The sequence below is a fragment of the Streptomyces sp. NPDC043861 genome, assembly GCF_056435905.1.
This window is the reverse complement of record NZ_JBWKDP010000010.1, coordinates 228,780-312,449: the sequence shown is the minus strand read 5'-3', so window position 1 is coordinate 312,449 and position 83,670 is coordinate 228,780. Positions and strand designations below refer to the sequence as shown.

Sequence of the window (83,670 nt, the reverse complement as noted above, 5' to 3'; positions counted from 1 at the left end):
AGAACATTCTCTGCGGCTTTCCTCCGGGCGCTTCCCTTCGTTGTTTCCAGCTTAGCAGATCCGTTTTCCGTTTCTGCCACCCGCTGGAGCGGGTTAGCCAGGCAGTTCCTCCGCTTTCGCGAATTCCCTTTCCGGCGGGTTCAAACCGTATCAGCCTTTTCCCGCCCCGCTGACCACTGCCTCGGCGACGCACGCCAAGGTCCACGTGAAAACACGCAGAGGTGTAGACCAGTGGTGTAGACCAGTTTAGGATGTAGCTCGATAGGTGCTGCCGACCTGCGGCTCATAGTCGTGCCGTGGCCAGGCAGATCTACGACAGTACATGTCACCGATAGGCGAGGCAAATCGCTTCCGGTGCACCCCAGGTCCGCCAACTGACAGTTCTCATGCGGAATCTGGACTTCCTATGACATACGCTTCAGAGCAGTACGCCGCCCAGGACAGGTCGTGGCGGCGGCGGCTCCAGAAGCTCCACCCCCTGGGAGGCTCCCATGACCACTGTGACGTCGCCGCTCGCCGGCCGCGCCATCGGGCTCGCCGCTGTGCCGGACCCGGTGTTCTCCGGGGCGATGGTCGGTCCTGGCACCGCCATCGACCCCGTGCGAGAGCCGTCCGAGGCCGTCGCACCCGTGGATGGCATCGTTGTCTCCCTGCACCCGCACGCGTTCGTCGTCGTCGACGCCGAAGGTCGCGGTGTACTGACCCATCTCGGCATCGACACGGTGCAGCTCAACGGTGAGGGCTTCGAGCTCCTCATCCACAAGGGAGACACCGTGACCCGCGGCCAGGCGATCGTGCGCTGGAACCCCGTCGCCGTCGAGGCAGCAGGCAAGTCCGCGATCTGCCCTGTCGTGGCTCTGGAGGCATCGGCCGACTCACTCGGGGGCGTCCGCGAGGACGGCGATGTGAAGGCGGGCGACGAACTGTTCAGCTGGCAGTGATGTCGGCATCGCGATGACAGGTCGCGATGACAGCCAGTCGTACATCCACCGCGGTGGCCGGAACCGCCGCACACAATCGGAGACGGGTGAAATGGAGACAACGCTGCGAGGCGTCGGCGTCAGCCACGGGGTCGCGATCGGCGAGGTCCGGCACATGGGAACGGCGGTACTCGAACCTCCCGCCAAGCAGATTCCGGCCGAGGAGGCGGAGCGCGAACAGGGGCGCGCACGCCAGGCCGTCGGGGCCGTGGCTGCCGACCTGAATGCGCGGGGCAACCTGGCGGGGGGCGAAGCACAGCACGTGCTCGAGGCCCAGGCCATGATGGCGCAGGACCCGGAGCTGATGGCCGACGTCGACCGTCGGATCGCCGTCGGCAGCACGGCCGAGCGGGCCGTGTACGACGCCTTCGCTGCATATCGGGCCCTGCTCGCCGGCGCCGGGGAGTACCTGGCCGGGCGGGTGGCGGACCTCGATGATGTGCGGAACCGGATCGTGGCGCGGCTGCTGGGTGTGCCGATGCCGGGTGTACCGGACAGCGACGAGCCCTATGTGCTGATCGCGCGGGATCTCGCCCCCGCGGACACTGCACTGCTCGACCCGACGCTGGTGCTCGGTTTCGTGACCGAGGAAGGCGGACCGACCAGCCACAGCGCGATTCTTGCGCGTGCACTCGGCGTGCCGGCGGTGGTGGCGCTGCCCGGTGCGTGCGAGCTCGCCGAGGGCACGGTCATCGGGGTCGACGGCAGCACCGGGGAGATCTTCGTCGAGCCGGATGCCGCCAGGCGTGCGGAGATGGCGCGGGCCGCCGAGGAGCGCAGGGCCGCACTGAAGGCGGCGTCGGGGCCCGGTGCGACGTCGGACGGCCACAAGGTGCCGCTGCTCGCGAACATCGGCGGCCCTGCCGATGTACCGGCGGCGGTCGAGGCCGGTGCGGAGGGCGTCGGTCTCTTCCGTACGGAGTTCCTCTTCCTGGACGACAGCACGCGGGCGCCGTCGGAGGCCGCTCAGTTCGAGGCGTACCGCAAGGTTCTCGAGGCGTTCCCCGAGGGCCGGGTGGTCGTGCGGGTGCTGGATGCGGGTGCGGACAAGCCGCTGGACTTCCTGACGCCGGCCGACGAGCCGAACCCGGCGCTGGGCGTGCGCGGTCTGCGGTCCCTCCTCGATCACCCGGAGGTGCTGCGGACGCAGCTGACGGCTCTGTCGAAGGCGGCCGAGGGTCTGCCCGTGTACCTCGAGGTCATGGCACCGATGGTGGCGGACCGCACGGACGCGAGGGCGTTCGCGGACGCGTGCCGCGAGGCCGGCCTGAAGGCGAAGTTCGGCGCGATGGTCGAGATTCCGTCGGCTGCTCTGCGGGCGCGCTCAGTGCTGCAGGAGGTGGAGTTCCTGTCGCTGGGTACGAACGACCTCGCGCAGTACACCTTTGCGGCCGACCGGCAGGTGGGTGCGGTGTCCCGGCTCCAGGACCCCTGGCAGCCCGCGCTGCTCGACCTGGTCGCGGTGTCGGCGGAGGCGGCCAAGGCCGAGGGCAAGAGCTGCGGTGTGTGCGGCGAGGCCGCGTCGGATCCGCTGCTCGCCTGTGTGCTGACGGGGCTCGGTGTCACCTCCCTCTCGATGGGTGCGGCATCCATTCCCTATGTACGTGCCACTCTGGCGAAGTACACGCTGGCGCAGTGCGAGCGTGCCGCTGCCGCTGCACGTGCCGCCGACAGTGCCGAAGAGGCACGCGGCGCCGCGCAGGCGGTGCTGTCCGGGGAGTGAGTGGGCCGGCAGTCCGGTGAGTGTGTCGGGGGCTTTCCGTCGCAGGCGGGAAGCCCCCTTGCGCGCTGCTTCGCCGGGATTCAGTGATGGGGGCTTCCGCCGGGCTGGTCGCCGAGGTCGAAACCCGCTCGGTACTCGACGCCCGGCTCAGGGGAGAGGGGCTCCCCGGTGTCCGCGTCCGTGCAGTACGCGCTGAACACCTCGGCCTCGGTCAGTGGCTCCAGGCGCCCGTGGTGGAGCCGCCAGCCGCGGAGCTGGTCGGGGGCGCCGTCGGCCGTGGTGCGCAACATCACTCCCCCGGGGCCTTCCATGGCGACGCCGACCGCCAAGACCGTCGCGAATTCGGCGCCTTCGGAGGCGTCGAGCACGGCAGGGGCTCCGCGGGCGGTCACGGCATGCATCACCGCCAGGAGCTGCTCACCCGAGGCGGGCACGCTGCAGACGAGGTGGTGTGTCCCCGGTCCTGCGGTTTCGAGGAGGCGGACCAGGAGCTGCGATGCCCGGTCCGAGGCCGCGTGTCCGATGTCATCGCCGCACTCCGCGCAAGTTCCGAGATCGCTGAGCAGCGAGGTCCCGAACTCCCAGGTGGCCTGGCGGACCGATCTGTTGATGAGCAGGGGCACGAGGTGATCCATGGTCTGGCCCGTGTACGCCACGGTGGGGCCGGCGGCGGCGACTTCCGCCGTGTAGCGGCTGCGGCTGGTGGAGTCGTCCGGGTCGAGTCCCCGCTCGGCGCAGTAGTGGGCGAAGTCCTCGGGATCGAAGAGCGCGACGGTCGTGTGGCCGCCCTGCCTGGAGAGGGCTCTGAGCAGTCCTTCGACATGGTGCAGGTAGTCGGGGTGGTCGGTGAACGTGAACGTGCGGTACCGGCGCATGGCGGTGAAGTCCTGCTCGTCGACGAGCAGGCCGACGGTGGCCGGGACGTCGCGGCGCAACGCGCGCCGCATGGACTGCCGGTGGTGCGGCCGTCGGTGGTGGTTGGTGGGCGTCATCGCATCCCCCTGGTCCCCCGTGAGCGCTGTTATCAGTGCTCACTCACCGTAATCGTGAGCACTGACAACGCGGCCGGGGAGGGGTCAGGAGCGGTTGCGTGCCAGCTGCTCGTAGAAGCGCAGCAGATCGAGGTTGTCGACCGAGCCCGGGTTGACCGCCTTGGTCAGGGCCGTGCCCTGGAGCAGTCGCTTGACCGGGACTTCGATGCGCTTGCCGGTGAGGGTGTGGGGGACGCCCGGGACCTCGATGATGTCGTCGGGGACGTGGCGAGGTGAGAGCTGTTCGCGGATGGTGCGCTTGATGCGCTCGCGCAGGTCGTCGTCGAGCGAAGCACCGGGGGCCAGGTGGACGAAGAGTGGCATCCAGTAGCCGCCGTCGGGCTCTTCGAGGCCGATGACCAGGGATTCACGGATCTCCGGAAGCCGCTCGACCGCTTCGTAGATGTCGGCGGATCCCATGCGCACGCCCTGACGATTGAGCGTGGAGTCGGAGCGGCCGTGGATGACGACCGAGCCGTGGTCGGTGATGGTGATCCAGTCGCCGTGCCGCCAGACGCCCGGGAACATCTCGAAGTAGCTGTCGCGGTAGCGGCTGCCGTCCGGGTCGTTCCAGAAGCGGACCGGCATGGACGGCATGGGGTTGGTGACGACGAGCTCGCCGACCTCGCCGATGACCGGCTTGCCGTGCGGGTCCCATGCCTGGAGGTCGGTGCCGAGGCAGGCCGCCTGGAGTTCGCCGATGTGGACGGGAAGGGTGGGGACGGCGCCCGCGAAGCAGCTGCACACGTCGGTGCCACCGCTGACGGAGGCGATCCAGAGGTCCTCGCGGACCTCGTCGTGGAGCCATCGGAAGCCGTCGGGCGGAAGGGGGGAACCGGTGGTCGCGACGCACTGGACGCGTGACAGGTCATGGTCGCGGCCGGGGTGCACACCGGCCTTGCGGCAGGCCATCACATAGGCGGCGGAGGTGCCGAAGAGGGTGGCGCCGGTACGTTCGGCGATCGCCCACTGGGCTCCGGTCTCGGGGTAGCCGGGGCTGCCGTCGTAGAGGATGACCGTGGTGCCGGTGAGGAGGCCGGAGACGAGGAAGTTCCACATCATCCAGCCGGTGGAGGTGTACCAGAAGAAGCGGTCTCCGGTGCCGAGGTCGCAGTGCAGGCCGAGCTGCTTGAAGTGTTCGAGGAGGATGCCGCCCTGGGACTGGACGATGGCCTTGGGGAGTCCGGTGGTGCCGGAGGAGTAGAGGACCCAGAGCGGGTGGTCGAACGGGACCTGCTCGAAGACGGGCTCCGCGTCGCCCGCGGTGAGCTCCGACCAGGAGAGGGCGCCCTCCGGTGCCGGGGTGCCGAGGAGCGGGATGTGGACGACGGCGCGGAGCGTGGGCAGTTCGCTGCGGAGTTCCGCGACCGTGTCCCGGCGGTCGTGCTCCTTGCCGCCGTAGCGGTAGCCGTCGACGGTGAAGAGGACGACGGGCTCGACCTGCTGGAAGCGGTCCAGCACGCTGCGGGCGCCGAAGTCGGGGGCGCAGGAGGTCCAGACGGCTCCGACTGCGGCGGTGGCGAGGAGAGCGGTCACGGCCTGGGGGATGTTGGGCAGATAGCCGCTGACGCGGTCCCCGGGACGTACGCCGAGGGCCCGGAGCTCTGCGGCGAGCGACCCGACCTGGCGGCGGAGCTCGGTCCAGCTGAGGGGAGACAGGTCGTGGGTCTCGTCCACATGGATCAGCGCGGGTTCATGGGCGCGTGCCGGGTCCTCGGCGGTACGGAGGGCGTGCTCGGCGTAGTTGAGGGTCGCGCCGGTGAACCACTGGGCGCCGGGCATCGAGCGGTCGCCCAGGACACGTTCGTAGGGTGTGGAGAAGCGTACGTCGAACCACTCGGCGACCGCCCGCCAGAAGGTCTCCAGCTCATCGACGGACCAGCGGTGGAGTGCCGCGTAGCCGCCCTCGGCGGGGGCGCCGTGCCTTTCGGCCGCCCAGGACTGGAAGCGGGTGATCCGGGCGGCGGCGATCCGGGCGGCATCCGGCTGCCAGAGCGGGGCAGGGTTCGCGGCTGAGGTCATGGGGCGGCTCCCGGGCGGCTGTGGTGGCTCTACGCGTGGTGGGCGTCGGTACCGCGCACGGGCGTGGGTGTGCGCGTGGACGCGGCTGTCGCTGACAGGGACGATGCCATGTGATCGTCTTCCGCACCAGGGCTCCCCGCACATGGTCGGATCGTTTGTTGTGTGCTCGGACCATGGGTGAACGCGAGTTGAACGAACCCCGCCGAGCCCCTGGTGGATGGCAGGGTGAGCAGCATGGACGGTCGTGAGCTGGTGCGCGCGGTGAAGGTGTTCGGCACGGTGCAGGGGCTGCGTACGGTGCGCTCGGCGTGGCGCCGGAGGCGGACGGATGCGTGGGGTCTGCCGCCCCGGGGTGCGGAGCGGGCACGGGTGCCGGGTGCCGTCGTCGGTGCCGAGCTGCTGCCGGGCGGCGGCGTCGTACGGTTCGCCCGTTCGGAGCTGAGGGTGCGCGTCGCGGTGGGGGGCGGCGTCTTCTGGGGCTGGGACGGAGCGGAGCCCGAACCGTCGTATGCGCTGGCGGGTGTCCCGCCGGAGCCGGATCCGCGCGCCCAGCTGGAGCCGGACAAGGACGGCGGATGGCGGGTCGTGTCGGAACGGGTGACGGTGGCGGTGTCACGGCACGGCGCGGTCGAGGTGCGCACTCCCGGCGGGGTCGTCCTGCGGCGGGATCTGCCGCCTCGCTGGTGGGAGCCGGTGGGCGGCGGTCCCGGGCGCTGGCTGCAGCGCACGGAGGTGCCGGCGGACGCCCGGTTCTACGGGCTGGGCGGGCGGTCGTCGGGGCCGCGTCTGCGGGACGGTACGTACCGGCTGTGGAACACCGACCCACGAGGCAGCTTCGGCCCCGGTGACGATCCGCTGTACATCACGATGCCGGTGCAGCTGGTGGTCTCGGACGCCGGGTCGCATCTGGCGTTCCACGACAACTCCTGGGACGGCAGCGTCACCCTGTGCGAGGGCGAGGAGGGCGCGGGCTCCGGGCACGACAAACCGGGCACGATCGAGGTCCGGACGGCCGGGGGTCCGCTGCGCTGCTGGGTGGTCGTGGGCACGCCGGCGCGTGTTCTGCGGGGCTGGACGGCGCTCACGGGTGCGCCCGCGCTCCCCCCGTCGTGGGCCCTCGGTCCGCAGCACGCCCGCTGGGGCTTCGGCAGCGAACGGGAGGTGCGCCGAGTGGTGGCGGGCTACCGCGAGCGGGGGCTTCCGCTGTCGGCGCTGCATCTGGACATCGACCACTATGACGGGCACCGCGTCTTCACCGTGGACCGCGCGCGCTTCCCGGACCTGCCGGGGCTGGCGGAGGAGCTGCGCGCGGACGGAGTGCGGCTGGTGTCGATCGTCGATCCGGCGGTGAAGGCGGAGCCGGGGTACGCCGTGTACGACGGCGGGTCGACGGCCGGCGCCTTCGTACGGGACGGGCGGGGGCGGGACGTGCACGGTGAGGTGTGGCCGGGCGAGTGTGCGTATCCCGACTTCACCGATCCGCAGGTGCGTGAATGGTGGGGCGGGCTGTACGAGGAGCGTCTGGCGCAGGGCTTCTCGGGGGTGTGGCACGACATGAACGAGCCGGTGTCCTTCACCCCGTTCGGTGATATGACGCTGCCGCGATCCTCCCGGCATGCGCTGGAGGGCCGCGGGGGCGACCATCGCGAGGCCCACAACGTGTACGGGCTGCAGATGGCGCGGGCCGGGTACGAGGGGCTGCGAAGGCTGCGGCCCGAGGAGCGGCCGTTCCTGTTCTCGCGCTCCGGATGGGCGGGGATGCAGCGGTACGGCGGTACCTGGTCCGGCGATGTGTCCACGGGCTGGCCGGGGCTGCGGGCTTCGCTGTCCCTGGTGCTGGGCCTCGGTCTGTGCGGTGTGCCGTACTCGGGTCCGGATGTGGGCGGCTTCGACGGCAGCCCTTCGCCCGAGCTGTTTCTGCGCTGGTTCCAGCTCGGTGCGTATCTGCCGCTGTTCCGTACGCATGCGGCGATCGACGCGGGGCGCAGGGAGCCGTGGGAGTTCGGTCCGCGGGTCCTGGGTCATGCGAAGGCGGCGCTGCTCGAGCGGATGCGGCTCCTCCCGTACTTCGTCACCCTGGCCCAGCTGGCCCGGCTGACCGGCGCGCCCTATGTGCGGCCGCTGTGGTGGGGGGCTCCGCGCGACCGGGCGCTGCGGGACTGTGAGGACGCCTTCCTGCTGGGTGATGCGCTGTTGGTCGCTCCCGTGCTGGAGCGGGGCGTGGACCGGCGTGCGGTGCGGCTGCCGCGCGGCCTGTGGTACGACATTGTGACCGGCAACGCCCACGAGGGTCCGGGGCAGGTGCTGCTCGATGCTCCCCTGTCGCGGATCCCGGTGCTGGCACGGGCGGGCGCGGTCATTCCCGTGCGCGGCGAGGACGGCGTGACCGAGCTGGAGGTGTGGGCGCCCGCCCCGGGCCGTACGGGCGGCGGGCTGCTGGTCGAGGACTCCGGTGACGTGCGGGCCCGGCCCCCGGTCGAGCGGTACACCTCCCGGCTGGTCGGCGGCGGGGTGGTGGTGGAGCGGGTGACGGAGTCCGGTGCGGTCAGGGCGACGCGGCCGGTGCGGTTGCGAGGGCCGGCCACTCAGGCGTAGCCGCCGGCGAACCACCGTCGTACCGCCACCGTGTGCAGGGGGAACGCGAGTTCGGCAGGCGCATGGAGGACATGCCAGCCCTCGGTCTCGTCGGTCGGGGCGGGGTGCGGGAGTTCGGCGGCCGGGCGTTCCGGGAGGAGTCCGAACAGCAGCAGATGGCCGCCTTGTGAGCTGAGCGCGTCCACAAGCCGGACGTCCTGCGCGCAGGCCTCGATGCCGGTCTCCTCCTCGAGTTCGCGCACGACCGCGTGCTGCCATTCCTCGGAGTGGTCGATGAAACCACCGGGCAGCGCGATGCCGCCACGCTGTGGCTCGATGGTGCGGGTGATGACGACGAGTCCGGTTCCGTGCGCGGTGGTGACGGGAAGGAGTGCGACGGCCACGGGGGTGGGGTTGCGGTACGCCGTGTCGCCGCAGGCGGGGCAGCTGCGGGGCCAGCAGCCGGTGGTGCCGTCCGGGTAGCGGGCTCCGCAGCTGGAGCAGTGGGAGTCCTTGACGGGGGGCGTGGTGCGGGCGGTTGGCCCGGAAGGCTCGGTCACCTGGGGACTGTAACGCGGGCGGTGCAGTGCGGGCCCGGCCGGGAGGTCAGGGCTTCGTGAGCGATGTCCAGGCCACGGGGAAGTCGAAGTAGGTGCCGGGGAACGGCTCCGGCTTGTAGGTGAAGTGCCACCACTCCTCGGGCAGGTTGACGAACCCCGCGTCGGTGAGAGTCTCCTTGAGGAGGCGGCGGTTGGCGCGCTGCTCGCCCTGGATGCGGGGGTCGTCCGTGTGGGACAGGGTGTCGAAGCAGTCGAAGCCGGTACCCATGTCGAGGGAGTTGTCGGGGAACCGCTCGCCCTGCGGGGCGTGGCAGGGGATGAGTTTCTCGCCGGGGACGTAGGGTCGCGTCTTCCTCGCCGGAAGCCTGACGACGGTGAGGTCGACGGTGCTGCCGCGGCTGTGGCCGGACTGCTCGGCGATGTATCCGTCCTCGAACAGACGCGATTTGTCGACGTGCGGATAGAACTCCCGTTTCATCCGTTCGTCGTCGAGGTCCTTCGCCCAGCGCACGAAGTGGTCGACGGCGCGCTGGGGGCGGTAGCAGTCGTAGACCTTGAGCGAGTAGCCCCGCAGCAGCAGCCGGTGTTGCGCCTTCAGCAGAGCCCGGGCGGCCGGCCGGGTGAGGATGCACAGGGGCTGCCGGTAGCCGTCGATGGGTTCACCGATGAAGTTGTGCCCGGTGGTGTAGCGCATGTCCTGGATGATCGTCGGGTCGACGAGGCGCAGCGCGACGAACTCGTGGGGGGCTTCGGGCCCGGGTGTGCCGTTCCGTGGGGTCGCGGCCGGGGACGGGGACGCGGTGGTGAGGGCGAGCAGTGCGGCGGCGGTGAGGGTCAGTGCGCGGCGTGCTGAAGCGAGTCCTCTCATGCGCACCGTCTATCAGGATCGGGGGGCCGGGACCACCCCCGCGAGTTCCGGCCTGTCTCGCAGCCGTCGGACGCGGTTCGGCCCTGTCCGGTTCTCGGGCGTCCGGTCTGGTCGGCGGGGTTTCCCCGTGGCACACTTCTGACGTTCCGTCAGATCAGTGGGTACCTGATCGGCTTCGGGGAGGGTCTGGCCTTGGCGCGCACACGTACACCCGTGGTGGCCGGTTGGTTCACCGCCGGCGACGACGAACGGGGGTTCCGGCTGCTCGGCACCCGTTGTCCGTCCTGCTCCGCGGTGTACTTCCCGCGCGAGGACTCCTACTGCCGCAACCCCGGCTGCACGGGCGGCGAGCCGGTGGAGGTCGCGTTGTCGAAGCACGGGCGCGTCTGGTCCTACACGGACGGGCGGTACCGGCCGCCCGCACCGTATGTGTCGGACCCCGACGCGCCGTGGGTGCCGTACACGCTGGTCGCGGTCGAACTGGCGGAGGAGCGCATGGTGGTGCTCGGACAGGCCGCGCCGGGGGTGACGGTCGCGGATCTCGCGGTCGGGATGGAGGTCGAGGTGGTGCCGGGAATCCTGGACGAGGACACGGAGACCGTCCGGACGACCTGGCACTGGCGCCCGGTGGAGGTCTCCCGGTGAACGACGTCGCGGTGCTCGGGGCGGGGATGCACCCATGGGGCAAGTGGGGCCGGAGCTTCGTCGAGTACGGGAGGGTCGCGGCCCGCGCCGCGCTCACCGACGCCGGTGTCGGCTGGCAGGACGTGCAGTCGGTCGTCGGGGCGAACACCGTCCGCGGCGGCTACCCGGGCTATGTCGCAGGGGCGACTTTCGCCCGTGCGCTCGGCTGGCAGGGCGCCCGGGTGACCAGCGTGTACGCCGCATGTGCGTCCGGGGCGCAGGCCATCGGCACCGCACGGGCCCAGATCCTCGCCGGGCTGGCGGACGTGGTGCTGGTGGTGGGTGCCGACGCCGCCCCCAAGGGGTTCTTCGCGCCCGCCGGCGGCGACCGCCCCGATGATCCGGACTGGCTGCGCTTCCGGGTGCTGGGAGCCACGAATCCGGCGTACTTCGCGCTCTACGCCCGCCGTCGTATGGCTGTGCACGGCGATACGCCGGACGACTTCGCCCAGGTCAAGGTCAAGAACGCGATGGCCGGGGCCCTCAATCCGTACGCCCGCTACCGCAGGACGGTGACCGCAGAACAGGTCGCCGCATCCGCCGTCGTCGCAGATCCCCTGCGACTGCTGGACATCTGTGCCACGTCGGACGGGGCCGCGGCGCTCGTGCTGTCGAGCATGGCCTATGCCCGGCGGCGCGGCGTCGCCGATCCCGTGCGCATCCGCGCCGTCTCCACCGCCACCCCCACCTACCCCCGGACCGTCCTCGATCTCCCGGACATCGCCACGGACTCGGCGGCCGCGGTGGCCCCCTCCCCGCTCGGTTTCCGGGCGTCGATCGCGCTTTCCGCGTACGAGGAGGCCGGCCTCGGGCCCGAGGACCTGTCCCTCGCCGAGGTGTACGACCTCTCCACGGCACTGGAGTTGGAGTGGTACGAGGACATCGGCCTGTGCGCGGCCGGGGAGGGCGCAAAGCTGCTGCGGGAGGGAGCGACGGCGCTCGGCGGGCGCATCCCGGTCAATGCGAGCGGGGGGCTCGCGTCGTTCGGCGAGGCCGTGCCGGCTCAGGCGATCGCCCAGGTGTGCGAACTGACCTGGCAGTTGCGTGGCACGGCGGGCGGGCGCCAGGTGGCCGGGGCACGGACCGGGATCACAGCGAACCAGGGTCTGTTCGGTCATGGCTCGGCGGTCGTCGCGGTCCGCTGACCCCGCCGCCGGCCACTCGGCACTCTCCGTGGACCCGGCGAGCACATGCCGTGAACTGCGAGTGCTGCCCGCGACCTTGACGGTGCGGTAACCGAGGGGAAAACTGCCTCTTCGTCGGCGCGAAAGCCCGCTTCGCCGCAGTCCGACACGCACGCGCACGCTCACCACGCTCGTCACGGACCCGGACGGGGCGCGTACATCCTGCAGCGCACCGCGTACCCCGCTCCCGGCTCCGTAGCCATGGGAACCACACCCAGCCAGGAGCCGCCATGAGCAACGCAGACATCTACCTCGGTGAGGTCATCGGCACGGCGATACTGATCCTCTTCGGCGCGGGTGTGTGCGCCGCGGTCACGCTCCACCACTCCAAGGCGAAGGCCTCCGGCTGGATCGTGATCACCTTCGGCTGGGGCTTCGGTGTGCTGGCGGGCGCCTACACCGCGGCGCCGCTCTCCGGCGGTCATCTCAATCCGGCGGTGACCGTGGGCGTTGCCGTCGACACCGGCGAGTGGAGCAAGGTGCCGCTGTACGTACTGGGGCAGATGACCGGCGCCGTCCTCGGTGCCGTACTGGCCTGGCTGGCCTACTACGCGCAGTTCCGGGCGAACGCCGACACCGCGACCGCCCAGCCGACGCTCGGGATCTTCTCGACGTCTCCCGAGATCCGCAGTCCGGTCGCCAACCTCGTCACCGAGACCATCGCCACGGTCGGACTCGTCCTGCCGATCCTGGCCTTCGGGCGCAACACGGGTATCGGCATCGGCCCGGTTCCCGGCGAGGGCGCAGGGATCTACGGCTCGGGCATCTCGATCCTGCTCGTGTCGCTGCTGGTCGTCGGCATCGGTCTGTCGCTGGGCGGGCCGACCGGCTACGCCGTGAACCCCGCACGTGACCTCGGACCGCGCATCACACACGCCCTGTTGCCCATCCCCAACAAGGGCACCTCCGACTGGGGCTACGCATGGATCCCCGTGGCCGGCCCCCTCGCCGGCGGTGCGCTCGCAGGTCTCATCTTCAACACAGCCTTCTGACCCAGGCTCCCGGCCACAGCCCCGTCCGGGGCCCGACCACGGACTTTCCTACAAGAGGACGTCATGACGGACACCTCCCAGAAATACGTCGCCGCAATCGATCAGGGCACCACGTCGAGTCGCTGCATCATCTTCGACCACGACGGCGCGATCGTCGCCGCCGACCAGCGCGAGCATCGTCAGATCTTCCCCAAACCCGGCTGGGTGGAGCACGACGCCACGGAGATCTGGTCCAAGGTCCAGGCCGTCGTCGCGGGAGCACTCGCCAAGGCAGGTATCCGCGCCGGTCAGCTCGGCGCGCTCGGCATCACCAACCAGCGTGAGACGACGGTGATGTGGGACCGCCGCACGGGAAAGCCCGTGCACAACGCGATCGTCTGGCAGGACACCAGGACCGCGGCGCTGTGCACCGAGCTCGGCGGTACGGACGGGCAGGACCGGTTCCGCGATGCGACGGGACTGCCGCTCGCCAGCTACTTCTCCGGCCCCAAGGCGGCGTGGCTGCTGGACCACGTACCCGGCCTGCGCAGCCGGGCCCAGCGCGGTGAGATCGCATTCGGCACCATCGACTCGTGGCTGATCTGGAATCTGACCGGCGGCACGGACGGTGGGGTTCACGTCACCGATGTCACCAACGCCTCGCGCACGATGCTGATGAATCTGGAGACCCTCCAGTGGGACTCCTCGATCCTCGCCGCGATGGATGTGCCCTCGACGGTGCTGCCGGAGATCAGGTCGTCGGCCGAGGTGTACGGAACGGCCGTCGGCCAGCTCGAGGGAGTGCCGGTCGCCTCGGCGCTCGGTGACCAGCAGGCGGCTGTGTTCGGCCAGGCCTGCTACGACCCCGGCACGGCCAAGAACACATACGGGACGGGAAGCTTCCTCCTGCTCAACACAGGAGGACGGCCGGTGCAGTCCAAGAGCGGTCTGATCACCACCGTCGGCTACCGGATCGGCGACTCCGCCCCCGTCTACTGCCTGGAAGGGTCGATCGCGATCACCGGCGCCCTGGTGCAGTGGTTCCGGGACCAGTTGGGGATCATCCGCAACGCCGATGAGATCGAGACGCTGGCGGCGAGCGTGGACGACAACGGAGGGGCGTACATCGTGCCGGCGTTCTCCGGTCTGTACGCGCCCTACTGGCGTGCCGATGCGCGAGGTGTGGTCACCGGGCTCACCCGGTACGTCACCCGGGCCCATCTCGCACGGGCGGTGCTCGAGGCGACGAGCTGGCAGACGCGGGAGGTCGTCGACGCGATGTACCAGGACTCGGGCGTGCCGATCACCACCCTCAAGGTCGACGGCGGGATGACCGCCAACCATCTGCTGATGCAGCATCAGGCGGATGTGCTGGGGGTGCCGGTGATGAGGCCGAGAGTGTCCGAGACGACGTGTCTGGGAGCTGCGTACGCCGCCGGACTCGCCACCGGGGTGTGGGGCGGCCTCGACGAGCTCAAGGCTCACTGGCAGCGCGATGCGGAGTGGTCGCCGCGGATGCCCGCCGAGACCAGGGAGCGGGAGTACGCCAACTGGCGCAAGGCGGTGGAGCGCAGCTTCGGCTGGCACGAGGAGGACGGAGCGTAGGCGACCGTCGGCTGCGGGCGCGGCCCGGTCGCGTACCGCCCATGAGTCACGGCCCGTACCCCTGTCGGTGGGGGTACGGGCCGTGTTGTGCGCGACCGCCCGTGGTCAGGTTGCCGCGGGCTCCCGCTCGCGTGTGGAGCGGACCAGGGCGTGCTCGACCACGGCCACGAGCACCGCCTTCACCGACTCGCGTTCACGCGCGTCGCACATCATCAGCGGCACTTCCGGGTCGAGGTCGAGTGCGGCTCGCACGGACTCCGTGGGGTAGCGGTCGGCGCCCTCGAAGCAGTTGACGCCGACGGTGAAGGGAATGCCTCGCCGTTCGAAGTAGTCGATGGCCGCGAAGGAGTCCTCGAGGCGGCGGGTGTCGGCGAGGACGACCGCGCCGAGCGCTCCCTGGGCCAGTTCGTCCCAGAGGAACCAGAAGCGGTCCTGACCGGGCGTACCGAAGAGGTAGAGCACCAGGTCTTCGCGGAGAGTGATGCGGCCGAAGTCCATGGCGACCGTGGTCGTGCTCTTGGACTCGACGCCGTCGAGGTCGTCGACGGGCCGCCCCGCCTCGCTCAGGGTCTCCTCGGTGCGCAGTGGCTTGATCTCGCTGACCGCGCCGACGAGAGTCGTCTTGCCGACCCCGAAGCCGCCCGCCACCAGGATCTTCAGCGTCACCGGTTCGACCGGCCGCTCCGCGCGGCTAGAGCGCCCGAAGACCATTGATCACCTCGCGAAGAATGCTCACGTCCGGCAGCTCGGCCGGCGGTACGGGACGGGTTACATGGACCAGGTCGTCCTCGACGAGATCGCCGACGAGGACCCGGACGACTCCGACGGGGAGGTCGAGACCGGCCGCGAGCTCGGCGATCGACTGAGGAATGGTGCTGCAGAGCTCGACGATCTCGACGTGCTCCGGGGAGAGCGACTGGTCCCTTACCGGGTCGTCGGCGGCCGGTTCGGGAACGACGAGCGCGATCAGATCGAGCCGTTGCCGGGTCGCACTGCTCGTGCGTCCACGGGTCATCGCGTAGGGGCGGACCACCGGTCCTGCGTCGTCGTCGAACCAGTGGTGCGCCCGCTGGGCTTCCTGGGTCTGCTGAGCGTGCTGTCCAGCGTCATTCATTCCATTCCACTCACCCTCCGGAGGTCAGCCCGGTCCGTGGTGCCGTGGCGAGGTGGGCCCCCACTCGCTTGACCATCAGTGTCATCTCGTAGGCGACCTGACCGACGTCGGAGTCGGCGTCGGACAGCACCGCGAGACAGCTGCCGTCGCCCGCCGCGGTGACGAAGAGGAATGCCTCGTCGAGCTCGACGACGGTCTGCCGGACGCGTCCCACGTCGAAGTGGCGCCCCACGCCCTTGGCAAGACTGTGGAAACCGGAGGCGACGGCGGCGAGATGCTCGCCGTCCTCGCGAGTGAGGTCCTTGGACGTCCCGGTCGCGAGGCCGTCGCCGGAGAGCACGAGTGCCTTGCGGATCGAGCCGACCCGCTCGACCAGCTCGTCGAGAAGCCAGTTGAGCTCGCCGCTCGTCGTGGCGTTGTTTGCTGCGGCGTTCGGTGCGGTCATCGACCGTTCCCCTCCGAAGTGGTTCCCTGTGCTGATTCGCCGGGGCCGGTGCCGTCCTCGGCGTTCTGCCGACGTCCGCGCTGCCAGCCGCGTTGCAGCGAGGCCATGCGGTCGCGTACTTCTTCCGCGTCACGTTCGACGTCCGGCCCGTCGGCCGGTACCCCACCACCGGCGGTGGCGTCCCCGCGCAGCTGCGGGGCCAGACTGGCCTGGCGCACACGGCGCGGCAGGCCGCTCGGTGCGGGGCCGGCGGGGGTGTCGGTCGCCGGCGGCCGGTTCGGGTCCGGGGGCGATGCCTGTGCCGGGTCCCCGGCAGAGCGCGGCGTCATGTCCGTGACCGGCTTCTGCCGGGCGTCCATGGGCCGGGCGGAGGACGGGTGGGAGCGGCCTCGGTCGTCCACCCTGCGGCCGTGGTCACTGACCAGCGTCGGCGGCCTGCGGCGAGGGAGCGGAATGGGTCCCCCGGGGCGTCGGCCGTTTCCGCGCTGCCGCTCGGGCATCTGGTCCGATGCCTGCTGATGCTGCTCGTCGGCGGGAGTGCGCAGGAAGTCGCGGGCCCTGAAGAGCCCGCCGCGCTCGCTCTCGCTGTCCTCGATGTCGGAGAGGTCGGCGATCGTGTCGACGCTGCCGATGGCCGGGCGGTCCTCGAAGCCCAACGCGCCGACAGGGGGCTCCAGTTCGATCGGGCCGTCGAGCACTGAAGGGCCGGTCAGTCCCGTCGGCACCTGGGAGAGGGCGGCAAGCCGGCCGCCATCGGTGCGGCGGCGGCCGGTGGCACCCTCCTCCCGGTCCCTGTCCCGGCGATCGGTCTTGCGGTCGAGCCGGAAGCCCGTCCCCTCCGTCTCGGGGGCGTCGGTGAGCAGCGCGACCGGGATGAACACGACCGCAGTGGTCCCCCCGTAGGGTGAGGGCTGCAGCGAGACCCGGACGTTCTGGCGCTGGGCCAGCCTGCTGACGACGAAGAGACCGAGACGGTCGGTGTCGGAAAGCTCGAACTCGGGGGTCTCGGCCAGCCGCAGGTTTGCGTCGAGCAGTGCGTCGGGCGTCATACCGAGGCCGCGGTCGTGGATCTCCAGGGTGAACCCGTTGGCGACCCGCTCGCCGTGCACCTGGACACCGGTGTGCGGCGGCGAGAAGACCGTGGCGTTCTCCAGCAATTCCGCGATGAGGTGGGTGAGGTCGGCGACGGCCGGCCCGCCCACTCCTATGCGGGGCAGTCGGCGGACTTCGATGCGTTCGTAGTCCTCGACCTCGGCGACCGCAGCCCGCACGACGTCCATCAGCTGGACCGGCTTGCGCCACTGGCGGGACGGGGCTGCGCCGGAAAGGATCACCAGTCCCTCGGCATGCCGGCGCATGCGGGTCGTGAGGTGGTCGAGACGGAACAGGTCCGCGAGTTCCTCGGTGTCCTCCGTGCGACGCTCCATGGTGTCGAGGAGGGTGAGCTGACGGTGGAGCAGCACCTGGTTGCGGCGGGCGAGGTTGACGAAGACCTCGGAGACGCCCCGGCGCATGTCGGCCTGCTTGACGGCGGCCTCGACGGCCGCCCGCTGCAGGGTGTTGAGTGCCTGGCCGACCTGGCCGATCTCGTCCTTGTCGTACTCGAGGTGCGGCGCCTCGGTCTCGACGTCGACGCTCTCGCCGGCGGCGAGTCTGCGCATGACGCTGGGCAGGCGGACGCCGGAGACCTCGTGGGCCTCCTTGCGCAGCCGGGACAGCGAGCGGGCCAGATCGCGGCCGATCCGCACCGAGACGACGACGGAGACCAGCAGGGCGAGGAAGCCGAGGACACCGGCGATCCCGGCCTTCACCAAGACGTCGTACGCGGCGGGCTTGACGCGGTCCGCGTAGCGGTCTCCCGCCTCGGTGCTCTGCCGGGCCAGATCGTTCAGGACCGGAGTCGCCAGCTCCTCCCACCGCGAGGCGTCGACGGTACGCGGATTCTTGGTGGGGCCCGCGGTGATGAGCTCCTCCTCGACCTCGCGCAGCGGCTGTGTGTCCGGACTGCGCCAGTAGTGCTCGAGGCGCTCGCGCTCGGACGACGGGAGGACCTCGAGGCTGGTCTCGTAGAGGAGCCTGCGGTTGGCGGCGAGGTCGGAGACCGTACGGATCTCCGCGGCCGTGATCCTCCGGGTGATCAGCGCGGAGGTCACCAGCGCGTCCTCGCGGGAAAGCAGCTCACGGGCGCGTACGACACCGACGAGGGCTCGGCCCTGCTTCTCCAGCTCCACGTTCTCGAGTGCGTGGAGCGAGGTGAGGAAGCTGTAGCAGGGATCGACGAGCCGGTTGTAGAACTCGAGGGCCTGGGCACGGGTGATCGCGCTCTGCTCCACGTTCCGGCGCAGCGAGCCGAGTCCGTCGAGTGCGTCGAGCAGGGAGTCGAGCCGCTGGGACACGTCCGGGCGTACGGAATCCCTGACGCCCGACTCTTCGGCGCTCTTGCGGATCTCCGCCACGGCCGCGTCGGTCGCCGCGCGTTGACGGCGCAAGTTCGTGAGGGCCTCGGAGGCACGCGGATCCGCGAGGTAGACCAGGGTCTCGTGACGTTCCTTCTGGATGACACGGACGGTGTCCTCGAGGGGGTGCCCGACCTCGTTGATGATGTATCCGACGTCCAGGAGCTGCTTGGCCTCCTGGCCCGTGATCGCGGTGGAGAAGCCCCAGAGCGCGGTGAGCGACACGAGCGGCACAAGCAGCAACGCCACGATCTTCCTGCGGATGGACTTCCCGCGAAAGCGCATGGCCTCCCCCTGGTCGACGCCCTCGGTGGGCGGATGCTGATTCCGCTTGCGATGTTCATGTTGCTACTTGCGTCAACAAACGGCGCGAGCCTACTACTGACGCACTGACAACTCGAAGGGATGTCTGGTCGTTTTTCGGCCGCAACTTCATGCGTTGATCATGAGTTGTCCTGGTATCCGGGGAGTTGGACGTCCACGGTGTGGCCGAGGACACCCGGTCAGAACGACATATTCCGTTCCTTGCTGGATGGCTGGAATTTTCTTGTCCGCGGGAATCTTCGGAACGGGTCGTTCGTCTTTGTGTGCGAGGAGCGGGAGTTGGCAGGGGTTGCGGGGTTTGCCGGGGTTTCGGGGGCATGGAACACAGCCGCTCCGAGCGTGTCGGCGTAGTGGGACCGAATCCGGGCAGCCACCCTGTAGTCGGACAGCGTGGGGAGTGTGAACACAGACCATGGGTACGGCGGATGAGACGGATGTGCCGGGGAGTATCTGGGTGGAGGAACCCGCGGTGCGACGGCGGTTGCCCGATCCGGTGCGTACCGCGGCCGTGCGTGCGGTGATAGTCACGGCGGTGACGGTGACTCAGGCGATGATGGCGTTCTTCTTCAGCCTGACGGGCTCATGGCTGGCGTTCCCGATGGTTCTGACCAGCGTGGGCAGCACGGTCCTGGCGACATGGGCCGTGCTGGACGTCTGGGTCACCCGTCAGGTGTGGAACCAGCGTCATGGAGTGGTCTCGCTGCCCAGCAGCACGGCACGCCGACTGCGGCGTGAGCGCCGGCAGGCGCGGCGGGCGGCACGGACCGCGGCCCGGGCGGCCGCGCGGATACGGCGACGGGGTACGGGCGGCAGGCTGTCGGAGGCCTGACCGTTCAGCCCACGCAGTCGCGTGGGTCCGCGGCGGAGCCAGGGGGTCGGCGGCGCACGCCGGCGGCCCCCTACCGGGGCGCGGCCGTCGCGTCGGGGCCGCCGCTCGCCGGCTCGACCGCTTGCTCGGTGGCAGGCGGCTGACCGGCGGTCGCCGTCGGCTCCGTGCCGCGCCTGAACATGCGGGTCGCGGTGATCTCTCCGTGCACGGTCTCGCCCTCGCTGCGCTGCTGCGGGAGACCGGGCCGCAGATGCTCCTCGACACTGATGTACTTCAGACCGGCCCGCAGGTCGGCGTCGTTGCGAAGTCGGATGACCAGCGGGAACTCGGCGAGAGCGGTCGTGTCGAACAGGCCCGTGGTGTAGAGCAGCTGAACACCGAGAGCATCCGAGACAGCGCGCTGCAGCTCCAGCAGATACGTCGCATTGGCCCGGCCGATGGGGTTGTCGAGGAACAGTGTGCCTGCATGCCGGTGCTTGTCACGGCCCCTGTCGTTGCTGCGGAGAGCCGCCATGGTGCAGTAGAGCGCGATCGCCGCGGTGAGGAGCTGGCCGCCGGAGAAGACGTCACCCATCTGCCCGACCGGAACCCGTTCCGCGCGAAGCACGGCATCCGGCTTGAGGATCTCGACGGCGACACCCTTCGGCTGGAGGGCCGCCTGAACTCCGCGCAGCAGCAGGGACATACCGTCCCGGCGGAGATCGGAGTTCTTCTTCACGGCAGCGCGGGTGGCCTCGTCGATCACCTCACCGAGCCGTTCGGTCAGGGTCGACTGGTCCGGTTCCTCGAAGCGGATCCGCAGGAACTCCTGCCCCGACCATTCCCCGAGCCCTTCCGGCAGCCGCGAGAGCCGCTGCGCCAGACGGAGCGTGGTGAGTGCGGATTCCACCAGACCGCGGAGCCTGTCGACGATCGAGTCGCGGTTGCGCTCCAGCTGGGCCAGCTCGTCGGTGAGGACGCGCAGCCGCGGGGCGAACGCCTCGGCCCACTTCGCGGCGTGCTCGGGCAGGGCTGCCGCGGGGAGTTCACGGATCTGCTGGCGCGCGGGCGTGCGCACCGCTTCGTAGCGGGTGGAGTTGGCGTGGCGCACCAGTACGTCGCTCGCCTCGCGTACGGCTGCTTCGGCGGCGGACAGATCGGATGCGCAGCCGCGCAGCGAGCGGCGTGCCTCGGCCGCGGAGCGCCGGGCCTCCTCCAGGCCGCCCGGGTACGGCTCGGGCGTCCCCGGCTCCTCCTCCCCGTGTTCCCTGAGCAGGTCGCGCAGCAGAGCCGCGGTCTCGTCAAAGCCTCCCGCTGCGTCCTCCGCGGTGCGGTGGGCGCGCAGCAGCTCGGCGTGGGTGGCCCGGGCGGTGTCCAACGCCTCGGTGCGGGAGGCGAGTTCGGCCGTGGCCGTACGCAGAAGTGCCTGGGCCTGCTCTGCGTCGGACGGCACCAGCTCGTCGGGCAGCTCGGTGTGCGCCTCGCCGTCGGCCGGGGCGAGACGCTCGGCCTCACCACGGAGCCTGCCGAGCTTCTCGCTCGCCTCGGACGCGCGGGTCTCCAGCATCTGCACGAGAGACTCGGCGCGGGACGCGGCCGCCTGGCGTGACGGACCGTCGGCACCGTCGGTGCCTTCCAGGAGCTGCGCGGCGCGTGTGCGCACCTTGTTGGTGAGCCGGTCCAGCTCGCCGAGCGCCGCGCTCTCGTCACTCTCGGCGCGGGCCTGTTCGGCACGCAGGTCGGCGCCGACACCGACCTTCTCGTACAGCTGGGAGGCAGCGCGGTACGCCTCGCGCAGGGCGGGCAGCGCGGGGCGTGGGGCGTCCGGGTCGGCCTCCGGCAGCTGTTCCGGGGCACCGGCGATCTCGGCACGCTCGGCACGCAGTGCGCGGGCGGTACGGCGGGCGTCGTCCGCAGCGCGCTGGGCCGCGCGGCGGTCCTCGTCCGCGGCCTTCGCCCGCTCCAGGCATGTCGCGGCCCGCGCCTCGGACTCGGCCGCGTCGTCCGCGAGTTCGCGCAGCTTCGCCTGCCAGCCGGCCCGCTCCCGGAGCCGGAACGCCAGTCCCGCAAGCGCATCGGCGGCACGGCGGGCCCGCTGGGCCGTGTCCTGCCGCTCATCACGCACGCGTGCGGTGTCGGCAGCGGCCTCTTCGGCCTCGGACCGGACGGTACGGGCCTCCGCGAGCGTCGCCTCCGCCGCCTGTGCGGCCTCCTCGGCCGTGCTTGCGGCGTCGGCGAGTTCGGCGAGCATCCCGGCCGGGCAGCCGGCTCGCCAGGAGCCGATCCGCGAGGCGAGCGCCCGGTCCTCCGCGAGCCGGGCGGCCAGCACCCGGATCTCCTCGTCCCGGGCTGCCGCCCTGGACCGCAGCGCCTGCCGTTCCTCGTCCGCGGCCTGCTCGTCGTGCATGGCAGGGTTCGGCGGTACGAGAAAAACCTCGCCCTCGCTGCCCGTGTCCGGTCCCGGGACCGGCGCGAGCAGCGCGGCCGCAGTACCGACGGCCACTGCGGAACGCGGCAGCAGCGCGGCGCCGGCCAGCGCGTCGCGTGCGCGTGCGTAGGAGACGGGGTCGGTGATCACGACACCGTCCACCAGCTCCGGACGCGCGGCGAGCACGGCGGCATGATCGGCGGGGTCGACGGCCTGGGCCAGATAGCGCCACCCGGGCAGCGCGGGAATGCCGTGCTCGCCGAGGAATTCGACAGTGGCCAGCACATCGGGTCCCGGCGGCAGCAGCCCGCCGTCACCGAGGGCACCGAGAATGCGTGCGTCGTCCGCGGCTGCGGTCCTCAGGTCGAACAGGTGCCGTTCGGCCGCGGTGACTCCCTGCTCCAGCAGCTCGCGCAGCTCGTCGGCGTAGCGGTCCAGTTCCTCGGCGGTGAGGGGGCCGTCGGCGCTGCGTGCCGGACCGCGCCGCACGTCGGCGGAGGCCGTGTCCCCGGCGGGGCCGGTCCGGCCCACGCTCCCCGCGGGAGCGCCATGGGACGACCGGGACGCACCGCCCGGTGCGTGGTCGCCGTCCTCGGAGGCCTCGACGCCCGCCGCGCCGGTGCCATCGCCGGCCGTCGGCGAACCCGTCGCCGCGCCTTCCGGCCCGTCGGCGGTCCGGCTCGTTTCCCCCGTGGCAGACGTCGCACCGGCATCGGGCAGTGCGGCGTGCACGGCCGAACGGTGGGCGGATGCGGCATCCGTCCCTGTGCCGATGGCCGCGCCGGGAACCCGGTGACCGATTCCGGGCGCAGCATCCGTCGTGCCATCGGCACTCGCGCGCCCGGGAAGGGCGTCCGAGTCGCGCCCGTCGGCAGCTCCGGCCCCGGCCGTGCGGGACCCGTCACCGTCGGCGACTCCGGCCCCGGCGGTCCCGTACCGAGCCTCCGTACCGCGCTCGTCGCCGGCAGGTTCCGTACCGGCCGCCGCCGGGTCAGGACCTGCCGTTCCCGAACCGTCGTTCGCCGCCGACAGGGACGGTGCGCCACCGGCGTCCGCCGGGGCGTGGCCGTAGGCTCCGGGGCTCCCGGACCCCTCGGCCCTTGGCATCTGGCCGGGCACCGGAGCCGGCCCCGACGCCGCCGCTGACGGCTCGCGGCGCGGACCCGGTACGGCAGGCACGGCGGGGGCCGCGGGCAGGCTCAGCAGTTCCGCGAGGCGCTCCGCCCCCGCAATGGAGGTGGCGGCTCGGCGCTCCGCCTCGTATGCGCGTTCCGCAGCCTTTGCCGCGTCCGCGGCACGGGCTGCTGTCAGTTCGGCGCGGGTCTCGGCGGAGGCGGCCTCGCGGGCGCGGTCGGCGGCGGTGCGGGCGGTGTCGCGGGCCACGTCCCACGCCGCGACCGCGGTCTTCTCGGCGTCGCTCGCGGCGAGGGCGGCGCGGGCCGGGTCGGCATCGGGAGCCGTGTCGTCGAGCCAGCCCGCTCGGACGGCCTCCGCGGTCTCCTGCTCCACCTCGGCCAGGCGTTGTCGCAGATGTCCTGCCTCGCTGCGGGCCCGCTGGGCCTCCGTGGCGGCTGCCGTTGCATCCCGGTGGGCGGATTCGCCTGCCTCCTGGAGGGCTGCGGACCGTTCCTCCTCCTCATTGGCGACGCGCTCACCGCCCTCGGCGGCGGAGTGCAGGGCACGCACGAGGTCGGCCGCGGCCGTGGCCCTTGCCGCCAGCGCGGGTGCGGCATCCCGCTCCGCCTCCCGGATGGCGGCGGCGACCCGCGCCGAGCGGTCGGCTGCCGCGCGGTGCCGGAGCACGGCCTCCGCTGCCTGCCAGGCGGAGTGCAGTGTGCGGGCCTCGGTCAGCTCCCGGCGCTGCGCCGCGGCGCTCTTCTCGGCGACGGTGAGCGCCAGGGATGCGTGCCGGTAGGCCAGTTCGGCCGCGATGAGCGAACTGCGGCCGCGTGACTGCTCGGCCTCGGTCACGGTGTGGGCCGCGGCCGTGACCTGCAGGGCGAGCTCCGCGGCGCGGCCGCGCTCCTCGCCCGCGCGGGCGGACAGCCTGCGGGCGAGCGTGCGCGTTCGGCGTTCGGCGCCCGCGTGGATGTCCCGGGCCCGCGAGCGAGCACCGGCCGCTTCCACGATCCGTCCGAGCAGGTCGAAGGAACCCGCCGTGAAGTCGCGCTCCGCAGTGAGTTCTGCGCGACGGCCCAGTTTGTTGCCGAAACCGCCGACGAGGTCGGCCAGTCCGTCCGTGTCCCGGGGGTCGGTGACGGCCCGCAGCAGCAGATCGGTGAAATCGGAGTCCTTCTTGACGGCGAACAGGCCCGCGGCCTCGCCCTCGTCCGCGTTCATCTCCCGCTGGTAGCGGAAGAGTTCGGGGTCGAGACCGAGATCGCCCAGATGTTCGTTCCAGCGGTCGTGGATCTCTTCCCAGTACACGTCGAGATGCGGGTAGGCCTTGCCCGCCTCGGTGATCGAGTCCCGGAAGCCCTTCATCGTGCGCCGGCGGCCCTGCGCGCCCGAGGCGCCGTCGGCCGACGGGCGTACGGCCGTGGACTCGGCCACGGGCAGTGAGTCGAGGCTGAGCCCCGGACCGGGGCGGAAGGAGTACCAGGCCTCGGCGAACTTGCGCGGGTCGTTGGAGACCTGCCGTCCGCGCCACTCGCTGACCTTGCCCACGACGACGAGCTCGCCGGTGAGCGTGTGCTGCCACTCCAGGGCGACGTGGCCGCAGTCGTCGGCGAGCAGGAATTTCCGCAGTACGCCGGAGCTGGCCCCGCCCAGCGTGTTGCGATGGCCGGGCAGCATCACCGAGAAGATCAGCTTGAGCAGAACGGACTTCCCCCCGCCGTTCTCCAGGAACAGCACGCCCGCCGGAGCAGGGCGGCGCGGCGGGCCGACCGGCTCCTCCTCGAAGAACTCGGCCTGCATGGGGGCCGGGTTGGGCACAGGTGCACCGACGCCGCGCAGGTCCAGCACGGTGTCGGCGTAGCGCGCACCGGCAGGCCCGATGGAGTAGAGGCGGACGCGGGACAGCTCGTACATGGCGGGGGCTCTCGTCGGTGGCAGGTGCGTGATCAGGCGTGGAAGGGCAGGCCGGCGTCGGCAGCCAGGTCCAGGTCGTCGGCGTCGGGTGGCGGCACGAGTGTGGCCGTGCCGTCGGTGACGGGGACCACGCCGAGTTCCAGCAGCTCGGCCATGGCGGCGCTGCCCGCCATGTCACGGACCTGCAGCTGGTAGCGGGCCGTGGTGCGGTACGCCCCACCGGCGTCGTCGCCGGTGCGCTGCAGGAACCCGGAGTCGGTGAGGAAGGCGACAGCCTTGCCGACGATGCCGGTGGTGGATCCCGCGAGGCGGCGGGCGTCCTTCGTCGCGCCTGTTGCGCTGCGCCGGGCATAGATCCGCCAGGCGGCTTCCAGTCCAGGGGCGTCGGAGGCCGGGTCGGTGTTCTCTCCCTGCTCCTCTGCGCGCTCCTCGAGCCGACGGCACGCCTGCCGTACGAACGCGTCGATCCCATTGACCGTGATCCGGCCGATGTACCCGTCGTCGGCGAGATCCTCGGGGCGCGGGAACGCCATGGCGGCAACGGCCAGATGGGCGAGGCCGTGCAGAAAACGGTCGGCGGAGTCGGCGGAGGCACGGCGGGCGTAGTCGCCCATGCGGACGGCGAAGACCGAGTCCTCGCCCGCGGTCACGGCCATGCCCGCCCGCGGGGAGACCTCGAGGACGACGAGCCCGAGGCCGGTGGCGACGGCGTCGGCGAGCCGGGCGAAGGCCGGTTCCTCGCGGTAGCGACGCAGCAGGTCCGTGTACTCGGCGTCCCGCGCCGGCAGCAGTTTGGGCTGCAACCCGAACGAGACGAGCCGAGCGGCGTCGGCCGCGTCAGCGGGTGTGACTCCGCCCGTCGCCGACATCGGCCCGGACGGAGGTCCCTGCGGTGCGCCCGGCTCGCTCCACGCGCCTGCGTGCTCTGCGGGCTGGTCGCTCACGACTGCTGCTCCTCGTGGTGATGCTCTTCGTACACGGAGACGGGTTCGGAAGCGGCGAGGACACCGGCACCGCTCCGGGCAGGGCCGGGACGGACGGCCGTCCTGCATCCCGGGGCCCGGGCGGGGCGGCGCCGTGCACCGCCCGCCGGTTGCGCGACGGTCCGGCGGGTGTGGTCTGCGGGCGCGCCGGCGACGGTCGGCAGTGCGCTCCGTGCCCGGCCGGCCGTCGGTCCGGGCCAGGGCCGGCAGGGGACGGTGGCGGTCATGCCGCCTCCTTGCGGTCAGCCGCCATGCCGGCCGCGTCCAGAAGGGCCGTACCCACGATCAGGTCCGCGCCGCCGAATTCGGGGTCGTCCAGCTGGGTGCCGTCGTCGACGGCGAAGAGGAGGCGCTGCTCACCCTGGCGGTATGCCGTGCCGACCGGGGGACTCGCCGCGTGGACGGCCAGCAGGGCGACCAGATAGGGCAGGTCGGGGTCACGGCGGCGGGCGTCCGCGAGGAGGCCGGAGAGCCGGCGGGGCGCGTCGTGCTCCAGGTCGAGCAGCTCCATCGCGCTCGCGAACTGCTCCTCGCTGAAGCGGCTGTCGTCGGGGGTCGCGATCAGATCGGGCTCGGGCATCTCCGCGCCCAGGTGCTCCCGCTCGACCGGCGGGGTCAGCAGCATGTCGACCAGGTCGCCCACCCGCACCGACGCGGGGGTGCGCAGTCCGGTGCCGTGCGCGAAGAAGGCGTCGGTGACACGGATCGCCTCTCCGACGGGGAGCTGCAGCAGCGGGGCGACGAGGTGTCCGTACAGGTCGATGCCCGAGCGGGCCGCGGGCGCCGCGAAGGCCTGGCGGTCCTGCTCCGCCCGGAACAGCGGGCCGGCTTCCAGGAGCCGGGACTGGAGCTGGGTGTGGCGGCGGATGCAGTCCTTGACGATGTCGACGAGCTCGGCCGCGCGACGCTTGTGCTCGTGGTCCTCGGCCTCGTCGCGTGCCTTGCGGATGTTCGTCAGGATCGCGTTCTCGTGGCGGTACCGGTCGGCGACATGGTCGAGCGCCTCGGCGATCATGTCGGGCACGGTGTTGAGCCAGTCGACCGCGCGCACATTGCGCCGGGTCGCATCAAGGGTCCTGCGGAGCGTCTCCGCGTACTGCACGGTCCGGTACCGGGCCTGTTCGGCTGCGAGCTGGGCGTCGGCGAGCCGGCCGCGGCTGATCAGGACCTCCAGCTTCACCTCCGCCGCGATCTGGGCGCTGGTGACGTCCGTGTCGAGGGCGCCGACGAGGACGTTGACCGCTTCGTCCGTCGTGCGGAGATAGACACTGCCTCCGTGGCCGGGGACCTCCTCGATGAGCTTGAAGTCGTAGTCCCGCCGGACATAGGCCCCGTCGGGCCCGAAAGTGCCGTAGACCGCACGGAAGCCCCGGTCGACGCTGCCCACATTGATCAGGTTCTCCAGCACCCAGCGGGCGACCCGCTCATGCTCCCCCAGCGGACGCTGCGGGGCCTGTGCCGCGACGCGTGGGAGCAGTCTCGCCACTATCTGCTCATGGTCGGCCCCGGTGTCGAAGTCCATGTTGAGCGTGACGAGATCGATGGCGGCGAGGGCGACTTCGGCCATCGCATAGACCGAGTACTCCCCGGCCAGATTCGCCTTGCGCGTGTCCAGATCGTGCAGCGGCGCGGTGCACGCGAGCGCGCGGAGCCGCCGCGCGAGCCCTTCGTCGGCGGCCGGGCCCTGAGCGGGGCGCGGCCCCGCGCTGAGCTGGGGCGGAACGAATTCCGTCGAGGCAGGCGAAGTCACGGTGCACAGACTAGGTCCTCGCACTGACAACGGTCGAAACGGCGCAGAAGGCCCGGGCTCCGGGTGCCGGGCTCCGCAGCCCGGCACGAGGGCCCGGGCAGGCCGCCCGGCGCTCACGGCGTCGGCCGAGCGGCGGTCCCGCGGAGGTCCGGGACCGGCCGCGGGCGGGGGCGAGCCGCTCAGCGCTCCGTCGTGCCGTTGTCCACGTCCCCGTCCTGGACCAGCCCCGCGTACACCTGCACCAGCCGGGTGCGGGAGTCGTCGAGGTAGACCGCGAGCAGGTCCTCCGCCCTGTCCCGCTCCCCCGCCTCCAACGCGTCCAGAATCTTCCGGTTTCGCACGAGATAGGGCTCATGGAGTGCTCGGGGGTCGTCCACGACGTGGAAGGCGAGCCGGAGTTCGGCAAGGACACCCCGCATCAGCTCGTCGGTGCGGGCGCTGCGGGCCAGCGCGACGACTTCGCGGTGGAAGTGGATATTGGCGGTGGAGACACCCTTCCAGTCCTTCGCGCGCGCCGCCTGACGGCCCCTGAGCACGGCGTCGCGCAGTCCGTCGAGCATGAACGGCGGCTCCCCCAGCCCGCGGACGACGGCGCATTCGACGAGCCTGCGGGTGCGGTAGATGTCGTCGACGTCCTCGACCGTGAGGACCCTGACGAACACACCGCGGTTGAGCCGGTGGACCAGCAGGCGCTCGTGCGTCAGCAGGCGGAATGCCTCGCGCAGCGTGTTGCGCGAGACGCCCAGGGCACCACCGATGCTGTCCTCCGACAGCCGCGCACCCGGAGGGAAGTACCCCTCGGCGATACGGCTGCGCAGGATGTCCGCGACCCGTTCGGCCGTGCTCGTCCGACCCAGCAGTCGGCGATCGTCGGCCAGCTCACCGAGTTCGGAATCCGTCGTCCCCACTGCGCCCTCGATTCCGGTTTCAGCGGTCGCCGGTCCTGTCGGCGACGTCTCGATTCCATCGTAGGAGCAAAGGGCGAGACAACGTGACTCTTGTCGGATCGTTCAACAATCCTCTAGCTTGTGGTGAGCGTCACTCAGCAGCACCCCCTCCCCCTCTGCGAGGTGCAGATGAGCACGACCCGTACACAGTCGGAGCAAGGTGAACTCCCCCAGGAAACCGGTGCCTTCGCCTGGCTGCGCGCGCTCGGACCGCGCGGGCGACGCGCCTTCGCCGGAGCCTTCGGCGGATTCGCCCTCGATTCCTACGACTTCTTCACGCTGCCGCTGAGCATGGTGGCGATCGCCGCCTACTTCAGCCTCGACAGCGGCCAGACCGGACTGCTGACGACGGTCACCCTGGTCGTCTCGGCCGTCGGCGGAGCGCTGGCAGGGATCCTGGCCGACCGGATCGGCCGGGTCCGTGCGCTCATGATCACCGTGATCACCTATGCGTTGTTCACGGTCCTGTGCGGCTTCGCGCCCAACTACGAGACACTGCTGGTCTTCCGAGCCCTCCAGGGCCTGGGTTTCGGTGGCGAGTGGGCCGTGGGCGCGATCCTGGTCGCGGAGTACACGACCGCCAGACACCGTGGCCGTACGCTCGGCGCGATCCAGAGCTCCTGGGCCGTCGGCTGGGCGCTGGCCGTCATCGTCTACACCCTGGTCTTCCAGTTCCTCGACGCCGACACGGCATGGCGGGTCATGTTCCTGACCGGCGCGCTTCCGGCCCTGCTGGTCATCTACGTCCGGCGGAACGTGAGCGATGCCCCGGAAGCGGCCGAGCGCCGCCGGGCGAGCAGCGAACGCGGTTCGTTCTCCGCCATCTTCCGCAGGGACCTGCTGCGCACCACACTGTTCGCCGTACTGCTCTCCACCGGTGTGCAGGGCGGCTACTACACCCTGGCCACATGGGTACCGACGTATCTGAAGACCGAGCGCGGACTGACGGTCGTCGGCACCGGCGGATATCTGACGTTCCTCATCTCGGGTGCCTTCATCGGGTATCTCACGGGCGGGTATCTCACCGACGTGCTGGGCCGCAAGCGGAACATCACGCTCTTCGCCGGGCTCTCGGCCGCTTCCATCCTGGCCTACACCAACATTCCGGCGGGCGCGGACGGACTGCTGCTCGTGCTGGGATTCCCGCTCGGTTTCTGCATGTCGGCGATCTTCAGCGGCTTCGGCTCCTTCCTCGCCGAGCTGTACCCGACGGCGGTGCGGGGCACCGGGCAGGGTTTCACCTACAACACCGGCCGAGCGGTGGGGGCGTTCTTCCCGACCCTCGTCGGATTCCTCGCCGACAGCTGGGGCGTCGGCGGCGCCCTGGTCTTCGGCGCCGTCGGCTACGGTCTGGCGGTGCTCGCCCTCCTGGGGCTGCCCGAGACCCGCGGCCGAGAGCTCGTGTGAAAGGAGAACCGCCCATGACCTGGGCTTCGATCGATCTCAACGCCGACCTCGGCGAGGGCTTCGGACGCTGGCGGCTGACCGACGACGAGGAGCTGCTCACCGTCGTCACCAGCGCCAATGTGGCCTGCGGCTTCCACGCGGGGGACGCGGCCACCATGCGGCGGGTCTGTGCGCTGGCGGCCGGGCACAAGGTGCGGATCGGCGCCCAGGTCTCCTACCGCGATCTGGCCGGCTTCGGCCGGCGCTCCATGGACGTACCGCCCGACGAGCTGGCCGCCGAGGTCGCCTATCAGATAGGTGCGCTGGAGGTGTTCGCCCGTGCGGCCGGCACACGCGTCTCGTACGTCAAGCCGCACGGAGCCCTCTACAACCGCGTCGTCCACGACGAGGAGCAGGCTCAGGCAGTCGTCGAGGGTGTCATGCTCACCGGCGAGCGGCTTCCGGTGCTGGGGCTGCCCGGCTCCAGGCTGCACACGATGGCCGAGAAGGCCGGACTCCCGGTGGTCACCGAGGCGTTCGGGGACCGGGCGTACCAGGCGGACGGCACCCTCGTGCCACGGGGGCACGAGGGTGCCGTGATCACCGATCCCGGGGCCGTGGTGGAACGCTCGGTCTCCATGGCCAGGTTCGGCGTCGTCACCGCCCGGTGCGGGAAGTCGGTCGCCGTTCGCGCCCGGTCGCTCTGTCTGCACGGTGACACTCCCGGAGCGGTCGCCCTGGCCCGCCGGGTCAGATCGCAGCTGAAGGCGTCGGGGGTCCGGGTGGAGGCCTTCGTATGAGGCTTCTGCCGGTCGGCGACCGGGCGTTGCTCGTGGAGCTGGACAGCGGCGAGGAGGCGGAGTCCCTCCACTCCGAGCTTCTCCGGCGCCGCGCCGCGGGCGCACTCCCCCCTGTGCGGGAGATCGTGCCCGCCGCGCGCACGGTTCTGCTCGACGGCGTCGACGCCCCGGCGCGACTGGCCGCGGAGCTGCGCGGCTGGGAGATTCCGCCGCTCGCCCGGGACGCCGGTGAGGTGATCGAGATTCCGGTGCGGTACGACGGGCCCGACCTGGCGGAGGTGGCCGCGCTGTGGTCGGTCGGAGTGCACGAGGTGGCGGAGGTCCACTCGGCGGCCGAATTCCGTGTCGCCTTCTGCGGGTTCGCGCCCGGGTTCGGCTATCTGACCGGGCTGGACGAGCGTTTTGCGGTCCCGCGCAGGGCGACGCCCCGGACCTCGGTCCCGCCCGGATCCCTCGCGCTGGCCGGGCCCTACACCGGCGTGTACCCGCGCTCCTCACCCGGTGGCTGGCAGCTGATCGGGACCACCGACGCCGTCCTGTGGGATCCGGCGCGCGAGCCCGCCGCGCTGCTCTCCCCCGGGGTCCGTGTGCGCTTCGTCCCCGGAGCGGGCAGTGCGGAGGCGGGCCGGTGACCGATCGTGCCCTCGCGGTCGTACGGGCCGGGGCGCTGACCACCGTGCAGGACCAGGGGCGGCCCGGGCTCGCGCATCTCGGTGTGCCGCGTTCGGGCGCACTCGATCCGGGTGCCCTTCGCCTGGTCAACCGGCTCGTGGGCAATCCGGAAGGCGCGGCCGTACTGGAGACCACCCTCACCGGGTGTGCGGTACGGTCTCGCTGCGCCGTGACGGTGGCCGTGGGCGGGGCTCCGTGTCCGGTACGCGTCGACGGACGGTCCGTGGCCTGGGGTGCTCCGGTGCGGCTGGCGGCGGGCGCGCTGCTGGAGGTGGACGCCGCTGTGCGCGGTGTGCGGAGCTATGTGGCGGTCACCGGGGGAATCGCGGCCGAACCGGTGCTGGGCAGCCGTTCCACCGACCTGCTGTCCGGGCTCGGGCCGCCGCCCCTCGTCGACGGCGCGGTGCTTCCACTGGGCCGGCCGGGTGGACGGCCGGGCCGGGTGGACGGCTCGCCCTGGCCTGCCCCGCCGGCCGAACTGGCGCTGCGGGTACGGCTCGGGCCGCGCGACGACTGGTTCACACGAGCCGCCCTGCGGACCCTGACGGGCGCCACCTACCGCGTGTCGGCTGCCGGCAACCGCATCGGCCTGCGCACCGAGGGCCCGCCCCTGGAGCGTGCCGTCCACGCCGAACTGCCCAGCGAGGGCATGGTCCTGGGCGCGGTCCAGGTACCGCCCGACGGACGGCCGGTGGTGTTCCTCGCCGATCACCCGACGACGGGCGGCTATCCGGTGGTCGCTGTGGTCCAGGAGGCGGACCTGGCGGCCGCGGCCCAGGCCGGGCCCGGGACCGCGGTGCGGTTCCTGCCGGTCGGCGCACGGCCGGGTCAGGGCGCACCGTAGCCGCCACCGCCCGGTGTCCGCACCACCAGGACATCACCCGCGCCCACCTCCACCGAGTCCACCCCGCGCAGTTCCTCGACGGTGCCGTCCGCGCGCTCCACCGCGTTCGCGCCCAGCGTGCCCGGACCGCCGCCGGCCATTCCGTAGGGCTCCATGCGACGGTGGCCGGTGAGCAGCGCGACCGTCATCGGCTCCAGGAAGCGGATGCGCCGCACCACTCCGGAGCCGCCGTGCCAGCGTCCCGCGCCGCCGCTGCCCTCGCGGACCATGAAGGCGTCGACCCGGACCGGGTAGCGCCACTCGAGGATCTCCGGGTCGGTGAGACGGGAGTTCGTCATATGGGTCTGGACGGCGTCCGCGCCGTCGAAACCGTCTCCCGCGCCCGAGCCGCTCGCCACGGTCTCGTAGTACTGCACGCGATCGTTGCCGAAGGTGACGTTGTTCATCGTGCCGGAGCCCTCCGCCTGCACACCGAGCGCGGCGTACAGCGCTCCGGTGACCGCCTGGGAGGTCTCCACATTGCCCGCCACCGTCGCGGCGGGGTAGGTCGGCGCGAGCATCGAGCCGTCCGGCACTCGCACTTCCAGTGGCTCGAGACAGCCACTGTTCAGGGGGATGTCCTCGGCGACGAGCGTCCGGAAGACATACAGGACGGCCGCCATCACGACCGATTTGGGAGCGTTGAAGTTGCCGGGCTGCTGGCGTGAGGTGCCGGTGAAGTCGAGGACCGCGCTGCGGGTTTCCCTGTCCACGCGGAGAGCGACCTCGATGACCGCGCCGGCGTCGGTCTCGTAGCGGTACGAGCCGTCGCCGAGCTCGGCGACGATGCGCCGCACGGACTCCTCCGCGTTGTTCCGCACGTGCCGCATATATGCCTTCACAACATCGAGACCGAACTCCTCGACCATGCGGGCGAGTTCACTGATGCCCTTCTCATTGGCCGCGATCTGGGCCCGCAGATCGGCGAGATTGGTGTCGGGGTCCCTGGACGGGTGAGCGGCGCCGGTCAGCAGCTCCCGGGTCTCGGTCTCGCGAAACCGTCCGTGCCGTACCAGCAGCCAGTTGTCGAAGAGGACCCCTTCCTCGTGGATCGTGCGGCTGAAGGCCGGCATGGAACCGGGAGTGATGCCGCCGATCTCTGCGTGATGGCCGCGCGAGGCCACCAGGAAGCGCAGCTCGCCGGTGCCTTCGTCCCCGCCTCGGTCTCCGCCTCCGCCGTCGTCCTCGCTCCGGGGCTCGCCGTCGCCCTCGCCGCCGAAGACGGGGGTGACGACGGTGACGTCCGGCAGATGCGTACCGCCGTGGTACGGGTCGTTGATCGCATAGACATCACCCGGTCGCAGGGTTCCCTCGTTGCGGCGCAGCACCTCTTTGATGGACTCGCCCATCGAGCCCAGATGCACCGGAATATGAGGGGCGTTCGCGATGAGATTGCCCTCTGCGTCGAAGAGGGCGCACGAGAAGTCGAGCCGCTCCTTGATGTTGACGGAGTGCGCTGTGTTCTCCAGGCGCACGCCCATCTGCTCGGCGATCGCCATGAAGAGGTTGTTGAACACCTCCAGCAGGACGGGGTCGACGTCCGTGCCGACGGCGGTACGGCCGGGCCGCGGCTCCGCACGGGTCAGCAGCAGATGCCCGAGTTTGCCCACGGCCGCTCGCCAGCCGGGGTCCACCACGGTCGTGGCGTCGGCCTCGGCGATGATCGTCGGCCCCGTGACGGTGTCGCCCGGGGACAGGTCCTCGCGCCGGTACAGGGCTGTTTCCGTGCGGCGGCCGTCGACGAACATTTCTACGGTTGCGCGGACTCGGGGGCCTTCCCCCTGAGTGGCCTCCTCGACCACGACGGACTTGTGCGGCCCGGCCGTCCCCACGGCCTCCACCGAGACGGCCTCCACGACGAGCGGCTTCTCCATGGTGAACGCGTATCGCGCCCGGTGCGCCGACTCGAAGGCCTCCCGCATCTCCGCGGCCGTGCCCAGCGGCACGGGCAGTCCCGCGTCGGTTCCGGCATAGCGGACGAGCACGCGTGCGTGGGTGGTGATGGCGTCGTCGGGGACGGCGTCATCATGCAGTTCGGCGCGCGTGCGGGCGGCCAGTTCACCGCACAGTGCGTCGACCCGGAGCATCGTGTCCTCGTTCAGCTCGGCCTCGACCGACTGCTCCCGCATGGCGGTCGCGTCGGCGAGGCCGATGCCGTACGCGGAGAGGACTCCGGCGAGCGGCGGCACGACGACGGTGTCGATGCCGAGGGCATCGGCCACGGCGCAGGCGTGCTGGCCGCCCGCGCCGCCGAAGCTGGTCAGGGCGTACCGGGTGACGTCGTGACCGCGCTGCACCGAGATCTTCTTGACGGCATTCGCCATGTTGAGGACCGCGATCTCGAGGAATCCTGCGGCGACTTCCTCTGGGCTGCGTTGCCTTCCGGTTGCGTTGCGGACCTCGTCCGCGAGTGCCGAGAAGCGCTCGCGCACCACATCGTCGTCCAGCGGCTGGTCGCCACCGGGGCCGAAGGCGGCGGGGAAATGGGCGGGCTGGACGCGGCCGAGCATCACATTGGCGTCGGTGAGGGTGAGCGGGCCGCCGCGGCGGTAGCAGGCGGGGCCGGGTTCGGCGCCTGCCGAATCCGGGCCGACGCGATAGCGCCGGCCGTCGAAATGGAGGATCGAGCCGCCTCCGGCCGCCACTGTGTGGATGTTCATCATCGGTGCGCGCATGCGCACGCCGGCGACCTGCGTACCGAGTTCGCGCTCGAACTCACCGGCGTAGTGCGACACATCGGTGGATGTGCCGCCCATGTCGAAACCGATCACACGGTTGAAGCCCGCCTGCTCCGAGGTGCGGGCCATCCCCACGACGCCTCCGGCAGGGCCGGAGAGGACGGCGTCCTTGCCGCGGAAACGGGCGGCTTCGCGCAGGCCGCCGTTGGACTGCATGAACATGAGGCGGATCGACCGGAGTTCGCCGGCGACCTCGTCGACGTACCGGCGCAGGATCGGTGAGAGATAGGCGTCCACGACCGTCGTGTCGCCACGCGGTACGAGTTTGATGAGCGGGCTGACTTCGTGGGAGCAGCTGACCTGGGTGAAACCGAGGTCGAGCGCGGCGGCTGCGACGGCAGCCTCGTGGGCGGGATGGCGGTAGCCGTGCATGAGCACGACGGCGGCACTGGAGAAGCCGTCGTTGCGGGCGGCTTCGAGCTGCCGGGTGACGTTCTCGAGTCGGAGCGGAGTGACGACGGTGCCATGTGCGTCGACGCGCTCGGGGACCTCGATGACGCGGTCGTACACGGCTTCCGGGAGAAGGATGTGGCGGTCGAAGAGCCGGGGGCGGTTCTGGTACGCGATGCGCAGCGCATCCCGGAAGCCTTCGGTGATGACGAGGACGGTCGGCTCTCCGCGCCGCTCCAGCAGCGCGTTGGTGGCAACGGTCGTGCCCATCTTGACGACGTCGATCCGGTCGGGCGGCACGGTGTCGTGGGGCCCGAGTCCGAGCAGCAGCCGGATTCCTGCGACAGCGGCGTCGGGATAGTGCTCGGGATTGTGGGACAGCAGTTTGCGGGTGACGAGATGTCCGTCGGGGCGTCTGCCGACGATGTCGGTGAACGTGCCTCCACGGTCGATCCAGAATTCCCAGCGGCCGCTCATTCCCCCATTCTGGCAAGCGGGGGGTCGAGGGTGAGTGAGGCGAGCGCGCAGGACAGGGCGTTTTCGGCGACATGGTCGAGACGGGCGCTGGTGCCGCGGGCCCAGTGGCGCAGCTCGGCACCGGCGAGGCCGAGGAGCTGCGGCAAGAGGTCGGTGCACCGCCGAGCCACCCAGCCCGTGCCCGCAGTGGCCAGCCACAGCGCCTTGGCGGCACGGCTCGGCGCCGGTTGCTCGGGTTCGGCTCCCGGGGGCGTTCCGAGCGCGAGGCCTTCGGCGGCCAGCAGTTGATGGAAGCGACGGGCGATCATCCGGTGCCCGCGCTCGCCCGGGTGGAGCCGGTCCGCGCTCCACAGGGAGCGGTCCTCGACCCATGCGCCGTCGGCGATGTGCAGATGGACGGCGCCGTAGCGTTCGGACAACGCGTGTACGACGGCGTTCACGGCCCGCTGCCGGCGGGCGAGGGGGCGTGCGAGGGGTGTGGGAAGCCCGAGCATCGTTCCAGGGTCGGGCAGACAGGCCGTCAGCAGCCGGGTACCGCGTGCCGTGAGCGCGGCACAGACCGTGTCGAGCCGGACCGCGACGTCGTGGATGTCGAAGGTGTGCCGGAGGGTGTCGTTCACCCCGATGAGGACGGAGGCGATGTCGGGTGCGTACGCGAGGGCCTCGGGCGCCTGGGACTCGTCCACGTCGCGGGTGAGGGCACCGCTCACGGCGAAGTTCCGGAACTCCGCCGGTCTCGGGGGCTCGCCGAGACCCTGTGCCAGCAGCGAGGCCCATCCTCGCCAGGCTCCGTCCACCCTGTCCCCGACTCCCTCGGTGAGGGAGTCGCCCAGGGCCGCGAATCGCGGGGGTGGCACGGCCGCGGGCGCCGGCTCCGGCTCCGGCTCCGGCTCCGGCTCCGGCTCCGGCCCGGTGGTCCCGCACACCGCGGCACCGGATGTCCTGGCTCGGGCATGCGGTGGCCTCAGGGACGGCACGGCCGCGCCCGTCATCGCACCGGCCGCTGCGCCGGCTTCGGCAGGAGGGGGCACATTGTGCGGAGCTTCCGGCGTTCCTGCCGGCAGGACACCGGACCTCTCACCGCCCATGACGGCGTGCCGGCCGGTGTGTTGCCCCGTGTGCTCGGTGGGTCCTGCCCCGCCACGAGCCGGAGGGCCGACGGGAGCAACGGGAGCGAGGCGAGCAACGGGACCAACACCGGGAGTCCGGTCCGGGCCCTTCGGCCGGGCCGGCGGAAGGCCGGAGGGTTCGCCGCCGGAAACGGCGGATCCGCGCCGTCCACCGGACGAGGGGAGGCCGTACGGGACGGTGCCCGCGGCACCGGCCGGGCCCACCGCACCGGGTGCACGCCGATCGAGGCCCTGCCGGTCGGGTCCCGGCCGGTCGGGTCCTGACGCGCTCATCGGCGCGGGCCCGCCGGCCGCAGGCCGTTCCGCGGCGTACAGCGGCCGAGCCGTGGGCAGGGCGGGCGCGGCGGCCCCGGGCCCGGCCGGCTCCCCGGGACCGCCGACGGCGGCAACGGCGGTCCGCCCACCGGCCGTGGGGACCTCGGCCGACGACGCGGGCGGCGTGCTCGGACGGGCGTTCATACGGCGACCTCCCGGTGACCGGGTATGCGGACCGGGGCGTCGTGGGCGGCGAGAAAGGCGGCGACCGCGCGGTTCCAGCCGAAGAGCTCCGCGCGACTGCGGGCGGCCGTGCGCCGGTCGGTTTCGGGGCGGGCGTGCAGTTCTCGTACCGCGTCGGCAAATGAGGCAGGGGTGTCGGCAGCAGCGAGACCCGCGTCACCGACGACCTCGGGGAGCGCGGAGGAGGCACTGGCGACGACAGGCGTGCCGCAGGCCAGCGACTCCAGGGCGGAAAGGCCGAAGGTCTCGGCGGGCCCCGGGGCCAGGCAGATGTCGGCGGCCGCCTGCAGATCCGCGAGCGTCTCACGGTCGGCGACGTGCCCCAGGAAGCGGACCGGCAGCCGCGCCTCCTCCGCCCGCCTGGTCAGCCCCCTGCGCAGCGGGCCCTCACCGGCGACGACCAGCGCCGCACGCACCCCGCTCTCGCGCAGCAGGGCGAGCGTGTCGAGCGCCATGCCCGGGCGCTTCTCCACGGACAGCCGGGAGCACATCAGCAGCAGGACCTCGGCACCCTCCGCGTACCGGGCGCGCAGCACCTTGCTGCGCCGGCCCGGACGGCACCGGTCCAGCTCCACCCCCAGCGGCGCGCGCACGACATTGCTCGCACCGATGCGGATGAACTCGCGCTCCGACCACTCCGTCGTGCACACGATCCGCGAGTAGGACCAGGCGCTGCGCCGGTTGAGCCGGTCGGCGGTGCGCTCGGCGAGCGCGTCGGGCACGCCCCAGGTGCGCAGCACGCCGTCCGCCGTCTCGTGGGACACCATCACGGAGGGAATCCGGCGACGGCGCGCCCACTCCCCCGTCCATCTCAGGGTGGTCCGGTCCGAGACCTCGAGCCGGTCGGGGGCGAGCTCCTCGAGGAGTCCGCTCAGCCGGGACCTGCCCGCGAGCACCCGATAGCCGCCGGTGCCGGGGAGCACCGGCCCGGGAAGGGTGATGACCCGCCCCTGGGAGGTGGTCGTGTCGCTCTGCGCGTCCCCGGGCACGATCAGCACCGGCTCGTGTCCGGCTGCGAGATATCCGCGGCCCAGTTCTCGCAGCGCGGTCCGCAGGCCGCCCGAGGCGGGCGTGACGAAGTTCGCCAGCCGGACGATGCGCAGGCCGTCGGCAGTCCTCGTACCGCGCGTGCCCCTCGCGCCGCTGTTGCCTGCCATCGTCATGCCGCCACCGCCGTCCGCTCGCGTAGCACCTCGGTGTAGTGGCCGATCAGCTGGTCACCGACCGCGGCCCAGGTCCTGCCCTCGACGGTGGCGCGCCCGGCCCGCCCGTACGCATCACGGCGCGCCGGGTCGGAGGCGAGGACCGCCACCGCCCGTGTCATCGCCGCGGTGTCGCGGGGCGGGACGAGAAGCCCGGTGCGGCCGTGGTCGACGAGGTCCAGCGGCCCGCCGGCCGCCGGGGCGATCACCGGGACTCCGGCGGCCATGGCCTCCTGCACGGTCTGGCAGAACGTTTCGTACGGGCCCGTGTGGGCGAACACATCGAGCGAGGCGAAGATCCGCGCGAGGTCGTCGCCGGTGCGGCGGCCGAGGAAGACCGCGTCCGGGAGTGCCGTGCGCAGGGACGGGCCGCTGGGGCCGTCACCGACGACCACGACCTTCACACCCGGCAGTGCGCAGGCGCCGGCCAGCAGTTCGACACTCTTCTCGGGGGCGAGCCGGCCGACGTATCCGACGATCGTCTCCCCGTGCGGGGCCAGCTCCCGGCGCAGGGCCTCGTCCCGCAGCTCCGGGCGGAACCGCGCCGTGTCCACACCGCGCGGCCACAGCCGCACCCGCGGCACCCCGTGCTCCTCCAGGTCGCGCAGGGCCGACGTGGACGGTGCGAGGGTCCGGTCGGCCGCACTGTGAACGGTACGGATACGGCGCCAGGCGGTGCCCTCGCCGGCGCCCATGTAGGTGCGGGCGTAGCCGGCGAGATCGGTCTGGTAGACGGCGACGGCGGGCAGCCCGAGCCTCGCCGCCACCCCCATCCCGCGCACCCCGAGCACGAACGGGCTGGCGAGGTGGACGACATCCGCCCGGTGCGCCGTGAGCGCGGCGGCCAGCCGCCGGCTGGGCAGGGCCACGCGGACCTGGGGATATCCGGGCAGCGGCAGCGACGGCACGCGCACCACGGGGCACGGGGCGTCGGCGTCCGGCCCGGCGACGGCGGGGGCGATGACGAGCGGATCATGACCGCGGGCGGCGAGGTGGCGGGCGGTCTGCAGGGCGCAGTGCGCCACACCATTGACGTCTGGCGGGAAGGATTCGGTGACGATGACGACACGCATACGGGTGTTGTCGTCGGGCCGGGGGTGGTCCGGCCAACGTGGATCTTTCCGTGCGTGGAACGTCCTATGAGCGTTTGGGCCACGCCGCCCCGCGAGCGGCCGTTCCGGCCCTGAGCTGCCCCGCGATGTCCCGCGCTGCCCGTTTCGGCCCGGTGGCCACGGCGTTCCGGTCCATGGTGCTGGCGCGCCCGGTGCCGGCAGCCCCGTCCGGTGGCGCGCCCGGTGCCGGCAGCCCCGTCCGGTGCCGGCAGCCCCCGGACGGGGGGCTGCCCGGGCACACCGAGAGCGTCAGAGCATGGGGTCCTCGGACCCGATCCGGCTGCGGACCGCCGTCTGGACCTCGGCCTCCTCGGCCGGGTCGGCGGCGAGCCTGCGCAGTCGTTCGGCGACCCGTACATCACCGGTCTCGGCGTGCAGGGCGGCGACCTCTCGCGTGGACTCCTCGCAGTCCCAGAGGCATTCGACGGCGAAGCCGGTGGCGAAGGTGGGATCCGTCGTGGCGAGCGCGCATGCCGTACGGCCCCGCAGGTGCGACGAGGCGGTCTCGCGGTAGACATGGCGCAGTACCGGGGCCGCGCATGCGATGCCGAGCCTGCCTGCGCCGTCGACGAGGGTCCAGAGCGACGGGGCGTCCGGGCCGTCCGCCCGGACCGCCTCCCGGAGGGCTCCGAGGACGAGCTCGGCGTCCTGGGCACCTCCTCGGCAGGCCAGCACCCCGGCGGCGGAGGCGCCGAGCGCGTCCGGCCGGTGGACCCAGCGACGCGCACGGTCGACGGCGGCCTCGCCGCACATCCGCTCGAAGGCTGACACGGCGGCATCGGCGACCGTCCGGGAGACGTCGAGCGCCGCCACCTCGATGAGGTCCAGCACGGCCGGGTCCCGTGACTCGGCCAGATAGTGCAGGGCAGCGCACCGTGCGCCGTCCGGTCCGCTGCGCGCCGCCTCGATGATCATGGGGCGGTCGTCGGGTCCGGCGACCGCGGTGAGACAGCGGGCGGCGGGGACGTGCAGTGCACTGCCACGCTCGAGGCCCTGCTGGGCCCACTCGAGGACGGCCTCCACGCTCCACCCCGGCCGGGGGCCGCTGGGCCGCAGCTGTCGCTGCCACCGGTCGAAGGAGCCGCGTTCCCGGGCGGCCCTCACCCGCACGCCGACCGCCTCCCGCTGGTCCTCGGCCCACAGCCGCCACGGCCGGGGCTCGAAGGCGTCGCGCACGGCCGCGGCCAGCTCGGCGTCGCCCTCGGGCGTCGCCGGAAAACGTGACAGCACGGGGCCCGCCAGGGAGCGCAGTCCGTTGTCGTCGTCGCGCAGGGCCAGCTCGTCGAGTGCCCAGGCCCAGTTGGACCCGGTCGCGGCGTAGCGCCGCAGCAGGGAGAGCGCGTCGTCCCTGCCGTACGAGGCGAGATGACCGAGCACCGCGAGCGCGAGCCCGGTCCTCGACTCGTCGGTGTCGAGGTGGTCCTCGGCCTGGAAGAGGTGGGCCTCGATCTCGTCGAGTCCACCGTGGAGATCCAGGTAGAGGCGCGCGTAGTAGAGGGAGCGGTTCTCCACCTGCCAGTCGTGGCGGGGGTCGCTCAGCACACAGTGGTTGAGGGCCCCCAGGGCTTCGGCACGGGGCGCGGCGAGCGCGTGCAGCGTGCCGTCGCCACGTCCCCGCTGCAGCAGGCCGAGCAGGGTGCCGCTCGGCGCTATGACTGGTTCGAACATGGAAAGTGCCTCACATCAAGCTGTCGACGCAACCGGGGGTGTGTTCGCCTAGGCCGCGCAGCAACATGATCGGCTGCCCGTCGTCTTCCGCTCGATGAAGTCCATCTTCCTCTGCCTCTCGTCGGTGGCCCCTTGCGGGCCCGACGTCATGATGACCCAGCCATTTCGTCGCCGCGACCACATTTCCGGCGCCGCTCTCACCTGGCGTTCAACACCCGTTCACCGGGCGGCGAACAACTCCAGAAGGTCTGCCTTCCCAAACATCCGCGCGGTATCCGTGGCGGACGGAGTTCCTGCCTCCGGATCGGCTCCGGCATCGAGCAGCGCGCGGATCACCGCGTCCTCGCCCTTGAAGACGGCACCGGCGAGCGGGGTCTGGCCGCGGTCGTTGGCGCGGTCCGCGTCCGCACCACGGGCGACGAGGGCGGTCACCGCCGCGGCATGGCCGTGGTACGCGGCGAGCATGACGAGCGAGTCGCCCTTGTCATTGGTGAGGTTCGCCGGCACGCCGGCGTCGACGTAGGCGGCGAGCGCCTCGGCGTCGCCCTGGCGCGCAAGGTCGAAGATCTTGGACGCGAGCTCGATCACCTCGGGATCCGGGGTTTCGCTCACCGGACGGACCGCCTTCCCACCATGTTGACGTTCATGAATGTGTGTCCCTGCGTATGCACATGCCCCGACCTGCACCGACCCGGCCCTCGGTGCCGCGCGGAGCGGCGTCGTACGAGTGAATCGACAGGGTACTGCCCGTGGCGCGGCATGACCGCACGCCCGCACGACAAAGATCAACGCGCCCAGGGCAACGATCCAACAGGGGCCAGTCGAGTGAAAAGTCTTGATATTCACCCGATTGCACCTTTTATCGCATAGATACTTCCTGTGAGGCTGGAAGAACTCATGGTGACTGTCCCCTCAACCAGGAGAACTCCTCATGATCCTGTCCATGTCAGGCGTCGTACTGCTGGGAATCATCGTCTTCCTGTTCTTCAAGAAGGACGGGCTCAAGGCGTCCCACGCGCTGGTCTCCGCCCTCTTCGGCTTCTATCTGGCGGGCACGGCCATCGCCCCGAGCATCACGGCGGGCGGCGCCAGCCTCGCCAGCCTCCTGGGCGGGATCAAGTTCTGACAGCCCGCACCACGACACCCACAACTCAAGGACCAGGAGAACGACGTGGCCCGGCGACCACTCCCCCGCATTCCGATCAGCGGCACCGACCGGATCGCTCGCAGCCGAGAGCTCGCGCGGACGGCCGCCGACAGCGCCACCGACGTACTCCAGCCCCTCATCACGATCAGCCGCGGACTGCGGCTGCTGGCCGCCGCCGGACGGCGCAGGTGGGCCGACACGCCGAAGGACCGGCGTGGCCCCACCCTCTTCCTGGCGGCGGCCTGCCTGCTGGTGGTCGCACTCGTTCCGTACGGCCCGCTGCTCGGCCTGATCACGGTGATGGGGCTGGCCGCGTGGACGGGGCGTGAGCGCAAGCCGGCACGCACCCGGCCGGCCGAGACGGAGCTGGCACGGCTCCAGGCCCTCTACGAGGCACTCGTGCCGTATCTCTCCGTCCCGGAGGACCCGAGTCCGCTGTTCGCCCACGGCGGGGAGTGGGCGAAGGCGTTCAGCGACCACGAGTTCGACGGAGACGGCCGGCTGACGAGACTCCGCGTGCGATACCCCGCCTACTTCACCGACGGGGAGGCTCAGGCACGTGCGCGGATCGAGCAGCTGCTGCACGCGAAGTCGGGGCGGGGCCGCGAGTATCTGTTCGACTGGGACGAGGAGAGCAACCAGCTCGTGATGAGCGTCCTCCCCGCGCTCCCCACCACGATCGCCGCCCAGCGTTTCGTCACGGCGCCCGGCGAGACGGTGCTGGGCTTCACCGACCCGGGAGCCGTGCAGCGGACCGTACCGGTCGTCCACGGCGAGCCCGACCGCGGCGGCGAGGGCGACGGCACGAAGGACGCACCGCCGGTGGTCTGGCGCACCGGGCCGCGCTCCACGGAGCCCCATCTCCTGGCCGTGGGTCAGCCCGGCAGCGGTACGACGACTCTGCTGCGCTCGATCGCCCTCCAGGCACTGGAGCACGGCGATGTGCTGGTCGTGGACGGCGGCGGCACCGGAGAGTACGCCTGCCTCACGGGAAGGGCCGGCGTGCTCTCCGTGGAATGCGGGCTCGCCGGGGCACTGGCGAGCCTGGAGTGGGCGGCGCACGAGACGGAGCGGCGGCTCATCGCGGCCAACCGAGCCAGACAGGCGGGCCATGCGGCACCCGATGACACCAGACGGCCCCTGTGGATTCTGGTGGACCGGCCCAGCGTCTTCGGACATCTCGCCGCGGCGGACGGGCGGACCGATCCCCAGCAGCTGCTGCAGGTGCCGCTCCGGCACGGCCGGGCCGCGTCGGTGACGGTGGTCGTGGCCGATCAGTTCGACGGTCTCGAGCTCCTGGCCGAGCCGGTACTGGCCCACACCCGCGCCCGGGTCGTCCTCGGCCCCACCTCCGTCGACCAGGCACGGTCGGTGCTCGGCGTCCCGCCGCACACCACTCCGACACCCGACGTCCCGCCCGGCCGCGGCTACGCCCGCCTCGGCACCACGGAAGTCCTCCGCATCCAGGTCCCGGCAACACCCGACCCCTACGACGACGCCGCCGGTGCGCCGCAACGCCAGGCGGTCCTGGCCCTCCTTCCGGACCGTCAGGGCCCGCCGGACACCGTCCCGGGCTCCGCTGCCCCGCCCGAGCCCCTCCCGGAGCCGGTGACCGGGATCGCCGAGGTCACCTCCGGTCCGCGCCCGGCGACGGCACCGGTACCGGCCGAAGGCTGAGGCCGGGCCTTCGCTCCCGTGACCGGCCCGGCCTTCGCTCCCGGACCACTCCGGGAGCCGGCCGACAGAGGCGCATCGCCCCGCAGAAACGTGCCGGTTCACCGGACCGTGCACGGCGGCCCCCACCCCGCAGCCCGTGGGGGCACCCGGGAATGCCGGGAGGCTTCGGGGCACCTCCACCGGCACGGAGCCGGCGTCGGCCGACCGGAGACCGTGCCGGCGCTCGCGGCGCTCCGGCGGCCCGGCCGCGTTGCCTCGAGGACGAGGACGGCGCCGGGACACCGCAGTCGTCAGGCCACGAACGTCCGGGGCGCCTCCGTGCCCGTGGTCGCGCCCGTCGCCACCAGGCGCGCCGCCGACGCCAGGCGGACCGCGGCCTCGTCGGCCACCGGACCGCCGACGGTGAAGGGGAGTCGGACATACCCCTCGAAGGCGCCGTCCACCCCGAAACGCGGGCCCGAGGGAACCCGGACCCCGACTCGTTCACCGACCTCGGCCAGCCGGGATCCCGACAGACCGCCCGCACGGACCCACAGGGTCAGCCCGCCACGGGGAACCGTGAACTCCCAGTCGGGCAGCTCCCGGCGGACGGCCTTGACCAGGGCATCGCGGTTCTCCCTGGCCTGGGCACGACGGATGGCCACCGCCTGCTCCCACCCTCCGGTCTGCATCAGCCAGTTGACGCCGAGCTGCTCCAGTACCGGTGTGCCGAGGTCGGCATAGGCGCGGGCCGCGACGAGCGAGCGGATGACATCCGGCGCCGCACGGACCCAGCCGATGCGCATGCCCGCCCAGAAGGCCTTGCTGGCCGAGCCGACCGTGATGACCGACGATCCCGCCGGGTCGAAGGCGCAGACCGGCCGTGGCATCTCCACGTCGGGTTCGAGACAGAGCTCGGACATCGTCTCGTCCACGACGAGCACGGTCCCGGCCGACCGCGCGGCGTCCACCAGCCTGCGCCGCTGGTCCTCGTCGGCCAGTGCCCCGGTCGGGTTGTGGAAGTCGGCGACGACATAGGCGAGCCGGGGCGCCGCGTCCCGCAGGACCTGGCGCCAGCGCGCCATGTCCCAGCCGCCAAGCCCCTCGGCCATGGCGACGGGTACCAGTCGCGCGCCGGCCTCCCGCATGAGCTGGAGGATGTTGGCGTACGAAGGGGACTCGACCGCGATGCGCTCCCCGCGCCCGGCGAACAGATGACAGATCGCGTCCATCGCGCCCATCGCGCCCGTGGTGACCATGATCTGCTCGGGCATCGTCGGGATACCGCGTTCGCTGTACCGGTCCGCGAGCATCTGGCGGAGCGCGGGCAGGCCGGCGGGATAGTCGCCATGGGTGTGCGCGTAGGGCGGCAGCTCTTCCAGCGCTCCCTGGATGCTGCGGGTGAGCCATGGCTCGGGCGCCGGCAGCGCAGCGCAGCCCAGGTCGATCATCGAGCCGAGGGACTCGGGCGGCAGGGGCTCCAGGCCACGGGCGGGCAGCGGATTGCCCGCCGGCACCGCGGTCCAGCTCCCCGCACCCCTGCGGGACTCCAGGAACCCCTCCGCGCGCAGGGCTTCATAGGCCGCCGCGACCGTCGTGCGGCTCACGGCGAAGGCGACTGCGAGCTCGCGCTCGGCGGGGAGCCTGGCCGCGACGGGCACCCGGCCTTCGAGGACGAGCAGCCGGATGCCGTCGGCGAGCGCACGGTAGGCCGGCGGCTTGCGCGTGCCGGGGGCGGCCGGACGCGACTGTTGCGCACTGAGCTGCCGGGCGAGCTGAGCCGCCCCGACCGCCGAAGTCCACTGTGCCATGGAATTCAGTCCACCTTCCTCGAATTGGCCATGGTTGAGATGAGTTTCCCAGCCACAGAGTGTCATGTGTCAGTCCACTCTCACCACTGGGGGCAATAACTTGTCCAGTACCTCGGGCCTCCGGGACTCGTTCGCAGGCCGGCGCCTCACCCGTCGACTGCTGCAGCTCTACGCGGGTCTCGCGCTGTACGGCGTGAGTTCCGCCCTCCTCGTCCGAGGCGGCCTGGGGCTCGAGCCGTGGGGTGTGCTGCACCAGGGCCTTGCCGAGCGCACCGGGCTGAGCATCGGTCTTGTCTCGATCATCGTCGGGGCCGCGGTGCTGCTGCTGTGGATTCCGATCCGCCAGAAGCCGGGCCTCGGCACGGTGTCGAACGTGTTCGTCCTCGGTGTCGTGATGGACGCAACCCTCGCGGTCGTGCCGGATGTGCACGGTCTTGCGGCGCAGATCCCGGTGATGATCGCCGGTGTCGTCCTCAACGGTGCCGCGACCGGCCTCTACATCTCCGCCCGCTTCGGCCCCGGCCCGCGCGACGGCCTGATGACGGGTCTGCACCGGCTCACGGGGCGGTCGATCCGGCTGATCCGCACCGTGATCGAGGTCTCGGTCGTGGCCACGGGTTTCGCCCTCGGCGGCTCCGTGGGTGCCGGAACGGTGGTGTACGCCCTGGCCATCGGCCCGCTCGCCCAGCTGTTCCTGCGCATGTTCGACGTTCCGCCGGCGACGCAGAGCGGAAGCCGGGTGGTCGCCGGATCGACACCTGAGCGGGTCATACTGCCCAGGTGACTCGCGTACTGCCGCCCAGGCATCCGTATCTGGACCATCCCTCCACTCCCATACCGTTCGCGCACCGCGGCGGGACGGCCGACGGACTGGAGAACACCGCCACGGCCTTCCGTCACGCCGAGGCGCTGGGCTATCGGTACTTCGAGACGGACGTGCACACGACCGCCGACGGAAAGCTGGTCGCGTTCCACGACGCCACGCTGGACCGGGTGACCGACGCCCGCGGCCGGATCGCGGAGCTTCCGTGGAGCGAGGTGAGCCGGGCGCGGGTCGGGGGCAAGGAGCCGCTGCCCCTCTTCGAGGACCTCCTGGAGGAGTTCCCCGAGGCCCGCTGGAACGTGGACATCAAGGCCGAGGGGGCGCTGGAGCCCCTGGTCGAGCTGGTGCGGCGCACGGCGGCCTGGGACCGGGTCTGCGTCGGCTCGTTCTCGGAGAGCCGGGTGTCACGGGCGCAGCGGCTCGCGGGCCCGCGGCTCGCGACGTCGTACGGCGTGCGTGGCGTGCTGGGACTGCGGCTGCGCTCGCTGGGCATCCCGGCTGCGGTGCGGCGTGCGGGTGCCGTCTGCGCGCAGGTCCCCGAGTCGCAGGGCGGCGTCAGGATCGTGGACCGGCGCTTCGTCCGGGAGGCCCACGCCCGCGGGCTCCAGGTACACGTCTGGACCGTGAACGACGCCGACCGGATGGCCGCCCTCCTGGACCTGGGAGTGGATGGCATCATGACCGATCATCTGGAGACGCTGCGGACGGTGCTCACCGACCGCGGAGTCTGGGCCTGAGCGGTACGGGCCCGGGACGCGTCCCACCATCACGGGCATGATCAAGGGGGGCGGCGTGACCGCTGAGAGCGCCGACCGTACTGCCGGTACGGACGACGACGGCAACCGCCGGCGCGAGCAACGCGGCTGGTATTTCTACGATTTCGCCTGCTCCGTCTATTCGACGAGCGTGCTGACCGTTTTCCTCGGCCCCTATCTGACGGCGGTGGCCAAGGCTGCCGCCGACGCGGACGGCTTCGTCCATCCGCTCGGAATACCCGTCCGGGCCGGCTCGCTCTTCGCCTACGCGGTCTCCGCCTCGGTCGTGCTCGCCGTGCTGGTGATGCCGCTGGCGGGCGCCGTCGCCGACCGCACGGGACGCAAGAAGCCCCTGCTGGCGGTTTCGGCCTATCTGGGCGCGACGGCCACGGCGGGGATGTTCTTCCTGGACGGCGACCGCTATCTGCTGGGAGCCGTCTTGCTGATCGTGGCGAACGCGTCGCTGTCGGTGTCCATGGCCCTCTACAACGCATACCTTCCGCAGATCGCCGAGCCCGCGGAACGGGACACGGTCTCCTCGCGGGGCTGGGCGTTCGGCTACACGTCGGGCGCGCTCGTCCTGGTGCTCGATCTGGTGCTGTACACCGCCCATGAGTCCTTCGGACTGACCGAGGGCGAAGCGGTGCGCATCTGCCTCGCCTCTGCCGGGGTGTGGTGGGGTGCGTTCACGCTCGTGCCCCTGCGGCGGCTGCGAGACCGGCGGCTCACGTCCGCCGCCGGGCCGGCAGGGACCGACGGTGCGGTCGGGGCCGGCTGGCGGCAGCTCGTCGCGACGCTGCGGGACATGCGCCGGCACCCGCTGACCCTGTCCTTCCTGCTGGCGTACCTCATCTACAACGACGGCGTGCAGACGGTGATTTCACAGGCCTCGGTGTACGGGTCGGAGGAGCTGGGCCTGGACCAGACGACGCTGATCACGGCGGTGCTGGTGGTGCAGGTGCTGGCCGTGGCGGGCGCGCTCGGCATGGGACGCCTCGCCAGGTCGTACGGCGCGAAGCGCACCATTCTCGGCTCGCTCGTGGTGTGGACGGTCATCCTCACCGCCGGCTACTTCCTCCCGGCGCGCACGCCCGTGTGGTTCTACGCACTGGCTGCCGCCATCGGGCTCGTGCTCGGTGGCACGCAGGCGCTGTCGCGATCGCTGTACTCGCATCTGGTGCCGCAGGGCAAGGAGGCCGAGTACTTCTCGGCGTACGAGATGAGCGACCGCGGGCTGAGCTGGCTGGGGCCTCTGGTATTCGGCCTGACGTTCCAGCTGACGGGCAGCTACCGGGATTCGATCATCTCGCTGGTGATCTTCTTCGGGCTCGGATTCCTGCTGCTCGCCCGGGTGCCGGTGCGGCGCGCGGTGGCGGCCGCGGGGAACCCCGTACCGGAGCGGATTTAGACGTTGAAGTGAAAGGCCGGTAGTGTACGCCTTTGGCCTGCCAGGCGGACCGTTACTGCGCGCTGAAATCGTCAAAACGCTGGGTGACACTTTCTGCCAGATGTGACAAACCGGGCACTGGTGGGTACCCAAACTCTGGACAAGCAGCGGCACGACGGGCGACGACGCATGACCGGCAACGGGAATCTTTACCGCCGACCGGACGTTGACCGGATGACGACGACAGCGACACCTGTCCTGTGGGCGACAAGCCCGGGAGGCACGATTCATGAGTGAGCGAGCTCTTCGCGGCACGCGCCTCGTGGTGACCAGCTACGAGACCGACCGCGGCATCGATCTGGCCCCGCGCCAGGCGGTGGAGTACGCATGCCAGAACGGACATCGATTCGAGATGCCGTTCTCGGTAGAGGCGGAGATTCCGCCGGAGTGGGAGTGCAAGGCGTGCGGCGCCCAGGCACTCCTGGTGGACGGGGATGGCCCCGAGGAGAAGAAGGGCAAGCCTGCGCGTACGCACTGGGACATGCTCATGGAGCGGCGCACCCGCGAGGAGCTCGAGGAGGTTCTGGCCGAGAGGCTGGCCGTCCTGCGCTCCGGCGCCATGAACATCGCCGTGCACCCGCGCGACAGCCGGAAGTCCGCGTAGCGGCGCCACCACTAACAGAGCACAAGAGCCGCGGGCTGCCGCACACGACATGTGTGCCGCAGCCCGCGGCTTTTGCGCGTCCGCTTCCGGGTCCTGGGCTCCTCGCACCACGGGGGCAGTCCCCGTGGCCCCGCGGTCCGGTCGTCCTGCCTCGGGTGTGCCCGTACGAACACACCGGGGGAGGGCGCGGCGCCGAGGACCAGGGCTCGCAGGAGGGCCGTCATCAAACCCCAGGGGCCATCGGGCCCTACGGGGTCAGCGGACGGCGCGGCGTCTCGTCCCGAGGGGGTGACGCGGGCGGCGCGTCCTGACGGATGACCTCACCCTGGACGACCTTGCCGTCCGGGCGATGGATGCGGGCCTGCTGGAACGCGTCGCCCAGGGAGCCGGAGGCCGCCCGGCTCATCCGGCGGTCCAGCGACCTCTCCGCGTACCGTCCGAGGGCGGTACGCACCGGTGGGACGAGGAGCAGAAGCCCGGCCGCGTCGGAGATCAGGCCGGGCAGCATCAGCAGCAGCCCGGCCAGCATCAGAAAGCCGTTGCCGCTGCCCGACCGGTTCGCTGCGGCAGTCGTCGGCGGGTGACCGGCCTGCTGTTGCTGAAGGGTCTCGGTGAGATTGCGAAAGGCGCGTCGGCCGGCCCGCTTGATGACCACGGCGCCGAGCACACCGCCGCCCACGAGCAGGGCGAGCACCGTCAGTCCGCCGATCGCTCCGGCCACAACCGTCAGCAGCCAGATCTCCAGCACAAGCCAGACGGCGATGCCGAGGGGAACGAGAGTACGGGCGCGTGAGCGCTTGCGGGCGGTCGGTGTCGGTACGCCGGTCGTCATGTCCCCAGTGTGCCTGGCTGACGGCAGGTGCGGCGTAAAGGGGGGATCAGGACGACCGCCTGGACGCGCCGCCCCGGCCCAGCAGGCGGTTCGCCCGCGATCCGATGCCCCAGGCAGTGACCCGCCACAGTGCTTCGACGAGGATGTCCCTGCTCATCTTGGAGTCGCCCAGCTCACGCTCCACGAAGGTGATCGGGACCTCGACGACATGGAAACCGGCGCCGACGGCGCGACGTGCCAGATCGACCTGGAAGCAGTAGCCCGCCGACGCCACGTCGTCCAGGCCGAGGCCCTCCAGCGTCTCCTTGCGGAATGCACGGTAGCCACCGGTGACGTCGCGGATCGGTACGTCGAGCAGCACGCGGGAGTACAGGCTGCCGCCGCGGGAGATGAACTCGCGGGACTTCGGCCAGTTCACGATCCGCCCGCCCGGCACCCAGCGGGAGCCGAGGACGAGGTCGGCGCCCTTGAGGGCGGTGAGCAGCCGGGGCAGTTCCTCGGGCTGGTGGGAGCCATCGGCATCCATCTCGACCAGAACGCCGTAGCCGTGCTCGATGCCCCAGCGGAAGCCCGCGAGATAGGCGGCGCCGAGTCCTTCCTTGCCCTTGCGGTGCAGGACGTGCACCTGCGAGTCCTCACCCGAGAGCTCGTCGGCGATCTTGCCGGTGCCGTCGGGGCTGTTGTCGTCGGCGACCAGGATGTCCGCCTCGGGCACGGCGGCGCGCACCCGGGCGACGATCGGCCCGATGTTCTCCGCCTCGTTGTAGGTCGGGATGATCACCAAGGCTCTGCCGAGCGGGCCGTACCGCCTCTGACCACCGTCGTTCACTGCTGCCCCTTTGATGTCCGTACGCAAGGACCCACCATAGCGACCGCCGGTGACGCAGCCACGGCGGCACGGACCCGGAGTGCGACGGGCGGCGGCGGAACGGATGCTCGACGATGGCCCCGACCCTGAGAAGGGTGGCCGGAACGGATCGGGCCCGGCGTCCTTCGGGCCGGCCTGGGACCCGCTGGCTGCGTGTCGACCGAGTGCCGTTGTCTACTGAACGCCGGGCCCCACCCGGGTCGCACCTTCCCCCGAGCTCCTGCGGAGCAGGGGGGACCCCCACCGGCCGAAACCTTCCCTCGCCCCCGAGGCGCGGGCGCTGAACCTGGCTCCCAGTGGTGGTGTGCCGGTGCGGCGCACCACCCCATGACCCAGCGGCGTTCGACGACTGCGTGGAAGTTCGACCGGTCGGATGTCCTGTGGTGGACTCGGCCGAACCTATCGGCCCCCTGCGGCATTCTGTCAACAGTCGTGCGATCTGCGACGATTGGCTGAAACAGCTGGTCAGCGGCGAAGATCCGCAGGTCGCGACCGAGACTTCGGCACCTCGATCGTCGGTGCGAAATGTCCCGATGTCACTCGTTTGGTCGCATATAGACCGTTTGCCCGAATACCACGGTGCGGAGGCACTCGGGGAGCGCTCCGCCCGGGGTGAGATCAGGCAGGCCGGGGGTGCCCGAGCGGGGGTCGGTGGACCAGCGGGCCACCCTGTCGTCGGGGGCCTGGACGACCAGTTCGCCGGTGCGCCAGATCGCGTAGTCGGCGGGCGCGCCGGGTACCAGAGTCCCCGCGTCGTCCCGGCCGATGGCCCGCCAGCCGCCCCGGGTGTGGGCGGTGAACGCGGCCCGCACGGAGATCCGGTGTTCAGGCGTCCGATGGAAGGCGGCGGCACGGACGGTGCCCCAGGGGTCGAGCGGCGTCACCGGGCTGTCCGAACCGAAGGCCAGCGGGACTCCGGCACGCAGCAGTGAGGCATACGGATTGAGAGTGCGGGCGCGCTCGATGCCCAGGCGCTGTGCGTACATGCCCGTGTCACCGCCCCAGGCCGCGTCGAAGGCAGGCTGGACGGAGGCGGTCAGCCCGTACTCCGCGAAGGCGGCGACGGTCTCCGGGGTGAGCATCTCGGCATGCTCGACGCGATGCCGGGCGGCCCGGATCCGGGCAAGGCCCAGGGCTGCGGCGGCCGCACGCACGCCCTCGACGACGTTGCTGAGCGCATGGTCGCCGATCGCATGGAATCCGGCCTGGATACCGGCCTCCGTGCAGGCGGTGACATGCGCAGCCACGGCCGCCGCATCGAGGTGTGCGACGCCGGAGTGCGCAGCGTCGGCGTACGGCTCGTGGAGACAGGCCGTGTGCGAACCGAAGGAGCCGTCGGCGAAGAGGTCGCCGGCGGCCCCGGCCGCCCCGAGGGCGCGTGCGCGCTCGATGTCCGTGTCGGCCCAGTAGCCGACCACGCGCGGGCCGGGCTCCTCGGCGGCCGTCTTGAGCAGACCCGTGAAGTCGTCCTCCGACGAGATCTCCGGCCCCGCACACTCATGGACGGTGCCGATACCGAGCGACGCGGCGCGCCGGAGTGCAGCACGCTGTGCCTCCGCCCGCTGCTCGGGCGACACCGCGGCGTACGCCGCCGAGCGCACCGCATGGTGGGCGTCGCCGGTCAGCGGCCGGGCGTCCACGAAGCCCGACATGCCGCGGATGCCCGGCACCAGGTCGAGCATGGCGGTGGTGACGACGGCCGAGTGGACGTCGATACGGGTCAGATAGAGCGGGCGGCCACCGGTGAACTCGTCGAGTTCGTCCCGCCGGGGCGGTCGCCGCTCGGGCCAGCGGGAGGCGTCCCAGCCGTGCCCGACGAGGACCCGGTCGCCCGGCCGGGCTGCGGCGTACGCCCGGATGCGGTCCGCGGCCTCGCCGAGCGAGGCGGTGCCGGAGAGGTCGAGCCCTGTGAGGGCGAGCCCGGTCGCGGTCGTGTGCACATGCGCGTCGACGAACGCGGGAGTGACCAGGGCACCTTCGAGGTCGATGACCTCGTCGACGCCCGATGTGAAGGCGTCCGCCGCTCCCTCGGAGCCCACCCAGGCGACATGCCCTCGCTCGACGACCATCGCGGTGGCGAACGGGTCGGCGGGGCTGTGTACGTCACCGCCGCGCAGCAGCACGGTGCGGTGTTCGGCCAGGGGCTCGCTCTCACTCATGGGAACAGCCTAGATTCGCGGGGGCCGTGCCTCGTACGGGGTGGAGAGGACCACGGTCGTCCGCGTGGACACGCCGGCCAGCGAGCGGATCTGGCTCAGCAGGTCCTCCAGCTCGAGCGGGGTGCCGACCCTGACCTTGAGGATGTAGTTCTCGTCCCCCGCCACGCTGTGGCAGGCCTCGATCTCGGGCACACCTGCGAGCCGCTCCGCGATGTCGTCGGGGGCGCTGGGGTCGAAGGGTTTCACCGAAATGAACGCCGTGAGCGGCAGTCCGACCTCCTCCGGGTCCACGACAGCGGCGTACCCGCGGATGACTCCGCGCTGCTCGAGCCGCCGGACGCGCTGATGCACAGCCGAAGTGGACAGGCCCGTGGCCTTGCCCAGGTCGGTGTAGCTCATGCGCCCGTCCTTGACGAGCAACTCGACGATCTGACGATCCAGCTCCTCCATGCGGATCAACCTATTGCCCCGGGCCGCTTCCGGCACAGTCGGCCGTGTCCGCAAAGGCACCCGGAGGGGACTGCGTCCGGGCACCTTCGCCGGGCATGTGACGAATGCCACAGGGTCGGGGCCGTGTCCATCGGCACCTCACGGTTACCCACGGGTCCCGGAGGGAAGTGCTTGGTGTGGTCGAGGCCGCAAGAGCCTGGTCGGCCCACCCGAGGGGGAGATTCTCCATGCAGAGTGTGAAGCGCACCGGACGTACTGAACCGGAGCCTGTTGATTCGTTCGCGCCCCACGAGGACGACGAGCGGGACACCTACGACACTTTCGAGATGTACCGGGTGATCTGCCCGGACTGTGCGCAGCCGATCGCGTTGCTCGCGGACGAGGACGCACTGCCGGAGCACGCGCTGTGCCCGACGCCGTGGAACCCGTTCGTGCTGTCGGTGTGCGCAGGGACCGGCCGGTCCGCCGGGGAAGCCCGCCCCGCCGATGAGTCGCTCGAGGTCCAGGAGCAGGACACCGCGCTGCTCCTGACGCTCCCCCAGGGACTCGACTGGCGCACGCAGCCCTTCTCGCACGTCGGCGGCCCGGGTTCGCGCCCCTTGAAGGTGCCCCGGATGCGGCGGGCCGCCTGACGTTCCCGGGGGTCGTCCCCCAGCGCGTGCCCTGCACATGGCGGTGAGGCTGTCGTGGTGCAGGATCACCGGGCCCGGCTCTCCGGCAACCCCACCTTCTTGACGCCTGACTGAAGAGAACGCGGCATCGGATGGCCGGGGTGGTGCCCGGCCACGCGCAGGGCACTCTCGATGCGCGGCGAGCACGGAAGTGCGTCCATGACCCGGTCGTGATGGTCGCGCCGATCGTCCATGGCCCCCGGAGCGCCGACTGCAACTGCCGTGACGGCAAAGGGTCGTGGAGCCCGGCCATGACGGGGACCGTGGCCCCGTCGAGGCCGGTGCGTTCGGCATGGGACGCCGGGCGGAGCCGATTCCCCTTGTGTACAGGGGCATGACATCCGGCGCAGGCGGCCTCGACGAATCCACGACGAAGAGCGGGCCTCCCGAGCTGCCCCGGAGCCCCCTCCGGCCGGAGCACGCACGACACGGGCACGTCGGCGTCGGGCGATGTCGCGCACGGTCTCTCGTACCGCTTTCGCAGGTCGTGGGCGCCGGCGAGCCCAACGGGGCCGGCTCCGAGCCGCAAGGCGCCGGCACGCATGGGTGGTTCGGGGTGCTCGATGTCGAACGGGAGCAGGACCCGGTGGATCGGGTACGCGTGAGGCGCCCCGGAAGCGGCTCGGGCTCGATGGACCCTGCACGACGGGGACTTGACGGCGCGTCAGAAGGTGCCCCGACCCGTCCCGTACGCGGGCCCCTGCCCCAAGGCAGGACGGCCGCCGTTCTCGATCCACGACGACCGCCCCCGGGTGGCCGACGGCAGCGACGGGTACAGCACGAACTGGAGCTCGGGTGGACGCGCCGGTGACCCCGTGCCGCTGCCGGCCGTTTTGACGGACATGACTCCGCAGCACTCCACAGGTGGCTCGGGCCGTCGGCGGCTGACGACGCCACATCAAGAAGAATCGGTTCCGCGGTCGGCGGACCCGCCCATCTACCGTGACCTGGTGCGACGCTGGGCCAACGCCGGCAAGACCTTGCCCGGCCGCCGCGACCAGGAGTGGAACAGGCTCACGGCGGCACCGGCATGGACCCGGCGGACCGGCTGGGTCAGCGGGACTCTGGCCCAGCGAGGTGACGGGCGATGACCATGCGCTGGATCTGATTCGTGCCCTCGACGATCTGCAGCACCTTGGCCTCGCGCATGAGCCGCTCGACCGGGAAGTCGGCGGTGTAGCCGTAGCCCCCGAGGATCTGCACCGCGTCCGTGGTCACCTGCATCGCCACATCCGTGCAGAACAGCTTGGCCATCGCGGCCTGCCGGGAGAACGGCCTGCCCTGGTCCCGCAGCCGTGCGGCGGCCAGATACAGCGAGCGGCCCGCCTCCACCTTCGTCGCCATGTCGGCGAGCATGAAGCGCAGCCCCTGGAAGTCCGCGATGGGGCGGCCGAACTGCCGGCGGTCGCCGGCGTAGGAGACGGCCTCGTCCAGCGCCGCCTGGGCCACGCCTATGGCGCACGCCGCGATGCCCAGTCGTCCCGAGTCGAGTGCCGACAGGGCAATGGCGAAGCCCTGCCCCTCGTCGCCGATACGGCGGGCATCCGGGATGCGCACGCCGTCGAAGTGCAGCTGGGCGGTCGGCGAGCCCTTCATGCCCATCTTCTTCTCGGGCGCCGCGGCACTCAGCCCCTCCGCGTCACCGGGCACCAGAAACGCCGTGATGCCACGGGCCCCCTCCCCGCCCGAGCGGGCGAGGACGGTGTAGAAGTCGGCGACCCCGCCGTGGGTGATCCAGGCCTTGGTGCCGGTGATGACCCAGTCGTCCCCGTCACGGACGGCCTTGGTGCGCAGCGAGGCGGCGTCCGAGCCGGAGGACGGCTCGGAGAGGCAGTAGGCGCCGAGGAGACCCCCGCCGAGCATGGCGGGGAGATGCTCGGTCTGCTGCTCCTTGGTGCCGTAGTTGGCAAGGGCGTGGCAGGCGAGGGAGTGGACGCTCACGCCGAGCCCCACGGTGAGCCGTGAGGCGGCAAGCTCCTCGAGGACCTGGAGGTAGACCTCGTACGGCTGGTCGCCGCCGCCGTACTCGGAGTCGTACGGCAGGCCGAGCAGACCGGACTCGGAGAGCAGCGAGAAGACGTCGCGCGGGAAGTGGCCCGCCTCCTCCTCCTCGGCCGCGCGGGGTGCGATCTCCCGCTGGACGATGTCTCGGACCAGGGTGATCAGATCCCTGGATTCCTCGGTGGGCAGTGTCCGGTCCACCGGCTGCGGGGCGCGGTCGGGCATTGCGGCGCTCTCCTCCTTGTCGGGCGCTGCGGCGGGCGCGCGCAAGGTTGGACGGCGCCGCCGGATGTCACGTGATGCGCCGATGCTGCCCTCCCGGATCACGGAAGTGGCTGACCAGCGGCTGTGGCGGGTTGAGTATGCCCGATCGGGAGTCATCAGTCACGGGGTGGCATGGGCCGCCGGCCTCTGGGCCAGTGGCGTGGTCGCTTCCCCGGAACGGATCAACGCGTCAGCGGGTCCGCGAGGGCGTTGCGCGAGGACCGACGGCACGGGGACCGCCCCGCGGTCTCACATGAGGCCGGCCTGGGTCACCAGCATCGCGAAGAGGACGACGAGGACCCAGCCCAGGATGTGTTCGACGATCTTGGGGCCGTTGTCATCGGGGCCCCCGGTACGGGTCCGGGTGGCTGCTGCGCTGGTCGCGGTCATGGCTTCTCGCTCGGATGTCGTCGTGGTCATGGACGTCCCCCCGACTGCGTGACCCGACCACAGTGCCAGTTGCACCCTCCCGTGGGCAGTGACCGGAGTCACTGCCCATGGGACGGGGATGGGCGACGTCAGCGGATGCCGAGGGCGGTGAGGGCCCTGCGCTGCGCGGATGTCGGGCTCTCTGGCCAGTACAGGTAGCAGATGCCCCCTGTGCCGGACACCACTTTCCCGCTCGCGTTGTGGCGCTTGGTCCGGAGCCAGATGTTCTCCCACTCGCGGCGCCGGTAGATCCGGCGAACCGCCCTGTTGGACGGTGAGGCGGGATCGTTCGCGATCACATCGCCGGCGGGTGTGAAGCCGATGACGGTCATCAGATGGCCGGCGGTCCCGTATCCCGCACCTTTCAGCTCCTCCTTGAGGAACGACTGCGACGTCATGGCCGGGATTCCGACCCGTACGAGCGACTCCAGCTCGCCGAGCGTCCGCAGGCGGGTCACGACGGCGTTCAGACCGGGGTAGGTGGCGGCGTAGGCGGCGTTGAAGGGCCAGTTGCCGCAACCTCTGTACTGGTAGTCGTACGTGCGCCTGGCCGCGTGGCAGACCTGCGGATCCGCGAAGTCGGGGTCGACCCAGGCGAGGTCGGCGGCGGTCGGACGGCGCCCCCAGTACTCGATGATCATCTGCGAGGAGGTGGGGCTGCACCAGGCCTCGCCGCCGTTGTCGTACTCGGGGTACTGGCCGATGTGCGTGTTCTGCGAGTAGCGCGGGACGGCCAGCTCACGAGCGGCCGTGGGGGCGGACGCCGGCACGGTGAACCGGTCCGGGATGTCGGATGCCATCGCTCCCGCCCGCCACACCGTCGGGGTGAGGGCCGTGCCGGGCCTGCGGAACAGGGTGATCCGCAGCCGGTACGAGGTGAGACGGTGCCCCCTCGCGGGCTCGTCCACGGAGAAGGTGTCGGTCCGGACGGTGCTCCGGCCGTCGGTCTGGCCGTCGACCGAGGTGCGGCGGATGTCGCCGACCGCGTCGCCGGAGGTCCAGCGCCCCATGACGAACCAGGGGGCCGCCGTTCCGTCCGAGTAGGTGCCCGACAGCTGCACCTGGAGCCATGTACCGGCCGGGGTGCGGGCGTTCCACGAGGCGATGGCCTCCGTCGCCGGCACGGAAGGCCTGTGCACGGGCGAGGTCCAGATGGCGTACTCCCAGACGTCCGCCTTCCCGGTGTGCGGGTCGGTGTACCGGGTGCGGCCCACGGGCGTGGCGATGGCCAGGCCCGGCCGGGAGCCCGTGACGGCCCGCGTCCCCGAGTGGGTGCCCCCCTTCCAGTCGTCGTAGGAGCTCCAGAACCGGTTGTCGACGAGCGGGCCCACCGCGGCCGTGGCGACGGCGGTCGCCACGGACGCGCGGGCCGGCGATGACACCGCGGCGGCTCCTGCCGCTGCCGCGACTGCGGCGGTCAGGACGGTTCTGCGCGAAGCGGGTCCGGTCATGGAATCTCCGTCTCGGGGCGCGACACACTCAGGCGCGCCCCGAGCGCACACGAGGGGCGCACACGGGGCACGGCGGTGGGGCAACTATCCCTGGTCGCGTGCGGCTTCTGCCAGTGAATCGGGCCGTGTCCACCCGGGCAATATTGGTCTCGACCAGTGATGCGACCTGCGACGGGCCGCGACAGGACCGCGCATGCGGACTTTGGGGTGACCCCACGTGCGGCCTTTAGGGTGATCCCCATGAGCCGCTTCGCCCCCCTCGTTCCCGAGCGCGCCGCCGCAGATCTGCGGGCCCTGCCGCCGTCCTGCGGCCCGGTCCGGCTGGTCGCGGTCGACGGACACGCGGGATCCGGCAAGAGCACCTTCGCCGCCCGGCTCGCCGAAGCACTCGACGGGGCCCCCGTACTCCATCTGGACGACCTGGCCACGCATGACGAACTCTTCGGATGGACCCGCAGATTGCTGGACCAGGTGATCGGGCCGCTGTCCCGGGGCGAGTGCGCGCTCTACGACCCGTACGACTGGAATCTGCGGCGCTTCGGCGCCCCGCTCCCGCTCGCGCCGGCTCCGGTCGTCCTCGTCGAGGGCGTCGGATCCGGCAGGCGTGCGCTGCGACCCCATCTCGCGGGTCTGTTCTGGATGGACCGGGGCCCCCGGGAGTCATGGGCGCGCGGCCTCCACCGCGACGGGCCCGCGCTCTCGGGGTTCTGGGACGAGTGGACCCGGGCGGAGGCCCGCCATTTCGCCGATGACCCTTCGCGCCCCTACGCGGACACTCTGGTGCGGGAGGGAAACGAGGGATACGAGTGGCAACGTGGACCTGGCGCGACAGCAGGAGCGAGCCATCTCCTCACGCAGTGTGACCGACCTTCGCCACCGTACTGAGCAGTCGGAAATCCGCCTCCGCAAGTGCCCCAACTCCGCTTGACCCAAGGGCCATAGTGGTCTTACGTTCTCAATGTGCGGCTTTTCGGAGTCGCCGAAGCGCGAAGCCCCCGGTTGTTCCCCCGTGATCGGGGGCTTCGTTCTGCTCGTACACTCCCTCCCCGGCACCGTCATCCGCACCCAGTGCTCACCCTGGGTCACCATCTGCGGGACGCTCGCGCCACCTTATTCACCCGCCCCTGCGCAGGTACGATGCCCTTCGGTGCGGTCAATTCCCGTCCGCGAGAAGGTGGTTCAGCACGCTCCGACGGGCGCCCGCCCGGCGGGAGGGCACGGGGGCACGGTATGTGGGGGACCCGATGGACATCGGCACGCAGGGCGCGCCGGCGCCGGCCGACCTCGCCTGGGTGCGCGGCGTGGAGGCCTACACCATGGGCGCATATCCGCAGGCGGAAGAGGAGTTCAGAGCGGCCGTGAGGCTGGACCCCGCCATGGCGGACGGCTGGCTCGGTCTGCACGCGCTGCGCGTCGACACCACGACCGCGCTGCTTCGGATGTACCGCAATCGGGAGCGCTTCGGCGAGCAGCGGGCGCGCCACCGGAGGACGCTCAACTCCTGGTACTGGCTGGGCTGGTGGGTCCAACCCGTGCTGGAGAGCCCGCGTGATCTGCTGCTGGCGCATGCCTCGCACTGGCTGGACGGCCGGCATGTGCCGGAGCTGGACCGGGCTCTCGCCGGACTGCCCCCCGTGGACGCGGACCCCCAGGTGCGCTTTCTGCACGCCTGCCGCGCGTATCTGGTCAAGGACTGGGAGCAGCTCGTGCGGCACACCGAGCCGCTCGTCAACGATCCGCTGCTCGGCATCGAGGCCGGGCTGTTCGGCGGCATGGCACGGGTGCGGCTGGAGATGTACGGGCAGGCCGAGCCGCTGCTGTCCGCTGCGCTGATGCGCTGCCGCAGCGAGCAGCCGCAACGCAAGGAGCTGCGGTACTGGCTTGCACGCGCCCATGAGGGAACAGGACGCAGCGCGGCGGCGCTGCCGCTGTACCGGGCGGTGCACCGGGTCGACCCGGCGTTCATGGACACCTCGGCACGGCTGACGGCGATAGCGGAGTACGACGGCATCGACGGACCTGACGAGCCTCCCGGGCTCGCCGCGGTGTCGCTGGCCGGAGCGGGCTTCGGCCAGGACGCGGTCGACGCACAGCCGGGCGATCCGGAGCCGCCGCCGGTGTCCGAGCCGCGCTTCGGCGTCGAACCCCAGACGCAGTTCGGCGGCACCGCCACGGGCTCCCCCGTCGGCGGCGCGCGGGAGAAGACGGGCGTGCCGTCGCCGTCGGCCCCGCCGCAGTTCCCCGCTGGGCCCACCGACCCGGTCCTGCTCGCCGAGGCGCTGGCGGAACTGGAGAGGATGGTCGGCCTGGAGCCGGTGAAGCGCCAGGTGAAAGCGCTCTCCGCGCAGCTGAACATGGCCCGGCTGCGGGCGGGCCAGGGCCTGCCTGTGCAGCCGCCGAAACGTCATTTCGTCTTCTCGGGCCCCTCCGGCACGGGCAAGACGACCGTGGCGCGCATACTCGGCCGGGTCTTCTATGCCCTCGGACTGCTCGGCGGGGACCATCTCGTGGAGGCGCAGCGGTCCGATCTGGTCGGCGAGTTCCTCGGCCAGACGGCGGTGAAGGCCAATGAGCTGATCGACTCGGCACTCGGCGGGGTGCTGTTCGTGGACGAGGCGTACTCGTTGTCCAACACCGGTTACAGCAAGGGCGACGCCTACGGGGACGAGGCCCTGCAGGTGCTGCTCAAGCGCGCCGAGGACAATCGCGACCATCTCGTGGTGATCCTCGCGGGCTATCCCGAGGGCATGGACCGGCTGCTGGCCGCCAATCCGGGGCTGTCCTCCCGCTTCACCACCCGGGTGGACTTCCCTTCGTACCGGCCGCTGGAGCTCACCGCGATCGGCGAGGTGCTCGCGGCGGCCAACGGAGACGCGTGGGACGAGGAGGCGCTGGAGGAACTCCGCTCGATCAGCGGACATGTGGTGGCCCAGGAGTGGATCGACGAACTGGGCAACGGCCGCTTCCTGCGGACCCTGTACGAGAAGAGCTGCGCATACCGCGATCTGCGGCTCTCGTGCTACGGCGGCACCCCGAACCGCGAGGATCTGGCGACGCTGCGGCTCGCCGATCTGATGCAGGCGTACGGGGAGGTCCTGTCGGGCCGCGGCCCGGTGGACCGCGGCCCGCAGGACCCGACAGCGATGTGACGGCGTCCACGCCCGCCGGAACACGGGCGGCTCCCCTGAGTGCCGGGGCAGCCGCTCGCGTTCATCCGGCCGGTCCGTCCGTCCGTCGCATCAATCAGACTCCGGACGGACTCGGAGTGCGGGGCCCCGTGGATCCGTCCTCGAACGCCTTACGGGCCGGCACGGCCGACGGCGCCGGAATCATGCGGTGGGACGGGTCGCGGACCTCGCCCACCAGCGTCTCCAGGACATCTTCCAGAGCGACGAGTCCCAGCACCCGACCCGATGCGTCGGAGACCTGGGCCAGATGGGTGGCCGCACGGCGCATCACGGTGAGGGCGTCGTCCAGCGGCAGCTCCGCCCGGAGTGTGGCCATGGGACGCCAGATGTGCTGCGGTACGGCTCGCCCGTCGTCCTCCAGGTCGAGGACGTCCTTGACATGGAGGTATCCCATGAACGGACCGCCCCCCTCGCCTCGGACCGGGAAGCGCGAGTAGCCCGTGCGCACCGTCAGCTCCTCGATCTGCCGGGGAGTCACCGACGGCGGCACGGTCACCAGGGCCGCCCGGACGATGAGCACGTCCGTCACCGGACGGCTGCCCAGCTCCAGCGCGTCCTCGAGCCGCTCCTGCTCCTCCGGGTCGAGGAGTCCCGCCTGGCCCGCGTCCTCGACCAGCTGGCCCAGCTGGTCGCTGGTGAAGACTGCCTCGACCTCGTCCTTCGGCTCGACCCTGAAGAGCCTCAGCACCAGCCGGGCACACGCGCCGAGACTCACCGTCACGGGACGGCAGAGCCGGGCGAAGCCCACCAGCGCGGGGCCGAGCCAGAGCGCGGTCTTCTCCGGGGCCGCCATCGCCAGGTTCTTCGGCAGCATCTCGCCGATCACGAGGTGCAGGAAGACGACGACGGCGAGGGCGATGACGTAGCCGAGCGGATGGATCAGGGCCTCGGGGACATGGACGGCATGGAAGACCGGCTCCAGCAGATGTGCCACGGTCGGCTCGGCGACCGCACCGAGCGTCAGTGAGCACACCGTGATGCCGAACTGCGCGGCGGCCATCATCTGAGGCAGGTTCTCCAGGCCGTGCAGCACCTGGCGGGCCCGCGACGACGCCCCCGCGAGCGGTTCGATCTGGCTGCGCCGCACGGACACCAGGGCGAACTCGGCGCCGACGAAGAATCCGTTGGCCAGTACCAGGAGCACGGCGAACAGCAGTTGGAGAAGGCTCACCGGACGGCCTCCGCGACGGCATGGGCATCCGCGGTCCGTACCAGCCGCACCCGCTCCGCCCGGTACCGGTCCACCTGGCGCACGGAGAGCCGCCAGCCGGGCAGCTCGGCCCGGTCACCGGGGGCCGGAATCCGGCCGAGCAGATCGGCGACTAGCCCGGCGACGGTCTCGTACGGTCCGTCCGGCACGTCCAGGCCTATCCGCCGCAGGGTGAGGACACGGCAGCCTCCGTCGGCCTCCCACGCCGGGTTGCCGTCCTCGGGCGCGACCGGGGCCAGCTCGGGCTGACCCTCGCCCTCGTCGTCGTGCTCGTCGCGGACCTCGCCGACCAGCTCCTCGACGATGTCCTCCAGTGTGACGACTCCGGCCGTGCCGCCGTACTCGTCGACGACGACCGCGATCGGCTGCTCGCTGCGCAGCCGCTCCAGCAGCTGCCGCACCGGCAGCGTTTCCGGCACCAGAAGGGGTGGGACGGCGATACGGCCGACCGGTGTACGCAGCCGCTGGTGCGCCTGCACGGCGAGTGCGTTCTTGAGATGCACCATGCCGACGATTTCGTCGATGCGGTCCCGGTAGACCGGGAAGCGGGAAAGGCCGGTGGCGCGGGTGAGATTGAGGACGTCCGCCGCGGTGGCGTCGGACTGCAGGGCACTCATCTTCACCCGCGGGGTCATCACGTGCTGGGCCGTGAGACGGCCCAGCGAGAGGGTCCGCACGAACAGATCGGCCGTGTCCTCCTCCAGGGCACCGGCACGTGCCGAGTGGCGGGCGAGCGAGACCAGTTCGCCGGGGGTCCTGGCGGAGGCCAGCTCGTCGGTGGGCTCGACGCCGAGCGCTCGTACGAGCCGGTTGGCGACGGCGTTGAGCAACGCGATCACGGGCCTGAAGGCCGTCGAGAACAGATGCTGCGGACCGGCCACGAACCGTGCGACCTGCAGCGGCCGCGAGACCGCCCAGTTCTTCGGAACGAGCTCACCGACCACCATCTGGACGGCGGACGCGAGCAGCATGCCGATCACCACCGCAACCCCGGGGACCGCCCCGTCGGGTATCCCCACCGCGGTGAGCGGCCCGTCGAGCAGCTGCGCGAGCGCAGGCTCGGCGAGCATGCCGACCACGAGGGAGGTGATGGTGATGCCGAGCTGGGTGCCGGAAAGCTGGAACGACAGCTCGCCCAGGGCGCGTACGACACCCCGGGCACGGCGGTCGCCCTCGGCCGCGGCGCGTTCGGCGTCCGCACGCTCCACCGTGACGAGGCCGAACTCGGCGGCCACGAAGAAGCCGTTCGCGAGGATGAGCAGGAATGCCGCGCAGAGCAGCAGTAGCGGGACGATCATGCCGCCGCCTCGTCGGAGGGGGCGGCGCAGGTACTACCGGACGATCCGTCCATTGCCGGAGGGAGTCACTCCTCGGGTCGAAGGTGCCTCACGGGCCGTGGTCGGCCACGCGGGTGTGAGGCGGAGGCGCACTCGGCGCCTCCGCCTCAAGAGTAATCACGACTCCGCCCCGCAGGGCAGGGGCTCAGCCGTGGTCCGTGCCGGTGCCGCGCGATTCCGAGAGGGCACGAAGGGCCTGAGCGTCACGGATGGCATGGTGCCGGGCGATTCCCGGCTGGATTCCCAGGGCGGGGAGGCTCGTTCCATCGCTGAGATCGAGGAAGACCCACGGATCACCCGGACGGAGGTTGACACGGATGATCTCCGCCCACTCCAGCCGGCGGGTGCGGGTGAGATTGATGACCGTGACGCCCTGCTCGTCGGCGACGACCTTGGGCCGGCTCAGAAGAGCCAGCACACCGAAGAAGAGCAGCGCGGTGAGGATGAAACTGATCCGCTCCCCCGTGCTGAGCTTTTCCAGGGCGAGTGCGACGGCCGTGATGACGGCGAACATCACCGCTCCGACGCTCAGCAGCACCGCTCGGGTACGGGTCGGCCTGAAAGTGACCGGGAGCGCGGGAAGTTCCTGCTGGTCCACAGAAGACATGATCGTTGGTCCGCTCTCTGCGCAGGGCCGTCAGAGGCGGCAGGCGTGGATCGCGGTCGTCAGGATCGCGCGGGCGCCCAGCTCGTACAGATCGTCCATGATGCGCTGTGCCTCCTTGGCGGGCACCATCGCGCGGACGGCGACCCAGCCCTCGTGGTGCAGGGGCGAGACGGTGGGCGACTCCAGGCCGGGGGTGAGGGCGACGGCCCGCTCCAGGTGCTCGACGCGGCAGTCGTAGTCCATCATCACGTAGCTGCGGGCGACGAGGACGCCCTGGAGACGGCGCAGGAACTGCTGCACCTTGGGGTCGTCCGTCTCGTCGGAGTTCCCACCGGCTCGACGGATGACGACCGCCTCGGAGGTGAGGATCGGCTCGCCGATCACGCTCAGTCCCGCGTTGCGCAGGCTGGTCCCGGTCTCGACCACATCGGCGATGATCTGGGCGACACCCAACTCGATCGCCGTCTCGACCGCGCCGTCGAGGTGGACGACGGAGGCGTCGATGCCCTTGTCCGCGAGGTGCTTGGCGACGATGCCCTCGTACGAGGTGGCGATCGTCAGCCCGCCGAAGTCCTCGACACCCGAGGCGGTGCCGGGCTTGGTGGCGTAGCGGAAGGTGGAGCGGGCGAAGCCGAGCTGGAGGATTTCCTCGGCATTGGCGCCCGAGTCGAGCAGCAGGTCGCGGCCGGTGATGCCGATGTCGAGGCGGCCCGAGCTGACGTAGATCGCGATGTCGCGGGGGCGCAGATAGAAGAACTCGACCTCGTTCTCCGGGTCGACCAGGACGAGTTCCTTGGAGTCCTTGCGCTGGAGGTAGCCCGCCTCATGGAGCATCTCCCCCGCAGGTCCGGAGAGTGAACCCTTGTTGGGGACGGCGATGCGCAGCATGAGACGGGCTTCCTTCGTGTGCGTGGGTGCTTGCGTAGGCAGTGTTCGTACGGATCGAGTGTGCTCAGAGATGGGCGTACACGTCGTCGAGGGAGATCCCCCGGGCGACCATCATCACCTGGACGTGGTACAGCAGCTGGGAGATCTCCTCGGCTGCGGCTTCCTTGCCCTCGTACTCGGCGGCCATCCACACCTCGGCGGCCTCCTCGACGACCTTCTTGCCGATGGCATGGACGCCCTTGTCCACGAGCTCGGCGGTGCGGGAGGTGGCGGGATCGCCGTTGGCGGCCTTGTGCTGGAGCTCGGCGAAGAGCTCCTCGAACGTCTTCTTGGACATGGTGGTCCCACCCTACGCGGAAGTGGGTCCGCCTCAGCGCCAGGGTTCAGATACTGAACGCAGCGTGGCCGCCGTGGCCACCGCGGCGGTGACCGCCTCGTGTCCCTTGTCCTCGTTGGAGCCCTCCAGACCGGCCCGGTCGAGTGCCTGCTCCTCGGTGTCGCAGGTGAGTACGCCGAAGCCGACGGGGACGCCCGTGTCGATGGACACCTGGGTGAGGCCCTGGGTGACGCCCTGGCACACGTACTCGAAGTGGGGCGTGCCGCCGCGGATGACGACGCCGAGTGCGACGATCGCGTCGTAGCCGCGGTCGGCCAGCACCTTGGCGACGACCGGGAGCTCGAAGCTGCCGGGGACCCGCAGCAGGGTCGGCTCGTCGATGCCCAGTTCGTGCAGGGCGCGCAGCGCGCCGTTGACGAGGCCGTCCATGATTTTCTCGTGCCACTGTGCCGCGATGACCGCCACGCGGAGGTCTCCGCAGTTGCGTACGGACAGTTCGGGTGCGCCCTTGCCGCTCACGTGTCTCCTCGAATCCGTTCTCTTGCTGTCTTACTGGTTGCCGCAGGTGGATGCGGTGGTGGGGGTCCCGCCGGCGGAGCCCGAGGGGCCGTCCAGCCAGGGCAGGTCATGTCCCATGCGGTCCCGCTTGGTCCGCAGATACCGCAGGTTGTGCTCGCCGGCCTGCACCGGCATGGACTCGCGGCCGTCGACCTTCAGACCGTGCCGCACCAGGGCGGAGATCTTGTCGGGGTTGTTGGTCATCAGCCGGAGGCTGCGCACCCCGAGGTCGTCGAGGATCTGCGCACCGGCGGCGTAGTCCCGGGCGTCGGCGGGCAGGCCGAGCTCCAGATTGGCGTCCAGTGTGTCGCGGCCCCGTTCCTGCAGTTCGTACGCCCTCAGCTTGGACAGCAGGCCGATGCCGCGCCCTTCGTGGCCACGGAGGTAGACGACCACGCCCCGGCCCTCCTCGGTGATGCGCTCCATGGAGGCCTGCAGCTGGGGGCCGCAGTCGCAGCGCAGCGAGTGGAAGATGTCGCCGGTGAGGCACTCGGAGTGGACGCGGACGAGGATGTCCTCGCCGTCGCCGATGTCTCCGTGGACGAGGGCGACGTGCTCGACGCCGTCGACCGTGGAGCGGTAGCCGTAGGCGGTGAAGGCTCCGTGCTGTGTCGGCAGGTTGACCTCGGCCTCACGGCGGACGGTCGGCTCGGAGCTGCGGCGGTACGCGATGAGGTCTTCGATGGAGATGATCGTAAGGCCGTGCTTGCGTGCGAACGGGATCAACTCGGGCAGCCGGAGCATGACCCCGTCCTCGCCGGCGATCTCGACGATCGCTCCGGCCGGGCGCAGACCGGCGAGCCGGGCGAGGTCGACGGCGGCCTCGGTGTGCCCGTTGCGTACGAGCACCCCACCCGGCTTCGCACGCAGCGGGAAGATGTGGCCGGGGCGGACGAAGTCGGACGCCTCGGCCGTCCCACCGGCGAGCAGCCGAAGGGTGGTCGCGCGGTCGGCGGCCGAGATACCGGTGCTCACGCCGTGAGCGGCGGAGGCGTCGACGGACACCGTGAAGGCCGTGCTCATCGACTCGGTGTTGTGCGCGACCATCTGAGGCAGCTCGAGGCGCTCGAGCTCGTCGCTCTCCATGGGGGCGCAGATCAGCCCCCGGCATTCGCTCATCATGAAGGCGACGATCTCGGGCGTGGCCATCTCGGCGGCGACGACGAGGTCGCCCTCGTTCTCGCGGTCCTCGTCGTCGACCACCACGACGGGCCGTCCCGCGGCGATGTCACGGATGGCCTGCTCGACGGGGTCGAGCGAAAGGTCCTCGGAGCCGTCGGCCGGGTACCAGGTCGGCAGAGCACTCATGCTGTCCCCCAGGTGTTCGCTTCTCCGCCCGCGCGGTGCAGCGGAGCGGCTTTCGTTGTCGTGTGCGGGCCGGTGGCCGCGCGCGGGTCGCTCACGAGAGCGCTCCTTCCAGGGCCGGCGTGCGGGACCGGAGCCACCAGTCGCGCATGCCCCACAGGACGAGCACGAAGTAGATGACGTAGACGAGGCCGGAGAAGGCCAGTCCGCTGCTGAACGCGAGCGGTACACCGACCACGTCGACGAGCAGCCAGGCGAACCAGAACTCGACCAGCCCGCGGGCCTGGGCGACCATCGCGACCAGCGTGCCGACGAAGATGTAGGCGTCGGCCCAGGGGCTCCAGGAGAGCGACGGGTAGAGGGTGAACAGCCCGCCGACGGCGAGGGTGCCGACGATCGCGCCGCCTGCGAGCAGGGCACGCTCGGGCCAGGTGGCGAACCGTACGGCGATCGAGCCGTCCTGGGCCTGCTGCCTGCCCCGCGTCCACTGGCGCCAGCCCCACACGGCGACGCCGATGACGAGCAGCTGCTTGCCGACACCACCGGAGAGCTGCGCGGACGCGTATGCGGCGACAAGGACGACACCGGACAGCAGCTGGGCGGGCCAGGTCCATATGGAGCGCCGCCATCCGAGGGCGAGCGCGGCCAGACCGATCGAGTTGCCGATCATGTCGGACCACACGATGTGCTGGTCGAAGGCCGCGAATGCCTCCGAGTTCAGCCAGGAAAGGGCGCTCACTTGGCGGTCTCCTCGGCACGGGAGCCGAGCAGCCGCTCGACGTACTTGGCGATGACGTCCACCTCGAGGTTGACCGGGTCGCCGGGCTGCTTGATACCCAGCGTGGTCAGGTCGAGGGTGGTGGGGATGAGGCTGATGGTGAAGTAGTCGGGGCCCGCGTCGACGACGGTGAGGCTGACCCCGTCGACGGTGATGGAGCCCTTCTCGACCACGTACCGGGTGAGGTCCGCGGGGAGCGAGATCTTGACGATCTCCCAGTTCTCGGACGGATTGCGCTCGAGGACCGTGCCGGTGCCGTCGACGTGGCCCTGGACGATGTGCCCGCCGAGCCGCCCGCCGACGGCCATGGGGCGCTCCAGGTTGACGCGCGAACCGGTCCCCAGCGCGCCCAGGCTGGAGCGCTTCAGCGTCTCGGCCATCACATCGGCGGTGAACTCACCGTCGCCGAAGTCGACGACGGTGAGGCAGACGCCGTTGACGGCGATGGAGTCGCCGTGCTTCGCGCCTTCCGTGACGAGCGGGCCGCGCAGGCGGAAGCGTGAGGAGTCGCCGAGATTCTCGACGGCGGTGACCTCACCCAGCTCTTCGACGATTCCGGTGAACACTCAAGCTCCCTTGGGGACGGTCGCGGTGATGCGCAGATCGGGACCGGAACGGACGGTCTCCGTCACGTCGAGCCGCAACGCTTCGGTGATGGTGGAGATTCCGGCGTCGGCGAGGGCCGTCCGGCCCGCGCCGAGGAGAACGGGGGCGAGATAGCCGACGACCTTGTCGACTGCTCCCGCGGCGACGAAGGCCCCGGCGAGGGTCGGGCCGCCTTCGAGGAGTACGGAACGGACACCGCGCTCGTGCAGGGCCTCGAGCAGCGCGGGTACGGACAGTCCGCGGCCGTCTGCCGCCCGCGGCAGCCGCAGCACATCGGGGAGGCCGGTCTCGGCGTCCTCGGCGACCGCGATCAGGGTGGGTGCGGCGCCGTCGAGGACACGGGCTCCGGGCCCGACGGCAGTGGCTTCGGTGTCGACCACGACGCGCAGGGGCTGTACGGCGCCCTCGATGCCCCTGACCGCCAGGTGCGGGTCGTCGGCGCGCGCGGTGCCCGCGCCGACGACGACCGCGTCGGCCTCGGCGCGCAGCCGGTGGACGTCGGCCCGGGACTCCGGCGAGCTGATCCAGCGGCTGGTGCCGTCGGCGGCGGCGATGCGTCCGTCGAGGGTCGACGCGTACTTCCACAGGACGTGGGGGCGGCCGAGACGGACGGCGGTGAGCCAGGCGATGTTGCCGGCCTCGGCCTCGGCCTCGAGAAGCCCCTGCTCGACCTGCACCCCGGCCGAGCGCAGGGTGTCTGAACCGCCGGTGGCCTGCGGGTTGGGGTCGGCGACGGCGTAGACGACGCGGGCGATGCCGGCGTCGACGAGCGCCTGCGCACAGGGCCCCGTGCGGCCGGTGTGATTGCAGGGTTCGAGGCTGACGTAGGCGGTGCCGCCGTGGGCGCGCCGCCCTGCGGCGCGGAGGGCGTGGACCTCGGCGTGCGGGCCGCCGGCTCGCTGGTGGAACCCCTCGCCCACGCGCTGCCCGGAGGCGTCGGTGATGACGCACCCGACAACGGGGTTGGGGCTGGTGGAGCCGAGTCCGCGGGCGGCGAGCGCAATGGCTCGGCGCATGGCGTCCGTGTCGGCTGCGGTGGCCACCGGGTCCTCCTGCCTCTTCTGGCACGGACTCCGGGGCTGCCGATGAACGACAGAGGAAGCGGGACAACGCCTCACGGGAACGCCGGGCCGGCGGAACCGGTCGTCCGCAAGGGACGATCGGCCGCAGACGGCCGACGGACCACGTGGGTCGCCCGCCGCGCACTGCCTCCCATCCGGACTTTCACCGTCGGTCCAGGAATTTCACCTGGTCAACCGGCCGCTGGATGCGGACGGGTCGCGGACTGTAACCGCCGGTTCGGAATTACACCGACCCCGGAGTGCGCTGCTGCTGGTACAGGGCCAGTGTGCCATGGCCGATCCTCGACCATGCAGGGGAATCCCTGTGGGCTGGCTCACAACGGACGGCGACGCCGTGGTCACTCCCGGGAATCCCCGGCGTATGCACCGGCCACCGGGCCCGACCAGGGCTATTGACCCAACTGGTCTAGTCCTTTTAGTCTCTGCGTCACCTCACGGCGACGACCCGCCGGGGTCACCGCGGGGCCCCAACAGGTCCTGCCGTCCGGCCGGTTGGCGTCCGGCAGGAGACGTGTGCCGACGAGAACGCCCGGCGGCGGTTCCCGGCCCTTGCCGCCGCCGGGTCCCCGGCAGCGCGACCGTCCCCGGAGTTCACCGGCGACGCGGCCGCCTCCGTGACCACGACGCCGGCGAGCACCGGAACCCTCGGCGGCAGGCGCGCCAGGTACCGGATCCGCTGCGGCTGCCCGGCCGCCTTTCGGGAGCCGCCGCGGCGGAGACCTCACTCCGGACCGGTCCGTGGGCGTGCGCACCTTCGAGGATTTCCTGCGCCCGAACGGGTCCGGACCGGCGTTCCCGGCGAGCGGCCGCAGTCTGCACCGACCTGGGGGCTTTCGTTTGGATCGGGCTGGATCGGTGCCGGGGCACGCGAGCCTTGGCAAGATCCGAACGAGAGGCCCCAGTCGTGCTTTGTCGGGTCCGGGCCGTTGCGCGGGTGCCGCTGCCGGATGGTCCCGGGGGATGCCCCGCGACCTGCGACGAACGGTGCGCGGATCGCGCCGACCGATCGTCGGGCCCGCCGCATCGCCGCAGGTCGGCGGCATCCGACAAAGCACTACTAGGGCCCGTAGAGGTCGTCCTGCGCTGCGTCGCGGGCCGCGAGGAGCGCTCCGCGCAGAACCGCCCGGCCCCCCAGTGCGGACGGGAGGACCACGGTGCGCAACGGGGAGAGCGCACCGAGGCGGGCCTCGACCCGCCCGGACAGGACGGTGCCGCCGGCATGGCCGATCTCGCCGCCGAGGACCACACATCCGGGGTCGAGCACGGCGGCGACGGCCGCGGCGCCCAGCGCCAGCCGGTCCGCCAGCGCGTCCAGAAATGCCTCGCCACCCTGGGCCTGCCCCGCGACCGCGGCGCGCACCGCTTGTTCGGCCTCACCGTCGACGCCGTGGCGTACGGCGAGTTCGCGGATCGCCGCCGCCCCTGCCAGTGCATGGAAGCCCGCGTCGCAGCCGGTGGCGGACGGCAGACCACCGGTGCCCGGCACCGGCAGGAAACCGATCTCGCCTGCACCGCCCGAGGCCCCGCGACGCAGTCTGCCGCCCAGGACGACCGCGGCACCGACCCCCTGTCCCAGCCAAAGCAGAACGAAGTCGTCCTCGTCCCTCGCGGCGCCCAGACGCTGTTCGGCGACGGCCGCCAGATTGGTCTCGTTCTCCACGAGCACCGTCGCGGGAAGTCTGCCCTGGAGCGCGGCGACGAGCCTGCGATGCCAGGCGGGCAGGCCGGTTGAGTCGCGCAGCTCCCCCGTGACGGGGTCGATCAGCCCCGGCGCGCCGATGCCGACGCTGTGGAGCAGCGTCACGCCCGCGCCGCGCGCCGTGCTCTCCAGCAGGGCGACAGCCTGTTCGACGGCCGGTTCCGTACCGGTGTCGCCTGCGATCGGCAGTGTCGCCTCCGCGAGCGTGGCGCCGAGCAGATCCGCGACCACGACCGAGACGCCATGGGTCCGCACGTCGAGGGCAGCCAGATGTGCCCGGTCGGCGACGATCCCGTAGAGCCGCGCGTTCGGGCCGCGGCGCTGTGCGCCGGACTCGCCCACGACCCGGACGAGCCCCGCCGCCTGCAGCCGCTCCACGAGGTCGGCGACGGTCGGCCGGGACAGTCCGGTCATGGTCCTCAGCTGAGTGGCCGTCAACGGGCCCTCGTCCTGCATGAGCCGAAGGGCGAGCCGGTCGTTGATGGCCCTGGCGGTGCTCGGGGATGCGGGCATGGCGGGAATCCTTCCAGATCGCCGCCGGTCTCCGGCGGCCCGGACCCGAGCGATGAACCTATCTATCAGGCAGGGTTCCTGATAGTTTACCGAAAGACCACCACTCCAGGGGAGGACGGCACCGATGCCGAGTGAAGTGGCCTTCGACAGGCGGCAGTTGAGGCGGGCCCGGTTCGCCGTGGCGGCCGTCTTCTGTGTGCATGGCGCCGTGACCGGCAGCTTCGCCACCCGTATTCCCTGGATCCAGGACCATGCCGGGGTCGGGGCGGGACTGCTCGGCCTCGCGCTCGCCTTCCCGGCCGTCGGGGCGTCCGCCGCGATGCCGCTCGCCGGAGCGGTCAGCCACCGCTACGGCGCACGCGCGGCGCTGCGCGGACTGCTCGCCCTGTGGACCCTCGCACTGGCCCTCCCGGCGCTGGCCCCGAATGTGTACGCGCTCTGCGCCGCCCTCTTCGTGTACGGGGCAACGGCCGGCATGTCCGATGTCGCGATGAACGCGCTCGGTGTCGAGGTCGAGAACCGGCTGGACCGCTCGATCATGTCCGGTCTGCACGGCATGTGGAGCGTGGGCGCCCTGATCGGCTCCGCCGCGGGCACGCTCGCCGCGCATCTCGGCAGCGACGCCCGTCTGCACCATCTCCTCGCGTCGGCCGTTCTCACCGCGCTCGGCCTGCTGGCCTGTCACGGCGTCCTGGACCTGCGCAGCACCCCGGGCGAGGAGCCGCCGCCGCGGTTCGCGCTGCCACCGCGCCCGGCGGTGATCATCGGCGCCATCGGCTTCTGCGGAGTGTTCGCGGAGGGCGCGAGCCTGGACTGGTCGGCGGTGTACCTGCGGGACGTGGTGGGCACGTCCGCGGGGCTCGCCGCCGCCTCCACCACCGCGTTCGCGCTGACCATGGCGGTGGCCCGGCTGGTGGGCGACAGGGTGGTGGACCGTTTCGGCCCGGTCGGCACCGTCCGCGTCGGCGGGGTCCTGGCGACAGCGGGCGGGCTTCTGGTGGTGCTGGCGCCCCGCCCCACGGCCGCGCTGGCCGGTTTCGCCTGCATCGGGCTCGGAGTCGCCGTGGTCGTACCGCTTGCCTTCGCCGCGGCCGGACGCAGCGGCACGAACCCGAGCCTGTCGATCGCTGGCGTGGCGACGATCACCTACACCTCGGGGCTGATCGCACCCTCGGCCATCGGCGGCATCGCCGACATGACCTCGCTTGCGGTGTCCTTCGCGCTGGTGACCGTGCTCGCCCTCGGACTGGTGCTGGGCGCGGGGGTGCTGCGCGGCAGCACGCGGACGACGGCGACCGGCGACTCCGGGACTCCGGCACCGGCACCGGCACCGGAGCTACGGGCCTGACGGAGACCGGGACTGCGGGGCGGAACAGTCCGGCTCCCCTGCTCGCCCGTCGGCTCGGTTCGGTCCGCGCCGACTGTCTGTCAGCGACACTGCCCCGGGCCCCGTGCGAGGCACGGGGCCCGGGGCAGCGGTCGTGGCTGTCCGGTCGGGAACTCAGCCGAGCTTCTTCAGCTGGGCGTCGACCACGGACTTCGGCTGCTCCGCCTTGCCGGCGAGGCTCAGTGCGTGGAAGGTGGCGAGGGTTCCGCCCTTGCGGACCGCGACGAGTTCCGTGGTGGCGGTGTCACCGTCCACGTCCATGGTGAGGGAGAAGGCGACGGCTTCGTCCCCCGCGGCGTAGTCGGCGGGCTCGACCTTGGTGTACTTCGTGCTCTCGCCACCAACGGTCATGGTGAAGCCGCCCGCGCAGTCGGTCCCCGCCTTCTTGAAGGCCGCGAAGGCGTCGGCGGCGCCCTTGCCGTCGTACGAGCCCAGGGTGTCGGCCGTGACCGTCGCGCCGAGAGCGCTGAGGCCGGCCTTCGCCTTCTCCTCCGGCGAGGCGTCGGCGTCCGGAGCCTTGGGCACGGCCATGATCTTGCGCGTCGCCGTGGCACCGGGCGTCCCGACGGGACGCAGCGCCATGACGTCGATCAGGGGCTGGCACTCGGCCTTGTCGCCGGAGACGGTCTTCGCGGCGGCGATGTCCGCTTCGTTGGCCTTGGCCACCTTGTGGTCCTTCAGGTCGGCCTCGGACAGGATCAGCTTGTCCAATTCGGCCTGCGGCAGGGCCTTCTCAGCGGACGAACCGGACGACGCGCCGCCGTTCGAGGTGTTCTTGGCCGCCTCGTCGGAGCCACATGCACCGAGGAGCAGGGCCAGCGACACGGCGGAGGCGGCGACGGCGGTACGACGGACTGTGATGCGGTGCATGGGACTGCTTCTCCTGGCTCAGTGAACAACGTTCCCACCGCGCGCAGTTCACTCAGCGGTGCTCACGCGGATTGTTGTGTGCCGAACAAATGTATGGTCCGCACCGATGGAACGATCAACGATCGGTCGCCTCATCACGATCGTGATGAGGGTGCAATCGCACCTGTATCCAACCGAGATGCCCGGCCGTGCAACCCTGGCGGTAACGGCTGCACGGACGCCCTTCGGCCGCGTCGGGGAGGCCCGCCCCGACGACCGGACTGCCCAGGAGGCACGATCCGGGGACGACGGTCAGCGGTTCGCCAGGTCGTAGGCGTAGTCGGGTGTGAAGCTGCCCGCGGCGCCCCTGCAGCCGTCCGACTCGCCCGGGAGCTTGACCCAGAGATAGGCGTCGATCCGGGTCTCTCCGGTCGCGGTCGTCGGCGTCCGCCCGAGCGCCCGGCCGGCCGGGTCGCACCAGTCCCCCGCCTCCGGTGCGCCGTTGCCGTTGCGGCTGGTGTCGATGACGGCGCCCAGGTGCGCCGGGCCGCCCAGCGCGGCGAGCACGTCGCGGGCGTAGCGCGCCTCGTCCGTCGTTCGATGGAAATTGGAGACATTGGTGAAGATGCCGTCCGAGGCGTGGGCGGCGCCCGCCGACCGCAGCAGAGCGGCCTGTTGCGCGGCGGGGTTCCAGCCGGAGTGGCCGGCGTCGAAATAGACCCTCGCCCGCGGGTTCGCGGCCTTCAGAGTGCTGCCGGCACGCGCCAGTGAGGCGAAGCGTGCCGTCCGTTCACCACTGGAGAGGCAGTCCGCCTGCGCGATCGAGTCGGGCTCGAGCACGACGATCACCGGCTCGTCGCCGAGGCCGGCGGCGAACTCGGCGATCCAGCTGTCGTACGCGGCAAGGCCCGGTGCCCCGCCCTGGGAGGCACCGCCGCAGTCCCGGCCGGGGATCGCGTACGGCACCAGGACCGGAACACGGCCGGCCGCGGACGCCCCCGACGTCACCGAACGCACCTTGCTCCGGATCTCGCCGGGGTTGTAGGCGGCGAACCAGACGGCGGCCGGCTGGGCGGCGATGCGCGACTCGATCAGCGGTCTGCGCGGATCGTCCCGATTGGCCCGTACCCAGTCGAGCACCTGCGACTGCGGATGCCGGTACAGCCGGCCGGCCGCCGTGGCCGTCTCCCGGGGTGCGGTCCGGCGGGGCGCGGGCTTCGCGGACGCCTTCGGCGAGGCCGTGGGTGAGGACGGCGCGGCCGTCACCGTGGACGGGGACGGCGAAGGGCTCGGGCGGGCGGGAAGCGGCACGGTCAGCGGTGAACTGCTCACCTTCGGCCGTGCCGTGTCGTTCTCGTCCTTGCCGCCGGCCGCGGAGACCAGCCCGGTGACCGTGCCCACGGCCACCACCGCCGAGGCCGCGACGGCCATCACGCCATGGCGCGTAGCGCGGCGCCGCTCGTTCCGTTCCGTCCGGCGCTGTGTGCGTACGCCTGACACTTTCCGTTCCCCCCCTCGCACCGGAGACTCCCCCTGAGCCTCCCCTGGCGGCCACCGTCGTCAGGTCCTTCCCCCATTCCGGGGAAGGACGGGCCGGGCGGCACCTGTCCGAGCCTATGGCTGGGACGCTGCCACCATGGCGCAGATCGAACAGTTCGCAGCAGACTTCACGGTACCTGCCGGATCCGGCAGTCCTCCGGTCGGTTCGGTGGCCGCCCGGATGAGGGAGCTCACTTCCGACTGGCCCCCCGACGACGGGGTAGCGGTGTTCAACCGGGTCTATCTGGCGGTCACGGAGGAACTCGGGCGGCGCATCGAGCTGGGCGAGTTCTCCGACCGGCATTCGGCCGTCACGCTGGGCGTACTCTTCGCCGAGCGCTATCTCTCGGCCGTCGGCACGGCCGAGTCGGGCGGCCGGCCACCGGCCTGCTGGCGGCCGCTGTTCCAGTACCGCCGCCATCCGTGCGTACGCCCGCTGCAGTTCGCGCTGGCCGGCATCAATGCGCACATCGGGCACGACCTGGCGCTCGCGGTCGTGGACACCTGCCGTACGCTCGGCTGCGAACCCCTGGAGCTGGAAGCCGAGTTCGACCGCGTGGGTGACATCCTCACCATGTTGGAGGAGCGCATCCGCGAGGATCTGATGCCCGGACCCGATCTGCTGGAGATCGCCGATCCGCTCACCCATCTGCTGGGCTCGTGGAGCCTGGACCGGGCGCGGGAGGGAGCCTGGTCCGCAGCACGTCTTCTGTGGCGGATTCAGGAACTCCCCGAGCTCACAAGCGAGTTCACCGAGCGTCTCGACTCCGGTGTCGGTCTCGTCGGCCGCTGCCTCCTCACCCCCTGGCCCTGACGCACACACCGAAAGCACGCCGCCGGCATCGGGCGCAGACGGAGCCGCCGCCGACCGGGGTGGCCGGTCGACGGCGGCTGGTGCGACCACCCGGGGCCGACCGGGTCACGGTCGGCGGCGGGGGTTCGTCCATGGAGGCGGGCCGGTGCGGCCCGGCCGTGAGGAGGCGCCTGCTCAGTCCTCCGGCAGTTCGACCGGGGCGATCTCGTCGAAGACGTCGCCCGGGCCGGGGTTGGTGGCGTCGGTTTCGCCGCCGAAGTGGTGCATCACGCCCCACACGGCGTTGAGCGCGGTCTGCACCGCGCCCTCGGCCCAGCCGGCCGTCCACGAGATGTCGTCGCCCGCGAGGAAGACGCCACGCTTGTCGGCGGGCAGCCGGTCCTGCATGAAGTGCGTGAACAAGCGCCGCTGGTAGCGGTAGTGGCCCGGCAGGTTGGCCTTGAACGCACCCATGAAGTAGGGCTCGTTCTCCCAGGACACGGTCACCGGGTTGCCGATGATGTGCTTCCTGATGTCGACGTTCGGGTAGATCTCGCCGAGCGACTTGAGCATGACCTCCATGCGCTCGTTCGCGGACAGCGGCAGCCACTTGAGGCTGTCGTCGCACCACGTGTACGAGAGGCAGATGACGGCCGGCTTGTCGGGGCCGTCGTCCAGGAGGTACGTGCCGCGCGTCATCCGGTCGGTGAGGGTCATCGACATCACGTCACGGCCGGTCGGGTTCCCCTTGTCGTCGACGGCCTCGTCCAGCCAGAACGGCCGGTCGACAGGGACGAACAGCTTGGAGGACTCCATGTAGTGGGTCCGCTCCATCGCCGTCCAGTGGTCGATGGGGAAGAGCGAGTCGTCGCAGGCGATCTTGGACAGCAGCAGCCACGACTGGGCGGTGAAGATCGCCGCCTGGTAGGTGCGGATGTCGCCGGAGGCGTCCGTGACGGTGATCCGGTTGCCGGCCGTGCGGTGCAGTCGGGTCACGGCCGGACGCGGCTCGCCCTCGTGGAGGGTCGCGAGCGAGGTGCCCTGGGCCCAGTGGACGATCTTCTCCGGCTCGCGCTCCCACAGACGCAGCGGCAGCTGCTGCGAGCCGCCGACGATGCCGCGGTGGTGGTCGTCGGCCTCGGTGTAGACGACGCGGAGGATCTCCAGGATGGAGTTGGGGAAGTCGGTGTCCCAGCCGCCCGTGCCGAAGCCGACCTGGCCGAAGATCTCCCGGTGCCGGAAGGACTTGAAGGACTCGGATTCGCAGAGGAATCCGTAGAACGTCTGGTTGTCGAGCTTCTCGACGAGCTTCGCCCAGATCTCGCGGATGCGCGGGACATCGCGCTCACGCATGGCACGGTTCATGTCGGAGAAGTCCGCGCCCTCCTCCAGGCAGGCGTTCCACGCGTTCATGACGTCGCGGTAGACCTGCGGGAGGTCGTCGATGGTCTCGGCGTAGTGCGACTCACCCTTGAGGTCGACCACCGTCGACGGGGTGGACTCGGCCAGCGGGTTGGGGAATGCCTTGGTCTCCAGGCCCACCAGGTCGATGTAGTGCTGCAGCGCGGTCGAGGAGGGCGGGAAGCGCATCGCGCCCATCTCGGCGGTCAGCGAGGGGTCGCAGCCCTCGAAGCCGACCGTGCGCAGCCGCCCGCCGATCTGGTCCGCCTCGTAGACGACCGGCTTGAGGCCCATCTTCATCAGCTCGTACGCGGCGATGATGCCCGAGAGCCCCCCGCCGATGACGGCGACCTCGGTGCCGTGCTCGGTCGCGGGTATCTGACCGAGGCCCGCCGGGTGGGCGAGGAAGTCGTCGTACGCGTACGGGAAGTCCGGCCCGAACATGGTGATCGGCGGCTGTGCGTCGGTGTGCGGGACGGAGGTGGGCACCGTGGACGTCATGGGGTGTTGCTCCTGGCTTGCGGTGGGGCGAAGTCTGCGGGGGTTCAGCGGGCGAGGGACGCGTACAGGCCGGGACGGCGGTCGCGCAGATACGGATTGGCGGCGCGCGAGGCGGCCAGGAAGTCCGGGTCGGCGTCGGCGACGACCATCTCCTCGCCATGGCCGGCGCGGGCCCGGGCGATCCCGTCGGGACCGGCCAGGCAGCTCAGGCCGACGAAGTCGAACTCGCCCTCGGGACCGGTGCGGTTGACGTACGCGACGTACATCTGGCTCTCGAAGGCGCGTACCGGGACCAGCTTCTCGGCCACGAACTGGAAGGGGTGCATCTGTGCGGTCGGCACCACCAGGAGATCGGTTCCGGCCAGCGCGTGGGCGCGGACGTTCTCGGGGAATTCGACGTCGTAGCAGATCAGCAGGCCGATGCGGAGGCCTCCGAGCTCGGCCTGGACGACCTGCTCGTCACCCGGCGTGAACCACTCCTGCTCGAAGCTGCCGAAGAGGTGGGTCTTGCGGTAGTTCGCGAGGCGCGTGCCGTCGGGGCCGATGAGCTGCGCCGCGTTGTAGACCGCTTCACCTGCGCCGCGCTCGGGGTAGCCGTAGAGGACGGCGATGCCGTGCCGGGTGGCGATCTCGGCGACCGCCCGTGCGCAGGCGCCGTCGGCGGTCTCGGCGAGGCGGGGAACGTCGGCGCCGATCGCGTAGCCGGTGAGGAACATCTCGGGGCAGATGAGCAGCCCGGCGCCGGCAACGGCCGCGGCGGCGGCGCGCGTGTCGAGGATCTCGAGATTCTTGTCGATGTCGCCGGGGGTACCGGAGCTCTGGAGCAGGGCGGTGCGCAGCGGCGGCATGGACGTACCTCGGGAGGATGGGCGGGATGTCAGGACGACGTCAAAAAGGTACGTTCCGGCCATCCGTCCGGACAAGGCGAGTCCGTTGCGGACCGACTGTCGATCCGTTGCGCGAACCCCGGGGCCGACGGCGATTCATTGCGCGGGGGTCCCTCCCCGGTCGCAATCAGGTGCCCGCCATGTGGCGGAGGAAGGTCCCGACCGCGGTGCGATGTACCGCGCGACGCCGGCCGGAACAGTGGTGGGCGTCCGATCACCTGTCGAAAGGACGGCCATGAGCCGCATCGCCAGACGCCCCGCGAAGATCGCCGCACTCGGCGCCGCACTGCTGATCATCACCGGAGCTGCGGGCTCCGCCACCGCCTCGGGGGGTGGTGGCGGCAGCCCGCGCGAGGCGGCGGCGCTGACCGGCACGGCCAAGCTCCACCGCCCCGCGGGCGACGACATCACGTTCTCCTTCGACGCCCATCTGGCCGCGAAGGACACCATGGACCCGGAGAAGGCCTACGGCACCTTCCGCTTCAGCCACTACCTGAACGGCAAGGGCGGCTGGGCGAAGGCCAGGGTCGACTGTCTGCTGACGGGCGGAAAAGTGGCCGTGGTGACGGGGGTGGTCACCGAATCCGACACCCCCTTCAAGGGCAAGAGGGTCGGCATCACCGTCCATGACCAGGGTCGGCACGACCGTCTGGGCTACAGCTGGATCACCGACGAGGAGCTGAAGGACGTGCCCAAGTGCATGTCCTCGGCCCCCTTCGAGACCGTCGAGCCGGGCACCGGGGACTTCCGTGTACTGCCCTGGAGGCCGGAGTATCCGCAGCCGTAGGGGTAGTCGGTCGGGGGCCGGGCAAGGCGGCGTTCGGGACCGGGAACGGTGGCCGGTGGTCACCGGCCATCGGCGTCAGCCGGGGGAGCCCGACGAGAAGCGCCTGAGCAGTGGCGACAGCACCAGCACGGATTTCGTCCGCTCGACGTACGGTTCGCCCGCGATCCGCTCCAGCACGCGCTCGAAGTGGCGCATGTCGGAGGCGAAGACCTGGACGATCGCGTCCGCCTCCCCGGTGACGGTGGAGGCGGACGCGACTTCCGGATACCGCTCGAGGCCCCGCTTGATGGCGTCGGGCGAGGTGTTGCTGCGGCAGTAGATCTCGATGAACCCCTCGGTCTCCCAGCCCATCGCGGCCGGGTCGACCCGGACGGTGAAGCCGGTGATGGCTCCGTCGGCCCGCAGCCTGTCCACACGCCGCTTCACGGCGGGTGCAGACAGGCCGACGAGCGAACCGATGTCGGCGTAGGAGCGACGGGCGTCCTCGGCGAGGGCGTGGACGATGCGTTCGTCGAGATCGTTCAGTCGCACTGGGGGTGGATCACTTCTCTGCTGTTGCCAGTCGGGAGCGGCGCAGGCCGTAAAGGAAGTAGAACACGAGGCCCGCGACCATCCAGCCACCGAAGGCCATCCAGGTGGCGGCCGGAAGGCTGTACATCATGTAGACGCAGAAGGCGAAGCCCAGGATCGGGGTGACCGGGAACAGCATGACCCGGAATGTGCGGTTCATCTCGGGCCGCGTGTAGCGCAGGATGATCACGGCCACGTTGACCAGGGCGAACGCGAACAGCGTGCCGATGCTGGTGGCATTGGCCAGCTCGCTCAGCGGGATGAAGGCCGCGAGTGTGCCGCAGAAGAGGGAGACGATCACGGCGTTGGCCCGCGGGGCGCCGGTGCGCGCGTCGACCTTGGCGAACACCTTGGGCACCAGGCCGTCGCGCGACATCGCGAACAGGATGCGCGTCTGGCCGTAGAGCACCGCGAAGACGACGCTCGCGATGGCGACGACGGCACCTGCGGCGAGCACCACACCCCAGAAGCTCTGACCCGTGACGTCCTTCATGATCTGGGCGAGGGCCGCCTCGGTGCCCTCGAAGTCCTGCCACGGCATGGCACCCACGGCGACCAGCGCGACCAGGCAGTACAGCACGGTGACGACGAGCAGCGACAGCATGATCGCGCGCGGCAGGTCCCGCTTCGGGTTCTTCGCCTCCTCACCGGCGGTGGAGGCGGCGTCGAAGCCGATGTACGAGAAGAAGAGCGAGGCCGCGGCGGCGCTGATGCCGGTGATCCCGAGCGGGGCCAGCGGGGTGTAGTTGCCGGCCTTGATGCCCATGAAGCCGATGCCGATGAAGAGCACCAGCGTCACGATCTTCACCACGACCATGATCGTGTTCACGCGGGCGCTCTCCTTCGCGCCGCCCATCAGGAAGACCATGGCGAGGAGCACGACGACCAGCGCCGGCAGGTTGACGAAACCGCCCTCGCCGAGCGGGGCCGAGACCGCCCCGGGAATGGTCACGCCGATCGTGCCGTCGAGCAGCTCGTTGAGGTACTCGCCCCAGCCGACGGCGACCGCCGCGACCGAGACGCCGTACTCCAGCACCAGGCACCAGCCGCAGATCCAGGCGATGAGCTCGCCCATGGTCGCGTAGGAGTAGGAGTAGGACGAGCCGGACACCGGAATGGACCCGGCGAGCTCGGCATAGGACAGTGCCGAGAACAGAGCGGTGAGGCCCGCGATCACGAACGAGATCGCCACCGCCGGGCCGGCCAGCGGGGTGGCCTCGCCGAGGACGACGAAGATGCCGGTGCCGAGCGTCGCACCGATGCTGATCATCGTCAGCTGCCACATGGTGAGCGAGCGACGAAGAGTGCCGCCCTCGCCCTGGCCGCCTTCGGCGACGAGTGTCTCGACGGGCTTGCGGCGCATCAGCCGGGCACCGAGGCCGAGCTGGGGGCCCGCGGGGCCCTGCTGGGGAGAGACGGGCGGCGCTGCGCCGTGGTCCAACACTGGGGAGGCTCCTTATCGCTGCCTTGCGGTGGCGGCGACCACGGCGTTCCCCTTTCCGGATTCGCTCCGGGAAATGTGCGCGGGCATGACTGTGCAGCCCGGAGGGGAAAGCGCCGAGCAGACGGTCCCCGCCAAACTCCACGTACTAGCGAGTGACCCTATGAGCCCGGCCTTCCCGCTCGTAATGCACGAGCTTTGCGCATGCCCGCAAGATCATTGCGTGGTTCCGGCAGTCACGGCGGAACGTTGCACAGCTGTGCAAGAGCGTTCACAGTTCGCGCAGCCGGTCCGCGATTTCCCGCAGGAGGGAGGGGTCGTGGCTCTTTCGGTGCGCGGGCGGGGTGGAGACGCGGACGAGCCCCGCCTCGACGAGGTCGACGATGAGCACGCGCACGACGGTGAGCGGCAGGTCGGCGTCGGCGGCCACCTCGGCGACCGGTCGCGCTCCGCGGCGCACCAGGTCGAGCAGGGAACTGCGGGCGTGGTCGAGCGGCGGCGCGGGAACGTCCTGCTCGACGGCCGTGACCCGCGACATCAGATCGATGTGGTGCTCGGAGCCGGGACGCGTCCGGCCCCGGGTCACGGTGTAC

General features: G+C 71.3%; 69 protein-coding genes and 1 riboswitch (1 of these 70 cut by a window edge). Of the genes, 24 read left to right on the top strand and 45 right to left on the bottom strand.

What is annotated here, in order from left to right; translation table 11 throughout:
* The first annotated feature begins 491 nt into the window (after positions 1-491).
* Positions 492-941 carry a PTS sugar transporter subunit IIA gene (locus tag AC068D_RS23860; RefSeq protein ID WP_478825056.1) on the top strand — a complete coding sequence of 150 codons (450 nt, stop codon included), beginning with the start codon at positions 492-494 and terminating at the stop codon, positions 939-941.
* A gap of 91 nt (positions 942-1,032) precedes the next feature.
* Positions 1,033-2,703, top strand: a complete 1,671-nt coding sequence (ptsP, locus tag AC068D_RS23855) for a phosphoenolpyruvate--protein phosphotransferase (RefSeq protein WP_478825055.1) — start codon at positions 1,033-1,035, stop codon at positions 2,701-2,703.
* A gap of 80 nt (positions 2,704-2,783) precedes the next feature.
* Here ptsP and AC068D_RS23850 read toward each other — a convergent pair whose 3' ends face one another.
* Both AC068D_RS23850 and AC068D_RS23845 read right to left on the bottom strand, forming a co-directional pair.
* Positions 2,784-3,695 (bottom strand): hypothetical protein, encoded by a 912-nt coding sequence (locus tag AC068D_RS23850; RefSeq protein WP_478825054.1) that lies wholly within the window; start codon positions 3,693-3,695, stop codon positions 2,784-2,786.
* 84 nt (positions 3,696-3,779) lie between these two features.
* Entirely contained in the window at positions 3,780-5,756 is a 1,977-nt protein-coding gene (locus AC068D_RS23845; protein ID WP_478825053.1) for an acetoacetate--CoA ligase, read from the bottom strand.
* 234 nt (positions 5,757-5,990) lie between these two features.
* On the opposite strand from AC068D_RS23845, the gene AC068D_RS23840 reads away from it, so the two are divergent.
* Entirely contained in the window at positions 5,991-8,351 is a 2,361-nt protein-coding gene (locus AC068D_RS23840) for a glycoside hydrolase family 31 protein (protein WP_478825073.1), read from the top strand.
* On the opposite strand, the gene AC068D_RS23835 is transcribed toward AC068D_RS23840, so the two are convergent.
* The gene (locus AC068D_RS23835; protein ID WP_478825052.1) at positions 8,342-8,890 is read right to left on the bottom strand and encodes an NUDIX domain-containing protein; all 549 of its coding nucleotides are present in this window, start codon (positions 8,888-8,890) and stop codon (positions 8,342-8,344) included. The genes AC068D_RS23840 and AC068D_RS23835 overlap by 10 nt on opposite strands.
* Positions 8,891-8,936: 46 nt before the next feature.
* Positions 8,937-9,758 (bottom strand): M15 family metallopeptidase, encoded by an 822-nt coding sequence (locus AC068D_RS23830; protein WP_478825051.1) that lies wholly within the window; start codon positions 9,756-9,758, stop codon positions 8,937-8,939.
* A gap of 192 nt (positions 9,759-9,950) precedes the next feature.
* Between AC068D_RS23830 and AC068D_RS23825 the strand changes: the two genes are divergently transcribed.
* The 4 genes from AC068D_RS23825 to glpK all read left to right on the top strand — a co-directional run bounded on the left by AC068D_RS23825 (position 9,951) and on the right by glpK (position 14,202).
* Positions 9,951-10,403: a Zn-ribbon domain-containing OB-fold protein gene (locus AC068D_RS23825; RefSeq protein ID WP_478825050.1), complete on the top strand. Its 453-nt coding sequence runs from the start codon at positions 9,951-9,953 to the stop codon at positions 10,401-10,403.
* Positions 10,400-11,587 carry a lipid-transfer protein gene (locus AC068D_RS23820; RefSeq protein ID WP_478825049.1) on the top strand — a complete coding sequence of 396 codons (1,188 nt, stop codon included), beginning with the start codon at positions 10,400-10,402 and terminating at the stop codon, positions 11,585-11,587. Before AC068D_RS23825 ends, AC068D_RS23820 begins: the two co-directional genes overlap by 4 nt.
* A gap of 269 nt (positions 11,588-11,856) precedes the next feature.
* Positions 11,857-12,618 carry an MIP/aquaporin family protein gene (locus AC068D_RS23815; RefSeq protein WP_478825048.1) on the top strand — a complete coding sequence of 254 codons (762 nt, stop codon included), beginning with the start codon at positions 11,857-11,859 and terminating at the stop codon, positions 12,616-12,618.
* A 63-nt stretch (positions 12,619-12,681) separates the two neighbouring features.
* Entirely contained in the window at positions 12,682-14,202 is a 1,521-nt protein-coding gene (gene glpK, locus AC068D_RS23810; RefSeq protein WP_478825047.1) for a glycerol kinase GlpK, read from the top strand.
* Positions 14,203-14,307: 105 nt separating this feature from the next.
* Here the strand turns inward: glpK and AC068D_RS23805 are convergent, their stop codons facing one another.
* Genes AC068D_RS23805 through AC068D_RS23790 form a run of 4 tightly spaced genes read right to left on the bottom strand, consistent with a single transcriptional unit; the run spans position 14,308 to position 18,502 of the window.
* Complete coding sequence (locus AC068D_RS23805) at positions 14,308-14,913, bottom strand: GTP-binding protein (protein WP_478825046.1); 606 nt, start codon at positions 14,911-14,913, stop codon at positions 14,308-14,310.
* A complete protein-coding gene (locus AC068D_RS23800) occupies positions 14,894-15,316 on the bottom strand; it encodes a DUF742 domain-containing protein (protein WP_478825045.1) in 423 nt (140 codons plus the stop codon). Before AC068D_RS23800 ends, AC068D_RS23805 begins: the two co-directional genes overlap by 20 nt.
* 10 nt (positions 15,317-15,326) lie before the next feature.
* Positions 15,327-15,761 (bottom strand): roadblock/LC7 domain-containing protein, encoded by a 435-nt coding sequence (locus AC068D_RS23795; protein ID WP_478825044.1) that lies wholly within the window; start codon positions 15,759-15,761, stop codon positions 15,327-15,329.
* Positions 15,758-18,502 (bottom strand): nitrate- and nitrite sensing domain-containing protein, encoded by a 2,745-nt coding sequence (locus tag AC068D_RS23790; RefSeq protein ID WP_478825043.1) that lies wholly within the window; start codon positions 18,500-18,502, stop codon positions 15,758-15,760. Before AC068D_RS23790 ends, AC068D_RS23795 begins: the two co-directional genes overlap by 4 nt.
* A gap of 451 nt (positions 18,503-18,953) precedes the next feature.
* Between AC068D_RS23790 and AC068D_RS23785 the strand changes: the two genes are divergently transcribed.
* Positions 18,954-19,370, top strand: coding sequence for a hypothetical protein (locus AC068D_RS23785; RefSeq protein WP_478825042.1), 417 nt, complete (start codon positions 18,954-18,956; stop codon positions 19,368-19,370).
* Between the two features lie 70 nt (positions 19,371-19,440).
* Here the strand turns inward: AC068D_RS23785 and AC068D_RS23780 are convergent, their stop codons facing one another.
* The 5 genes from AC068D_RS23780 to AC068D_RS23760 all read right to left on the bottom strand — a co-directional run bounded on the left by AC068D_RS23780 (position 19,441) and on the right by AC068D_RS23760 (position 28,451).
* Positions 19,441-24,810, bottom strand: a complete 5,370-nt coding sequence (locus AC068D_RS23780; protein ID WP_478825041.1) for a hypothetical protein — start codon at positions 24,808-24,810, stop codon at positions 19,441-19,443.
* A gap of 32 nt (positions 24,811-24,842) precedes the next feature.
* The gene (locus AC068D_RS23775; protein ID WP_478825040.1) at positions 24,843-25,754 is read right to left on the bottom strand and encodes a hypothetical protein; all 912 of its coding nucleotides are present in this window, start codon (positions 25,752-25,754) and stop codon (positions 24,843-24,845) included.
* Positions 25,751-26,020 carry a hypothetical protein gene (locus tag AC068D_RS23770; protein ID WP_478825039.1) on the bottom strand — a complete coding sequence of 90 codons (270 nt, stop codon included), beginning with the start codon at positions 26,018-26,020 and terminating at the stop codon, positions 25,751-25,753. Before AC068D_RS23770 ends, AC068D_RS23775 begins: the two co-directional genes overlap by 4 nt.
* A complete protein-coding gene (locus AC068D_RS23765; protein WP_478825038.1) occupies positions 26,017-27,543 on the bottom strand; it encodes a hypothetical protein in 1,527 nt (508 codons plus the stop codon). Before AC068D_RS23765 ends, AC068D_RS23770 begins: the two co-directional genes overlap by 4 nt.
* A gap of 179 nt (positions 27,544-27,722) precedes the next feature.
* Positions 27,723-28,451, bottom strand: coding sequence for a GntR family transcriptional regulator (locus AC068D_RS23760; protein ID WP_478825037.1), 729 nt, complete (start codon positions 28,449-28,451; stop codon positions 27,723-27,725).
* Positions 28,452-28,619: 168 nt separating this feature from the next.
* Between AC068D_RS23760 and AC068D_RS23755 the strand changes: the two genes are divergently transcribed.
* From AC068D_RS23755 to AC068D_RS23740, 4 genes are read left to right on the top strand one after another with little or no spacing between them, the layout of a single operon-like run.
* Positions 28,620-29,897, top strand: coding sequence for an MFS transporter (locus AC068D_RS23755; RefSeq protein ID WP_478825036.1), 1,278 nt, complete (start codon positions 28,620-28,622; stop codon positions 29,895-29,897).
* Between the two features lie 14 nt (positions 29,898-29,911).
* Positions 29,912-30,676, top strand: coding sequence for a LamB/YcsF family protein (locus AC068D_RS23750; RefSeq protein WP_478825035.1), 765 nt, complete (start codon positions 29,912-29,914; stop codon positions 30,674-30,676).
* Positions 30,673-31,308, top strand: a complete 636-nt coding sequence (locus tag AC068D_RS23745) for a 5-oxoprolinase subunit B family protein (protein WP_478825034.1) — start codon at positions 30,673-30,675, stop codon at positions 31,306-31,308. The genes AC068D_RS23750 and AC068D_RS23745 overlap by 4 nt, the downstream gene beginning before the upstream one ends.
* Positions 31,305-32,192 carry a 5-oxoprolinase subunit C family protein gene (locus AC068D_RS23740; protein ID WP_478825033.1) on the top strand — a complete coding sequence of 296 codons (888 nt, stop codon included), beginning with the start codon at positions 31,305-31,307 and terminating at the stop codon, positions 32,190-32,192. Before AC068D_RS23745 ends, AC068D_RS23740 begins: the two co-directional genes overlap by 4 nt.
* On the opposite strand, the gene AC068D_RS23735 is transcribed toward AC068D_RS23740, so the two are convergent.
* The 6 genes from AC068D_RS23735 to AC068D_RS23710 all read right to left on the bottom strand — a co-directional run bounded on the left by AC068D_RS23735 (position 32,177) and on the right by AC068D_RS23710 (position 42,058).
* Positions 32,177-35,836 (bottom strand): hydantoinase B/oxoprolinase family protein, encoded by a 3,660-nt coding sequence (locus tag AC068D_RS23735; protein WP_478825032.1) that lies wholly within the window; start codon positions 35,834-35,836, stop codon positions 32,177-32,179. The two genes, AC068D_RS23740 and AC068D_RS23735, sit on opposite strands and share 16 nt — an antisense overlap.
* On the bottom strand, positions 35,833-36,693 hold the full coding sequence (locus AC068D_RS23730) for an SGNH/GDSL hydrolase family protein (protein ID WP_478825072.1): 861 nt from the start codon (positions 36,691-36,693) through the stop codon (positions 35,833-35,835). Before AC068D_RS23730 ends, AC068D_RS23735 begins: the two co-directional genes overlap by 4 nt.
* Positions 36,694-37,421: 728 nt before the next feature.
* Positions 37,422-38,627 (bottom strand): glycosyltransferase, encoded by a 1,206-nt coding sequence (locus tag AC068D_RS23725; protein ID WP_478825031.1) that lies wholly within the window; start codon positions 38,625-38,627, stop codon positions 37,422-37,424.
* Entirely contained in the window at positions 38,624-39,739 is a 1,116-nt protein-coding gene (locus AC068D_RS23720; protein WP_478825030.1) for a glycosyltransferase family 4 protein, read from the bottom strand. Before AC068D_RS23720 ends, AC068D_RS23725 begins: the two co-directional genes overlap by 4 nt.
* A 288-nt stretch (positions 39,740-40,027) precedes the next feature.
* A complete protein-coding gene (locus AC068D_RS23715) occupies positions 40,028-41,446 on the bottom strand; it encodes a HEAT repeat domain-containing protein (protein ID WP_478825029.1) in 1,419 nt (472 codons plus the stop codon).
* Between the two features lie 219 nt (positions 41,447-41,665).
* On the bottom strand, positions 41,666-42,058 hold the full coding sequence (locus AC068D_RS23710) for an ankyrin repeat domain-containing protein (RefSeq protein WP_478825028.1): 393 nt from the start codon (positions 42,056-42,058) through the stop codon (positions 41,666-41,668).
* Between the two features lie 319 nt (positions 42,059-42,377).
* Between AC068D_RS23710 and AC068D_RS23705 the strand changes: the two genes are divergently transcribed.
* Entirely contained in the window at positions 42,378-42,572 is a 195-nt protein-coding gene (locus AC068D_RS23705) for a hypothetical protein (protein WP_351224353.1), read from the top strand.
* Between the two features lie 45 nt (positions 42,573-42,617).
* The gene (locus AC068D_RS23700; RefSeq protein ID WP_478825027.1) at positions 42,618-44,270 is read left to right on the top strand and encodes a hypothetical protein; all 1,653 of its coding nucleotides are present in this window, start codon (positions 42,618-42,620) and stop codon (positions 44,268-44,270) included.
* 290 nt (positions 44,271-44,560) lie between these two features.
* Here AC068D_RS23700 and AC068D_RS23695 read toward each other — a convergent pair whose 3' ends face one another.
* A complete protein-coding gene (locus tag AC068D_RS23695; protein ID WP_478825026.1) occupies positions 44,561-46,060 on the bottom strand; it encodes an SCO1417 family PLP biosynthesis transcription factor in 1,500 nt (499 codons plus the stop codon).
* Positions 46,061-46,124: 64 nt separating this feature from the next.
* Between AC068D_RS23695 and yczE the strand changes: the two genes are divergently transcribed.
* The 4 genes from yczE to AC068D_RS23675 all read left to right on the top strand — a co-directional run bounded on the left by yczE (position 46,125) and on the right by AC068D_RS23675 (position 49,689).
* The gene (yczE, locus tag AC068D_RS23690; RefSeq protein ID WP_478825025.1) at positions 46,125-46,844 is read left to right on the top strand and encodes a membrane protein YczE; all 720 of its coding nucleotides are present in this window, start codon (positions 46,125-46,127) and stop codon (positions 46,842-46,844) included.
* Between the two features lie 8 nt (positions 46,845-46,852).
* Positions 46,853-47,620 (top strand): glycerophosphodiester phosphodiesterase family protein, encoded by a 768-nt coding sequence (locus AC068D_RS23685; RefSeq protein ID WP_478825071.1) that lies wholly within the window; start codon positions 46,853-46,855, stop codon positions 47,618-47,620.
* A gap of 37 nt (positions 47,621-47,657) precedes the next feature.
* Positions 47,658-49,046, top strand: coding sequence for an MFS transporter (locus tag AC068D_RS23680; protein WP_478825024.1), 1,389 nt, complete (start codon positions 47,658-47,660; stop codon positions 49,044-49,046).
* A gap of 268 nt (positions 49,047-49,314) precedes the next feature.
* Complete coding sequence (locus AC068D_RS23675; protein ID WP_003959706.1) at positions 49,315-49,689, top strand: RNA polymerase-binding protein RbpA; 375 nt, start codon at positions 49,315-49,317, stop codon at positions 49,687-49,689.
* A gap of 247 nt (positions 49,690-49,936) precedes the next feature.
* On the opposite strand, the gene fxsA is transcribed toward AC068D_RS23675, so the two are convergent.
* From fxsA to AC068D_RS23655, 4 genes are all read right to left on the bottom strand, one after another.
* Positions 49,937-50,521 (bottom strand): FxsA family membrane protein, encoded by a 585-nt coding sequence (gene fxsA, locus AC068D_RS23670; protein WP_478825023.1) that lies wholly within the window; start codon positions 50,519-50,521, stop codon positions 49,937-49,939.
* Positions 50,522-50,567: 46 nt separating this feature from the next.
* Positions 50,568-51,350 carry a polyprenol monophosphomannose synthase gene (locus tag AC068D_RS23665; protein WP_478825070.1) on the bottom strand — a complete coding sequence of 261 codons (783 nt, stop codon included), beginning with the start codon at positions 51,348-51,350 and terminating at the stop codon, positions 50,568-50,570.
* Positions 51,351-51,925: 575 nt separating this feature from the next.
* Complete coding sequence (locus tag AC068D_RS23660) at positions 51,926-53,548, bottom strand: amidohydrolase (protein ID WP_478825022.1); 1,623 nt, start codon at positions 53,546-53,548, stop codon at positions 51,926-51,928.
* Between the two features lie 9 nt (positions 53,549-53,557).
* Entirely contained in the window at positions 53,558-53,998 is a 441-nt protein-coding gene (locus tag AC068D_RS23655) for an Lrp/AsnC family transcriptional regulator (RefSeq protein WP_478825021.1), read from the bottom strand.
* A gap of 227 nt (positions 53,999-54,225) precedes the next feature.
* On the opposite strand from AC068D_RS23655, the gene AC068D_RS23650 reads away from it, so the two are divergent.
* A complete protein-coding gene (locus AC068D_RS23650; protein ID WP_478825020.1) occupies positions 54,226-54,630 on the top strand; it encodes a hypothetical protein in 405 nt (134 codons plus the stop codon).
* A gap of 1,092 nt (positions 54,631-55,722) precedes the next feature.
* Here the strand turns inward: AC068D_RS23650 and AC068D_RS23645 are convergent.
* The 3 genes from AC068D_RS23645 to AC068D_RS23635 all read right to left on the bottom strand — a co-directional run bounded on the left by AC068D_RS23645 (position 55,723) and on the right by AC068D_RS23635 (position 58,814).
* Positions 55,723-56,895, bottom strand: coding sequence for an acyl-CoA dehydrogenase family protein (locus tag AC068D_RS23645; protein ID WP_478825019.1), 1,173 nt, complete (start codon positions 56,893-56,895; stop codon positions 55,723-55,725).
* A 288-nt stretch (positions 56,896-57,183) separates the two neighbouring features.
* Positions 57,184-57,354, bottom strand: a complete 171-nt coding sequence (locus tag AC068D_RS23640; RefSeq protein WP_478825018.1) for an SCO1431 family membrane protein — start codon at positions 57,352-57,354, stop codon at positions 57,184-57,186.
* Positions 57,355-57,452: 98 nt separating this feature from the next.
* On the bottom strand, positions 57,453-58,814 hold the full coding sequence (locus AC068D_RS23635; RefSeq protein ID WP_478825017.1) for a C39 family peptidase: 1,362 nt from the start codon (positions 58,812-58,814) through the stop codon (positions 57,453-57,455).
* A 240-nt stretch (positions 58,815-59,054) separates the two neighbouring features.
* Here AC068D_RS23635 and AC068D_RS23630 point away from each other — a divergent pair, with 240 nt between their 5' ends.
* Both AC068D_RS23630 and AC068D_RS23625 read left to right on the top strand, forming a co-directional pair.
* On the top strand, positions 59,055-59,699 hold the full coding sequence (locus tag AC068D_RS23630; protein WP_478825016.1) for a uridine kinase family protein: 645 nt from the start codon (positions 59,055-59,057) through the stop codon (positions 59,697-59,699).
* A 359-nt stretch (positions 59,700-60,058) separates the two neighbouring features.
* On the top strand, positions 60,059-61,963 hold the full coding sequence (locus AC068D_RS23625) for an AAA family ATPase (protein ID WP_478825015.1): 1,905 nt from the start codon (positions 60,059-60,061) through the stop codon (positions 61,961-61,963).
* Between the two features lie 94 nt (positions 61,964-62,057).
* Here AC068D_RS23625 and AC068D_RS23620 read toward each other — a convergent pair whose 3' ends face one another.
* The 11 genes from AC068D_RS23620 to AC068D_RS23570 form a co-directional block, all read right to left on the bottom strand.
* Entirely contained in the window at positions 62,058-63,173 is a 1,116-nt protein-coding gene (locus AC068D_RS23620) for a hemolysin family protein (protein WP_478825014.1), read from the bottom strand.
* Entirely contained in the window at positions 63,170-64,510 is a 1,341-nt protein-coding gene (locus AC068D_RS23615) for a hemolysin family protein (protein ID WP_478825013.1), read from the bottom strand. Before AC068D_RS23615 ends, AC068D_RS23620 begins: the two co-directional genes overlap by 4 nt.
* Before the next feature lie 184 nt (positions 64,511-64,694).
* Entirely contained in the window at positions 64,695-65,156 is a 462-nt protein-coding gene (locus AC068D_RS23610) for a PH domain-containing protein (RefSeq protein WP_478825012.1), read from the bottom strand.
* 30 nt (positions 65,157-65,186) lie between these two features.
* Entirely contained in the window at positions 65,187-66,044 is an 858-nt protein-coding gene (gene hisG / locus AC068D_RS23605; RefSeq protein ID WP_478825011.1) for an ATP phosphoribosyltransferase, read from the bottom strand.
* A gap of 64 nt (positions 66,045-66,108) precedes the next feature.
* Positions 66,109-66,381 carry a phosphoribosyl-ATP diphosphatase gene (locus tag AC068D_RS23600; RefSeq protein WP_093658196.1) on the bottom strand — a complete coding sequence of 91 codons (273 nt, stop codon included), beginning with the start codon at positions 66,379-66,381 and terminating at the stop codon, positions 66,109-66,111.
* Positions 66,382-66,414: 33 nt separating this feature from the next.
* Positions 66,415-66,900: a 6,7-dimethyl-8-ribityllumazine synthase gene (ribH, locus tag AC068D_RS23595; RefSeq protein WP_478825010.1), complete on the bottom strand. Its 486-nt coding sequence runs from the start codon at positions 66,898-66,900 to the stop codon at positions 66,415-66,417.
* Between the two features lie 30 nt (positions 66,901-66,930).
* Positions 66,931-68,247, bottom strand: a complete 1,317-nt coding sequence (locus AC068D_RS23590; RefSeq protein WP_478825009.1) for a bifunctional 3,4-dihydroxy-2-butanone-4-phosphate synthase/GTP cyclohydrolase II — start codon at positions 68,245-68,247, stop codon at positions 66,931-66,933.
* 91 nt (positions 68,248-68,338) lie between these two features.
* A complete protein-coding gene (locus AC068D_RS23585) occupies positions 68,339-68,983 on the bottom strand; it encodes a nicotinamide mononucleotide transporter family protein (protein WP_478825008.1) in 645 nt (214 codons plus the stop codon).
* Positions 68,980-69,588, bottom strand: coding sequence for a riboflavin synthase (locus AC068D_RS23580; RefSeq protein WP_478825007.1), 609 nt, complete (start codon positions 69,586-69,588; stop codon positions 68,980-68,982). The genes AC068D_RS23585 and AC068D_RS23580 overlap by 4 nt, the downstream gene beginning before the upstream one ends.
* A complete protein-coding gene (ribD, locus tag AC068D_RS23575; protein ID WP_478825006.1) occupies positions 69,589-70,671 on the bottom strand; it encodes a bifunctional diaminohydroxyphosphoribosylaminopyrimidine deaminase/5-amino-6-(5-phosphoribosylamino)uracil reductase RibD in 1,083 nt (360 codons plus the stop codon).
* A 155-nt stretch (positions 70,672-70,826) separates the two neighbouring features.
* A riboswitch (FMN riboswitch) is annotated at positions 70,827-70,957 on the bottom strand.
* Positions 70,958-71,767: 810 nt separating this feature from the next.
* Entirely contained in the window at positions 71,768-72,922 is a 1,155-nt protein-coding gene (locus tag AC068D_RS23570) for an ROK family transcriptional regulator (protein WP_478825005.1), read from the bottom strand.
* 124 nt (positions 72,923-73,046) lie between these two features.
* On the opposite strand from AC068D_RS23570, the gene AC068D_RS23565 reads away from it, so the two are divergent.
* Entirely contained in the window at positions 73,047-74,270 is a 1,224-nt protein-coding gene (locus tag AC068D_RS23565; protein WP_478825004.1) for an MFS transporter, read from the top strand.
* A gap of 153 nt (positions 74,271-74,423) precedes the next feature.
* Here AC068D_RS23565 and AC068D_RS23560 read toward each other — a convergent pair whose 3' ends face one another.
* Both AC068D_RS23560 and AC068D_RS23555 read right to left on the bottom strand, forming a co-directional pair.
* Complete coding sequence (locus tag AC068D_RS23560) at positions 74,424-75,179, bottom strand: hypothetical protein (protein WP_478825003.1); 756 nt, start codon at positions 75,177-75,179, stop codon at positions 74,424-74,426.
* A 291-nt stretch (positions 75,180-75,470) separates the two neighbouring features.
* The gene (locus AC068D_RS23555) at positions 75,471-76,589 is read right to left on the bottom strand and encodes a glycoside hydrolase family 6 protein (protein ID WP_478825002.1); all 1,119 of its coding nucleotides are present in this window, start codon (positions 76,587-76,589) and stop codon (positions 75,471-75,473) included.
* 205 nt (positions 76,590-76,794) lie between these two features.
* Here AC068D_RS23555 and AC068D_RS23550 point away from each other — a divergent pair, with 205 nt between their 5' ends.
* A complete protein-coding gene (locus tag AC068D_RS23550) occupies positions 76,795-77,511 on the top strand; it encodes a DUF5995 family protein (protein ID WP_478825001.1) in 717 nt (238 codons plus the stop codon).
* Positions 77,512-77,685: 174 nt separating this feature from the next.
* Here the strand turns inward: AC068D_RS23550 and AC068D_RS23545 are convergent, their stop codons facing one another.
* Together AC068D_RS23545 and AC068D_RS23540 are read right to left on the bottom strand one after the other, a co-directional pair.
* The gene (locus AC068D_RS23545; protein ID WP_478825000.1) at positions 77,686-79,392 is read right to left on the bottom strand and encodes a flavin monoamine oxidase family protein; all 1,707 of its coding nucleotides are present in this window, start codon (positions 79,390-79,392) and stop codon (positions 77,686-77,688) included.
* 44 nt (positions 79,393-79,436) lie between these two features.
* A complete protein-coding gene (locus tag AC068D_RS23540; RefSeq protein ID WP_478824999.1) occupies positions 79,437-80,240 on the bottom strand; it encodes a carbon-nitrogen hydrolase family protein in 804 nt (267 codons plus the stop codon).
* A 274-nt stretch (positions 80,241-80,514) separates the two neighbouring features.
* Between AC068D_RS23540 and AC068D_RS23535 the strand changes: the two genes are divergently transcribed.
* Positions 80,515-81,066 carry a Repetin gene (locus tag AC068D_RS23535; RefSeq protein ID WP_478824998.1) on the top strand — a complete coding sequence of 184 codons (552 nt, stop codon included), beginning with the start codon at positions 80,515-80,517 and terminating at the stop codon, positions 81,064-81,066.
* A 75-nt stretch (positions 81,067-81,141) separates the two neighbouring features.
* On the opposite strand, the gene AC068D_RS23530 is transcribed toward AC068D_RS23535, so the two are convergent.
* The 3 genes from AC068D_RS23530 to AC068D_RS23520 form a co-directional block, all read right to left on the bottom strand.
* Positions 81,142-81,597 carry an Lrp/AsnC family transcriptional regulator gene (locus AC068D_RS23530; protein ID WP_478824997.1) on the bottom strand — a complete coding sequence of 152 codons (456 nt, stop codon included), beginning with the start codon at positions 81,595-81,597 and terminating at the stop codon, positions 81,142-81,144.
* A gap of 10 nt (positions 81,598-81,607) precedes the next feature.
* Entirely contained in the window at positions 81,608-83,080 is a 1,473-nt protein-coding gene (locus AC068D_RS23525; protein WP_478824996.1) for an amino acid permease, read from the bottom strand.
* A 268-nt stretch (positions 83,081-83,348) separates the two neighbouring features.
* Positions 83,349-83,670: the 3' portion of a DUF742 domain-containing protein gene (locus AC068D_RS23520; RefSeq protein WP_478824995.1), read on the bottom strand. The gene runs 47 nt beyond the window's last position; the window shows 322 of its 369 coding nt (coding positions 48-369); its start codon lies beyond the right edge, outside the window — the gene reads right to left on this strand; its stop codon occupies positions 83,349-83,351.

Bases quoted from the DNA above. Each gene is read 5' to 3' on its own strand.
- AC068D_RS23625 (WP_478825015.1), top strand. From the start codon at position 60,059: ATGGACATCGGCACGCAGGGCGCGCCGGCGCCGGCCGACCTCGCCTGG.
- AC068D_RS23570 (WP_478825005.1), bottom strand. From the start codon at position 72,922: ATGCCCGCATCCCCGAGCACCGCCAGGGCCATCAACGACCGGCTCGCC.
- AC068D_RS23735 (WP_478825032.1), bottom strand. From the start codon at position 35,836: ATGAGCGGCCGCTGGGAATTCTGGATCGACCGTGGAGGCACGTTCACC.
- AC068D_RS23845 (WP_478825053.1), bottom strand. From the start codon at position 5,756: ATGACCTCAGCCGCGAACCCTGCCCCGCTCTGGCAGCCGGATGCCGCC.
- AC068D_RS23720 (WP_478825030.1), bottom strand. From the start codon at position 39,739: ATGCGTGTCGTCATCGTCACCGAATCCTTCCCGCCAGACGTCAATGGT.
- glpK (WP_478825047.1), top strand. From the start codon at position 12,682: ATGACGGACACCTCCCAGAAATACGTCGCCGCAATCGATCAGGGCACC.
- AC068D_RS23785 (WP_478825042.1), top strand. From the start codon at position 18,954: ATGGGTACGGCGGATGAGACGGATGTGCCGGGGAGTATCTGGGTGGAG.
- AC068D_RS23800 (WP_478825045.1), bottom strand. From the start codon at position 15,316: ATGAATGACGCTGGACAGCACGCTCAGCAGACCCAGGAAGCCCAGCGG.
- AC068D_RS23640 (WP_478825018.1), bottom strand. From the start codon at position 57,354: ATGACCACGACGACATCCGAGCGAGAAGCCATGACCGCGACCAGCGCA.
- AC068D_RS23590 (WP_478825009.1), bottom strand. From the start codon at position 68,247: ATGAGTGCTCTGCCGACCTGGTACCCGGCCGACGGCTCCGAGGACCTT.
- AC068D_RS23660 (WP_478825022.1), bottom strand. From the start codon at position 53,548: ATGAGTGAGAGCGAGCCCCTGGCCGAACACCGCACCGTGCTGCTGCGC.
- AC068D_RS23790 (WP_478825043.1), bottom strand. From the start codon at position 18,502: ATGCGCTTTCGCGGGAAGTCCATCCGCAGGAAGATCGTGGCGTTGCTG.
- AC068D_RS23780 (WP_478825041.1), bottom strand. From the start codon at position 24,810: ATGTACGAGCTGTCCCGCGTCCGCCTCTACTCCATCGGGCCTGCCGGT.
- AC068D_RS23795 (WP_478825044.1), bottom strand. From the start codon at position 15,761: ATGACCGCACCGAACGCCGCAGCAAACAACGCCACGACGAGCGGCGAG.
- AC068D_RS23675 (WP_003959706.1), top strand. From the start codon at position 49,315: ATGAGTGAGCGAGCTCTTCGCGGCACGCGCCTCGTGGTGACCAGCTAC.
- AC068D_RS23805 (WP_478825046.1), bottom strand. From the start codon at position 14,913: ATGGTCTTCGGGCGCTCTAGCCGCGCGGAGCGGCCGGTCGAACCGGTG.
- AC068D_RS23840 (WP_478825073.1), top strand. From the start codon at position 5,991: ATGGACGGTCGTGAGCTGGTGCGCGCGGTGAAGGTGTTCGGCACGGTG.
- AC068D_RS23755 (WP_478825036.1), top strand. From the start codon at position 28,620: ATGAGCACGACCCGTACACAGTCGGAGCAAGGTGAACTCCCCCAGGAA.
- AC068D_RS23565 (WP_478825004.1), top strand. From the start codon at position 73,047: ATGCCGAGTGAAGTGGCCTTCGACAGGCGGCAGTTGAGGCGGGCCCGG.
- AC068D_RS23750 (WP_478825035.1), top strand. From the start codon at position 29,912: ATGACCTGGGCTTCGATCGATCTCAACGCCGACCTCGGCGAGGGCTTC.
- AC068D_RS23680 (WP_478825024.1), top strand. From the start codon at position 47,658: ATGATCAAGGGGGGCGGCGTGACCGCTGAGAGCGCCGACCGTACTGCC.
- AC068D_RS23650 (WP_478825020.1), top strand. From the start codon at position 54,226: ATGCAGAGTGTGAAGCGCACCGGACGTACTGAACCGGAGCCTGTTGAT.
- AC068D_RS23610 (WP_478825012.1), bottom strand. From the start codon at position 65,156: ATGTCTTCTGTGGACCAGCAGGAACTTCCCGCGCTCCCGGTCACTTTC.
- AC068D_RS23545 (WP_478825000.1), bottom strand. From the start codon at position 79,392: ATGACGTCCACGGTGCCCACCTCCGTCCCGCACACCGACGCACAGCCG.
- AC068D_RS23705 (WP_351224353.1), top strand. From the start codon at position 42,378: ATGATCCTGTCCATGTCAGGCGTCGTACTGCTGGGAATCATCGTCTTC.
- AC068D_RS23560 (WP_478825003.1), bottom strand. From the start codon at position 75,179: ATGCACCGCATCACAGTCCGTCGTACCGCCGTCGCCGCCTCCGCCGTG.
- AC068D_RS23725 (WP_478825031.1), bottom strand. From the start codon at position 38,627: ATGACGATGGCAGGCAACAGCGGCGCGAGGGGCACGCGCGGTACGAGG.
- AC068D_RS23600 (WP_093658196.1), bottom strand. From the start codon at position 66,381: ATGTCCAAGAAGACGTTCGAGGAGCTCTTCGCCGAGCTCCAGCACAAG.
- fxsA (WP_478825023.1), bottom strand. From the start codon at position 50,521: ATGACGACCGGCGTACCGACACCGACCGCCCGCAAGCGCTCACGCGCC.
- AC068D_RS23655 (WP_478825021.1), bottom strand. From the start codon at position 53,998: ATGGAGGAGCTGGATCGTCAGATCGTCGAGTTGCTCGTCAAGGACGGG.
- AC068D_RS23550 (WP_478825001.1), top strand. From the start codon at position 76,795: ATGGCGCAGATCGAACAGTTCGCAGCAGACTTCACGGTACCTGCCGGA.
- hisG (WP_478825011.1), bottom strand. From the start codon at position 66,044: ATGCTGCGCATCGCCGTCCCCAACAAGGGTTCACTCTCCGGACCTGCG.
- AC068D_RS23770 (WP_478825039.1), bottom strand. From the start codon at position 26,020: ATGACCGCCACCGTCCCCTGCCGGCCCTGGCCCGGACCGACGGCCGGC.
- AC068D_RS23860 (WP_478825056.1), top strand. From the start codon at position 492: ATGACCACTGTGACGTCGCCGCTCGCCGGCCGCGCCATCGGGCTCGCC.
- AC068D_RS23630 (WP_478825016.1), top strand. From the start codon at position 59,055: ATGAGCCGCTTCGCCCCCCTCGTTCCCGAGCGCGCCGCCGCAGATCTG.
- yczE (WP_478825025.1), top strand. From the start codon at position 46,125: ATGTGTCAGTCCACTCTCACCACTGGGGGCAATAACTTGTCCAGTACC.
- AC068D_RS23715 (WP_478825029.1), bottom strand. From the start codon at position 41,446: ATGTTCGAACCAGTCATAGCGCCGAGCGGCACCCTGCTCGGCCTGCTG.
- AC068D_RS23635 (WP_478825017.1), bottom strand. From the start codon at position 58,814: ATGACCGGACCCGCTTCGCGCAGAACCGTCCTGACCGCCGCAGTCGCG.
- AC068D_RS23540 (WP_478824999.1), bottom strand. From the start codon at position 80,240: ATGCCGCCGCTGCGCACCGCCCTGCTCCAGAGCTCCGGTACCCCCGGC.
- AC068D_RS23615 (WP_478825013.1), bottom strand. From the start codon at position 64,510: ATGATCGTCCCGCTACTGCTGCTCTGCGCGGCATTCCTGCTCATCCTC.
- AC068D_RS23745 (WP_478825034.1), top strand. From the start codon at position 30,673: ATGAGGCTTCTGCCGGTCGGCGACCGGGCGTTGCTCGTGGAGCTGGAC.
- AC068D_RS23645 (WP_478825019.1), bottom strand. From the start codon at position 56,895: ATGCCCGACCGCGCCCCGCAGCCGGTGGACCGGACACTGCCCACCGAG.
- AC068D_RS23695 (WP_478825026.1), bottom strand. From the start codon at position 46,060: ATGGCACAGTGGACTTCGGCGGTCGGGGCGGCTCAGCTCGCCCGGCAG.
- AC068D_RS23850 (WP_478825054.1), bottom strand. From the start codon at position 3,695: ATGACGCCCACCAACCACCACCGACGGCCGCACCACCGGCAGTCCATG.
- AC068D_RS23815 (WP_478825048.1), top strand. From the start codon at position 11,857: ATGAGCAACGCAGACATCTACCTCGGTGAGGTCATCGGCACGGCGATA.
- AC068D_RS23830 (WP_478825051.1), bottom strand. From the start codon at position 9,758: ATGAGAGGACTCGCTTCAGCACGCCGCGCACTGACCCTCACCGCCGCC.
- AC068D_RS23555 (WP_478825002.1), bottom strand. From the start codon at position 76,589: ATGGCCGTCGCGGCCTCGGCGGTGGTGGCCGTGGGCACGGTCACCGGG.
- AC068D_RS23535 (WP_478824998.1), top strand. From the start codon at position 80,515: ATGAGCCGCATCGCCAGACGCCCCGCGAAGATCGCCGCACTCGGCGCC.
- ptsP (WP_478825055.1), top strand. From the start codon at position 1,033: ATGGAGACAACGCTGCGAGGCGTCGGCGTCAGCCACGGGGTCGCGATC.